Raw genomic sequence first — 97,140 nt, forward strand, 5'->3', positions numbered from 1 at the left:
TACTCAGAGGAAAACAGAATAATGGCAGGGCATAAACCGTAAACATCGCCCCATCGGGAATCCGCCACTTCATAAACCCATCACTCGCTCTTTCCTTTCTGCTGCATTCACAATAGCCGAGCAGATATTACTCACATTGCTTGGTGCCGTAAAAAACATCCTGGTATGTTGATGACAAGCCTCTGCATTCGGAAAATTAAACAGCGCGACTGTAGGGACTCCTAAACCGATTGCCATATGATATGGACCGGAGTCACTGGAAACAAATACATCGCAAGAAGCTATCGCTCCAGTCAGCTCGCTGAGCGTTGTCTCTCCGGATAGATCAATAATATCTTTTTGGCCACAAGGGAAAGATGCACAGGCCGCCATAAATTCTGCATTTATTATGCGCTCATTGGGTGCACCCATAAGCAACAACTGGTGGAAATATTCCTGATGTAACCGTTGCGCCACCGCCACGAGCAAACCCATGGGGGGACGCCTGTTTACAGCATCCGGCGTACCACAACCAATATTCAGACCGATAACCGGTCTGTCCACAGACAACCGTGACTGCAACACCTCACGGAACGCGCGCCCCGCCTCTGTCTCTTGCAACACGATCCGCTGGCCATCCCGCTCCAGCCTCAAAGCCGCTAACGCCGCAAAGTCCCGCTCCGTATAGTCCATGGGCCAGGACAATTCATGCCGCCGGGCGTACTCCTGTAAACCCGGCCCCGCATAATCATAAAGCCACCCCCGTCCCGGCACCTGGTTCACCCCGACCGCAGGTGCCGCACAGAAATGCCGCATCCAGCGGGCGGCGATACTGGTTTCGATGCCGAAAGGTTCGTGGTCGATAATCAGGTCGGGTTGCAGATCCTGCACGATGCGCCGCAGCTCCGGCAATAATCGGCGCCAGATATGTGGGCCAACACCCCGTACACCGGCAAAGCGCCCCTCTTGCATGGGTAGAAAATGGGCGCTGGACAGCAGATGATGGTCCCGAATCAGCGCCTCGCTCGGATAACCTGGCCAGCGGGTCAGAAACACCAGATGCAGTTCCGCATCCGGCCAGCGCTTTTTGAGCACCGCCCAGGCCGCCGAGCTACGCAGGATGTCGCCGATACCGGCGCTGTGCGACTTGATCAGAAGTATACGTCGGGGTTCTACGGGCAAAGGTCGTGGCATCAGCGCTGCATTCAATCCGTCTGGGGGGCCAAGGGCGGCAGATCGACGCCGGTATAGGCCTGTCCAGCCACATACCCTTTGACAGACGAAGGCGGTAACATCGTTACTTGCATAAACTTTCCTCATGCCGCAGCGAATAGACTACGCCCATCATAAGGTGCAGAAGCATCCGTGTCATCGCAGTAAGGTGGCCAGAAAATCGCCGGCAACAATGCTGGCGTCGAAGCGCCGGACGTAATCCGGACCTGCCGCCGCCAAACGCGCACGCAAGGGGACATCCGCCACCAGTCGCAGAATAGCGTCCCGCCACTCCACCGTGGCCCCGGCCATCAATAGCAAACCCGTCCGATCCGCCGCAAAGCTCTCCGGGATACCTCCCATGGCCGCACCCAGCACCGACGTCGCGCAGGCCTGCGCCTCCAGACAAACCCGCCCAAAGGTATCCGGCTCGATGGAAGGCAAGGCAAGGGTGTCCATGACGCTGTACCAGGGGGTCACCGGGTCCTGCCAACCCAGTAGGTGGTGCCAGGGTTTGTCGCGCAGGCGCGCGCGCAGGTTCGCCTCATGGGCGCCGCCGCCCAGCCACATGCCATGCACCCGAGGGTCCATCGCCTGTGCAGCGTCGATGGCGTCGGCGAGCATAAACACCCCTTTACCGCGGTGCCAGGCGCCGACAAAACCAACAACAAAATCGTTCTCTGCCAGACCCAAGGTTCGGCGCTGTTCCCGCCGTGCATCAGGATCACGCTGAAAATCGCTCAGGTGTAATGGATTCGCCAACACTTCCACCCGCTTTTCAGGCAGCCCCTGCAGAATCAACCGATCCCGCAGGTAATTGGAGATAGCGAAGAGACGCAAGGGCCAGCGCGACAGCAACCAGCGGGTGCCGGGCCTGAGGCGCAGATCCATGTGCCGGAACAAAGCCAGCGGCCGCCCCGCACTGCGGCTGACCAGGGCCAACGGCCAGTATTCCTTGCTGAAGCTGCCGATGACCCAGTCCGGCTGCACATTATGGATCGTCCGGCGCAAGGCCAGGATGCCGCAGGGATCGGCACTGTTGCGGAATATCCCGAAATGCCGAGTCACCGGCGCAGTTTCCAGCGCCTGCGCGATCCGTCCCTGGGGGTGCACCAGACAATGCATCTCCACTCCTTGCTCCGCCAGGGCGCGGCTCAGAGTGATCATATGCGTTTCCGTACCGCCACCACCGGGGTTGGTGCCCACCCAGAGCAGACGCGGGGGCGCGGTCAATGACGATCCTCATGCCGGGTCAGCAATTGCAGGGGAAACACATGGGGCGCGTGGTGTCCGCCAACCATCACCCGTGGCAAATCGAAGAGATCCCCACCGGGCAGGGCGCGACCCCGCCGCACGGCCACCGCGGCGGCAAAACCGGCGCGCCGGACCGCCTCCCGTTCACGCAGCCCTGCCGCACCATAGGGATAACAGAATTGGGTCACCGGCACCGTCAATATTTCTTCCAGTTCGCGCCTGGAACCCGCCACTTCATCGTCCAGCTCGGATTCACCCAGCTCCGGCAAACGCGGATGATGGCGGCTGTGCGCCCCGACCTCCATTCCGGCATCCCGCCAGCTACGCAGCTCATCCGGGTTCATCAACGGCTTATGCACGCCCAACCGCTGCGCATCCCAGTGATTGTCGGCACCGATGGCGGCGCTCACCACGTAGCAGGTGGCGGTAAAGCCATAGCGCCGCAATACCGGCAATGCGCATTCGAGATTATCCCGATAACCGTCGTCCAGAGTAATCACCGCCACCTTGCCCTCCCGCTCCCCGCGCAGATAGGGCAACGCCGCAGACATGGACAAACCGCGATAACCCAACCACTGCAGCAGCGCCATTTGCCGCGCAAAACGCCGGGGCGAAACATAGAGGCCGCGCAGCCTGACCCCTTTCGGGGCCACCGCTACGTTGTGGTACATCAGAATGGGAACCGGCTTCACGCTGGCGGATCAAGATGTATCGTGTGACGCACCACATAGGTCTTTTTATCCTGAGACTCGTGGTAAATGCGCGACAACATTTCCCCAACAATGCCGGTATTGAGAAATTGCAGTCCGGCGAGGAAAAACAGCACACCAGCAATCAGCATAGGGCGTCCGGAAATCGCCGCGCCATAGCCAAATTTATCCACAAAAAGATACAGCAGCATGGCCGACCCGATGCCTGATAACGCCAGCCCGATCACCCCGAAAAAATGCATGGGTCGCTGGCTGTAGCCCAGAAAAAATTTGACGAAGAGCAGATCCACCATCACCCGGAAGGTACGGGTGATGCCGTATTTGCTGTGCCCCGCCCGGCGCGGATGGTGCCGTACCGGCACCTCGACGATGCGATCCGTATAAGTCAGGGTGGAAAGCCAGGCCGGGATAAAGCGATGCATTTCGCCATACAGGCGCACCCCCTTGATCACCGAGGCCCGATAGGCTTTGAGGGTGCAGCCATAATCGTGCAGATAAACCCCCGTGAGGTGGCGAATCAAATGATTGGCAATCCGCGACGGCATTCTGCGTAACAACAGACCGTCCTGCCGGTTTTTCCGCCAGCCGGCCACCACGTCCAGATTCTCCTCCAGCAGACGCCGGGCCAGAGGGAGGATATCTCCCGGATCATTTTGCAGATCCGCATCCAGGGTCACAATCACTTCGCCCAAGGCGGCATCGATCCCCGCCTGCATCGCCGCCGTCTGGCCGAAATTGCGCTGCAGGTGGATGATCTTGAATTGCGCGCCCCGCGCCTCCGCCTCGCGGTCCAAAGCTGCGGCACTCCCGTCCCGACTACCATCATCGACGATAATCACCTCGGCATCGGCGTCCCCCAAGGCATGGCTCAGAGCCGTACAAAGCGGCAGGACACTGTCGACCTCGTTGTAAAGCGGAATAACGACGGAAATAAGGGCCATTTACCCCTTCCAGTGCTGGAGATAAGCGCGGGTGGCAGCGGCCGGGTCTTGCGCTTCAAGAATACCGGAGAGTACCGCCACACCGCACGCGCCAGCGGCCAGAGCCTCGGGCACCCGTGCTGCCGTCATCCCACCGAGCGCAATAAGGGGCAAAGACGACTCAGTGGCCATCGCCGCGAAAGCCTGAGACCCCAGCGCCGCCGCACCCGGATGACTCGGGGTGGGGAAAAGCGGCGAGAGAAAGGCATAGCGGGCACCGCGCCGCGCCGCCTGCAGCAAGCCTGGGGCATCATGACAAGACACCCCGAAAGCCGCTTCGGATCGCACCCCCGCGTCGAGCTGGGTTTGCGTCAAATGCCGTCCGGTCCGTGGCCAGTCGGGCAAAGGATCAGGATGATTGAGGTAGACCTGCGCGCCCTGCGCCAACGCCCCGGCACACAGCGCCGATAGTACGGCGGCGGTTGGGGCATCCGGCACGTTTTTGCAGCGCAGCACCAACCAGCGCAGTCCAGCGCCCAGCGCAGCTTCCAGAGACTTCTGAAAATCGAGAAGCAGCAACCTGTCAGGATCGGCAATCAGGCAAAGGGGCGGCTGAGGCAAAGCCTCCGCCAATACCGCCGCCGTCATACGAAGATTCGCAGGGAGACATTCCAGCGCCGGAATTTCCCAAGGATAGAGCCAACGTACCTCCTGCCCTTCGCGCCCATGGGCAGTACCCGTCCAATGCCGCACCCGGTAAAAATGCAGGCGCACCGCACGCTCCGGATAGGTATAATCGAGCACCCGGAACAACTCCGGCGCAGTAACGGTGATGCCCACCTCTTCCCAAAGTTCCCGGACCAAGGCCTGTTCCGGCGCTTCTCCGGGGTCTACTTTGCCGCCGGGAAACTCCCAAAAACCTGGCCATGGCTTACCCTCCGGGCGCAGTGAGACCAGCAAGCGCCCGGAGGCATCTTCAATGATTCCAGTGGCGACAGGAACGGTAATCATCAGCTACGGTAATCGGCGTTGATACGTACATAGTCATAGGACAAGTCGCAGGTCCAGATTTGCGCTTCGGCGGCCCCTCTGCCCAGATCAACCCGCACCGGGATTTCCTCCTGGGCCATCACGGCCTGTCCGGCCGCCTCACTATAATCAGGGTCGCGGGCACCGTCGCGGACGATGCGCGTATCGCCCAGCCAGACCTGCACCCCATCCACTTCCAGGTCGTCCACGCCGGCTGAACCGATGGCCGCCAGCAGGCGCCCCCAATTCGGGTCAGAAGCAAAGAAAGCCGTCTTGATCAATGGACTATGGGCCATCCGGTAAGCCACCTGCAGACACTCTGCTTCGTCACGCCCGCCCGAAATACAGATCGGGATGAACTTGGTCGCCCCCTCGCCGTCGCGCACCACAGCCTGCGCCAGCCACTGCGCCACCGCCGTGATGGCGTCTCTCAGTCTTCCATAGCGGGGATCCGCTACTGAAGAGATAGGCGGTAGCGCGGTCTGCCCCGTCGCCATCAGGATGCAGGCATCGTTCGTCGAAGTGTCGCCATCCACCGTAATGCGGTTGAAGGATTGCGCCATAGCCTCCTGCAGGCACTGCTGCACTGCCGCCCCCTGCAACGGGGCATCGGTGGCGATATAAGCCAGCATCGTGGCCATATCCGGGCGGATCATCCCCGATCCCTTGGCCATACCGGTCACTGTGATCGTAACGCCATCCAGTTCCACCTGACGGGAACAGGCCTTGGCGATGGTATCCGTAGTCATGATCGCCGCCGCAGCCGCCTCCCATTGGTCCTCGGCGAGTCCGGCAATGCAGGTTGGCAGTACTGCGGCGATCTTCTCCGCCAGCGCCACCGGTTCGCCGATCACACCGGTGGAAAAGGGCAGCACCGCCCCTGGCGCGCAACCCAACTGCTCGGCCACCACCCGACAACTCGCCTCTGCCGCCTGCAAACCGGTCGCACCCGTACCCGCATTGGCATTGCCCGTATTGATCACCAGCGCCCGCACGTCGGGGCCGTCTGCCAGGTGACGCTGTGCCACCAGCACCGGCGCCGCACAGAAACGATTACGGGTAAAAACACCCACCACCTGGGACCCTTCCGCCAGATGGATCAGGGTCAGGTCAGCACGATTCGCATAACGAATGCCTGCTTGTGCCACGCTAAGGCGAACCCCCGCTATGGGCAGGATATCCTGGGGAGGGTAGAGACCAACGGCCATATGCTTTCCTTATTGCAAGCGCCCATGACAATGCTTGTATTTTTTACCGGAACCACAGGGGCAGGGCTGATTCCGCCCCACCTTGTCATCATTGACTACGGGACGGTGACCCGCCTCCTGTTCACCAATGATCCCGAGCCCCGCCACAGCAAGGCCTGCATTTTCAACGGCGGGCGCTGCAGCCGCTGCAAAATCAGGATGGGAGAACTGCAAATGCTGGGGCTGGGCAACCCGGGCAAGAGCATCCCAATCCACTGGTTCTGCGGGCGTCGGGCTCACATGTAAGCGCGACAAGGTACTGATCACCTCTTCGCGCACCCGCCCCAGCATGACATTGAACATGGCCAACGATTCTTTTTTGTATTCTTGCTTGGGATTTTTCTGGGCATATCCACGCAGATGGATGCCTTCACGAAGATGATCCATGCTCGCCAGATGGTCCTTCCACTGACTGTCCAGGACCTGCAACATGATGGACTTCTCGAAGTGACGCGTCATTTCGCTACCCAGAAGCTCTTCCTTGGCCGCATAAGCAGACAACACCATCTCCATGATCCGCTCGCGCAAAGCGGCGTAGGCGAGGCCCTTATCCTGCTCCAGCCATTGTCCGACCGGAACCTGCAGACCAAAAATCCGCTCCAGTGCCGCTTCCAGGCCAGGCAGATCCCAGCGCTCTTCCATAAGGCCTTCGGGCGCAGTATCGGCCAGCACCGCGTCGAGGACATCATCACGCAGTGCCTTGATTTCCGGACTGACATCATCCGCATCCATGAAGGCATTGCGCTGCTGATAAATGATCTTGCGCTGCTCATTGGCCACATCATCGTATTCCAGCAATTGCTTGCGGATATCGAAGTTGCGACTTTCCACCTTGCGCTGGGCATTTTCGATGGATTTGGTCACCCAGGGATGTTCAATCGCCTCGCCCTCTTTCATGCCCAGCTTCTGCATCAGACCGCCCAGACGGTCACTGCCGAAAATACGCATCAGCGGATCATCCAAGGAAAGGTAAAAACGGGTGGTGCCGGGGTCGCCCTGACGACCGGAACGCCCCCGCAACTGGTTGTCTACCCGCCGCGATTCATGACGTTCGGTACCGACAATATGGAGTCCGCCCGCGGCTATCGCCGCATCATGCAGTCCCTGCCAAGCACCCTTGAGAGACTCGATCTGTCGGGCTTTTTCCGCTTCTTCCAAATCCGGATTGGCCAGCACCATGCCCACCTGATGTTCGACATTGCCGCCCAACACAATGTCGGTACCACGCCCCGCCATATTGGTGGCGATGGTCACCATTCCTGGTTTACCGGCCTGCGCAATAATCTCTGCTTCACGCTGATGCTGCTTGGCGTTCAGCACTTCATGAGGAATCCCCGCCTGCTTGAGCTGGCGGGACAAGAATTCGTTATGCTCGATAGAGGTAGTACCCACCAGTACCGGCTGGCCACGCTGCTGACAGTCGCGGATATCCTCAACAATGGCCGTCCACTTTTCCTGGCTGGTGCGATAGATGAGATCGGCAAAGTCCGTCCGTTTCACCGGCTTATGAGTCGGTATCATTACCACTTCCAGCCCGTAAATCTGGTTCAGTTCAAAGGCTTCGGTGTCTGCGGTACCGGTCATGCCTGAAAGCTTTTCATACATCCGGAAATAATTCTGGAAGGTAATGGAGGCCAGGGTCTGGTTTTCATTCTGAACGGCCACCCCTTCCTTGGCCTCCACCGCCTGATGCAAACCATCAGACCAGCGCCGCCCGGACATCATGCGTCCGGTGAACTCATCAACGATGCACACCTCGCCGTCGCGGACGATGTAATCCGTCTCCCGCCGATAGATCACATGGGCACGCAGCGCCTGATTGAGATGATGGACCAGGGTGACATTAGCCAGATCATAGAGATTGCCGTCACTCAGCAGGCCACTTTCCGCCATCAGGTGTTCCGCCTTTTCGATGCCCTCTTCCGTGAGCATCACCTGCCGGGCCTTCTCATCGACCGTATAGTCCTCGTCGACCACAAAATTTCCGACGAGTTTGTCCACCCGGTAGTAAAGGTCGGTATTCTCTTCAGTGGGACCACTGATAATCAGCGGGGTACGCGCCTCATCAATGAGGATGGAATCCACTTCGTCAATGATGGCGTAATGGAGGCCGCGCTGTACCCGATCAGCCGGGGAAAACGCCATATTATCGCGCAGATAATCGAAACCGAACTCGTTATTGGTGCCGTAGGTAATATCTGCAGCATAAGCGGCACGACGATCCTCGCTGGCAAGATCCGAGATGATGGTACCCACGCTCAGACCCAGAAAGCCGTGGATCTTGCCAACCCAGTGAGCATCGCGGTTGGCCAGATAGTCATTGACCGTCACTACATGCACACCCTTACCCTGCAGCGCATTGAGGTAGGCGGGCAGGGTCGCGACGAGGGTCTTGCCTTCACCGGTGCGCATTTCCGCAATTTTACCTTCATGCAGCATGTAACCGCCAATGAGCTGCACGTCGTACTGGCGCATGCCCATCACTCGCTGCGTCACCTCGCGCACCACCGCAAACGCCTCAGGCAGCACCGCGTCGAGTGATTCGCCCTGGGCTACCCGCCCTTTAAAGAGCACGGTTTGCGCTGCGAGGGCAGCATCGTCCATGGCCTTGTAGCGATCCTCCAGGGCATTGATCTGCGCCACGACGGCACGGGCCTTCTTGATCAGGCGGTCATTGCGACTGCCAACGACATGGCGGATGATAGTTCCAAACATGAGCACGCGAGCCTAGGTAAAAAATATCGAGCAGGGTAGCATGAAAGCCTATGGATGATAAACGACGACGCACCTGGCGCCCCATGGCACAAAACCCTTCAGGGCCGATCGGCGAAGTCTGCCGTCGCGGAACGCTGCTGCGTGAGCGTCAAATGGACTGGAATGCGTTACTCCCACTGGAAGCACAGGACCATACCTGGCTGGTTGATTGGTCCGGGGGGGTGTTGAGCGTGCTCTGTCAGAGCCCGGTATGGATTTCATGGTTGCGAAGAAATGAAAAAAACATACTGAAACAATGGAATAGTCGCTTCCCAAAAACTCCAGCGCAGCAAATCACTGCCTCGGTGCGGCCTTGGTCATATCGACTGCCGCCACCGGCCAAAATCCCGAAAGCACCTTATATTTCAGCAGCGGCACCGGAAGCCCTGCGGGCGGTGACCGATCAGATGCCACAAGCCATAGCCATCGCCCTGAAGCGCCTGGCGGCCACTCTGGACAGCCTTCAGGCGGAGGCCGTCGCCAGCGCATCAGCGAAGGAAAAGGGCGCACGCCTCTCGGAGTAATCCACAAACTCCCAGGCATCCTGACGGACAAGCAGCGCCCGCAGCAAATTGTTATTGAGGGCGTGCCCCGCCTTGTGACCAGAAAAATGGCCGACCAGCGGATGGCCAAGCAGATAGAGATCACCGATGGAGTCAAGCACCTTGTGGCGCACGAACTCGTTGGTGTAACGCAGACCTTCTTCATTGAGCACGCGGTAATCATCGACCACGATAGCGTTATCGAGATTGCCACCCAAGGCGAGCCCCATACGCCGCAAGGTCTCGACTTCACGCATAAAGCCGAAGGTGCGTGCACGCGCTACTTCCTTGAGATACGAGGTCCGCGCGAAATCCACCGTCACTTCCTGACCACCATTTTTCATCACGGGATGGTCGAAATCGATGGTAAAACTCACCTTAAAACCTTCAAAAGGCTCCAGTTGCACCCAGCGATCACCGTCTTCTGCTTTGAGGGGCTTGGTGATGCGGATAAAACGCTTCGGTGAATTTTGTTCTTCAATCCCAGCGCACTGGATGAGGAATACAAAGGGCGCAGCACTGCCATCCATGATTGGTACTTCCGGCCCGTCGAGATCTACATAGGCATTATCAATACCCAGACCTGCCAAGGCCGACATCAGGTGCTCAATGGTACCAACCCGTATCTGACCATCACCGATATTGGTAGACAGGCGGGTATCCACCACATGCAGAGGATCTGCCTTGATCCAGGCGCCACCCTCGATATCGCTGCGGTGGAAGACGATTCCCGTGTTTACCGGCGCCGGGCGCAGGCCGATGTACACCTTCTTGCCACTGTGCAAGCCAATACCGGTGCCCCAGATCATATTTTTGAGCGTGCGCTGACGGATCATATTCCCTCTCGCGATCGTGGGGATCGCCCTCCCGCTAAATACGTGTGGCCTACTTTACAACTTTTGTTGTCTCTATACAACTAATCAGGTGGTCAGGCAGTGTACAGTGACCAGCCACCCTTGACAATATTCTATTGACAGCCATTAACACCATGCGTTGACCGTCTTTTTTAGAGGACAAGCACGGCACATCACCCCAAGGTGCATCCAGTTATGTATAATCCGAAAGATCAGGCGACCGCACCACTGCGGTCGCACCAAAGCATGCTTCACCAATACAAGGACGTATATCATGGCGACCCCCAGCACCAAAAAAACTCTGATGACCCTTTACTCCAGCAACGATTGCGTTTTTGCGCATCGCGTCCGCTTCGTTCTGGAGGAAAAGGCCATGGAGTACCAGACCATCAACGTCGATCTCGCCAATAAGCCAGAAGATCTCGCGGAACTCAACCCCTACAATCAGGTACCCACCCTGGTGGATCGTGATCTGGCCATACACGAATCAGTGCTCATCATGGAATATCTGGACGAGCGGTTCCCCCACCCGCCGCTGATTCCTGTGGACCCCATCTCCCGCGCCAAGGTGCGCCTGGGTCTCCTACGTTTCGACCGCGACTGGTTCGCGCCACTCTTCCAGCCAGGCTATAATGCCGAGCAGATCAAAACGGCTAAAGAGCAGATTCGCAGCACCCTTGCCGGACTGAGCAGTATCTTCAGCCAGCAGCGTTACCTCTTCGGCGACGAACTCTCGGTGCTCGACTGCGCCATCGCTCCATTGCTGTGGCGCCTTCCGGTTCTGGAAATCAGCCTGCCTGCGGCAGCCCGCGCGACCCAGGAGTACATGGATCGCGTCTTCAATCTGGAGAGTTTCAAACGCAGCCTAACCCCTGCCGAGAAGGCCATGCGCTGACATGGGTATGGAGCTTGCCCGCCTCCACAGTCTGCCGGAAGGCCTCTTCGCACGCTGCAAACGCGACCCGGGTGGTGTCATTGCCCTGCACCGGCAAGGGGATGCTTTTCAGCCAGTGACAGCGGCGACCTTTGCCAGGTGTGTCCGGTTACGGGCTCGAGGGCTCCTGCGCCTGGGGGTGCGCAGCGGAGAACGGGTGGTCCTGATGGCCCCCAACTCTCTGGATTGGGCGATCATGGATTTCGCCATCCTCAGCATTGGCGCCATTACCGTTCCTCTCTATCCGACGTTCAGCCCGCGCGAGATTCATTATGTGCTGGGTGACAGCGGCGCCGGACTGATGCTGCTGGAAGGTGCCAGCGAGTGGCGGCGTATGCATAATAGCTGGGGAGTACCCAATGACCGCGTCCTGCTCCGCGATGCAAACGCTGCGCGAGAAGTCGGCCTGCGGCACTGGGGGACGCTGGAAGACGAGGGCGCCACCCTACGCGATGCTGAACTGGAAGAACGCCTCACGGCGCTGCGGCGCCAGCAGACGGCCACCATCGTCTACACCTCCGGGACGACAGGTTGGCCCAAGGGTGTCATGCTCAGTCACGGCAACATCCTGAGCAATGTCGAAGGGTTCATACCGCTGGTGCCATTATGCGCCGGACAACGCCTGCTCTCCATCCTGCCCCTCTCCCACGTTTTCGAACGGGGTACAGGGCATTTCGGCGCCTATCTGCTGGGGCTGGAAGTCGCCTATGCGGAGCGCCCGGACACGGTACTCCGTGACATGGAGGCATCTCATCCGGACATTGTGGTCGCCGTGCCGCGGGTTTTCCAACTGCTCTATAGCCGGGTACGACGGGGTATTGAAGATCGACCGGGTCTGCTCGGTCGCTTTCTGCGTCGAGGGGCGGGGATGGATCCGCAGGGACGTCCGGCGGCACGCTGGCAGCGCGCTCTTACCCGCCGCCTGCTGATCCGCAACCTCCGCAGGAAACTGGGTGGGCGCTTGCGTTTCTTTGTCTCTGGAGGGGCTCCGCTGGATGCTGAAATTGCTCGATTTTTTATTGATTTGGGTTTACCGATTATCGAAGGTTACGGCATGACCGAAGCGAGCCCGGTAATCGCCGCCAATCCTCTGGAGGCCATCCGTCCGGGAACCGTGGGACCCTTCCTGCCTAATCTGGAAGGGCGCATAGCAGCCGATGGCGAGATCCTGGTGCGCGGTCCGTCCGTCATGCTGGGCTACTGGAATAATGAGAGCGCCACACGTGAGGCCCTGGTGGACGGCTGGCTGCACACCGGCGACGTGGGCAGTCTGGACCCGGATGGTTATCTGCGTATCAGCGATCGCAAGAAAGATCTGATCGTCAATTCCGCTGGCGAGAACATCCCGCCGCAAAAAATTGAAATGCGGCTGATGGCGCAAGCGCTGATCGACCAGGCCGTCGTCTTTGGCGATCGCATGCCCTATCTCACGGCACTCATTTTTCCCAATCAGGAACTCCTCAAAGAACGTGTCGATGCCCACGCCGACGGTGCCGCCACACGCAAGGCCATCCATGCGGCTATTTCGACCGCGCTTGCTGATCTGCCCTCCCATGAACAGGTACGGCGTTTCGCCTTGCTGCCAGAAGCGCTGAGCGAGGCCAACGGCGAACTAACTCCTACCCTCAAGGTAAAACGGCGCGTCGTCGCCGAACACTACGCCGAACTGCTGGCGCAAATGGGCAATGTCAAGGGCTGATCTCCCATGCTGCTTACGCCGCCCGCTGCGCTGACTCCCGTTCTAACGGCCCTGCAGCGAACGGGGGCGCGGGTCCTGGTGGTGGGCGGCACACCACGGGACACTCTGCTCGGTGTGGCCACCCACGACTGGGACCTGGAAATACACGGGTTAGGCGAGACCCGTCTGGCCGAATGTCTGATGCCCTTCGGCGCTCACCGGGTAGGTGGCCGTCATGCAGTCTGGGTGGCAGCCGGTGCGGAGATTTCCCTGCCACAAGCGCCGGGGGGGCAGATCAACCCGCACCTGCCCTGGGCCATCGCCGCTCAGCGGCGGGATTTTTCGGTCAACGCTCTGGCCTGGGACTGGCAGGCTCAGCGCCTCTTGGACCATGTTGGGGGAGTAGCGGACCTCCACGCCCGGCGGCTCCGCGTAGTAGCGGCCGACACTTTTGGGGAAGATCCTCTGCGCGTTTTCCGCGCGGCACGGTTGGCGGGCCAATTGGGTTTTTCTATTGAAGCCCGGAGCGCCACACTCTGCCGCCAATTGGCGCCTCGCCTGCAAGAAGTCCCCCGGGAACGCCTACGCAAAGAGTGGGAGGCACTGCTCCTGCGCGGTCGGCATCTGGTCCGGGCCTGGGATAGCCTCGCCCTTACCGGCGCCATCACCCGATTCCCCGAACTCCGAGCCCTGCAAGCGGTACCCCAGCGCCCCGACGCCCACCCGGAAGGTGATGTCTGGATACACACCGGGCGGGTGCTTGCCGCTGCTGGCCAGCTACGCAGCGGCGACAAAACGCGCGACATCATCCTCATGCTTGGCGCTCTGCTGCACGACCTCGGCAAAGCCAGCACCACCCGGCGCGACCCCCAAGGTCGCTGGCGCGCTTGCGGACATGAACAGGCACAAGTTACTGCCGAGACTTTCCTAAGTCACTACTTTCCTGGTAACCATCTCAGCCACCAGGTGCTGTCCCTCATTCGCTGGCACGGCGCACCCTACGCCCTGCACCGCGATGGCGCAGGGCGTGCCACCTATGCCCGCCTTGCCCTACAGGTCCCTGACCGCCCCTTACTGCTGGATATCGCCCTGGCGGATGCACGTGGCGCAGGCATAGAGCACCCCCCCGCCATAGATGTCGCCCGCAAGGTGTGGCAAGAGATGAACATCTGGACCAGCCTCCCAGACCCGCTACTAAAGGGGTCTGATCTGATAGCACTGGGATTCATGCCTGGACCGCGGTTGGGTAAGGCACTGGCGCTTGCCCGCGAACTGCAGGCGACCGGTGCTTACCATGACCGCGAATCTCTGATGGCGGCGCTGCATCGGCGCCTGCCCGAACTCAGTCTCCGAGACGGCCGCGCTTATTCACTGCCGTCATGTTTCCCCACTGACTGATGTCTGGTACCTGGACCCCTACCCACCAGTATGGAGCGACGCTATCGCGGCCATAACCGCCCACCAAACCCTGTCCCTCTGCCAGGTACACATGCCCTAAAAACTTCCTGGCATCCTCACGACTCCGGAAAATAGACCAAGCCACCACCCGCGCCATCGGCGTAGTCGAGGGCACCTCCCGTGCTTCATCGAGAAAACTGTCATTGATCATGGCACTCTACTCCTCTCTATGGCCCGCTATGGCCATCGCAGCGGGCCGCAGCAGGATCCTGATGCACCGGTGAAGATACATCACAGTATAGTGCGCAAAGTCCGGCCATGCGTTTTTCTTCTGACAGAAGGCCATAAAACGCGTATGCTCCGCGACGGAGTGGGCCAGACGACCGCCGCGGAGCAATCCGGGGAGGAAAGTCCGGGCTCCATAGGGCAAGGCGCCGGTTAACGACCGGGAGGCGTGAGCCTACGGAAAGTGCCACAGAAAATATACCGCCAAGCGCGTAAGCGCCGGTAAGGGTGAAAAGGTGCGGTAAGAGCGCACCGCATTTCCGGTAACGGAAATGGCAGGGAAAACCCCGCCTGGAGCAAGACCAAATAGGCGTGCAATACCGTGGCCCGCGGTGCACGCGGGTAGGTTGCTGGAGCCTGCGCGTAAGTGTAGGTCTAGAGGAATGGTCGTCCACGACAGAACCCGGCTTATCGGCCCACTCCAACTTTACCACCAGCCCCATTTATCCCGGCAGACAGCCCGGAAATATCCGCAACCCTCATAAAAAATCAACCAGATGGAAAAACAGGGCGAGTAGCGCCCACGCATTCCATGGCTAAAGAAAGAGTATCCTTAAACTCATTTTACACCATGTAATCTGATGATTGCAGAAATCCCTTAAAGCACTTTGTTCACTCTTTATAAACATGCTCTAACATGCCGTAATTATTCGTTTTTTCTCCTTGACAGCGGGCAACCTTCCCTCTAATCTTCGGATTGTGGGGAAAAGTGGGGCGAAGTGGAAAATTTTGGAGGGGAGCACAGGCATGTTTAGGGGAACACATCGGCATAGTCTGGACAGCAAGGGACGCATGAACGTCCCCGCGCGTTTCCGCGACTGGCTGAACGCCCACTGCGACGGCCAATTGATCGTCACGATTGATGCCCAGAGCCAGCCCGGCGAACGCTGCCTGGTCGCTTACCCCCTGCCCACCTGGGAAAAAGTCGAACGTCGCATCGCCGAACTCCCCAGCAACAGTGTCGCAGCCCGTCAGTTTCAACGCCTTTTTGTCGGTCAGTCCGAAGAGATCCGTCTGGATGCCCAGGCCCGTATCCTCCTGTCGCCCAACCTGCGCAAATTTGCGGAGCTGGATAAAGAATTGGTACTGGTGGGCCAGATCGACAAGTTTGAAATCTGGGATGCCGCCCGTTGGGAGACTTGTCAGGAAAACTGGCTGGCCAGCGCGGATGGCTTCGCTAGCCTGGGCGATCTGGTCCTGTGAGGGAGGATCATGAACCAGACACCGCGCACATTACCGTCCTTCTGGCAGAAACCGTTGCCATCCTGCGCCCGGCACTTCGGACTAGTGCAGCCTTGCGCTGTGTCGATGCAACCGGTGGGCGGGGCGGCCACAGCGCGGCCTTACTGGCGGAACTGGGTGCAACAGATGCCTTGCTCATCCTTGACCGCGACCCCACTGCCATTGCCGCGCTGCGCAACCGTTTTGCAAAAGACCCGCGAGTACACATTCGCCAGGCACGCTTCAGTCAATTGGCCGAAGTACTTGCGGCGCTGGAGTGGGGCAGCGTGGACGCCATCCTCGCCGATCTCGGCGTTTCGTCTCCGCAACTGGATGAAGCCGAGCGCGGCTTCAGCTTTATGCGCGATGGCCCACTCGACATGCGCATGGACCCGGGGGCCGGCGTGAGCGCTTCAGAGTGGCTGGCTACCGCACCCGAGGCCGAAATAAGCCGGGTGTTGCGCGAATATGGCGAGGAACGTTTTGCCCGCCCCATCGCCCGCGCTATTCTGCGGACCCGGGAACAAACGTCCATCACCAGAACCCTGCAACTGGCGGACTTGATCGCTGAGGTACTGCCCCGTCACGAAATCGGACAACATCCGGCCACCCGCAGTTTTCAGGGCATCCGCATTTTCATCAACCGCGAACTGGAAGAGTTGGAAGCCTTTCTCCCCCAGGCCATGAATGCGTTGCGCGCGGGCGGACGGCTGGCGGTCATCAGCTTTCACTCTCTGGAAGACCGCTTGGTAAAACGTTTTTTCCGCGCTGACGATTATCGTATCAGCGCGGATATACCCCTGCGTGCCAGCGAACTCCCACCCCTGCCATGGCATCCTGTAGGTAAGGCCCTGCGGGCCAGCGCCCGGGAAACTTGCGATAATCCCCGTTCCCGCTCGGCCGTGCTGCGGACTGCCGAAAGGAGTGACCACTATGCGGCGTAGCACTATTATTCTCGCCCTGCTGATTACTGCCACACTATTCGGTATCGTCGCGGCAAGAGAGAATACCCGTAGCCAGTTCATCGCTTTACAGGAAGCGCAGGCCAGGCGTTTCGCCTTGGACAACCGCTGGGGTCAGCTCCAGCTGGAGCAGGCCACGCTCGCTTCCAATGCCCGCGTGGGCGATATTGCGCACCAAAAACTTGGCCTTGCAGCTCCCAAAAACGATCAAATTGTCATGGTCAAAGCACCATGATCCATCCCGGCGCCCCCCTCCACTCGCCGCAAACCGTCACGCTTCCCGCGTGGCGGGCGACCGCAGTATGGACGGTGGTTGCGCTGGGTTTGGCGGCGATCATGGCACAAGCCTGGCGCGCGCAGGTGGAGCGCGGTCCGTTTCTACGTAACCAGGGCGCACAGCGGTATCTGCGACACTTCGCCTTACCGGCGCAGCGTGGCCCCATTCTCGACCGTTCCGGTAAAGCGTTGGCTCTGTCCGTCCCGGTGCAAACCCTCTGGGTAGACCCCCGGTTGTTCAATCCGCAGCGGGCACCGTGGCCACAAATTGCCGTCGCCTTAGGGATCAGCGCAGCCACCCTTGCTGCACGGATCCAGAGCGGCGGCAGCCGGTTCGCCTTCCTCGCCCGCCAGATCGCTCCGGAACGTGCCGCTACCATTCTCGCCCTGCATGTACCCGGTTTATACAGTCTCAATGAAAACAGGCGTTACTACCCGTCCGGCAGCATAACCGCGCCATTGCTCGGCTTCACCAATGTAGACGGGCGCGGCATTGAAGGGTTGGAGCTGACCTATAACCAGTGGCTGCAAGGGAAGGCAGGGGAAGAAACCGGACTGCGCGACAATCTAGGACATCCGCTCGCCATCCTGGGCACGACCAAACCGGCCCTGCCCGGCCAGGCACTCACGCTCAGCATTGACCGCAACATCCAGTATGTGGCGTACGCTGCTCTCGCCTCCGCCGTACAGCGTTTTCAGGCACGCTCCGGAGCCGCGGTGCTGATGAATGTGCATACCGGCGAAATTCTCGCCATGGTCAGCTATCCCTCTTTTAACCCCAATGATCGCGCCGATTATCAGCCAGACCTCTACAATAATCGTGCCGTCGCCGACACTTTCGAACCGGGATCGGTGGTGAAACCTTTTACCATCGCTGCCGCATTGGATGACGGCAGCATTCAGCCCAATTCCACGTTTGATGTGAACACCAACTGCTTTCGGGTGGCCCATTACTGCATTCAGGACGATGTCCGTCACGGCACCCTCGACCTTGCTCAGGTACTCAAGTATTCCAGCAACATTGGCGCGGCAAAGATTTCCCTGCGGACACCGCCTGCCGATCTCTACCAGATGCTGCGCAATGTCGGTTTTGGGCAGGTGAGTGGATTAGGGCTGCCCGGGGAGACTGGCGGCACGGTTCCCGCTTGGCAAAACTGGGATGTGGCGCGGCGTGCCGCCATGGCTTACGGTTATGGTCTCTCCGTCACCCCTTTGCAACTGGCGGCGGCTTATGGCGCCATCGCCAATAACGGCGTCTATGTCCAGCCCACCTTGCTGCGCAGCACCAGCAACACCTCCCTGCACAGTCAGCAGGTCATACCGGTCGCCACTGCGGCGCGACTGCGCGACTGGCTCGCCGGGGTGACCAGTCGGGGCGGCACCGGTTTCCTTGCCGCGATTCCCGGCTATTCGGTAGCCGGGAAAACCGGCACGTCCATCATGGCTAATGGTAAGGGCGGCTTTCATAAGCATCAGGTGAATACCACCTTTGTCGGCTTCGCGCCCGCCAACAATCCGCAATTCGTCATGGCCGTAGTGGTGCGTGGACCAACTCAGGGCTGGCGTTATGGCGGGGTAGTCGCCGCCCCGGTATTTCGGGTAACCATGGGCGCTGCCCTGCATCAAATGGGCGCACAACCCGATGTCGGCACTGGTGTCTGGAATACCGCGGCAGGAAAAGCCATGACCGCAGACCAGGAGCGGCGTTGGGCCGAGGGGGCTGGCGATGCCGCACACTGAGACGCTCGCCAGCCTGTTGCCTGCCACTCCTGCTGCCCTGGCGGGGATTGCCCTGCAGGGCATTGAAACCGATACCCGTCGCCTGCGACCGGGCATGCTCTACGTCGGCTTGAACACCAATCATGGCGATGGCCGGCAATTTTTGGAACAGGCTTGGGCAGCAGGTGCAGCCGCAGCGCTGTTAGAGGGCAGTGCAGAGCGTATTTACACTGAACAGGGTCACCCCGTCTGGCAAAGCCCGCAGGCACGGGCTCTGCTCGGCAGGTCACTGCGCCGCTGGTATCGCTGGGACGAGGGTCGGGCGCCCGTCATCATTGGCGTTACCGGCACCAATGGCAAGAGCAGTGTGACCCGCCTCATCGCCGAACTTGCGCCGCAGCCCGCGATGATCATCGGCACCCTCGGCTACGGTCGCGTGGATGCGCTTATCTCCCACGCCAATACCACACCGGACCCGGTCCCTTTGTGGCAGACCCTGGCCACGCTGCGCGACCAGGGCGCCAAGGTCATCGCCATGGAGGTCTCCTCCCATGCGCTCGCGCTGGAACGGATTGCGGCAGTACCCTTTGCCGCCGCCGTATTTACCAATCTCAGTCGGGACCACCTCGATTTTCATGGGAATATGGCGCACTACGGCGCAACCAAAGCCCGCCTCTTCCAGACGCTAGGCCTCCAATTGGCCGTAATAAACAGCGACGACGCATTCGCCGGGCAGATCGCTGCCGCCATGGCGCCGGAAGTCCGGCAACTGCGCTTCGGGGTAAAGAGTGGAGACTACCAGGCTGTCGAGTGGCATCCCGGTGCCAGCGGCACCCTGCTCGACCTGCATACCCCTACCGGCCCGCGGCGCCTGCGCAGCCCCCTCATCGGCAACAGCAATATTCAGAATCTGCTGGCCGCGCTGGCCACTGCCGAGGGTATGGGCTGGCCGGTCAGTGACGCCGCCATCGCCGGACTCGACTTGCCGGAAGGTCGTTATCAGCGCTTGGCTCCGGTCCCCGGCAAGGCACAGGTGATGATCGACTATGCCCACACCCCAGATGCGCTGCAGCGGGTGCTCACCGACCTGCGCGAAGTCGCTAAAGGCGCCGTGACCGTGGTCTTTGGCTGCGGTGGCGATCGGGATCGTGGCAAACGTCCGGAAATGGGGCGGGTGGCCGAACGCCTTGCCGACCACATCATTCTCACCGACGATAACCCGCGCAGCGAAGCGCCCGAGGTTATCGTCAACGACATCCTGGGCGGTATGGAACAGCCCGATCAGGTTACCGTGATTCATGACCGCGCGGCGGCCATCCGGGCCGCCATCACTGCATCGCAGGCCGGGGATTGGGTGCTCATCGCCGGCAAGGGACACGAGCGTATCCAGGAGATACTGGGGCAGCGTTTACCCTTTCAGGACCGCAGTATTGCCGCGGAGGTGCTCAGCGCATGATCCGCTATTCACTGAACGAAATCGCTGAAATCACCGGGGGCAAGCTGTTGCCCGGCAGCGCCGGCCGCAAAGAAATTCAGGGCATCGCTACGGACAGCCGTCAGCCGATGACGGGACCACTTTTTGTGGCATTGCGCGGCGCCCGCTTCAATGGCGAGGACTTCGTGCCTGATGCTCTTGCTCAGGGCGCCGGAGCCGTGCTGACCGGCACCCCTGTCACCGCACCTGGCGTCCTGGTAGGGGATACCCTGATAGCGCTGCAGACACTGACCGCCCACTGGCGGCAGCGTTTCAGCCTGCCGCTGCTGGCAGTGACCGGCTCCTGCGGCAAAACGACGGTCAAAGAGGTACTCACCGCTATCCTTAACGAGTCCGGCCCGGTACTGGCTACCAGCGGCAATCAGAACAACCACATCGGCGTACCCCTGACGCTGGCACGGCTTGGCGCCGAGCATCGTTATGCGGTGCTGGAAATGGGCATGAATCACCCCGGCGAACTCACTCTCCTCAGCGGGCTGGCGAGGCCCACCCTGGCCCTGATCAACAATGCAACCCCCGCGCATCTGGAAGGCCTCGGCAGCGTTGCCGCCATTGCCGCAGCCAAAGGCGAAATTCTCTCCGGTCTCGACAAGCGCGGTCTCACGATCCTCAATGGCGACGATCCCTTCGCGGATTTCTGGGCGGAACGAGCGCCGGGAGAAGTCTGGCGCTTCAGCTTGGAGCATCGCCCGACGCGGGTGCGCGGACACTGGCGCGCCCACGAACAGGGTGGCGGACATCTGGAGGTACGCGCTCCACAAGGGGAATTCACTCTGGAGATTCCCTTGCCCGGTCAACACAATGGCCGCAATGTCCTGGCGGCCACGACCGCAGCGCTGGCGCTCGACATTTCCATTCCGCAAATTCAACGGGCAGTGGCCGGACTGAAGGCCATCCCCGGACGTTTGCAGTGGCGCTCCGGACTGCATGGCAGTCGGATTCTGGATGACACTTACAATGCCAATCCCGCCTCTCTCGAAGCCGGACTTCGTGTGCTCGCCGCGCAGTCCGGCCAACGTATCCTGGCCCTCGGTGACATGGGTGAACTCGGTCCCGAAGCCGCACTTTACCATCGGCAGGCGGGGACGCTGGCGCAGCAACTCGGTATTGAGCGCCTGTACGCACTCGGTCCGCTGGCAGCAGAGGCAGCCGATGCCTTCGGCGTCAACGGCGAAGCCTTCTCCGAATTGCCCTCTTTACTGGCCGCCCTGCAAAGTCGCCTGGACGGAGACACCGTGGTACTGATCAAAGGCTCCCGCGCCACCCACATGGAGCGCGTCGTACCGGCCTTAACCGGGGGGAATGCCTGATGCTCTACGCCCTCTTTATGCAACTCGGCAGCCTTTATCACGGCTTTTACGTTTTTCAGTATCTGACCCTGCGCGGCGTATTGGCCATCCTTACCGCGCTGATCCTCTCACTGTTCATCGGTCCATTCTTTATCGCCCGTCTGCGCCAATACAAAATCGGCCAGATCATCCGCAACGACGGTCCCGAAACCCACCTGAGTAAGCAGGGCACACCCACCATGGGCGGCGCCCTGATCCTGCTGGTGGTTATCCTGACGACGCTGCTCTGGTCGGATTTGCGTAATCCGCTGGTCTGGGTGGCGGTGCTCACTACCCTGGCCTTTGGCGCCATCGGCTTCATCGACGATTGGCGCAAGCTGCGGCGCAAAAACACCAAAGGACTCTCAGCGCGGGCCAAATATGGTTTACAGTCGCTGGTGGCCTTCGCCGCGGCGGGGGTGCTCTATGCCCTGGCCAGCAAGCCGGTAGAGACCAGCTTGATCCTGCCTTTTATACCTCATGTACTGATCCCGCTGGGCATCGGTTTCATCCTGTTCAGTTATTTCGTGATTGTCGGCACCTCCAATGCCGTCAACCTGACCGACGGACTGGATGGCCTGGCCATTGTACCGACAATCATGGTCGCGGCGGCTTTAGGAATATTTGCTTACGTGTCCGGCAACGCGGTCTTTGCTCGCTACCTGGATGTGCCCTGGGTACCGGGCTCCGGCCAGATGCTGATTTTCTGCGGGGCGCTGGTGGGTGCGGGGCTCGGTTTTCTCTGGTTCAACACCTATCCGGCCGAGGTTTTTATGGGCGATACCGGTGCCCTCGCGCTGGGCGCGGCGCTGGCCATCGTCGCCATCGTCGCCCGTCAGGAACTCGTGCTGGTCATTATGGGCGGCGTCTTTGTGGTGGAAACCTTATCCGTCATCATCCAGGTGATCTCCTTCCGGCTCACCGGTAAACGGGTCTTCCGCATGGCACCGCTGCACCACCATTTTGAGAAAAAAGGCTGGCCTGAACCCCGGGTGGCGGTCCGTTTCTGGATCATCACCGTGATTCTGGTCCTCGTCGGTCTTTCCAGTCTGAAGATACGCTGACATGGACCTCAACGGCAAAAAGGTATGCATCGCCGGCATGGGCAAGACGGGACATTCCCTCTTGCGCACCGCCCTGCGCCTGGGTGCCCATTGCCGGGTCGAGGACACGCGTCTGCTAGCAGACGCCGCCGATTTGCGGCAACATTACCCAGACGTCGATTTCCATTTTGGCGACCTTCCCGAAGACGTGTTCCTGGGTGCGGATCTCATCCTGCTCAGCCCAGGGCTGACGCCGACATTGCCAGCCCTGCTCCGCGCCAGACAAGCAGGCATAGAGATCATGGGTGATATCGAACTTTTTGGCCGGATCGCCCGGACGTCCATCGTCGCCATCACCGGCAGCAATGGCAAAAGCACGGTCACCACCTTGCTTGGCGAGATGGCACAGGCCGCCGGACTGCGCGCCGCCGTCGGCGGCAACCTCGGCACCCCCGCCCTCGACCTTTTGCCGGAAACGGGTCCCGAGCCGGAGCTCTATGTCCTCGAGCTGTCCAGCTTTCAGCTCGCGTCCTGTCAGCACTTTCATCCGCGCGCCGCTGCCATCCTCAACCTGAGCCCCGACCATCTGGACTGGCACGGCGACTATACGGCCTATGGATCTGCCAAGGCGCGCATTTTCCAAGCGATGGGGGCCGGAGATACCCTGGTGCTGAATGCCGAAGACACCTTTACCGCCGCCCTGCCCGCCCAGGTTCCGGCAGGGGTGCAATTGCAGTTCTTCGGACGGGCTGGCGATCGCGACGCCTATACCGCCGATGATCAGCTCTGCCTGCGCGCCGACGGTCCGTTGCTGGCCTTGGATCAACTCCTGCTACGCGGTGGGCATAACACTGAAAATGCGTTGGCGGCGGCATTGCTCGCTCGTGCCGTGGATATCCCACTTACCGCCATCCGGCAGGCCTTGCGCAATTTCTCCGGTTTGCCCCACCGCCTCGCCTGGACCGCTGAGGTGAACGGGGTGAACTACTACGACGACTCCAAGGGCACCAATCTGGGCGCCACCCTCAAAGCCATGTCCGGCTTGCCGGGACCCCTGGTGATGATTCTGGGCGGCGATGCCAAAGGGGCTGACCTGAGCCCGCTGCGGGAAGCCTGTCGCGGTCAACGGGGGGCCGTCGTCATTGGTAAGGATGGCCCGCAAATAGCCGCATTGCTGGCTGGCGTGTTACCGGTGCAAGCCGTCAACAGCATGCCGACAGCGGTGCAGGCAGCAGCGGAGATGGCGCAGAGTGGCGATCAGGTGCTGCTCTCACCTGCCTGCGCCAGCACGGACATGTTCACCGATTATCAGGATCGTGGTCGTCAGTTTGTCGCGGCCGTACAGACATTGGCGGGGAGAGTGGCATGACCAAACCAAGCTGGTGGTTAGCGGAAGAGGGACCTGCCGACACGGTTCTCTGGTGGATCATTCTGGCCCTGCTCGGCTTCGGCTTCGTCATGGTCTACTCCGCCAGCGCTCCCATCGCCCAGCATGAAACCGGCAACCCCTTCTTCTTTGCCGAGCGGCAGGGCCTCTACGCCCTTCTTGCCACTGCAATACTCTATTACACCAGCCGCATTGATCTGGATTTCTGGGAGCGCATCACTTTCCCGCTGATGGGCCTTTCCATCATCGCTCTACTACTTGTTTTTATACCATTTATCGGCGTATCGGTGAACGGCTCCCATCGCTGGATCAACTTTCTCATTGTCCGCCTGCAGCCTTCTGAGTTGCTGAAATTTGCCTTGCTGCTTTTCCTCGCCCGCTATGTGGTACGTAAGGGGGAGTTGCTGGGCCGCTTCAAAGAGGGGCTCTGGCCGATTTTTGTGGTACTCGGTCTGCTGGGTGTGCTCCTGCTCCTGCAACCGGATTTCGGCTCTTACGCGATGGTGGTGCTCCTCACCGGAGTGATGCTCTTTCTGGGCGGCCTGCCTTTGGGTTATGTCATCCTGGCTGGCGCCATATCGGGCAGCGCGCTCGGAATTCTGGCCATATCAGCGCCTTATCGCCTGGCCCGCATCACGACCTTCCAAAACCCCTGGGCAGATCCTTACGGGGCCGGATTCCAGTTGGTGCAATCTCTCATTGCCTTTGGGCGTGGCGGCCTCTTCGGAGTCGGTCTGGGCGACGGGGTGATGAAATATTTCTACCTGCCCGAGTCCTATACCGACTTCATTCTGGCGGTGATCGGCGAAGAGCTCGGCATGATCGGGGTGTGGTCCCTGGCAATGCTTTATGGCATCGCCTGCTGGCGGATCTACCGTGTCGGCCGCCGTGCTGCTGCGGCCGGTGATGCCTTCTTCGCTCTTTTCTGCTACGGCACCCTGACCTGGTTTGGGGGTGAGGCCGTTATGTCCATGGGCGTGAATCTCGGCGCTCTACCGACCAAAGGTTTCGCCCTACCGCTGATCAGTTATGGCGGCAGCGCCCTGGTCTTCCTCTGCGCAGCCCTGGGTGTCGTCCTCGGCGTCAGCCGCCGTTATCCGGCGGTGCCCAACAGCAAAGTCGTCGTCCAGGAGGAACTCCAGAATGGCTGACAGCGTCCTGATCGCAGCAGGCGGCACTGGCGGCCATATCTTCCCGGCCTTGGCGGTCGCCGACGCACTGCGCGCCCAGGGTGTGGAAGTCGCTTTTGCGGGAACAGCCGCCGGGATGGAAGCACGCCTGGTGCCGGAACGCGGCTATCCGCTGCATACTCTGGACATGCAGGGCTTGCGCGGCAAAGGCCTCGGGCGCTGGTTGCGTGCGCCCTGGCGGGTGGGTAAGGCGATCTTACAGGCACGGGCAATTCTGCGGAAAACCCAGAGCCGCGTGGTGCTCGGCATGGGGGGGTATGTCGCCGCCCCCGTCGGCATTGCCGCCTGGACCCTGGGACGCCCGCTCTGCCTGCATGAACAAAATGCCATCGCCGGGCTCAGCAATCGTTTGCTGGCGCCACTGGCCAAGCGTATTTTTCTCGGCTTTCCCGGCGCGCGTCTGGCCCGCGGTGAGTGGGTGGGCAACCCAGTCCGCGAGACCATTCGCGCCTTGCCCGCACCGCAAGAGCGTTTCAGTCGGCGTAACGGACCAGCTCACCTGCTCATCATGGGTGGCAGTCAGGGCGCCAAGGTGCTCAACGAAGTCAGTGTCGCCGCGCTGAGCAGCATGACCGCCGCCGAGCGCCCCGCCATCTGGCATCAGACCGGCAAGGATCACGTAGAAACCACCCAGGCGGCTTACGCACAGGCGGGCATTGACGCCCGGGTAGAGCCCTTTATAGAGGATATGGCGGCAGCACTGAGTTGGGCCGACCTCGCTCTCTGCCGCGCGGGCGCCGCCACCATCGCCGAACTCGCCACCGCTGGTCTCGGCGCCGTCCTGATCCCCTTCCCCTTCGCAGTAGACGATCATCAGGCCACCAACGCCCGTTTTCTGGAGGAGGCCGGTGCGGCCAGGATACTGCGTCAGGAGGGGTTGGACGCCATACAGTTGCGCGATGTGCTGAATCCCTTACTGACTGACGCCGCACTCCGCCTACGCTGGGCAGAAGCCGCGCGCGCTCAGGCCAGGGGCGATGCCGCCGCCACCATTGCGACAGCTTGCATAGAATATGCAGGAGGCAGAAATGCGTAACTGGGTCCGCCAAGTCCACATGGTCGGCATCGGCGGCAGCGGCATGCGCGGCATCGCCGAAGTGCTGCTAAATCTCGGCTATGCCGTCTCCGGCTCCGATTTGCGTCCCGGCAGCTCCACCCTGCGCCTGACAGACTTAGGTGCGCGGATTTTCGGCGGTCACGAGGCCGTCAATGTGCGCGGCGCCGATGTGGTCGTGCTCTCTTCGGCCATTCCCGAAAGCAATCCAGAGGTTCAGGCCGCTCGCGAACTGCGCATCCCCGTCATCCGCCGCGCCGAGATGCTGGCGGAGCTGATGCGCTTCAAGCAGGGCATCGCCATCGCTGGCACCCACGGCAAGACCACCACCACCAGCCTGGTGGCCAGTATCCTCGGCGCTGGCGGACTGGACCCCACCTTCGTCATCGGCGGCCGCTTGAAGAGCGCCGGCACCCATGCCGCCCTCGGCAGTGGCGAATATCTGGTGGCAGAAGCGGACGAATCCGACGCCTCTTTCCTCTATCTCTCGCCCGTCATGGCCGTCGTCACCAACATCGACGCCGATCACATGGAAACCTACGGCGACAGCCTCGATAATTTGCGCGGCGCCTTCCTGCAATTTCTCCAGCGCCTGCCCTTCTACGGCCTCGCCGTCCTCTGCACCGATGAACCCATGGTCACCGGCCTCATCCCCGAATTGCGCACCCCCGTACTACGCTACGGTTTCGGTGACGATGTGGATTTGCAGGCGCGTGATGTCGCCGTGCAAGGCATTGGCAGTCGCTTCGCCGTATGGCGGCGGGTGGACAGCGACTATGTCCACTGGCTGGACGTAGAACTGGGCATCCCCGGCCGCCACAATGTCCTCAATGCCCTCGCCGCCATCGGCATTGCCAGCAAGGTAGGCGTACAGGAATCCATCATCACCAGCGCATTGGCGGATTTCCGCGGCGTCGGCCGCCGTTTTGAGCTGGTCGGCACATTTGGCGGAATTACCGTGGTAGATGATTACGGCCATCACCCCCGGGAAATCGCCGCGACTATCGCTGCAGCCCGCTCCGTATGGCCGGAGCGACCACTGGTGGTGGCCTTTCAACCCCACCGCTACAGCCGCACCCAAGCGCTCTTCGGTGATTTCGTCAGCAGCCTGGCGGCGGCGGACCGGGTGATTCTGACGGACATTTACACTGCCGGCGAAAAGGCACTGCCCGGCGTTAACAGCCGCGCCCTCGCCGAGGCCATGGCCGCGCAAGGGGTGTCTGTCCGCTTCCTGCCTGATTTACTCACGGCGCCGCAACAAATCCGCGCCGAACTCCCCGCCAGGGCCGTACTGCTGACCCTCGGCGCGGGCAGCATCGCCAGCCTGGCGGCACAATGGTCCCAGGTCTTCGGGGAGGATCCCGCATGATACACGCCATTGGGGGTCGTCTGCGCCTGGGAGAACCCATGCACCGCCACACCAGCTGGCGGGTCGGCGGCCCGGCCGATCGCTTCTATCTGCCCGGCACGCTGGAAGATCTGCAGGCTTTCCTGCAGCGTTTCGCCGTCGCCCCTCTCACCTGGCTTGGGCTGGGCAGCAATGTGCTGGTGCGGGACGGTGGTCTGCGTGGCACCGTCATTTGCTTGGCTAATACCATCGACAAGATTACCCTCGACGCGTCCGGTCTGATCCGTGCGGGGGCGGGGGCGGGGGCGGTCAAGATTGCCCACTTCGCCGCCAAGGCCGGGCTCGCCGGCGCCGAATTTCTCGCCGGCATCCCCGGTACCCTGGGCGGCTGTCTCAGTATGAATGCCGGCGCCCACGGTGGCGACACCTGGACTCTGGTGGAATGGGTCGAAGTCTTGCATCCCGATGGTCAACTGCAACGTCTGTCTCGCGCCGAGTTTCAGATTGGTTACCGGGAAGTCCAGGGTCAGGGCGATGCCTGCTTCGTCACCGCAGGATTGCGCCTGACCCCCGCAGACAGCGATGCCGTCAGGCAGCGCCTGCGTACCTGGCAGGTACGCCGCGCCGCCACTCAGCCTTTGGAATGGCCGAGCTGCGGTTCCGTCTTCCGCAACCCGCCTGGCGATCATGCCGCCCGGCTCATTGAGGCAGCAGAACTCAAGGGCATGCGTTATGGCGATGCCGAAGTAAGTACCCAGCACGCCAATTTCATCATCAACCGCGGTGCTGCCCGCGCCGAGGAGATCGAAGCTCTGGTGGCCAACGTACAACAAGCGGTCCTCAGTCGCTTTGGCATCGACCTCCAGCCGGAGATGCGCGTTATCGGGGAGGTGACCGATGTCTGATTTGCCCCGCATAGCCGTACTTTATGGTGGCCCCTCCGGCGAGCGCGAAGTTTCTCTCGACAGCGGTCGCGCCGTATTGCAGGCGTTGCAAGGATTGGGCCTGGATGCCGTCGGCATCGACATCCAACCGGCCATCATCCAGCAGCAAGTGGCAGACAGCAAGGCGCATATCGCCTTCAACGTCTGCCATGGCGCGGTAGGCGAAGACGGCCTGTTGCAGGCCTGTCTGGAGACTCTGAATATCGTTTACACTGGCAGCGGCGCCCTCGCTTCCGCCCTCGCCATGGATAAATGGCGCTGCAAGCAGCTCTGGCGGGCAGCCGGTTTACCGGTGACCGACGGCATTCTGCTGCGCCGCGGCGAGAATGCACCTGATCTCGGCGCCCGCTTCGGCTGGCCCCTGTACATCAAGCCGAACCACGGCGGTTCCAGCCTTGGCGTCAGCAAAGTTACGGGTCCGGCAGAACTGGATGCGGCCTTGCGGAGCGCCTTTGCGATGGAAGACGAAGTCCTCTGCGAGGGTGCCGTCATCGGCCACGAGGCCACTGTCGGCATCCTCGACGGCCGCGCCTTGCCGCCCATTGTCATCGAAACACCCCGCACCTTCTACGACTACACCGCGAAGTATCTCGCCGACGATACCCGCTACCTCTTGCCCTCAGGCCTCGGTGCCCCACTGGATCAGCAGTTGCAGACACTTGCGCTCAAGGCTTTTGCCGAACTGGGCGGCCGCGACTGGGGCCGCGTCGATTTCATGATCAGCAGCGACGGCCAGGCCCATCTGCTGGAAGTGAACAGTGTACCCGGCATGACCAGCCACAGCCTGGTCCCTATGGCCGCCAAGGCGATCGGCATGGATTTTCCTGAATTATGCAGCGCCATACTGCGCACCGCGCAGAGGAGAGTAAAACATGGTTAGCGTCATGCGCGATTACCGCCATGGGCAGCACCCACAACGGCCTGCCGCCACCGTCAAGGAACCACCCAAACGCAAAGCCGAAGCGGCAGTCCCACCCAAAGTACGTCAACCTATCCCATGGTGGCTTTATGGTCGTGTGCTGGTCGGCGGCGTTGGTCTCAGCGCCCTCGCCTGGGGGAGCTGGATGGGCTGGAACTGGGTGCGCGAGCCGCAACTCATGCCCATCAGCACCCTGACCATTACCGGCACCTCCGCGAAAATTCCGCTGCCCACGGTCAATGCCGCCCTCAAACCTTACGTTACTCAGGGTTTTCTCTGGGTGAACCCTGATCAGGTACGCCACACCCTCGATGCACTGCCTTGGGTCGCCGATGCCGAAGTCCGCAGAGTCTGGCCCGATCGCTTGCAAGTCGATATCAAGCCCTATGTGCCCGTGGCCCGCTGGCTGGGCGGTACCGGACAAATGGTGGATGCCCAGGGTCAGGTGTTCAACGTCCCTCCCAGTCAGGTCTCCGGTGAGCTGCCGAATCTCGAAGGACCGGCGGATAGCGGTGCCAGGCTGATTGCACAAATGGCCAAATTCAACCAGATCCTCACCCCCCTGGGCATCAAGGTGCTGGATTTGCAAGAAGATCAACGCGGCGGCTGGCGTTGCATCCTCAGCAATAAGGTGCGCCTGCTGCTGGGCAGCGAAAACATCCTTCCCGCCTTGACACGTTGGGTGGCTATTGCCCCCCAGGTCAAAGAATACCTCGTACCAGGGGCCACCATGGACCTGCGCTACACCAACGGCTTTGCGGTCGCCATGCCCACGGTGGCCACTGTCAGCAGTCCACTAACGGATCAGTGATCCGAAGGAGAAACAGGAAATGAAACGCAGCAATCCGGAACTCATCGTCGGTTTGGACATCGGCACCTCCAAGGTCGCCTGCATTGTCGCCCAGTCCCGGGGCGGCCGTGAGGCGGAAATCATCGGCGTCGGCCAACACCCCTCCCGCGGCCTCAAAAAGGGCGTGGTGGTCGATATCGAATCCACCGTTCAGGCCATCACCCGCGCCGTGCAGGAAGCGGAGTTGATGGCCGGTGTGCAGATTCACGGCGCCATAGTCGGCATTGCCGGCGGCCACATCCGCGGCTATAACAGCCACGGCATCGTCGCCATCAAGAACAAGGAAGTCAGCAATGAGGATGTCGGCCGGGTCATGGACGCCGCCCGTGCCATCGTTATTCCCCAGGATCAGAACGTCATCCATATCCTGCCCCAGGAATTCATGATTGACAGCCAGGAAGGTGTCCGTGAGCCCGTCGGCATGTCCGGCGTGCGCCTGGAGGCCCGGGTGCACATCGTCACCGGTGCCGTCAGTGCCGCGCAAAACATCACCAAATGCGTCGAACGCTGCGGCTTGCAGGTACAGGATCTGGTCCTCGAACAGCTCGCCTCCGCCGACGCCGTCCTCACTGCTGATGAGAAAGAACTCGGTGTCTGTCTGGTGGACATCGGCGGTGGCACTACGGACATCGCCATCTTCCGCGATGGCGCCGTTCGCCACACCGCCGTCATCCCCATTGCCGGCGATCAGGTCACCAACGACATCGCCCTCGGCCTGCGCACCCCGCCCGTCGAAGCGGAAAACATCAAAAAGCTCTACGGCTGCGCCCTCGGTGATCTCATCGAGCAAGATGAAGAAATCCCCGTCCCCAGCGTTGGCACTCGTCCGCCCCGGACCATATCCCGGCGCATTCTCGGCGACATCATCGAACCTCGCATCAAGGAACTCTTTGAACTGATTCAGGCCGAGCTGCGGCGCACCGGCTATGAAGATATGGTCGCGGCCGGAGTGGTCATTACCGGCGGTTCCAGCAAGCTGGAAGGGATGGCCGAACTGGCCGAAGAAATCCTCCACCTGCCGGTGCGCGTCGGCGAGCCCATGCATTTACCCGGCATGGAAACCGTCGTCCGGACTCCGGGCCATGCCACGGGCGTCGGTCTGGTCATGTACGGACTGCACAATCAAGTGGCGAGTCAGGCAGAGCCTTTACAGAACCCGGCCATCGCGGCCCGGGAAAATCATATGGATACCAGCTTCGGCGGCGTTTTTCGCAAGATGCGCTCCTGGGTACAGACGAGCTTCGGCTAATGCCTGCTTGCAGGGCTGAAGCACACAAATTTGCAGGACTTCAAGAAGGAGAAAGACTATGTTTGAACTCAATGAATGTGAACAAGACGGTGCTGTCATCAAAGTGATCGGCGTCGGTGGCGGTGGCGGTAACGCTATCAACAACATGTGCGCGGCGGGTCTGGAAGGGGTGGAATTCATCACCGCCAATACCGATGCCCAGGCGCTACGCCATTCCCACGCCAGCCACACCATCCAGCTCGGCGCCCAGATTACCCGCGGCCTCGGTGCTGGCGCCGATCCCGAAGTCGGTCGCAAGGCTGCCGAAGAAGGCCGTGACGAAATCCGCGCAGCCTTGGAGAAGGCCGACATGGTCTTCATCACCACCGGCATGGGGGGTGGCACCGGCACCGGCGCCGCCCCCGTGGTGGCGGCCATTGCCCGCGACATGGGCATCCTTACCGTCGGAGTGGTCACCAAGCCATTCAACTTTGAGGGCAAGAAGCGTCAGCAACACGCCCTCTCCGGCATCGACGAACTCTCCCAGTATGTGGACTCACTGGTCATCATCCCCAACGAAAAGCTGTTGTCCGTCCTTGGCAAAAACATCAGCCTCAAGGACGCCTATCAGGCCGCCGACAACATCCTCCTCGGCGCCGTGCAGGGTATCTCCGAGCTGGTCACCCGCCCCGGCCTGATGAACCTCGACTTCGCCGATGTCCGCACCGTCATGTCTGGCATGGGCCTGGCGATGATGGGTGCCGCCAGCGGTCGCGGCGAAAACCGTGCCAAAGACGCGGCCACCCGCGCTGCTTCCAGTCCGCTGCTGGACGATATCAACCTCTCCGGCGCCCGCGGCATTCTGGTCAACATCACCGCTGGCATGGACCTGACCCTGGGCGAGTTTGAAGAAGTCGGCGAACTGATCCGTGGCTATGCCGCTGATGATGCCAACGTCAAGGTCGGTACCGTGCTCGATCCGGAACTGGAAGGGGAACTGCGGGTCACCGTGGTTGCCACCGGTCTGCAGCGGGAACCCGTGCGTCTGGCGGTCGAAAACATTCGCACCCGCCCGGCAGCGACCCCAGCCACTGCCGCAGACTGGCGCAATCTCGACAAACCCACTGGTATGCGTCAGGCCGAACGCCCCGCGGCCCCGGTAGCCGCCGCACGCGGCGGTAATAACACCCCTAACTATGCCGACCTGGACATCCCCGCCTTTTTGCGCCGTCAGGCGGACTAAGGCCAGTAAAACCGGGTCAGCACAGTAAAGGCGCTTGACCCGGGCGGCAGCGTTCTTTGCTCGGCCGCGGCCCCTTAGCCGCCGCCTGTCGCACCAGTTCGTCTTCATCCGCCAGCAACTGCGTCCGCTGAACTTGCGTCAGCAATGGATTGCGGGCGATGGCATAGCGCACGTTAGGGTCGTGATCCTGACAAAACCCCCCCACCTGTTCTGCCGTTAAATCCGGCCTTTTCGCAATACACAGGCGGATAACATAGTCCCCATCCTCTGCCAGCACCGCCACTTCCTCCAACCGCAGGTCCGCACGGCGGGCAAAATAGCAGCGGGTCTGCATCCACTGCTCCGTCAACAAAAACGACCGGTACCCTTCCGGCAATTCCGGACTCAATGCCCACTGCAATCGGGCAGCCAGCGCAAGGCTCCGCCACGGATCTTCCGTCGTTTTTATGCCCTGTAACATAGCATCCATTGCCAAACCGCTACAGCGTGTTCAGCCCGCTACCAGGTGCCCAGAAGAATCACGGTCGGCGGTGCTCATTGCCTTACGGTAACGACTGAGATCTTTGGCACTCTGAAGGGGTGTTCCGAGCAAAGCAGAAAGATTACGTAAGATGCCATTGACTACCTTGCCCTCCCAGATTACGTCGAAATGGATCTGGGTATCCAGCCATTGCTCCAGCCAGCCCGGATCCGGCAGATGGCTTTGCACGCTGTCGTCAGGGTACATGGCTTTGTTCACATGGAGATTGGTGGGATGCAATGCCTTCGCCGTCTTGGTGTTGGCCATGAGCACACCGATCTTGGCAAAAGCCAGACGCGCGGTATCCCCAAGGCGATCAATCGCGCGCCGCATATACTTAAGATAAATGCCCGCGTGCCGCGCCTCATCCTTGGATAGCACCTCGTAAATCGTGCGAATCACCGGCTCGCTGTGCCACTGCGCCGCACATTTGTACCAATGCGTCAGACGAATTTCGCCGCAAAAATGGAGCATGAGCGTCTCCATCGCCGGGGCTGGATCAAATTCAAAGCGCACGTTGTGCAACTCTTCTTCTGTCGGCAGATATTCCGGCGCAAAGCGGCGCAAATATTCCATGAGCACCAAAGCGTGCTTCTGTTCTTCATAGAACCAGATGGACATGAAGGCCGAAAAATCGGAGTCATTCCGGTTGTCCCGGAGAAACATTTCCGTCGCCGGGAGTGCGGACCACTCGGTGACCGCATTCATCTTGATCGTGCGCAACTGCTCATCGCTCACCAGACTACGGTCAAATTGCTCCCAGGGAATATCCGTGGCCATGTTCCAGCGCGCGGCCTCCAGTGATTTGAACAACTCAGGGTATAACATAGCGAACACACCTCTCTGGCGTTCTCAATAATGAGCGCCTGGACACCTCAATCTTTCCGCCCACCAGACGAAAGTTGCGCGCCGACACCCCCAGACTTTGCGGCGACACCCGCGAAGCTTCACACCTATCTTGTGGCATTCTACGCCAAATCCCCGCATTGGGCGATGGCCCTGTTTATTTCCCCTGGCATTCGCCTTAGACACGAATGACCTGGATTTATCCGGCCATTTGCGGCAGACTTTACGGATATACTTAGTGTTACGCGGAATCTATGGCTGCATCATCTCCTCATATCCTTGTACTGCATGGTCCGAACCTGAATCTGCTGGGTAGCCGTGAGCCCGGCCATTATGGGCAGACCACCCTCGCTGAAATCGATGCCGGGATGCAGGCGCACGCGCAGGGATGGGGCTGGCGACTGCGCAGCCTGCAGAGTAACGCCGAACACATACTGATCGATGCTGTTCAGGAAGCGGCCCGGCAGGGCGTCACATACATCATCATCAACCCCGCGGCCTTCACCCATACCAGTGTCGCCCTGCGTGATGCGCTGGCTGCCGTCCAGATCCCCTTTATTGAAGTGCATTTATCCAACATCCATGCCCGGGAACCGTTCCGCCGCCGTTCCTATTTCTCCGATCTCGCCCAAGGCATCATCGCGGGACTGGGTGCGGATGGGTATTTCCTGGCGCTGGATGCCATTCATCGACGCCTGAAGCGCCATAACCCATAACTGATACCAAGGAAAGAGCATGGATATCCAATTCATCCGCCGCCTGGCCGAACTGCTGGAAAAAAGTGCCATTGATGAAATAGAAGTGGTAGAGGGCGACAGTAAAGTCCGAATCACCCGGCACGTCGCGCCTGCTCATATGGCACCGACCATTACCTGCACTCAGCCAGCGGCAGTTGCTGCTGCAATACCCACCGACACAGCGGTAGCGACCACACCTGCCGCTGTTGAGCAGCCACCCCAAGGCTACATGATCAAATCGCCCATGGTTGGCACCTTTTACCGCGCCGCCTCCCCAGAAGCCGCGCCCTTTGTAGAAGAAGGCAGCATTATCAAGGCTGGCCAGACCCTCTGTATTATCGAAGCCATGAAGTTGCTCAACGAAATCGAGGCCGACATCTCCGGAAAAGTGATCAAGGTCCTCGCCAGCAACAGCCAACCCGTCGAATACGGTGAACCCCTGTTCATCATTGCACCCGAGGATTGAGATGTTTGAGAAAATCCTCATCGCCAATCGCGGCGAGATTGCCCTGCGTATTCAGCGCGCCTGCCGCGAACTGGGCATTCGCACCGTCGCCGTCCACTCCGAGCCCGATCGCGATCTTCTGCATGTCAAACTCGCCGACGAGTCGGTGTGCATCGGCCCGGCACCCAGCGACAAAAGTTATCTGAATATTCCCGCCGTGATTGCGGCCGCCGAGGTGACTGACGCCGAAGCCATTCACCCCGGCTACGGCTTCCTTTCGGAAAATGCCGACTTCGCCGAACGGGTCGAAAAAAGTGGCTTTGCCTTTATCGGCCCGCGGGCCGAGACTATCCGCCTGATGGGCGACAAAATTGCCGCCAAGACGGCGATGAAGAAGGCTGGAGTGCCCTGTGTACCAGGCTCCGACGGGCCTTTGCCCGACGATAGCGAAGCCCTCAAGACCCTCGCCCGCGAGATCGGTTACCCCGTCATTCTCAAGGCCGCTGGTGGTGGTGGTGGTCGCGGTATGCGGGTCGTGCATACGGAAGCGCATCTCATCAACGCCGCCAATCTGACCCGTGCCGAGGCGGGCAAGGCCTTCGGCAACCCCACCCTGTACATGGAAAAATTCCTGGAGACACCGCGCCATATCGAGTTTCAGATACTCTGCGATGCCCATGGCCACTGCGTTCATCTGGGTGAACGGGACTGCTCGGTGCAGCGCCGCCATCAGAAAGTCATCGAAGAAGCGCCAGCTCCCGGCATCAGCGCCGCCCAGCGGGCTGAAATCGGCACATCGGTGGTCAAAGCCTGCGAGGATATGGGCTATCGGGGCGCCGGCACGATCGAGTTTCTCTACGATCCGGGCAACCAGACCTTCTACTTCATTGAAATGAATACACGCGTGCAGGTCGAGCACCCGGTCACGGAGCTGATTACCGGCATCGACATCGTCAAGGCGCAAATCCGCATAGCAGCAGGCCTGCCGCTTGGGATTCGCCAGGAAGACGTTGTACTCAGCGGTCACGCCATCGAATGCCGTATCAATGCCGAAGACCCGGAACGTTTCGTACCCTCTCCTGGACAAATTACCGCCTGGCACCCACCCGGCGGGCCAGGCATCCGGGTCGACAGTCACATTTATGCGGGGTATCGCGTGCCACCCTTCTACGACTCCATGATCGGCAAAATCATCGCGTTCGGAAGCGACCGTGAGGAAGCCAATATGCGTATGCGCAGCGCCCTGCGCGAGACCACCATTGAGGGTATTCAGACCAATATCCCCCTGCACCGACGGGTGCTGGAAGAGGCCCAGTACGCCGCAGGCGGGGTGCATATCCACTATCTGGAGGCCTTGCTCGCCCTATGAAGATTGCCTGGTGGCAGCTCGGCATGCGTGTCCCCGCGGCAGTTACGGCGGCCATCGAGGTGCAATTGCAGGATGCTGGCGCAGAAGCCGTCAGCTTTCTTGAAGGCGACGACAGTGAAGCCGTATTCGATGCAGGGCTGATCTGGCAGAACAGCCAGTGCCAGGCCTTGTTTCCTGCCGACGACCATAGTGAAGCGACCCTGCAAAGGCTGGTCAGAGACCATGACTGGCAGCAATTCGCAGCACAATTCACGCCGCTGGAGGAACAGGACTGGGTAGCGGCGACGCAGGCCGCTTTCCCGGCACGCTGCTTCGGTCGCCTCTGGGTAGCCCCCAGTTGGGATGCGGCGCCCGCCGACGCCCATCGCGTGCTCCATCTCGATCCCGGCCAGGCCTTTGGCACCGGCGCCCATGCCACCACGGCTCTCTGCCTGCGTTTCCTGGACGCGCAGATCCGCGGGGGCGAAAGCCTTATCGATTACGGTTGCGGCTCCGGTATCCTGGCTATCGCCGGGCTGCTGCTGGGAGTCGGCCAAGCCTTCGGCGTAGATACGGATCCCGTTGCGCTGCAGGTAGCCACCGCCAATGCTGAAAGCAACGGCGTCGGTACCGGCCTGCAGCTCGCGCTGCCGGAAAACGCCAGTCTGCCCATGGCCGACATCCTGGTCGCCAACATACTGGCAACTCCCCTGCTGGCCCTCGCGCCCACCCTGGCTGACGCTGTCCGTCCCAGAGGCTGGATCGCACTGTCCGGCATCCTGCACCATCAGGAAGCGGAGATTAACGCCGCCTATAGACCCTATTTCGATCTCGCCGCCCCGCAACACGAAGAAGACTGGTCGCTCATCTATGGCCAGCGCAAAATCGGAGTATGACCATGGAAATCACCTGCCCCCGCTGTGAATCGACCTTTGCCACGGATGGTAAAGCCCTGCGCGAGCATCACTATCAGGTGAAATGCAGCGTCTGCCAACAAATCTTCCATATTGATATTGCCGCAGAGGAAACGCGTGCCGGTAGCAGCCTGGGGCGTCGTCTGGGTAGATTTCTGCTCATCCTGGCCATCATCCTGCTGATTACCGCCCTGATCGGGCAGGTACTTTGGTGGACACGCAGCTACAGTTACGCTGCCACCAGCGCGCCAGTACGCCATATGTTGCTGGATGGCGCCGAACAACTGGGCATCACCATTCCGTGGCCAGGCCCCAACAAAGACATCCGTATTTTAAACAGTCAGGTTACCCCGGTGGGGGATCATTTGGCGCGCATCACCGGCAGCATCGAAAATGTGGCCAACCAGGTCCAGGCCTACCCGGTGATCGAAGTCACCCTCAGCAATGTCTATGGTGCACCGATTGCGCATCTGCAGTTTACCGCCGCTCAATACCTGAGCGGAGAATTTCATGCCAGCGCCGGATTTGTTCCTGGCACTGCGGTACCATTTACCCTCAGCGGCCCTGCCTTGACGGCGGCCGCCGGTTACCAAGTCACTCTCCTCAGTCGTCCCTGAGGAGGCTGGCCATGGGAACCACGGACCTGTCTTTGAGCGATTGCGTAACCCTGGTCATGGACCGCTATCTGGCGGATTTGCAGGGTGAAGTACCCAGCAACTTGCACGCACTGATCATAGACGAGGTGGAACGTGCCCTGCTCGCTAACACGCTGCAACATTGTAGCGGGCAACGCGGCATGGCTGCCCAATGGCTGGGCATCAATCGCAACACTTTGCGTAAGAAACTACAGGCCTACGGATTAGATACCTGAATCAACTGCGGAGCGGCGTTCGCCACCGATTGCGGGTTCGCACCGACCACGTTGCCGCCACCATTCATCAGGTACTGCTGATAATAAGCGAGCACCCGCGGCACGTAAGCCTGGGTTTCTGCAAAAGGCGGAATATGATAACCCGCCTGGATCACGGCCTTCGATCCCGCATTGTAGGCGGCCACCGCCAGCTTCAGGTCACCACTAAATACCCGCAGCAAATGGGCCAGGTACGCCGTGCCACCGTTGATGTTATCAGCCGGGCTGAAGGAATTGGCCACCCCAAAACGATCCGCCGTTGCCGGAATGAGCTGCATCAACCCGACTGCCCCTTTGGGTGAAACCGCCCCCGCGTTGTAACCGGACTCGGCGCTGATCACGGCGTTAATCAGCGCCGGACTGACCCCATAACGGCTAGCTGCCGCCCGAATCAGTGCCTGATAATGCGCCCTGGCCACCCTGTTAAAATCCGCGCGCGCCACGGCTACCGCCATTTTCGGCGTCCGCATCACCATCCGGTACTTGTTATTCCCGGCAGGCACGTTGGTCAGATGCACCACCCCGCTGCTATCGGTGTACGCATAAATATTGGCCTCAGCCGTGCTTCCGCAAAGCAGCAGCATCGCACCGAGCATCAGGCCAAGCCTCACTTCACCACCCGCAGTGAAGGGCGCTCGAGCTTACTGGGGGGGTTATCCGCGTTCTCAACACCGCCTCCCTCTGGGGGCGGCGGTGTGGTTGGGATTTCAGGATCGGCAAAGCCCATCCCCTCCTGCGTCTCCGCAGCGTAAATCGCCGCCACCGCCGCCATCGGTACATCCACCGTGCGGGCGACCCCACCAAAGCGGGCGTTAAAAGAAATCCAGCCATCCGCCATACGGAGACTGTGGCAGGCGCGCGGCGAGACATCAAGAATCATCCGTCCATCCTTTTCGTAGCCACTCGGAACAGACATTCCCGGATAAGCCACCACCACCAGAATATACGGGGTATGCCCCTGATCCACACACCACTGATAGACCGCATTGAGCAGGTAGGGCTTAGCACTTTCAGGTAACAATTTTGTTCTCCATCATCAGCATCCAGCCATATAACCGGTGCAGGCCAAGGACACATGGGTTGCCCCTATCGCTGCTGCATCCAAACTTATCCATAAAACGTTTATAGACGATTTTTCGGAATTCTCAAGATAGTTCAGATGCAGACGGTAGGATCAGGCGACGGCACAACACTGTTCGGTCCCGATTCAACATAACATATCTGCATGTTTAAACACGATTTATGCTAACAAATCTTTTATAGAGCAGACCTTTTTTGCACATCCAGGAAATATCACACCCCTCTTGCAGTAATCTCTAAAATATGAGGCATAAACGCACGCGCTTTAGTGATAGGCCCCGCTGGTGCCGCAGTCCTGCCCGTCTGCACCACCACCCAGCAAGAGGTCAGAGAGGGCGCTGGAGCAGAACTTTCTAGCAGCAGGCCATGGCAGAGGGGGTCTCAGCGGCCCAGCAGCGGGTGTGCTGCCGGCAGACGCGACGGCTTGGGCAGACCTGGCGAGGATCGGCTACCGGAGCGCTCGTTGATGCCGCCTTGGCTCGGTGAGTGACTCTTTGCTGAAAGAGAGATAATCTACATCGTCACAATAACTCACAGAGTCTGCAAAGAGAATATATCAAGACATGCTAGAAACGATAACACTATGTATTTTGGCAAGTATAATATCCAGCCAAATCGTGCTTACCATGCTAATCCTTTGCCCTCGCTGCAAATTGATCAGCCCAAACTTAGTCCGCCTGCCCCAAGCCGCTATCGCACGTCGCGAAATTGCTCTCACCTTCGACGACGGGCCACATGCAGAAATAACCCCGCAAATACTAGATCACCTAGATCTACATAACGCCAAAGCCACCTTTTTTTGCATTGGTGAGAAAGTTGCTGCGCACCCGAATTTAGTCGCCGAAATAATGCGTCGAGGCCATAGCGTAGAAAATCACAGTTATCGCCACAATACGCTTTTCGCCTTCAGCAGCCCAAGTTTATTAGCGAACGACATTGTTAAAACGCAAAAAGCCATCGAAGCTGCGACACATGGAACAGCACCACGTTTCTTCCGCGCGCCTTTTGGCTTTCGCAGTCCATTCTTGGGCAGGGTATTACGGCGACTGGGCCTGCAACACGTCGCGTGGACTCGACGTGGTTACGACACGACATCTCGAAATCCAGACACCGTGCTCCGCCGCCTCAGCCGCAATCTGGCCGCCGGAGACATATTGTTATTGCATGACGGCAAACCAGGGCTAGTTGTGTTACCCAGACTACTAGAACTGTGTAGCCATAAAGAACTACGTAGCGTGTCTTTATCCATGATATTTAAGGATGTCGAAACGCCCCCACAAATATGCAACCGTACCATGACAAGTGCTGGCGGTGATCACACACCATCGACGAATGCGCCGAGCTAACTAGTTCAGTGTAGCTTTTATAGAAAGCGCCACTGGAGGAACGACAGATGACCAAAGAACAACAGACATCAAACGCACATCCTGTGACACACGAATGTGACGTTCTGGTTATAGGTGGCGGACCGGCAGGCTCGACGATCGGTGCGCTACTCGCAAAGCGCGGCTACCAAATCACCATACTAGAAAAAGCACATCATCCAAGATTTCATATAGGTGAATCCCTGCTCCCCGCCAATTTACCGCTGCTGCAGAAATTGGGTGTTGCCCAAGAGGTAGACCAGATTGGGATGAAAAAATGGGGTGCAGAATTCAACTCGCCCTACCATACAAAGAAAAGAGAAACCTTCTTATTTGCCGATGCATGGGACAAGTCCATGCCCATGGCCTATCAGGTCAGACGCGCAGACTTCGATGATATTCTGTTTCGCAATGCGCGCAAAAAAGGCGCGACGACGATTGAGGGATGCCGGGTCCAGTCGGTTGAATTTTTGCCGCACGGAAAAGGTGCCATAGTTCATGCCCTCCGCGAAGATGGATCGACAGAAATATGGAAAGCACGGTTCCTGGTTGATGCATCCGGTAGAGATACATTTCTCGGAACACGCTTCAAGACCAAACAGAACAACCCAAAACATAACAGCTCTGCCCTTTATGCGCATTTCCGTGGGGCACATCGCCTCCCCGGCAGTGAAGAGGGACATATTTCGCTATTCTGGTTTGAACATGGGTGGTTTTGGTTCATCCCGTTAGCCGACGGAACTACCAGCGTGGGAGCGGTGGTATGGCCCTCTTATCTCAAAACACGAAAGAAACCCGTGGAAGATTTCTTTGCGGATACCATTGCCATGTCTCCCGATCTAGCGATGCGATTAGCAGACGCGCAGCGCGTGACCGATGTCGAAGCTACTGGCAACTACGCCTATATCTGCGAGCAGACCCATGGGGAAAGTTTCCTCATGTTGGGGGATGCATTCGCATTTTACGATCCCGTCTTTTCGTCGGGCGTCATGCTCGCCATGCAAAGCGCCTTTATCGGTGCCGATACGATTGATACTTGCCTGCGACAACCGCGACGTGCCGCCGCCGCGCTGCGTCACTTTGACCGGAAAGTTCGGCACGGAGGCAAGGTATTCTCCTGGTACATTTATCGCATGTCACAGCCCACCCTGCGCGATATGTTTATGTTTCCGGGCAATCAGGCACGAACCAAAGAGGCCGTACTATCCGTTCTCGCAGGAGATATTTTCAATAAAACACCGATTTGGAATTCCCTACGGATCTTCAAAATGGTCTATTACCTGACGTCGCTGCGGCACCTCGGAGCGTCTTGGGCCGCATACAAAAAACGAAAGGAAAACATCAGGATTTAACCATGCGCTTAGATGACGTCATGACAACAGGCACTGGCACGCCGCTTACGCTTACTTATGCTCCGGCAGCAGTGGCATTAAACAATGACGCGTTGCGCACAGAAAACATTCTCGGTATCGTGCTGTTCGATAGTCCACTCGGCGCGGGGATCGGTGCTGACCAAAATAGTGGCATTCTAAAAACCCCCCTGAGCATTTACGGATCTGATGTCTGTGAAATCTGGAGTACCACACAGAGCGTAATTCCTGGACACTATTTGGATATACGCTATCGGCGCAGCGCAACCCTAACTTTGGGCAGTATCACCCTGGCTATAACATCACCACCTGACGATGGCGACAACTTCAGTCCCCCGCCCATTCAGTCATGCGCTCAAGAAGCCTATCAGCAAATATTCACTCTCCTCCAAGAGAGTGGACATCTTCACCTACTCCGCGTCTGGAATTTTTTACCCGATATCAACGGTGCCACGCACGGCTTGGAACACTATCGCCAGTTCAATATTGGGCGCGCAAGTTCGTTTATTACCCACAACCGACTTAGCGAAGAAAGTAGCATTCCCGCCGCGAGTGCTGTAGGGACATCCTCCGCAAATTTAGTCGTACACTTTCTCGCCGGACAGCACAAATCTGTAGCTCTGGAAAATCCCCGACAGATTAGCGCCTATTGCTATCCCAAAAAATATGGGCCATGCAGCCCTACCTTCTCGCGCGGCGGATGGCTCAAGCTAGATCAGCAACATGCCTTATTTATTTCCGGAACCGCCAGCATTGTTGGCCACGACACCTTGCACATCGGTGATGTCGCCGCACAAACCCAGGAAAGCATACGGAACATTTCTGCGGTTATCGATGAAGCGAATCGCGTCGCCGGGCATCATTTATATAACTTGAACATGTTGAGCTATCGCGTCTATTTTCGCAATACTGCAGACTTAACCGTTATCCAAACAGAGCTGAATCGGCTTATCGAACCCCTTACGGAAACGCTCTATATTCAGGCCGATATCTGTAGATCTGAACTCCTCGTGGAGATTGAGGGCACTGGCGGAGTCGTACACTTATAAAATTAAGAAATACCCCATATCTATTTGCATAATATCATGACAACATTCTCATATGTTCATAAACAGCCGGGTTAAAATTAGTAATAGTCCTTTTTCTGAAAACGACTGCTTGCAAAGCAAACTATTTATTCCGGTGATTTACTTTTTGACATGTTTCTGGTATACAAGCCTTTCGTGATTTTGATCCTGAAAAAAAGAGACTGAACTTAAATCGTACTGGCTAATTTAAACCATATTCGATAGATTTAGGTTCAGCACCATTCGACCCATCACACCGAGAAAATACCAATGAAATCAAATAAAAACATCGCCAGACTATTATCTGTCACCTGCCTTGCCTCAGGACTGATCGGCTGCGCAACCCAAGAACATCAGCCTGTATCGACTACTGCGGCATCCCAGGTCAGTGCCGTAGTGGTAGCCCCTACGGCAAGTACTGCCTCGGCACTGGACAGAGCTGCCGAAAAAACCAACGTCCTCCCCACCCCAGGATCGCCATTCTCCAAATTGAAGATAGGCATGTCCCGACGCCAGGTTGAGCAACTGATCGGCTTTCCGGATCACACATCGAGCCACATTACCGGCAAGCAATTTATTCCATTTTACTTCGGCGGAGACACTCGCCGTACAGAAGCGTCTTATAAGGGCCAGGGTATCCTTACTTATGACAACAACTCTCGATTTGGATCAACGGATACTTTGCTTATAATAACGGTGGACACAAATACCCCGTAAAAAAGACAATGTCTCGTTGTAAATCATACCGACCGGAAATCAGCAGCTCCAGCACCAATCGCGAAGCTGTTGACACAAATTTTAACTCGTGATAAAAACCAAGAAAATTCAGTTAAGTTATTTAAGATCATTATTTCTGCTTAAGGTAGCGTCGATGTTGGACGGCATACAGACTAAGGGTCGGATATCCATGCAGATACATACTAATCGGGTGCGGGTGCAGGCCAGCCCATCGCGATCAATATCTCTATCCTATGGGCATTATTGATAAAATACGTTCTGCCCGAGAATACGTAGTATTCTACGTTGGTCTCGCGCTCTTGGCGAGCATTAGTCTTTTATGGTCTATTTTTGCGCTACCCATGAACATTATACTTCCCACAAAGTGGCGGAAGTTAACGGGGCGATGGGTTATTTCCATGGGGTTTAGGCTGTATCTACGGGCATTATCCGCTCTCGGTGCGTGCCATTTTGATATTAGCGCACTCGATACACTCAGCGATGAATCACCGATGGTCATCGCACCGAATCATCCCTCCCTGCTCGACGCGGTTATGATCCTTTCGCGCATGCCGCGCCTAGCATGCATCATGAAGGCGGAGTTGGTAGATAATCCATTTTTTGGCGCCGGCGCGCGCCTGGCCTGTTACATTCGTAATGACGCCATACGCCACATGCTTCACCTTGCCGTGGAGGAACTGCGCAGTGGCAGTCATTTGCTTCTTTTCCCGGAAGGCACTCGCAGTCATCCTCTTCCCATCGGAACCATACGGGGCAGCATTGCGCTGATTGCCAAGCAGGCCCATGTCCCCATTCAGACCATATTAATCACCGCAGACTCTCCCTTTCTCGGGAAGGGATGGCCCTTCTTTCGCAAGCCAGCCATGCCTATTCACTACCGTATAGAGATAGGCCGCCGCTTCGATCCGCCAACGGACGTACGCCGCACCATAGCGGAACTGGAAGCCTATTTTCACTCGGCTCTGCCCGGCGAACCCTGTGCACCAGGCGTCGCGGCAGCAGACGAGTGTTAATGAAACAATCCTCCAACACCCACTTAGTGCTTATTCCGAGCTACAACCCCGGGCCTAAAGTATATGAGACCGTGACTGCGGCACGTCAGCATTGGAGCCCTGTCTGGGTCGTCGTGGACGGGAGCACCGACGGCACGGCAATAGGCCTCCAGGAATTAGCGCGCCGGGATAGTGGATTGCGCATTCTTCTCCTCTCCCACAACCGTGGCAAAGGAGAAGCTGTACGATGTGGCTTGGAGCAAGCCCAGGCACAGGGCTATACCCATGTGTTGACGATGGACTCTGACGGTCAGCATCCCGCCGGGGCGGTTCCCGCATTTATGCAAGCATCTGCCGACAACCCTGACGCCATGATCCTCGGCGTACCGGTTTTTGATGCCAGTGCCCCCGCTCTTCGGGTAAAAGGTCGCAAGATATCGAACTGGTGGGCCAACCTGGAAACATTAGGCGGGGGTATCAGTGACTCCCTCTTTGGCTTTCGCGTTTATCCCCTCGTCCCCCTGCAGCGCCTCATGCACAAACAGCGCTGGATGCGGCGTTTCGATTTCGATCCAGAAGCCGCTGTACGAATGTCCTGGATGGGAATTCGCATTATCAACTTACCGGCGCCCGTGCGTTATTTTGAGACCAGCGATGGCGGGGTTTCTCATTTTCATTACCTGCGTGATAATGTTCTGTTGACCTGGATGCATACCCGTTTATTTCTTGGTTTTATAATACGCCTGCCGATGTTATTGGCGCGCCGGATACGGCAGCAGCATTAGCTGTCATATGCCCCGCTGTTCAGTATTTTAAGTAGCAACGGCCTCCCCATGTTGCCCATGCACATGGGGTAACCAGCGCCGCAGCAACGGCGTTGTGACGACGGTGCTCACAATAGCCATAATGACCAGCATAGTAAAAACATTTTCTGAAATGGCCCCCATATCATAACCCACATTAATGACAATAAGCTCCATGAGTGCTCTGGTGTTCATCATGACCCCAATGATTTTCCCCTGATGATGATTCAATCCTGAAATCCGTGCGGCGACATACACGCCAGCAAACTTAGAGATCGTCGCCAATATCAATATTAAACCACACCAAATCCACAAGCCCAGGCCATCGAGCGCGGCAATATTAGTTCGCAAGCCGGTATAAGTAAAAAATATTGGCAGAAAAAAAACCAAAACGAAAGGGGCAACACGCTCTTGCCATAGCCTGGAAAAAGCGACTTCGTCATACAATATGACGCCCATAATAAATCCACCAAATATCGTAAATATTCCTAACGCTGAGGTGATCATACCCGAGATTAATATGCCCACTAAGACAATCCCCAGAAAAGTCGCAGATATCTCATGCTCGGCATGAAAGTGGCGGATCGCCCATTTCATGAGTGGCCGAACGAAATAAAACCACGCCAGGACAAAAAGTAAAACGAAAAATACCTTGGCCAAAAATAAGGGAAATTGAAATTGCGCAAGCGCCAAGGCCGTTACCAGTGCGAGTAACAACCAGCCCACCACGTCATTTATCGCTGCAGCACTGATTGCGATCACCCCAAGCCGAGATTTTGTTATGCCCAGCTCCATCATAATGCGACCGAGAACAGGAACAGCCGTAATGGAAAAAGCGGTAGCCACAAAGAGCGCCGAAACCCAGCGGTTTGCCTCCGGAGAAAGCAGAGGGGCGCTCATGAAGCCCACGCCAAAACCCGTAGCAAATGGTAACAAGAGGCTAGCCATCGCTATCCATAACACTACACGGCGATTGGCTTTTTCCTTAAGATGCGAAAAATCAAATTCCAGGCCGACCTGAAACATCAGCAAGATAAGGCCTAACTGGGAAAGGACATCTAACGGCCCTGACGGAATAGAATGGAAAACCCAATGAAAAGGAACGGGCATTATCCAGCCGAATAATGAAGGACCCAGCAGAATTCCCGCAATAATTTCTCCAACAACAGTGGCCTGGGCTATTCTAGCAGCAAAGCTTCCCGCAAGGCGCGCGGCCAGAATAATAATGCAAAGTTGTGCCAAGGTAAAAAATACCAGACGTTCGGATTGCTGGGTTGCCAAATCCGCAACATGCTTACCAATGGTCATAAAATTGTTTCTATGTTCATACCATGGCACCATTGACCGATATAATCTGCCCACTGATGTAAGCCGCTTTTTCTGAGGCCAGGAAACCCACGAGATCAGCGACCTCGGCCGGTTGTCCCGCCCGCCCCATGGGCACCATCTGGGTGATTCGCGCAGCATCAAAAGCCTGCGCACTCATTTCCGTGGCGATAATACCGGGCGCTACGGCATTGACGGTAATACCCCGGCTGGCCACTTCCAACGCTAGCGATTTAGTCGCCGCATGTAACGCACCTTTCGCTGCTGCGTAATTTACTTGTCCGCGGTTCCCCATAAGCGCTGCCACGGAGGTAATATTGATGATCCGTCCCCAGCGGGTGCGGATCATGGGCATCAAGACGGCCTGCGTAACATGGAAAAAGCCGTTCAACGAAACATCTATGACCTCCTGCCACTGCTGCGGACTGAGCCCTGGAAAAGCCGCATCATCGTGGATTCCGGCATTATTGATCAACACCTGTATCGGCCCCGATGCAATCAATTCCTGTACGGACTGGGTGGTCGTCTCGCGGTCGGTAATATCGAAGGCTGACACCACTGCGCGACCGCCAGCGTCTCTGATGGACGCCGCCAAAGCGGTAGCTTTTATCAGGTTGCGATGGGTATGAATAATGACGTCAAAGCCATCTGCGGCCAGCCTTTGGCAGATAGCGGCACCAATGCTACCGCTCCCGCCCGTCACCAAGGCACGTTTACACATCTGGGGCTTCCTGTTTAGCCGCCACGAAAATAATGATCCGACCCTTAACGAGTATATGTCGGTCAGCAGAGATAGCGAAGTTGTAAAGCAAACTACTGTGGGCAGCGAGTCTTGTTGCACTGACCGCCAAATCGCCCTCGATATCGTCGAGGCGCGTTATTTCCAGACATAATTCTCGGACACTCGCGAGGTAACCCGCACCGGTCCTTTGAGGTTTACCTCCCTCTTCTCCCCGTACTAATGCATCATGTACAGCCATGGCCTGTGCCGCATACTCGACAGCGCAGATCGCACCCAACCGTCCAGCCACCCGCAATGGGTTGCTTGCGCTTCGATGGCTGCTCGCGACACAGAGAATCTGTTCGTCATCCCAACGCTCTACGCAATCCAGCAAGAGCATATTGCCTTTATGTGGAAGGTGATCGGAGATCCACTGACGACCTATCGACACGGCGCCACTTCCAGCACCAGATATTGAGAAGGCAAATACACCAATACGATATTTCCGGTATCCTGCCGCGCGATGGATTGCAGCAGCGGCAAACAACCTGCGGCGGGGATAGCTCTGGAGAGATCGTCAAGCAGCAGGTCGGACATCGCTTGCCCCGGCAACTCGGCAAAGGGCAGGTCGCCAGCAATCCGAATCTGCGCCAGAGATTTGCCAGGATGCGGCGTTACCGTCAATAACAATGCAACCGCAAAAATATCAGGTACCGGGCGAACGGCGGATAGCGGAAAAGGATAATCCTGGTCACTGGCCACCAGCAACACAGGAGTACGGAGCGACACCAGCAGCGATACGGCTTCTAACAGGCCAGCCGCAAAACTTCCATCATAGGCGCTCACCACCGACGATGGTGCCATCGCGCCCGTGGCAATACCCCAGTAACCAGAAATCGCGTTATGCACGGAATTGTGAAACTGGGTGGGTGATATCAGATGGTCGTCGGCGGCCAGCGCCGAACAAATAGCGTTGCAGATATCCCCATCGCCACCCGAAGAGGCAAACACCGATGCCGGCTCCGCAGGCAAGACACCCGCCATGGTACAGGCCGCATATCCCACCTGCAGTGCGGCCATAACCCCTCTGCTGGCCCGGCGTCGTTCTGCCGGGGGCAAGGATTCCGGCGGCGATAATATGGTCTTTCCGGGTAGATAAGCATGTTCACCCTTCAGTAGACATACGGCCTCTTGCCAGCTTTCCATGCCCGGCCCCAACACACCAATACCTTCCACATACACAGGATGCATAGCAATACCCCGGTTCGTTAAATGGGACGGCCAAAAATCAGGCTGCAGTTACTGCCGCCAAAACCGAATGAATTACTTAACACCGTGGAGATCGCACCCCCCTGATTTTGGGAAATGTAATTAATTTCCAGCGACTGATCCCGCGGTCCGGTATATGGACTCGACGGCATAAAGTCATTTTGAATGGCCAATACGCATATGGCGGCTTCCAGGGCACCGGCGGCACCCAACGTATGGCCCGTAGCCCCCTTCGTAGAGCTACATGGTGTTGCTGTACCGAAGACATTCGCTATAGCAATTGCTTCTGCCGCATCATTCGCCACGGTGCCAGTACCGTGCAGATTAATATAATCAATATGCTCAGGACCCAATCCTGCAGAGACCAGTGCGCGCTCCATAGCCAGGCGCGCGCCCAAGCCCTGCGGATGTGGCGAGGACATATGATAGGCATCACTGGATTCGCCGACACCCAATAACCAGACGGCTTCGCGGCCCTGAGGACCGGCCATCCTCTCCACGAGCATATACGCAGCCGCCTCCCCAATAGAAATGCCCGCACGATCACCACTAAATGGTCGACAAGGTTCTTTAGCCAAAAGACCCAGAGACTCAAAACCATAGAGTGTCGTCGCGCATAAAGAATCCACACCGCCCACCACCGCCGCATCAATCAGACCATAATCCACCATCCGCTGGGCGGAGGCGAAGACCTTCGCACTGGAAGAACATGCCGACGAAACGGCCACAGCAGGGCCTTCAAGACCAAGCTTACGCCGGACAAACTCCGTAAGGGAATAAGGGCTATGCGTGCCCGCATATACGAATTCTGCCGGTAGCTGGCCACTCACTGCGTCACGATGTCGAAACGCCCACTCGGTACGTAACATACCGGCAGTGCTCGTTCCCAAGAAAACACCTACGCGCCGCCGCCCCCAACGACTGACGGCCGCCTCAACCGCATCGGCAAAACCATCTTGAGAAAGTGCAAGTTGGGCCAGGCGGTTATTACGACAATTGAAGTCTCGCAGATCGGCGTCAATTTTTTCATCATCAACGCCAGCCACCTCACCAACCCAGGTATCGACGACCATATCGCGGAATGCACAAGGCGCAAGCCCACTCCGCCGCCCATGCAATGCGGCCAGGGTTTGCTCCAGACCACGGCCAATACAACTTGTAGCGGTCATGCCAGAAATCATCAAAATGGACATATATATTAAAAATCAATGCTGTATTGAAAGCGCATTGTGATGGCGAAGTGACCAAAAGTCAACCGGTTCCCGCTGATCTCGGCCCTTCCCGAGGCTATCTCCGCTGGCCAAACCCGCCACAGAGGATGGTGGACGGCACCTTATTCTGGGTTACAATCCCGAGGCCATGCTTGACGAGGGGGGGAGCATCGTCAGAAATGAGCAGAACGGTGTACTCCTGGTCAACGCGTGCAGAGAGCAGCAAGGCACGCACACGATCGGCACGCCAGCGGAGTCTGACGTATAACGACAGTCAAAATGGAGATATAAAGAATGCCCCTTACCCCGGAAGAAGTAGACTTGAGCCGTTTAATTATAAAATCCTTGAACCTGCCAATGGACCCTTTGCAGGTAGATCCTGAGGCCCCACTTTATGGCGGCCCACTGGGCCTGGATTCTATCGACCTCCTGGAGCTTTCCATGGTCATCACCAAGAAATACGGGGTAATGTTATCTAGCGAAGGAGCCAATAAAACAGAGATATTCAGTTGCTTAAGAACCCTCTGTCATTACGTACAAAATCATCAGGCGGACTAAGCACAAGGCTTGCCCTGCACCAAACCACCGCGCTTACAACGTCTGTTCTATTATTACTGTCCTTCGCTCAGCCAAGCTGGCAGAAAACAAAAGCGCCAATACCACGCCTGGTGCAACAGTGGCGCCGATCGCCTGAAGGACCGGGACGCCGGAGAACGCCAGAGGCGCAAAACCGATAAGCGTAGCCAGATTGGCAACAACCAGAGATACCAAAGTACGCGATGAGCCTTCGCCGTTCATCTGTCCACTACGATCAAAGAATAGTGCGTAGTTAGACCCCACCGCAACTATCAACATCAGTCCGATGAGGTTCAAAATATTCAACTCGATGCCCATCACCACGAATCCGGCTGCCACCGAAAGTACCGCAGCAATTAATGGTAACATGATTCGAACAACGCGAATCACGGATCGAAAGACTACCAATAATAAAATAATAATACCTAAAACACCGGTCAGAGAAAGCTTGAGGGCATTTCTGATATACCCGGAATAAAGCGTATTTGTGGCTCCGGAAATATCGACAAACATAACATCATCAACATGGTGCTGCCTCATGACGGCCTGCACGGCCTCAGGGTTGATCTTACCGGATGATGGCGCCATAACCGGTAACAATACACTCCACTCCTGGCCCTGATGGACAAGCATACTGTCTACAATTTGCCGGATACCTGTTGGCAGCTCAGCATAAGTCAGTGGCGGCAGCCTCCGCTCCCGCTCTACCGCTTGGACAAACGGGGAGAGCCGTGATGCTGACACTGGCAATCCGCGCAGCGCTTCTGCCAAACGCGCGGTCAGAATTTTTTTCGGAGGCAAGGCAGATATACGCTCCACTTGCGATTCCACACCGGGCAAAAAACGAGTAGGGGTTTGAAAACCTCCGATAATGCCAGAGACTTGGAGTTGTTCTAACAGCGGGTCTATTTTACTGGCTTTTTCCAGCGCCCGATTACGGGTTGGTCCGGAAACCACTAGCAGATATCCTGCATCAGGTATTCCCATATCCTTACGCAACTTCGCATAGAGTAACTGATCGGCTTTAGGAACCGGACTAAGTGCCGACAGCTCGTGACTCCAGATATGATCACGATGGACAACCAAAATGCCACTCGCAATAACTGTCAATGAAATAACAACCCATCTTGCGGACGACAGCATACGCATAATGTCGACAAGAATACCACCCATCCGCTCGAAATCGCGCCGTTTAAAATGATGCAAGGGCAAGCTCGGCAATACAAAACGGGTAACACCCGCGGCGGTGAGTAGGCCGGCAATAGCATAGAGGCCGAGCTGTGCGAGCCCTGGCAGGTTAGAAAACAGCAGACTGGCAAAACCGGCCACTGAAGTGAACACGCCCAGCCTGATGATGGGCCAATATTTTTTGCTCCATAATTCCGCGCCGGCAGCCATTTCCCCGGCCTGCACGAAGAAATAGATTGAATAATCTACCGCCTCCCCGATCAGCGCTGTGCCGAATCCCAAAGTGATATCATAAACCACCCCAAAACCTAAAGACACCGCAGCGATACCAACGATAACACCAGACATCACGGGTACAAGGCTGAATGCCAGCACCGCCAGCGACCGGTAGACGAACAACAGCAACATAATAATTAATGTGCCACTTATCAGCGACATCAACTCTGCGGCATGGATGATCGTATCGCGCGCCGCCACAGAAATCACACCCACACCAGTCAACTGTAACCTGGTGTTTTGGCCAGAGCTCCCCATGTCCCTTTGCGCCAACCTGAATATCTTTTTTATAGTAGCTATCGCCTGTTGTTGTGCGTCACTATCCGATCCCGGAAATCGCGTCTGCAACACAAGCAATGCGCTATCTCCGGTCGACGATACCCACACACCATCCAGGACTCGCGGCTTCGCCATTCCACGCATCCCCTTGGCCATGCCAATCATGGCTCCAGTAGGGTCACTCGGGAAAAGCGCTAGCATTGCCTCACCGCCTGGAGTAGCCAGGTCATTGAGTGTCTTTTCTATCGCATCATGCAGACCTTTTACCGAAAATAGCTCCGGCTTGGTAGCTGCACTCAACAAATAGCGATGCGCGAACAGATAATTATATATTTTTGAATTAACGCCCGCATTCCCATTACTCACAAATTTAAATTGGCTATTTTTACGGAGATCGAGAGCCATTCGCGCGGAAATACGCGCCCTTGCAGCGGCATCGCCGCCATTTATCGCCACTAAAATCTTGCGTGAGAGCACACCATTACGCAACTGTTCGTTCAACAGCTCTTGCTGTGCGCTAGGTGATTTTGGCAAAAATTCGGATAGCGTCGACTCAAATTTTGTATTGATGATTACGCCAATGGCGCCGATCAGTATCGCCAGCCACACTCCCAGAATCAACCACCGGAATTTTCTCATGGAGTAGACGAATTTCTTATACTAATAAACGACCAATCGTGATTTACTTTTACAATTTCAATACTGCGTACCATGTTCCCGATACCACTAACAGCGATATGCTTGATCTGCTTTGCAAACGCATTTTGCTTCGGCACCAGAATTAACGTCCAGCTATTTTTGTTGCCTTTTAGGGAAAGCATAAAATGCGTCTCCAATAGCTCCGTATTTCCGGTCAACACCCCGCGAATACTATCGACAAAAGCGAGCAGTTCCGGATGATCGTCCAATTGAATAGTATATTTATCCATGGTGAGAACATCGCCTTGCACCAGCATCACCTGATCTCTGGGTTTGACGGTGTGCATTTCCAGCGTATCCGGTGCCACAAAGCGCATATTACCAGATGATTGTATTGGCTTATCCAAAAACCCAATATGTTTTGTCTCTACAAAAGAGGCATGGCTAGACTTCACCTGCGCCAACATATGCATTAACTCTGTTATGTTCCAGTCTGCCGCGGAGGCCGCTTGTGTTAGCATGGAGCCCCCGATGAAAAATGCGAGAACGGCACCAATGGCATATCGTCTGGGCAGATAGAATATTCGTCGAAGCAGTAGTGATCTGAGAAATAAAATGTTAATACCCGGCGCAGTGACCGCGACCGGCGACTCCGGTTGAGCGCGCTCAATACTCATTTTAAATGACCCTCTTTCACTTTAATATTATAATTATTTGCCCAAAAATCATAAAAGTTAAACCAATTATAAGGAGCCATATGGCAGTATTTTTCAACCTCATTGACATATTTTAACATCGCATCCTGAATAGCCTTGTCCCGATCCAGTTTCTCTACAGAAGAAAAATCGGCAATCTGCGTTATAAATATTTCATAGTGCCCTGGACCCGTATAAAGGCCGGCCATAAAATACAAAGGCCGATTGAGCAGCGCCGCAATACGAAAAGTGCCGCTCGGCCATGCGGCGGGCTCTCCGAGAAAAGGGATAACCCGCTTTTTCTCTGACCCGACAGACCGGTCACCGAGGAAACCAACCAACGCACCCATTTCCAATTGCTCCTGAACACGCAGCATCGTGTCCCAGCGGCCTAACGGGATAATATTAGGCCGCTCTCCGGTTTTCATACTCGCCAGCGTGGCATTGAGTTTTTTTGCGTTATCCTCATACATAACCATCACCACTGGCACCCCAGGATACTTCAGGCCGACAGACCGCAATACCTCAAAGCTGCCCAGGTGCGCACCCACCAGCAGGGCACCACGCATATCGGCAATCGCCTGTTCCACGTCTTCGGACAAATGCGACTGGATAGTAAACGATGAATCATCATTACTGAGCAGATACACTCTATCGTGAATCGTCGTAGCAAACGTCAGGAAATGACGATAGATATCTCTGGCATCGGCGCGGCGCCCGAGAACGCGGGTAAGGTAGGCCCGGGAGGCAACCCGCGCAGCGGGCGCAAAAAGCATAAAATAGCCCGCAATCAAATACAACACCACACGACCAACAGTCCTTCCCATCTTTTTCGAAATCCAGATCATCAGGCGCAGCATAAATCGGCTTCCCCGCTCGGGGCTACTAAACCACTCGTTATCCGGCGATTGTTGAACCGTGCTGAACCGGTGAACCATTATTAGAGTCGCTCCAAAACATGCCCAGAGAAGTCGCCGGATGCGACCAGACGAGCGCCCGCATGGACTTCAAAGGTCATGGGCAGAGCATCTGCTACGAGCACGCGAAGATTCAGCAATTCACCAGGTGCCGCCGTGCTGTAGAATTTCGCCGAGCTAATACTGCAATCATTTATCGGCAAATCTCCCGTTGCGGCTATAGCGCAAACAATCTCATCCAGAAGCAAGGCGGCGGGCACAATCGGATTTCCCGGAAAATGGCCAGCGAATACTGGGTGCCCAACCGGAATGGTAAACCTATGGTCATAATATTTCAGACGAACGCTCCTCATTACCCATCAAAGCTTCGACCATTGCTTTTAAGGCTTCTCGTGAGATCTTACCGGTAGTGTTCCTAGGCAGGCTATCCACGATCTTTAGCGGGCGAGGAATAAACGCTGGATCCACACACTGCTTGAGCCGCTCAATTATTATTTCTACATCCATGTCCGGGGCCACCGCAAATGCCACTAAACGTGTCACTCGCCCATCAGCACTTTCATCGGGCATAAAAAACACCCCATCCAGAACTCCGGAGACAGCTGTGAGCTGATGATTTAAATGTGAAATAGAACTACGTTTCCCTGCTATATTTACGAGATCCTCCATCCGCCCATATAACAGAAAATGTTGTTCATCCACTATTTCTACGGCGTCGCCAACCGCCATCGCCTGCTGCAAATGCCCGCCCTGTATCCTAATCCGATCACCCTTCGTCATCCACGACAACCCCGGGAGTAAATGCCATTCCTTCGTTTGGCTCGTGCGCCGCGTTGCCACTACGCCAGTTTCCGTAGAGCCATAAATTTCGAGCAGCTCGCCGCCAAAGCGGGCTTCTGCGCTTACCGCGAGATCCCGAGTTAGTGGTGCCGTGGCCGAAAGCAACAAATCCACACTTGGCAATGGCGTATCAGTAGCGAGCATAGAACGAAGGTGAACAGGAGTACTGATCAAAACGCGCGGTCGCGCTACTGAGGAAATCCCTGCATAGATATCCGCTGGGTAGAAATAGCGCTCCGTGGCGATTATACCAGCACATTGCCACAGCATAAGAATGGTAGATTCAAAGCCATACATATGCTGTGGTGGAACGGTACCTACCACCGTGTAGGTGCGGCCATCGAGCAAGCCCAGGCGCTGAGCCTCCGCCCGCACCGAATGCACGAGATCTCCCCATGTTTTAAGGTGAGGAACGGGTATTCCGGTCGACCCCGATGTAAACACGTAAGCCACCGGGAGCGATTCATCCAGGCGCGGAATAGTGGGTGAGCTATCGACAGGCGCATCTGGCAGAACAATCGGAAACGCCAGGTATGGGAAGCCCATATCATTCCCATCATCGCCAATGCAAAACAGGTCTGGCGCGAAATCGACTATTTTTTTAACACTTTCGGTGGTGTACGTGGAAGGCAGCAGGCTGGTTTTCCCGGCAACCATTGCCGCCGCGAGGCCTACCATGAAATGGTACCGATCCTGACAGGTATTCAGCAAATGCTGTCCAGGCCGGAGTAACTGTCGGATATGGTTCACATCAGCCAGGAATTGTCGCAGAGTGACACCTCGGCCTTGGCGAATGGCCACGGCATCATCCAGTGATTGATGCGTCATCATCGGGAGATAATTCATACCTAGAAAAACCCCCTGTTTAAAAAATAAACATCATAAATTCCAAATCATGAATCCGATTTTATAATAGCAACGGATTGCCTGTCGGCAAAATAAGCCCGGACGCCAGCCCCCATACTGCCCCGCTCACTGATGGGGATTTGGCGACAACGGACAGCGTATTCAATGATAAACATTAATGCAATCAATACGGTGCTAGTCGTACCGGAAATCAATACCCATACATGCTGCCCAAGGATAAAAAATATTAAAAACAATAAAATTGCCAGCGCTGTAAAGAATAGTGTCCATGCCACCGTCACCTGGCGCGTATAGCGCGCCAGTCGTGCATTCAGTGGACCATGCACCATCTCTGCAATCCGCGAGACGAGCGGTATGTGGCCGGAGCGCAAAGTGAGTCCGAAAGCAAATGCTAACAGGGTAAACAACGCACTCCGCTGCACCATACATATCCAGCCAATATAGTGCGCAATAGTCGCACTATTACGCCATATTATTACGCCAGAAATAGCAGCCAGCATAATCCAAAACGCCTTAAAGCGCGCGCATCCAGACACCAGAAATAGGGCAACAATAATGGGTGTAAATGCCGAAAGTACAACTAGTGCATTCGGATTTTTTGCAGAGATATCCACATAGGTGAGCATTTGATAGCCGATCAGGACAGACAGAAAAAGTACACCTTTCCAAAAAGCATGCACGCTGCCAGCGTTACGCCCCGTCGCCATCAACGCTGCACCTTTATCAAGAAGAACTCCCACACCTTTTCTCCTTAAAAAATCGGCCATAAAATGGGGAAGGCGTATCATATTGGCACGTTACAGCGCAGTTGTTTCAGAAAGTGATAATGATCCCGCCTGATTCTTTATCACTTGGGAGGGGGCAGCGAACGATTATTCGCCGTACCGCGCCCCCGCAGGGCGCTCCAAAATTCGATCGCTCCACCCTTTGCCGCATGCCCAACGTCGACTGCAGTTTTCGCAATCCCAACACCAACCTCTTTCCCGACCTGACCGATTCTATGTGCGGTGGAACCAAGCGCGCGCCCGACATGCTGGGCTTCGCGCTTCAAAGGCACACCATTGGCGTACACCGCCACCGGGAACGCGAGGCTGATCACAAGCGTCAATAACGCGATGAACGCCATGTTCGTTTTAGTGGTGTTTTTGAACTGATGACATTTTCTCATAACACCCCCAAGCATTTCCTCAACGTCGCATGCTTGAACCTATAGACAACTGGAGTTGCCCTAATCAAATTGCGCCGACCTCGTGCTCTTCAAAATGAGTCACGATGATATGCGACCACCCGCTCCACTTCATTCTTGGCACCCAGGATAACGGGGACACGCTCATGCAAGCCCTGGGGGTCGATATCCAGGATCCGCGTCGTGCCGGTGCTGGCCGCACCACCTGCCTGTTCTATCAGATAGGACATGGGATTGGCCTCGTAGAGCAGACGTAGCTTGCCAGGCTTTTTCGGATCACGCTGATCAAAGGGATACAGGAAAATGCCGCCACGACACAGAATGCGATGCACGTCCGCAACCATGGAGCCAACCCAGCGCATATTGAAATTGCGCTGACGAGGTCCATCCGTACCCTGATTGAGTTCGTCGATATAACGCTGCACCGGTTTCTGCCAGTGGCGATGGTTGCTCATGTTGATCGCATATTCGCTGGTGTCCTCGGGAATACGCATCTGGCTGTGGGTCAGCATATACTCACCGATGGAAGGATCAAGGGTAAAGCCATTGACCCCGTAGCCGGTGCTATACACCAGCATATTGCTGGAGCCATAAAGGGCATAGCCCGCACAGACCTGCTCAACACCGGGTTGGAGGAAATCGGCGAGTTCCGCGTCACGCCCGGCCACTGGTGCCTTGAGGATGCTGAAAATGGTCCCGACGCTGATGCCGACGTCGGTATTGCTGGAACCATCCAAAGGATCAAAAAGTAACAGATACTTGCCGCGCGGCACATTTTGGGGGATGGCGTAAGGGTCATCCATCTCCTCGGAGGCCATGCCGGCGAGATGACCAGTCCAGTCCATGGACTTGAGAATGGCTTCGTTGGAGATGATATCCAGCTTTTTCTGGACTTCACCCTGCACGTTATCCGTCCCCGCACTACCCAACGCGCCCACCAAAGCACCGCGATACACCTGCGCGCCAATAAATTTGCAGGAAATGGTGAGATCATTGAGCAAACCGGCAAAGTCGCCAGAGGCGCCGGGATAGAGGCGCGTTTCTTCAATAATAAATTGACTGAGGGTGGTGCCGATATGCATGGTACGGTCCTTTACTGGAAGAGGATTAATCATCTAGAGAGCGCTGAGGCCCAGTCTGAATTCTACTGTGGATTCTACCGCGCGCGCTGTTCCCTGGTCCAACCATTGCAGTAACTGAATATGAAAGCGGTGAATCCCCCCACTGATTTTCGGATAATAATCGGCTTGATCTGTCAATTCCAGGCGAATCAGAGAGGGCGGACGGCGAGCATCCAATGGTGCGCCGTAACGCCCCTCCGGTGCTTTCACCATCAACCATGTGCAGGAGTCGCGCAGTAAGGCGAGAATCAGATCAGTGCTATGCTGTAGAATCTCCAAGCTGTTCTGCCAGCTATTCAGAAGTCTGTGGATACGCGCGGGGGTTTGCTGGTTCCAGAACGCCAGCACGGGCAGATCACAGTCCGCGAGGCCCCCGGCTACGCCCAACCGGCCGCGCGCGAGCTGGATGATTTCCTGATGGCGCAACAATTGGCCGAAAGGTTCACGGTGCTCGCGCAGCACTTTGAGCTGTTGGTCTATGCGAAATTGCCAGGCGCGCAAAGGAGCCTCATCAACCTCAGGGCTTTGCGCCCAGACGGCGAGGCTCTGCCCAAGCCGTTCCAGTTCCAGAATGACATCAAGGCGCAACTCCGGGCGGCTGCAAAAATCAAGCAGTTCATTGTAAGGACGCAGGGCATCGCGCAGATTGGTCGTGTTCGCAATTTCTTGCTGCATCTGTGCGAAGATGCTCTCCAAGCGCAGCAAAAGGCGTGCGCGTTCATGGAGTGGGTGTTCATAAACGGCCATGCCGTACCTCATTCAAGAGCCACCGCTGCTACACGAAACCACTGCGCCGCAAAACCAAGGAACGGCGGCGGCGCGCACCATTTCTAGGCAACGCCCCACAGGTTGCCACAGGTGCTTTCCCTAAGCAAATCGTTAGGTTCCCCGCAAATGACGAAGATAGAGAGCAACTTGGGCTTGCAACTCAGCCAGCGAACCTTCATTGGGAATAATCCAGTCGGCGGCGGCATTACGCGCAACACGATCGCATTGCGCCGCCAGCACCGCAGAGATTTGGCCCTCTGTCCAGCCAGGACGAGCACGCAGGCGCTCCATTTGCTGGGATCGTGGACAATCGACGACCAGGACTTGATCCAGCAATGGGCGATAGCCATTTTCGACCAGCAGCGGCACCATCCAGACCAGCAGAGATTGTGGATGCCGTCGACTCAGTGCATCGCTGGCAGTTATAAAGGATGCACGGATAAGTGGATGGAGAAGGGCTTCCAGCCAGACTTTCGCCGCCGGATCACTAAAAATCCGTGCACGCAATGCGGCGCGATCGAGGCCGCCATCTTCGCCTAAAAAAGTCGGGCCAAAATGGGCGATAATGGCTTGCAGGGCTGGGCTGCCCGGTACCACCAGTTCGCGGGCGATGGCATCGGCATCCAGCACCTGGGCGCCCGCCGCCTTGAGGATCTCGGCGACCGTGCTTTTGCCGCAGGCCACCCCTCCCGTCAGGCCAATCCGCAGCGCCATTCAGGAACCCAGCAGATGTAGATAGCCGGAGAGGATGGCTTGTGGCCACAGCAACATGAGCCAGCCCCCCAGCGCCAGGTAAGGACCAAAGGGCATGGCATAGTCCCGGCCCTTACCGCGCAGCAGAAAGCTCAGAGCGACCAGACCACCGCTCAGTGCCGCAATAAACAGGGTTAAGAAGACCGCCTGCCAGCCCAGCCACGCACCAATCATGCCGAGCAATTTGAGATCGCCGCCGCCCATTCCGTGCCGTCCGGTCGCCCGATAATACACTGTGGCCAGCAACCACAGACTGCCGTAGCCAATGAGTACACCGAGTAAAGCATCCAGGGGCGTTACCAGCCCTATCCCCGGCCATAAAAGTGCTGATCCATTCAGCAGTAACCCAATCAACAGCCCCGGCTTGGTAATACGATCAGGCAACAGTTGCGTCTCCAGATCAATCATGGTCAGCGCCAGCAGTATCCAGGTGAATACCAGGGCCGGGATCAGTTGCCAGGTGAGACCCAGTTGCCCGACGACCACCAGACTGAGCAAGCCGGTCAGGAGTTCCAGCACCGGATAACGCCAGGCAATAGGGTTGCCACAACCATGGCAGCGGCCACGCAACAACATCCAGCTCAGGACCGGGATATTTTCCCAAGGCCGCAGCAGATGGCCGCAGTGCGGGCAGTGCGACACGGGATGAATGATGGACTCGTGGCGAGGCACCCGATGCACCACCACATTCAGGAAGCTGCCGATGAGCAGACCGAGCAGCGTGATTAAAGTATAGGCCACACTCATTGCACCCGGCGTCATGTAATTTCTTCCGGAGACAATCTGCGGAGTCGCAGTTCCAGCGACTGCAAACTGACGCCCAGCAGATCTGCGGCGTGATGCCGGTCTCCTCCGGCCTGCCCCAGCATCTGGCGTAGTAATACGGCCTCGGCCGTGTCTAAAGTGGCCAGCGCACCTCTTGCCGATACAGAGATAAGTATGCCGTTTCCTGGTGCCACACCGCCAGAAGAGGTGAGTTCTGCTTCAGGTAGAATATCGTCCTGCTGTAACGCAAGGTGGCGCTCCAGCAAATTTTCCAGTTCGCGAACATTTCCGGGGAAGGCGTAGCTACCCAGCCGCTCCAGAGTCCCCGCGGGCAGTCGCGTCGGCGCACCATGCTGCGCACCCCCGATACGTTGCAGAATCACCTCTGCCAACTGAGGAATATCCTCCGGATGCTCGCGCAAGGGGGGCATTTGGAGCCTCACGACATCCAGACGATACAGGAGATCCCGACGAAAGTTACCGGCAACGACCATTTCTTGCAGATCGCGGTGAGTAGCGGAGATGAAACGCAGATCCAGGGGAATTTCCCGCGATGCACCCAATGGACGAATGGTTCGCTCCTGAATGGCCCGCAGGAGCTTAACCTGCACCATCATTGGTAGCTCACCGATCTCATCCAGAAAAATGGTGCCGCCATTGGCCGCCACGAAAAGCCCTTCGCGGCGCTGCACAGCACCAGAGTAAGCTCCCTTTTCGGCACCAAAGAGCTCACTTTCCACCAGTCCCTCGGGAATGGCACCACAGTTGACAGCCACGAAAGGCTTGTCGTGACGGACCCCCGAGGCGTGGATCGCACGCGCTGCCAACTCCTTACCAGTACCAGACTCACCGGTAATATGTACTGGCGCATTACTTCGCGCAACGCGGCGGATATCATCGCGTAAGCGCCGCATGACCGCAGAATTGCCCACCAGCCTTTGCGTGCCGTCCAAACCCACCGGTGACAGGCGGCTGAGATCAACAGCTTGAGCTATCAGTCGCCGCAGACGCGTAAGTTCGATGGGCTTGGCCATGTAATCAAAGGCCCCTGCCTGCATCGCCTCAACCGCGCCATCGGCGGTGGAGTAGGCCGTAATCACGGCGACCGGCACCTGCGGATGCAACACATGCAGACGACGTACCAGATCAATACCCGAACCATCCGGCAACCGCAGATCGCTCAGACATAAAGAAGGGGCACCTTCGGCGAGGCGGGCGTAGGCCTCCGCGAGGGAGTGGGCACCCGTGACCGCGATTCCCATACCCTGCAGCGTAATGCCCAGTAATTCAACGATATTCGGCTCATCATCCACGATCAGGGCAGGTGGTAATATGGAAAAATCAGCCATCACTCCACCGCCTCCAGGCACCAGCAGGGGAGAAAAATCCGGAACAGCACACCACCCTGTGGATGGTTTCCACAATCAATGCGGCCACCATTGATGCGCAACAACTCGCGCACCATAGACAAGCCCAGCCCGGTACCCCGTGAATTGGTCGTAAAAAATGGCTCAAAAATGCGCTCCATCACCTCCGGCTTTACGCCCGATCCAAAATCTCGCAGCGTCACCATAACGGTTTCCTTGTCCGCACGCACCGTCTCGATTTCCACCCGCATCGTCGCATCTTCCGCTACCCCATACTGCGCACTGTTATGCAGCAGATTCCAGAACACTTGGCGTAGCTGCGCAGGATCGGCATAAATCTGAAGCTGCGGGGAAATTTCGCGGATAACGATCGTCATGGGTGCAAGTAGCGGATCGGCCTGCAACTGAGTGACGAGCGTCGGCAACCAGTCCGACAAACCGATGGATTCGGAATGCGCCGGGCTGGGGCGGGCCATCTCCAGTACCGATTCGATAATGGCGTTGATGCGCACCGTCTCTCGTTCCAGTATCTCAAAAAGGTGCCGCGAGCCGGGGTTTTCCACGCTCTCACCGAGCAGGTTACCCGCGTGGCGAATCACGCTGAGCGGGTTACGAATTTCATGGGCAATATTAGCCGCCAAGCGACCCAGCGCCGCCAGCTGCGCCTCCCGTTCGCGGGCACGCAACGCTGATGCATCGCGGAGAAGCAGTAGACAATAGGGGCTCTGGGGCAAAGCGATTTTACGTACCAGCAGAGTCTGCGCACTGTCCTGCAGGGTCGGATCACGTCCACCCAGGGTGATTATCATCTCGCCGTCACCCGGTGCCGGTTGTCGCAATGCGGTGGCCAGACGCGGCTGCACCATATCGAGGGCGGCAGGTGCGGAAGTCCATAGCCGGTATCCCGAAAGCGTCCGAGCAATGGGGTTGCTGAGAACCACACGGTTTTGCCGATCCAGTACGAAAACGCCCACATCCATATGCTGCACAATTTCCCGGTTCAGGGCGTTGAGATTGACGACCTCTGCATCCCTTTGCAGCGCCAGACGGTTGCCGCGTTCCAGACTGAGGACCAGACTGTCGGCCAGCACCGCCACCGCCACCAGTGCCAGGACATAGATAAAAAGCTGGCCAAGCGGCGGATGCTCGGAGGCCATCCCGCCCAAAAGTGATTCACTCACGAGCAGCGCCAGCAATATCCACACAAAAACAAAAGCGCTTTTACCGCGCAAAAGACTCGCCGTGGACACCAGCAGCAAGAAGGGAAGGATACTAAAGGGACCGCTGACCCCTCCCCCGAAACGCAATAATAGCAGCACCAGCAAGGTATCAGTCGACACCTGAATCCAGGCGTGGTAGCGCGGTTGCACCGGCCGCCGCAACAAAAGTGCCAACAGATAACCGAGACTGACCGTAGCGGCCACCAGGGTCAGGACACGCAACAGCCTCGCGTGCCCCCCCAGATCGATAATGGTCTCACTGGCTGGCAAGTGTAACAGGACGGCAATAACCGCTGCGATGAGCAACCGGTAGGCGGAAATCCCCCAAAGGCGCCGCCAATCACCCACCATCTCCGGCATATTATGCGCCCCGCCGCAGAGTTCTGCTGGACGTTACAACGCCATAATTCATCGCACAACTACTGCCCATTGTCATGTTTGTGACGCCCTGCACAAAATATCTGGGTATACGGGGAGGCAAAATCAAAGATTGGTCACCCGCAAAACCTCCTCAAGGCTAGTGACTCCCTCCCTGATCCGCCTCAATCCGTTTTGCCGCATGGTCAGCACCCCTTCCTGTGCCGCCTGCCGCGCCAGATCGATGGAGGTTCCACCGCGCATGATGATTTCACGCATGGCATCACTCACCGGCATCACCTGATAGAGCCCCATCCGGCCTTTGTATCCAGTGTTATTGCACTGATCACAACCCGTCGCGCCCAGAGGACGCCAGCCCTGCAGATCCTCGGGCGCGAATCCCGCCTCAATCAGTGCCTGATCGGGAATACGCAGGGGTTTTTTACAGTGTGGACAGAGTTTGCGTACGAGTCGCTGCGCCATCACCAGGTGCACACCACCGGCAACATTATAAGTAGGAATACCCATGTTTTCCAGGCGGGTGAGGCTCTGCGGTGCATCATTGGTATGCAGGGTGGCCAACACCAGATGACCCGTCTGGGCAGCCTTGATGGCCGTCTCTGCGGTTTCCAGATCACGTACCTCACCGACCATGATGATGTCCGGGTCCTGACGCAGGAAGGAACGCAAGGCGGCGGCAAAGTTGAGACCGATGCGCTCGTTGATATTCACCTGATTGATTCCATACACCGGGATTTCCACAGGGTCCTCTGCGGTACTGATGTTGCAGTCGCCGGTGTTGAGGATATTCAGCGCGGTATAGAGAGTCGTCGTTTTACCCGAACCCGTGGGGCCGGTGACCAGGATCATACCGTAGGGCCGGTGGATAGCCTCTTCAAAGGCCTTGCGCTGGTCCGGCAAAAAGCCCAATTGTTCTATGGGCACCTTGGAACTGGCCGGATCCAGCAAGCGCAGCACAATGGTTTCGCCAAAACTGGTGGGCAGAAAAGAGACCCGGAAATCAATAACCCGCGCTGGCGGCACCCTGACCCGCAGACGGCCATCCTGGGGTAAACGCCGCTCAGAAATATCCAGGCGACAGAGAATCTTCAGGCGCGAAGTGACACCGTCACGCAACGCCACCGGCGGATGCAGCACGTCCTGCAATACGCCATCGAGGCGGTAACGCACCCGAAAATCCTTTTCATAGGGTTCCAGATGAATATCGGAAACCCCGCGCTGAATGGCATCCAGCAGCAATTGCCGGGCAAAGCGCACTACGGGCGCATCCTCGACACTGCTATCATTCTCCTGGGCAAGATCGAATTCTTCCTGCTCTTCTTCGTCATGCGGCTTGTCCATGAAAACATCGTCAATTCCGCCTTGCATACTATTGGCTGCGGTATTCACCGCCTTGACCAGCTTGTTGGCCTCGACCAGTATCGGCATCACCTGCAAACCGGTGTTGAACTTCACATCTTCCACCGCCTTAAAATCCGTGGGATCCGCCATGGCGAGGTAGAGGGTATCCCCATGCTTTGACAGAGGCAGCACCAGATAGCGGATCATCAACCCCTTGTCGAGCTTCCGAATGAGCAATTCATCAATCGTGACCGCATCCAGATCAAGCATGGGCATGTTATAGCGGGCGGAAAGGTGCGCCATAAGCACAGTGGCAGGAACGGCGCCTTTCTCGACCACATAAAACAGGAGCGGCGTCTTACCGCGCGCCGGATCGGCGGCCAGGCTTTGCAACTGCGCCTCGTCGCTTAACCCGTTGCTGACTAACGCCCGTAATACGGGCGTCAACGAGATGTGTTCTGGATTCGTAGCCATCGGCGTAAAATCTCCTCCACGGCGGCGGTTTGCGGCAGAGTTCCCGTCCATATCCGAAAACTCTCCGCGCCTTGCTCTACCAACATGCCCAGCCCATCAATCGCGCCCAGCCCGGCCTGCCGGGCGGCGTGCAGTAGAGGCGTCTCCAATGGGTTATAGACGATATCGTATACGCTGCCATTTCTGGGCATGCGGGCCAGATCCAGCTCCGGGTGATGCTCCCCGTGCAACCCCCGTGCGCTGGTATTGACCAGTAACGCGCTGTGGGGCAGCACCGCAGACAATGCCGCCGAGTCCAACGGAATGGGATGTACCGGAAGGTCGGGAAACTGTACAGCCAGAGATTCGGCACGCGGCAAGTGGCGATTTGCTAAATAAATGGCCGGGCATCCGGCGTGACCAAGCGCATAGACAATAGCTCGGGCCGCCCCCCCCGCGCCAATCACGGTCGCCGGATATTGCTGCCAGCCATTCCCTGCCGCACGCTCCAGCGCCCGCTGAAAACCGAGTGCATCCGTATTGTGTCCTTCCATGCCCGAGGACGTGAAACACACGGTGTTCACCGCGCCGATGGCACGCGCCGCCGCGCTCAATTGCTGCATCAGCGGCAACACGACCTCTTTATGGGGGACCGTAACATTCACGCCGCGCACGCCAAGCTCCGGCAGTCCGGCCAGCGCCGTGGCGATCGCCTCTGCATGCACCGGAAAGGGCACATAAACCAGGTCCCGATCCTGCTGCGCGGCAAAGAGGCGATGCATCCATGGCGAGAGACTGTGCGTGACCGGCTGACCGAGAATGCCATAAACGACCGTTCCGCCGCCGGGATGCCAACAATTGCTGATGTCAGACGGTGGGAAGAGCCCCATACGATCTTTCCTTTGCGGTGATTTCCATCCTTTTCGAGAGATGGACAAGCAGATCTGGCCAGTTATCTCCGGGCAGGATATTACCCAGAGTCATGGGGCGCTGTGCCCCGGTAACGTGCGCCATGGGCAGACGTTGCCCCAGCAAACACTGGCCGCCCAGCCAGGCAAAGGCCAACGCCTCCAAAGCCTGACTGGGAATACCGCTGTACTGCCCACCGTGCAAAATTCGGGTCTCTGCCAGGCCCCCCTGCAGGACGCGCATCAGAGTCGGGTTTTCGGCACCGCCACCGAACACCAGCATTTCTGTAGCGCCCGGTGTCCAGGTCCTTATCGCCTGTGCCACAGAAACCGCGGTCAATGCCGTCAATGTGGCCAGGAAATCCACCGCGGAGCCACGCCAGGATGACCACCATTGCGTCACCAGGGGCAACCCGAAAACTTCCCGCCCGGTGCTTTTGGGAGGTGGCTGCCGGAAGAACGGGTGCGCCAGCCATGCTTCTAACTGTACAGTATCGCAAAGTCCGTCAGCCGCCATTTGGCCATCCACATCACAGGTCAATTGCCCATCACCGCACAAATGCATGGCGGCATCCATCAGCACATTGCCCGGCCCGCAGTCGAAAGCCAGGAGTGGACGGGGGTCGTCCATGCCCGGCAACCAGGTCACGTTGGCCATACCACCGAGATTGAGTACCAGACGGGGTCGTTTATCCTGAAAGCAGTATTGATGGAAAGGTGGCACCAGCGGCGCCCCTTCCCCCCCGGCCGCCACATCGGCACGCCGGAAATCGTGGACCACGGTCAGACCGGTGGCCACGGCAATATCTGCTGCGGCACCAATTTGCAGCGTAAAGCCGGGGTCCCCCCGTGGTTGATGACGAATGGTCTGCCCGTGCAAAGCGATAAAGTCTACCGGACCGAGATGGGCGATGGCAGCACTCGCCAATTGCGCATAACAGGCGCCCAGACGCCGGTCGAGTTGCGCCATCGCCTCAACACTCAGTGGCCCGCTGGCAGCCAGCACCTCCGCACGCAACGTCGGATCAAAGGAGCACCCAAAGACACCCTGGTAACCCGCACAACCTGCGGCCTCAAAATCCAGCACCGCAGCATCCACACCGTCGGTGCTGGTTCCAGACATCAGACCCAGGCCACGCAAGGCGACCTACTCAGCCAACAAACGCGTCAACCGGTGCAACACCAACGCATCAATGATCCTGGTCATGCGCTCCGTGCCCATGCACATGACCATGAGCCAGTTCTTCGGCAGTGGCGTCCCGTACTTCCAGCACAGTCACATCGAAGTTCAGGGTCATCCCAGCCAGAGGGTGATTAAGGTCGACGGTAATTTCGTTGCCTTCGATATCGATTACCGTGGCAAGGCGTGTGCCCTCTTCGGTCATGGTCTCAAACTGGGTACCGATCTCCAGTTCTTCCTGATCGTCAAAATCTTCCACACCCACCACCTCGACCAGATCTTCGTCCCAATCACCATAACCTTCTTCGGGTGGGATGGAAACCTCCAGCTTATCGCCGACACGACGCCCCGCCAGAGCCTGCTCCAGGCCGGGGATGATGCCGTGGTGACCATGGAGATATACAAGGGGCTCTTCACCCACGGAGCTGTCAATCAGCTCCCCCTCTTCATCGGTCAGGGAATAGTCGATCGTGACGACTTTGTCTTTGCTGATCATCATGGCGCGAGTCCTATGGGTTAAGGGCCTGAAAAGGGTACTGCTATGGTAGTTTCGAGCCGATTTTAGCCTGACTGCGCGGAAACGGCAAAATTTTCCGGGTTATCCCAATGACGCCAATGGGGTTCAAGAATCTGGCTGAACGCCGCCACCCAGAGAGGGTTGTCATTGAGCGCAGGAATATAGCGTAGTTCCTGGCCACCCGCCTGGAGGAAAGTTTCTTTGCCTTCCTGGGCGATTTCCTGCAGTGTTTCCACGCAATCCACACTAAACCCAGGGCAGATGGCGTCTATGCGGGGCACCCCGGAACGCGCCAACGCGACGAGTGTTTTATCGGTATGGGGCGTCAGCCATTGGGCGGCGCCGAAGCGGCTTTGGAAGGTTTGTACCCACTGATCATCAGACAGACCGAGCTCCTTTACCAGCAGTGCGGTGGTCTTTTCGCACTGAGCGCGATAGGGATCGCCCTTCTCAATGCAAATCTCCGGCAAGCCGTGAAAAGAAATCAGCAATCGCTCTGCCTGCCCGTGCTCCTGCCACCAGACGCGGATACTGTCCGCCAGAGCACGAATATAGGCAGGGTGTTCGTACCAGTCCCGAATCATGCGAATTTCCGGAATTTCGCGCCATTTCCGCAATTCTTTGGCCACCGCATCAAAAATGGAGGCTGTGGTGGCTGCCGCATATTGGGGATAAAGTGGCACCACCAGTATTCTGCTGCAATCGGCGTCGCGCAACGCGGCCATGCCTTTCGCAATTGACGGATTGCCGTAACGCATAGCCAACTCCACCCGGACGTGACCGGGAAACTGCCGATCCCACCGGGCCTGCAGTGCGTCGCATTGGCGCTGGCTATAGACCATCAGGGGTGAGCCATCGGGAAGCCAGATGCTGGCATAATTGCGCGCCGAGCGGGCGGGACGAAACAGCAGAATGGGTCCATTCAGGATAGGCCACCAGAGGATGCGCGGAAGTTCCACTACCCGGGTGTCACTGAGAAACTCGCGCAGGTAGCGGCGTACTGCCGGGGCGGCCGGCGCATCGGGGGTGCCCAGATTGACGACCAGAATACCAATCATGCCTCATTCTCCAGCGTGATATAGACAGGCGCGTGATCTGACGGGCGCTCTGCTGCCCGCGCAGCGCGGTCGATGACGACATCCCGAGTGCATGCAAGGAGTGAAGCCGAGGCCAGGATCAGGTCGATGCGCAGCCCCTGATTGCGCCGGAACGCAGCCGCGCGGTAATCCCACCAGCTCCACGTCTGCGCGTCCGGGTACAGGCTACGGTAACTATCATGCAATCCGAGACTCAACAGAGCACCCAGCGCCGCCCGTTCGGGAGCCGAGCAAAGGATGCCATCCCCCCAGACCGTAGCGTCGTAAACATCACGGTCGTCAGGGGCAATATTGAAATCCCCTACCAGCAGCAGTTGCGGCCAGCGCTGCAATTCCTCGGCAATCAGCGCACGCAGGCGCCCCAACCACTGTAATTTATAGGGATACTTGTCGCTGTCCAGAGACTGACCGTTAGGCACATAAACATTGATGACACGCAAGTCACCGAAGCAGGCGGCGCACAGTCGTGCCTGCCCGTCGCCACCACCTGGCCAGTCGCAGCGGGCGTCGTCGGGCGCTGTCCGGCTCAGTATGGCGACACCGTTATAAGTCGGCTGACCGTGATAGAGCGACTGATAGCCTGCGTCCGCCAGTGCGGCCACCGGGAAACGCGCATCGACCAGCTTTGTCTCCTGCAGACAAAGGACATCGGGCTGCTCGTTACCCAGCCATTCCAATACTTGCGGGAGACGCACCTTCAGAGAATTAACGTTCCAGGTGGCAATTTTCACGAAAATTACTGTGGCGCAGTGGCATTGATGCTGGGACGTTGACGCAGGGCGTGCATCCAGGTCGTCAAATCCGGGAATTGCAGCAAGAAATCCGGTGCGCGCAGATCGACATAACCCACTGCAGCGACGGTCACAATCTGTGCCAGAGTCAGCACCGGTAGGGCGCGGGCCTCTTTCCACGCACACGTCTCTTCCTGCAGCATGGCCAGCGCCGCTAGAACCCTGCCGCGGGCACGTTGCAACATACCGGCATCCTGGCAATCTTTACTGTGGCGTTGCTCCAACACCCAGGCAACCGTGGTATCCATAATGCCGCTGGCCAGCGCCTCAATCCGCAATGTCTCAATGCGGGCCTCCGGATCATGGGGGATGATGGCTGGTTCAGGGCGCAGAATTTCCAGATATTGGATGATCACTGCTGAGTCATATACGGCCGAGCCGTCATTACGCACCAGCACGGGGATCTTGCCCAGGGGATTGTGCTCCAGTGCCCCATGGTCGGCGGCGCGGAGATCCACCCACTCCAAAGCACAGGGGATATTCTTTTCCAGCAGTGCGATACGCACCTTCCGGGCATAGGGGCTGGTCTGCGTAGCATAAAGTCGCATTTTCAATCTCTCCTTTTCTGCTGAATCCGGACGACTATCTGTTATCATGACGAAAGCATCGCTCCAAGCCAACCCCAGAAAGATAAACAAACCATGAATTACGACCACCACCATCACGCCGGCAATGCTGCCGACTGCATCAAGCATCTGGCCCTGAGTCTCACTTTGCATGCCCTGATCCGTAAGGACACGCCGCTCGCTTACATCGACACCCACGCGGGCGCGGGACGATATACACTGAGCGCGCAAGGGGAACACTTGCAGGGCGTTGCGCGCCTCTGGGCGGACCGGCGCAGCCTGCCGCATGCGGGCGCCTGGCTGAAAATCATCAGCAATGAGAACAGCGACGGTGTATTACGCCACTATCCCGGCTCACCCGTCCTCGCCGCCGCCCTGCTCCGACCTACCGACCGGATGGTGCTCTGCGAACAGCAGCCCGAAGTAGCGACCCGTCTGCGCAAGGCGATGGGCAAGCGGGCGCACACCAGCATCATCGGCGAAGACGGTTATCGCACCCTCTTCGGGCTGATTCCCCCGCCTGAAAAACGTGGCCTGATCCTGATCGACCCGCCCTTTGAACGCAGAGACGAATGGGAACGCCTCCCGAACACCCTGATCCGCGCCTATCAGCGCTGGCCGCAAGGGGTGTATCTCGTCTGGTACCCGGTAAAAATCCGCGGTACGATCACTAGGTTGTGGCAGACCTTGCGTGAACACCTGCCCGCTTTTGCCTGTGAACTGTTGCAGATGCCGGAAGAAGGCCGGGAACAGCTTTTTGGTAGCGGGCTGATTGTGGTGAATCCACCCTGGGGCCTGCGCGAGGCACTGACCGCCGCCCTGACAGAACTGGGTCCACTGCTCACTGCGTCACAAAGCGGTGGATTGTGGTCTCTGCGTTGCCAAGGCTGGTCGGGTCCGGATAAGGCTTAATCGTCGCATACCAAATGCCACCATTCGATCCATCACCGCGTATTTTAATGGATGATTTATCAGCAAGGAATAACCATGAGTACCTCGACACTGCCTAATATCGACCATGTGCGCAAGCTGCTCCTCTACGGCGGACCGCTCGCGCAACTTCAGGGAGAACTGGTCAAACAGCCCGGCCAGGAAATCAGTGTTGCCGTGCTCTATCAACTGGCCCTGCGCCATGGTGTTATCAGCCCGACGGCGGCGCGGGAAGGACTCGCCCTGCTCGCTACGGCAGGTACCGCTGGCGACACCGGGCGTGCCATTCTGGAACGGGTACTGACCGAAGGGGATTTTTTGGCCGTGCGGGTAATGCGTTGAGTGGTCGTGACCATGCGCCTTTATAGCTGGAATGTGAACGGCTGGCGCGCCGCCTGGCGCAAGGGTTTGCGCGACTGGGTCGCGGCGACGCAACCGGATCTGTTCTGCATACAGGAAAGCAAAGCCAATCCGGACCGCCTGCCAGCGGCGGAAACCATACTGGCGGGCTACGATGGCCTCTGGGCTGTTGCCGAACGTCCCGGTTACAGCGGCGTAGCCACTTTCAGCAAAGCATCCTGCCGATCGGTAGCAACAGGATTGGGCATTCCCCGCTTCGACCGGGAAGGGCGCGTGGCCATCACCGACTGCGGTGATTTCGATCTGTACAATGTCTACTTTCCCAACGGCAAGAAAGATCATGAACGTCTGGCCTTCAAACTGGATTTCTACGCCGCCTTCCTGGAGCGGATCAACGCCCGGGTGGCCGCGGGTCGGCCGGTGGTGTTCTGCGGAGATGTCAACACCGCCCACCAGGCCATCGATCTGGCGCGCCCCAAAGAGAATGCGAAAATATCGGGATTTCTCCCCGAGGAACGAGCCTGCCTGGACCAATGGGCGGCGGCTGGCTGGGTGGACAGCTTCCGTCACCTGCACCCGGATACCGTGCGCTATTCCTGGTGGAGTCAGCGCACCAATGCCCGCGCCCGCAATATTGGCTGGCGCCTGGATTATTTCTGGGTACACGAGAGCCTGCTACCGCGCCTGCGCGGGGCGGGGATCGCCACCGAAGTGACGGGCTCCGATCACTGCCCGGTCTGGCTGGAGTTGGACTGAATGAATCTCGAACAATATGCCGCCATCGCTCGCTCCACCCTGCATACGGTAATCGACTACCGGCGTTGGGGAGCCAGCCGTTTTGCCGCTGCCGGGCTCGACTTCAGTCAGGGCCAGCAGCACCCCCGCGCCGAAGCCGACACGCTCCTCGCGCGAGCGCTGCACCTGGAGCCGGAAGACCTTGCAGAACTCGGCGCGGCCCGTCTGCTGGACAGCGAGAAGCGGGTAACACTCAACTACTTCTACCAGCGGGAGATGCTCCGCCGTCCCGCCGCCTACATCACTGGCGAAGCCTGGTTTGCCGGACTGCGTTTTAGCGTCGATGAACGCGTCCTCATTCCCCGCAGCCTGCTTGAACCGTTTATTGAAGAGGGCTTCGCACCCTGGGTAGAGGCGTCGCAGGTGCAGCGCATTTTGGAGATCGGCACTGGCTCCGGCTGTATGGCCATCGCCCTGGCCCTGCGCTTTCCGGATACCGAAGTGGATGCAGTAGATATTTCCGCCGAGGCCCTCGCCGTAGCCCGCACGAATGTGCAACGCTATGGCCTGGAGGAGCGCGTGCATCTGCATCAGTCCGACCTCTTCGCCGCATTGGATGGACAGCGCTACGACCTGATCCTCAGCAACCCGCCCTATGTGGACGCGGCAGCCATGGCAGAGCTGCCCCCCGAATACCGGCACGAACCCCATCTCGCCTTGGCCGCCGGCGACGATGGCCTGGATTGCCTGCTCCCCCTGTTGGAGCAGGCGCCACACCACCTGCAGACGGGCGGCGTGCTGGTGGTGGAAACCGGCGATGCCGAAGAGGCCCTCATCCGCCGCCGTCCCGACCTGCCCCTGATCTGGCTGGAGCATCCGGCGGGCGGCTCCGGCGCCTTTCTGGTCGTAGCCGCAGCCGACGGCGGATTTTAGGGACCCACGCAGGCTCAGTCCGGCGTCGCCAGTAGATCCAGGAAAGCGCGCATCGCCCGCGAGTGAAATTAGCGTTAGCGTTAGCGTTAAATTAGGACAACTTCCAAGGATCCAGCTTCGTGGAAACATCGCCGTCCCTTTCTAAAACCTGGCCCCTCTTTGCGGGGGTAGGCCTCGCCCTCGGTATGGGCTCCTTCGACGGCGCCTCGGTGCAGGGTATTTTTCCCTACGTCGCGGGCGGCCTCTCCACCAGCAGCGATCATGCCCTCTGGACCCTGACCTACTTCATTGTCCACTGGTCACTGGGGATTACCCTGATGCCCTGGACGACAGCCCGCTTCGGGATGCGCCGCGTCTTTCAGGTGGCGGTTGCCGTGGCTATGGTGGGCACCGTCATCAGCGCGGTGACCAACAATCTCTGGATTATGCTGCTGTCCCGTGCTCTGGAAGGCGTCGCCGCGGGGCTTCTCGTTCCCCTGAGTCAGAGTCTTTTTCTGCGCCACAGCCCCAGCCAGCACCATGGTCTGGTGACCATATTCTGGAGTAATGCCATGTTGGTGCCTTTCTTCTTCGGGCCGACCATCGGCGGCCTGCTGGCGACGGAACTGGGCTATCGCAGCATTTTCCTGCTTTCCCTGCCGATCTGGGGCGCCGCCCTGTTTCTGGGCAGCATGGGCATCCCCAAAGAGCAGGGCAATCCCCAAACCCCGCCCTTCGATAGCTGGGGCTTCGGCCTGCTCTATGGCGGGCTGATGAGCATGCAGATTGTGCTGGATCAGGGCGAGCAGTACGGCTGGTGGCATTCCACTTTCATTATCAAAATGACCTTATTTGCCTTTACCTTTCTGCTGCTCTTTGCCTGGCGGGAAAGCGAAACCCAGCATCCCTTGCTCCAACTGTACTTTCTGCGGCGGCGCAATTATTGGCTGGGTCTGCTGCTGCTGTGCCTGGGCTGGGCCATGTTCATGGGCTGGGCCTCCATACTGCCCCTCTGGGCAGAGGAAACCCTCGGTTTCAATGGGTTCTGGGGGAGCTCCGTACTTATTCCCATCGGCATCGGCGCCATCCCTTTGTCGACGCTGATGGACCGTCTGCGCGGATTACTCGGGCTGCGACGGCTGGCGACCCTCTGCTTTGCCATTTTTGCCTTCGCCTATGGCAGCGCTTATCTCAGCCCCATCAGCAGTCTGAACGACCTGTTCTGGCCGGTGCTGTTCATCGGCATGGGGGTGGGTATGCTCTTCGTGCCGCTGACCATGGTGATTCTCTCCGGCCTCAGCGCTGCGGAAATTCCATCAGCCGCCACCACCAGCAATTTCATTCGCGTCTTCAGCGCCAACATCGGGGTGAGCCTGCTGAGCGTCTACTGGACCCGCTACAGCGCCCTGGCCAGCGACCATCTGCGTGGCCACATCAGCCGTTTCGATCCGGAACCGGCGCTCTCAGCCCAACACCTGCACACCCTGATCAGTGTGCAGGCGGGCACCCTGAGCATCGACAATCTGCTGCGCCTGTCCATGTGGATCTGCCTGATAGGGGCCATGGCCGCCTACGTCTTTATCATCCCGCCCAGCGCCCTGCGCAGCGTCGATGGTCCGCGCAATTATGTGGAGGAGGAGGAGGACGAGTTTTCCACAGCAGCCAGCGCCGCCGCCAGGGAAGGCACCACCACCACCTCCTGACGCGGCCGCGGTATTTCGATGCCCGCCTGCTCCAGGGCATCCGCCAGTGCCCAGTTATATTTGGCGCGGGTTCCGCCGGGACGCATCAGTCCCGCACGTTCCACCCAGACGATCATCTCGCAATCGTAGCCCGCATCTCCGAACGCGTTCAACCACAAGGTCGGCGGATAGCGTTCATCCCTTGTCGTCAGGGGCAAGGAGCGCGCGGTTTCTATGACCAGACGCCGCAATCGTTCCCGGTCGGTACCGTAGGGCACGCGAAACGGGATATGAATCCGCATGATCGGATCATCCAGACTCCAGTTGATCACTTCACCATTCACAAACTGGGAGTTGGGTACCAGGATATCCACATGGTCGTTGGTCACAATCTGGGTATAGCGCACGCCCAACTTTTTGACCTCGCCATGCAGGCCGTTCTCTTTGATCTGGATGTAGTCGCCTACCTTGATACTGCGCTCAAAGAGCAGAATGAGTCCGGACGCAAAATTGCTGAAAATATTCTGCAACCCGAAACCCAGACCGACACCCACCACACCACCCAGGATAGCCAGACTGCTGAGATTGACGCCGACTGTCTGCAGGGCGATGAAAATGCCCAGAGCAATAACGATGTAGTAGGTAAGCCGCGAGATGGCGTAAGCCGTGGCATGATCCAGTTGCCGGCTCAGTACCCGGCGCGTGAGCCGCCGCACCCAGGCCGCCCCCCACCATAAAAAAACCAGGATAATCAGAAACTCGGCAATACCGATGGGCTCGACAACAAGCCCGCCAGGCCACGTCCACGGGGTGGTAAACCAGTGCCAGAAACCTCCCAGATAATCATGCATTATGCGCATCCCCATTGATCTTCGGCTCCAGTACGGTATCCAAGATACAACAACCCCTGCCGTAAAGCGCTGGCTTGCGTTACACTGAAGCAAAAATTTCGTGCATAAGGTAGCCCTGTGAAAGCATTTGTCAGCCAGGCCCTGCAAGGGGCGCTTCAACAACTCCACGCCCAGGGCAGCATTCCAGGGATTCCCGCCACCCTGGAGCTGGATCGCCCCAAGCAGGTGGAACACGGCCATCTCGCCAGCAACGTCGCCCTGCTCCTCGCCAAAGCGGTCGGGCGCAAGCCCCGCGACATCGCCAATGATATCGTCGCGGCCCTGCCAGCCTCGGAATGGATTGCCCGCACCGAGATTGCCGGCCCCGGCTTCATCAATTTCTTTCTGCAGCCTGCCGCCTTTCACGCCGTCATCCACCGGGTACGTACCGAAAAAGAGCGCTTCGGCGCCAACCGGAACGGCGCCGGCCAGCGCCTGCAACTGGAGTTCGTCTCCGCCAACCCCACCGGCCCCCTGCACGTCGGGCACGGGCGCGGCGCCGCCTATGGCGCCAGCCTCGCCAATATCCTCCGCTTTAACGGCTTCGACATCTTCTGCGAATACTATGTCAACGACGCCGGACGGCAAATGGATATTCTCGCGGCCAGCGTCTACCTGCGCTATCTCGAAGCCGCCGGGGCGCTGCCCTGGGCCTTCCCAGAGAACAGTTATCGTGGCGACTATGTGCGCGAAATAGCGGCCCATCTCCGGGAGCAGGTCGGCGACCGCTTACAGCACGCGGCGGCCGGATTGCCGAACCTGCCCGAGATGAGCGACGGTGATATCGCCATCGACACCCTCATCGCCCACCTGAAGCAGTCCCTCGGCGAAAACTATCGCACCCTGCACAGCGCCGGACTGGACGAGATTCTCGCCGACATCCGCGACGATCTGGAGGACTTTGACGTTCGTTACGAGCGCTGGTATTCCGAGCGCAGCCTGATGGATACGGGTGCGGTCGATGCCGCCGTCGCCGCCCTCGAAAAAGCCGGACACTGTTACACCCTGGAGGGCGCCCTCTGGTTCCGCGCCACTGCCTTTGATGATGACAAGGACCGGGTTTTGCGTCGCGACAACGGCGCCTATACCTACTTCGCCTCCGATGTGGCCTACCATGCCGAAAAATTTGCCCGCGGCTTCACCCACGTCATCGACATGTGGGGTGCGGACCATCACGGCTATGTGCCCAGAGTCAAGGCCGCCCTGCGCGCCCTCGGCCTCGATGACCAGCAACTGGAAGTCGTCCTCGTCCAGTTCGCCATCCTCTATCGCGGTACGGAAAAGGTCTCCATGTCTACCCGCGCGGGTGAGTTTGTCACCCTCCGTGAACTGCGCGAGGAAGTGGGCAATGATGCGGCGCGTTTCTTTTATGTGCTGCGCCGCGCTGACCAGCATCTGGACTTTGATCTGGAACTGGCCAAAAAGCACTCCGAAGAAAACCCGGTATTTTATATCCAGTATGCCCACGCCCGGGTCTATTCCCTGCTGCGTCAAGCGGCAGAAAAAGGGCTCAGCCTGCCGTCAGCAGACGGCGTCGACCTGACAATCCTCCAGGAGTCCCGCGAGATCGCACTGGCCGACGCCCTCTGGCGCTTCCCGGAAGTAGTGGTCACGGCGGCCCGTGATCGCGAACCGCATCAGATTGCCTTCTATCTCAGGGAGTTGGCTGCAGCCTTCCACACCTACTACAATTCGACCCGAATTTTGGTGGAGGAGACGCCGCTGCGCCACGCCCGCCTGACGCTCTGTCTGGCCGTCGCGCAGGCTATTGCCAACGGGCTACGACTGCTCGGCGTCAGAGCACCGGAACAGATGTAAGGGATCATGCGCGATTACAAAAATCAAACCAGCCGCCCGCGAGCGCAGGAGCTGCGCTCGCCCATCACACCACGACGGCCGGTAGCGCCGGAAGAGGACACCGAGGAAACGCCACCCCCTCCGGCACGGCGCTGGCTTTGGGTGTTGTTGCTTCTGGTAATCATGCTCAGTGCAGGGGTCTGGTGGTGGATAGCACAGATTCCCATTACCACCGGCAGACTCGGTCTAATCAATACCGGGACAGGGCTGCCAGCGACGACCTCCAGCGATCGCGCACCGGTAGCCGCGCAGCAACAGCCTGTTAGCCCGGCAGCGACCAACCATTCAGCCTCCCCATCGGCTACCCCGGCTACCACACAAACTCCGGTAAACAGTCCACTCGCCGTCGCCACCCCCAGCAGTGCCACCGTGGCTTCTGCGACTTCCACCCGCAGCGGCGTCGACTTCAATTTTTACCAGATCCTGCCCAAGATGCATGTGGATATTCCTGCCGACATTCTCGGTAACGGCCCCGGTATTCCCAGTGCGGCGACTGCCAGCAGCATCAGCGTCGTTCACCAGCCAGTGACCATTCAGGTGGGCGCCTTCACCAACCGCGCCGCCGCCGTCGTCCTGCGCGATCGCCTCGCCCTGCTGGGGGTCAGCACCCAGATGGAAAAGGTGGAAGCCAGTCATAACAACACCCTCTACCGGCTCCGCACCGGCACCTTCGATTCTTTGGCAGCGGCACAGCCCACGCTCGCCAAAATCCGCGGCATGGGCATCACCCCGCTGCTGCTGGGCAGCGGGATCATCGGCTCCGGAGTCAATGGACCGCTGTCGCAGTCGTCTCCAACGCCCTGATCGCGGCAGCCGGGGTTTCCTGACCGCTCAGCACCCGGTTCAGCCCTGGCAGATAGTGGTTGATGGTCTCTACACCAATCAGCAGATAAGGGCGCAACAGAGTGGTACTCAACACAATGGCAGGTGCCTGGAGAATCGTCTTGAAGTTGATCTCCCCATCGTCCAGGTCCAGTTCAAAGTTACCCAGGGCCAATCCATAGTTGGCACGAGTCAGGAACTCCGCCACCGCCGGGCGTTTTCCCATGGTTATCTCCAGATTCTGGGGACGCAGGTAAAACAGGATACGCTCCCGTTCGCCATGCACATGGCAAAAAATGTCCAGAACACCATTTGGCACCTGCAATGCGCAGGTGAGGACCGGATAATCAGGCAGCATCTTCGCTTCCCATTCCAGCTCGGCAAACAATTTCTCAACAACTTCCAAATGATTCATGATCGGTTTCCCTGTTCAACTGTGGCCTCGGCGAGGCGAAAAAAGGCGGCCTGATCCAGCGTCTCGGCGCGGCAGCCGGGATCAATCTGCAAACCCTGCAAGTCATCCGCACTCAAAATGCCGCGCAGATTATTGGCGAGTGTCTTGCGGCGCTGGGCAAAGCTGGCAGCTACAATCCGCGCAAAAGGCGCCTGCAAGCGGAGTGGTAGCAACCCTGGACGGTGCGGCACCAAACGCATGAAGGCCGAGTCCACCTTGGGCACCGGGAAGAAATTGCCGGGGGCCACCGTGAACAGGGATTCCACCGCGCAATGCGCCTGTATCATCACCGAAAGCCGTCCGTAAGCTTTGGTTCCCGGCACCGCCACCATGCGGTCTACCACCTCTTTTTGCAGCATGAAGTGCATATCCTGCACCCGTTCCGCATGCTCCAGTATATGAAAAATCAGCGGCGTCGCCACGTTGTAGGGCAGGTTACCGACTACCCGCAGGACATTCCCGGCGCCAGCCAGTGCCGCGAAATCGACCTCCAGCGCATCGGCCTGCATGACCTGTAGCCGCTCCGGCGGCGCGAGCGCGCGTAAACCGGCAATCATATCCCGGTCCAACTCCACCACCGTCAACTGCGGCAAGAGGCGCAGCAGAGCCCTGGTCAGCACCCCCGGCCCCGGCCCGATCTCCACCAGTTGATCGCCGGGCATGGGGCGAATAGCCGCCACAATACGCTCAACGATCTGCGGCTGAACCAGAAAATTCTGCCCAAACCGTTTTTTTGCGTGTGGCAGGCGCCCCTCTTGCACCATCAGCAGCCCTTCATGCTATATTCGACTGACGCCTCTAGCAGGCAATACGAAACGGAAAGCCTATGCACCTCGTGCTGCGCCTTGACGTCGGTGGTCGTCCCATGGCCTGGGAAACCTGGGAAGAAGCCGCGGCTCATTATGTTCGGGGCAATGTTGCCTGGACACTGGGGGATCCTTTCTTTACCGCTCACGGCGGCATCTGCCGCCGCAGCGGCATCCTCTCGCAACTCGACATTCATCCGGTCATCGCCGTCCGTGGTCGCCATCAGGGCAAAATTCGGCCCCCGGCACTCTCCAACCAGACCTTGTTTCATCGCGACCACCATCTCTGCATGTACTGTGGCAAACACTTCCCCATCCGCGAACTCACCCGTGACCATATTATTCCCATCTCGCGCAAAGGCAGGGATATCTGGACCAACGTGGTGACCGCCTGTCGCAGTTGCAACAGCCACAAGGACAACCGCACCCCCGACGAGGCGCACATGCCGCTGCTCGCGGTGCCCTTCACCCCGACTTGGGCGGAGTATCTGCTGCTCAGCAATCGGCGCATTCTCGCCGATCAGATGGAGTTCCTGATCGCCCAGGTGCCGGAAGGACGCAGTCGCATCTTTTGATGAGGTGGCGGACCGAATCACGGGGCGTCAACAGGCTGCGGCGCGCCGGTTACGGACGATCTCCACAGCAATATCCAGCGCCCGCAGCAGGCTGCCCCCTTCTGCCCGGCCGGTGCCTGCCACATCCAACGCCGTGCCATGGTCCACACTGGTACGCACAATGGGCAAACCCAAAGTTATATTTACCGCCTCACCAAAGGCATGGTACTTCAACACCGGCAGGCCCTGGTCATGGTACATGACCAGTACCGCATCGGCATCTTCCAGCAGGCGCGGGGTAAACAGGGTGTCGGCCGGCCACGGGCCGCTGACCCGCAGCCCTTCTCTCTGCAGGGTCGTTATCACTGGCGCAATGACATCCTGCTCCTCACGCCCCAGATGTCCACCCTCCCCGGCATGGGGATTCAGACCAGCGACTAAAATACGGGGTGCCAAGAGAGCGAAATCTTCGCACAAGGCCCGGTGCAGGAGGCGCAGTGTGCCCTCCAACCCTTCCGGGGTAATGGCTGCCGCCACTCGTGATAAAGGCAGGTGAGTCGTCGCCAGCGCCACCCGCAAGCCGCGACCGGCCAGCAGCATAACCACCTCGGGACTGCCACACGCTTCCGCGAGATATTCTGTATGCCCAGTAAAGAGAATCCCCGCGTCGTTGATGATGCCCTTGTGCACCGGAGCCGTTACCAGCGCATCCGCAGCGCCTGCCCGTAACAGGTGCATCGCTTTATCCAGGGTAGCTAGTACCGCCGGTGCATTAGCCGCATCCAGGTGGCCGGGGCGACAAGGCTGAGCCAGTGGTACGTCCAACACATGCAACACACCGTTTCCCGGCGCTGGCCAGGGATTGCCTTCCTGCCAGGGCTCCAGTCGCAGCGCCAAACCCAGAGTCAGGGCGCGGCTGCGCAGACAGTGCATATCGCCAATGAGCAGGACCCCGGAGGGCAAGGCGTGGCTGGCCAATTGCAGGCAAATATCCGGGCCGATGCCCGATGGTTCCCCCACCGTCAGCAACAAACGTGGCTCTGTGATCATTCCCCAGCCTCCTCCGGCAACACTTCCACTACTCCTTCCGGTCCTTCAATCCGCTGCGGAATACGCAAGACCCGCACCCGCATCAGTCGGTCGCGAATATCGATGGTCAGCACGTCACCCACCTGCACCAGCGCCCCCGCCTTAGCCATCCGACCATTGATCTGCACACACCCGGCATCACAGATTTCTTTGGCTAGGCTGCGGCGCTTGATCAGGCGTGACGTCTTGAGAAAAAGATCAAGACGCAAATGATCCGCCAAGCTTAGCGCCCTTGTCCGAGGATGTCCGTAAAAGCATCTTCCAGGCGCGGCTCCTGCAGGTGCAAATCGAGGATCTGGGCGGACAGTGTTTGCAATTGTGCCAGGACGTCTCCCAATGGGTTTTTCTGCGCGTCAATCTTGAGTACCCTGGTATTTTCTGCGGCGCCGGTCATCAATTCCGCCAATTCAGGAGGGAGCGTCCCAGGATCGCGGTCAAAGGTCACCGTCAGCACCCGCCAACTGGAGGCGCGCAGCAATTCATCCTTGCTGTCCAAAGCAACGATTCGCCCCTGCTGGAGAATGGCGATCCGCTGACAGAGTTCCTCGGCCTCTTCCAGATAATGGGTGGTGAGAATGACCGTATGACCCTCTTCATTATAGCGCCGCATAAAACGCCAGAGGCCCTGACGCAGTTCCACATCCACCCCAGCGGTCGGCTCGTCCAGCACCACCACCGGGGGCCTGTGCACCAAAGCCTGGGCGATGAGCACCCGTCGCTTCATGCCGCCGGATAAAGCGCGCAAATTGGCATTGGCCTTGTCCGTCAGATCCAGCTCCGCCATCAGCTCATCAAGCCAGTTATCATTGTGACGCAAGCCAAAATAGCCGGATTGCATGCGCAGAAATTCGCGCACGGTAAAAAAGGGATCGTAGGCCAACTCCTGGGGCACGACCCCCAGCAACTGACGGCTCCGGCGAAAATCCCGCTCCACATCAAAGCCGAAGATTTCTGCCACCCCGCTCGAACGGCGCACAGTCCCGGCCAGGATATTGATCAGCGAAGATTTCCCCGCACCATTAGGACCCAGCAGACCCAAAAATTCTCCGGCATGCACATCCAGATCCACGCCCGCCAAGGCCAGATGGCCGCTGCCATAGGCTTTGCGCAACCCGACAATGTGAATAGCCAGGGAATCAGTCATGACACAGCGGCAAAATATCCTGCAGACGATACAAACTCGCCAAGTCTTGTAGTTTGGAAGACGCCCCGTGAATACGCAGCGCAATTCCGCGCTCTGTAGCCTGCTGGGTCCATTCCATCAGCATAGCGAGTGTAGCGCTGTCTGCAGCCTCCAACTCTGCGACGGAAATCTCCGTGCAGTCCTGGCCGTCTTTCGCCCATGCAAAGGAGCGAAGGGCTTTATCCAGTTGTGCCACTCGCCAGTCCCCCCGGAGGAACAGCCTGGGAGCGCCGTCAACCATCTGTCGCTCCCAGGAGGTCACTGTACTCAAGCGGCCGCCGCCATTTTGCCTGGTGCGCTACTCCCACCATCCTTGGCCCTCATATCCTGCAGCAGCGCCGGGATACCGCGACTTGCGGCAATCTGCCCGAAGCTCTGACGATAGTTCAGCACCATACTGACCCCATCAATATAGGTGTTGTAGATCCGCCAGGCGTTGTTGGTATACAGCAGAGCATAAATCACCGGAACATCCGGACCACCACCGTTCTGACGAATAATCATATTCACTTGCGCCACCGGCGGATTCTGGGAGATCTGCTGGCTGCCAGTGATTTTTACCGTCTGCCCGTGATAATGATTGAGTGAATTACTGTAGGTACGCACCAGCAACTCCTTGAACAGCACCACAAATTCCCGCTGCTGGACCGGGCTCATCTGCCGCCAGTACCGCGCCATCACATATTGCGACATAGTGGTGAAATCCATGTGCGGCAAGACGATATCCGCCACATCCTTCTTTACGGTCGGCGTGAGGGGCTTGCCTTCATTAGCGCGCAATACCTTGAGTACGCTATTGGTAAGCTGCTCAACAACGGCTACCGCCCCCTGCGTGTCTTCTGCCGCAACAGGTAACGTCCAGGCCAGCAAAAAAAATGCCAGCGAAATCAAAGAAATTTGACGCATACAGAATCCTCCCTATTTGCTGCCCGAGGCCTTGTTAAAGACCATCTGGCCGATAAGCTGATCAAGATTGACAGCACTTTGCGTCATGGTAATGGTACTACCCGGCTTCAGATTCTGTGGCATCCCACCCGGCTGAATAGCCACATACTGCTCTCCCAAAAGTCCTGCAGTGTAGATGGACGCTCCCGTATCCATCGGCAACTTTACCTTCGGTTCGATGCGCATGGTCACATTCGCCATGAAGGTCTTGGGGTTCATGCCGATGTGGGTCACCTCACCAATCGTGACACCGCCCAGCCTGACAGGGCTGCGCACCTTCAAGCTGCCCACATTGGAGAAATCCGCATGCAGGACATAACCGTCATTGTAGGCGAAACCGGAGAGGTTCCCGACACGCAGTGCCAACACCACCAAAGCAGCGATGCCGAGGAGCACAAAGATACCCACCCACCAGTCTATCGCCCGTTTTTCCATGCGCCGTCTACCCCTTAGGTGAATAACAAAGCCGTGAGAATGAAATCGAGACCCAGCACCGCCAGTGATGCCGTCACCACGCTGCGCGTCGTGGCATTACCCACGCCTTCCGCAGTCGGCTGTGCCGCGTAACCCTGCCAGGCGGCGATCCAGGTCACCACCAGTCCAAAGCAAAGGGCTTTGAACAGACCGGTCAGGATATCGCCGGAAAACGTCACATTGGACTGCATCTGCGCCCAAAAAGTGCCGCCATCCACACCCAGCACCGGCACCGAAATGAGGTATCCACCAAAGATACCGACCAGATCAAAAATAACGCAGAGTATAGGCACGACAATGATCCCCGCCCAGAGGCGGGGCGCCACGACCCAGGCAAACGGGTTGACCGCCATCATTTCCATGGCGCTTAACTGCTCCGTCGCCTTCATGGAACTGATTTCGGCGGTCAGCGCCGACCCCGCCCGCCCGGCGAAGAGCAGCGCCGTCAGCACCGGCCCCAGTTCGCGCAGGAGCGACAGGGCGACCAGGGTACCCAGTGCCGAAGTCGCGCCAAAGCGCACCAGTGCGTAATAGCCCTGAAAGCCCAGCACCATACCCGTGAAGAAAGCGGCGATCATCATCAGCAGCAGTGATCGCACTCCAAAGCCGTACACCTGCTTGAGCAGCTGCTGAATGCTGAAATGGCGGTTGAGCACCGCCACCAAACTCCGCAGCAAAAAACGGGTCGCGGCACCCAGGTTGGGAATCGTCAGCAATACCCGCCGCCCCAGATTCGGCACAAAGTCCAGAAAGGCCATGATCTAAATCACCTCACCCGCTGCCACTGAACCTGTCAAAGCCGTCGCATAATCGTCTTTCGCGGGATAATGGAAGGGCACCGGCCCATCGGGCTGCCCGCCGAGAAATTGCCGGGCCAGTTCTGAATCACTGGCCCGCAAGGCTGCTGGCGAACCTTCCGCAATAATTTTGCCGCCCGCGAGGATATAACCATAATCCGCAATAGAAAAAGTCTCCTGCACATCGTGACTGACGAGAATACTGGTCGCACCCAGGGCATTATTGAGACGGCGGATCAGCGTCGCGATAATTCCCACACTGATGGGGTCCAAGCCGGTAAAGGGCTCATCGTAAAAAATCAGCATCGGGTCCATGACCACCGCACGGGCCAGCGCCACCCGCCGACCCATGCCGCCGGAGAGTTCGGCGGGCATCAATCCAGCCGCACCCCGCAATCCCACCGCCTCCAGCTTCATCAACACCAGTTTACGCAAGATACTCTCGCTCAGCCGGAAATGGCGGCGCAGCGGAAAAGCCACATTCTCAAAGGCGCTAAAATCGGTAAACAGGGCGCTGTGCTGAAAAAGCATGCCCATGCGGCGGCGTAATCGGTACACCCCCTCAAAATCCAGCGCCTGCAGATCCTGCCCCGCCACCCGTATGCGCCCGGACTGGGGCGCCAGGGTGCCGGCCATCAGATTCAGCATGGTCGTCTTGCCGCCACCGCTCGCACCCATGAGGGAGACGATAGCCCCTTGGGAAATACGCATATCCACCCCCGCCAGAACCATGTGCGGTCCCCGGGAAAAGTGCACGTTTTCCAGTTCGACAAGGGCCTCAGCGGCCATGGGTACTCTCTGCTTTTGCAATCATGGCGCACAGTATAAACCGAACGGTCAGCATGGGGCCAGAACGCAACACAAGAAGCGATGGGAAACGTACCTCGGCACCCGCAAAAAACCCTTGCATCCAAAGCATATAAGTGTATAGTTCGTCGTCTGTTTCCACGGCACCGAAAGCAGTTACTAAGGGGGTCAGTCCTTAAGAGACTTGGAGCAAGGCATCGTTCCAGCAAGGTAGGGCATAAAACCAAGTACTGTCTGGGGGTGCACGGGAGCTACTTCTTAACCTTTTTAACTTTGGTAAGGGGGGCACCTATGCGCTCATTGGGACATCAAATCGTTGCAGATTTTTATCACTGTGACGGCAGTACCTTGTCTGATGTTGATTATGTTACGGATGCCATGCTCGAGGCCGCCCGGCGTGCCAATTGCACCATCGTGACGCAAACGTTTCATCACTTCTCGCCCTACGGGGTGAGCGGCGCCGTTATCGTCGCCGAGTCACATCTGGCCATTCACACCTGGCCGGAATATGGGTACGCAGCGGTGGATATCTTCACCTGTGGCGATATCATCCAGCCTGAAGATGCCTTGAACCATCTCAAGGAAGCCTTCGGCGCCGGGCAGGTCTCCACCATGGAGATGAGGCGCGGGCAAGTGGATATGATGGGTGTTCCTGCCCATGAGTTGCGCGTCAAGCCGGTTCTCTGCGCTTGAAATGACGCAGCACAGCGGTAACGGGTGGGCCGGAGCAATTCGGTCCGCCCTTTTCTTCTGCTAGAATCTTCCGCAGAAGCCCCCGCAAGTACCCCACACCATCCCCAGCGTTGAGAGAGGCGGTTATGAGCACAGAACTGTGGTACACCGAGCGCTATGAGGAGCACGGCGCAGCATTGAGCCTGAAAATCCGCGAAGTCCTGCATCGTGAACAGAGTCCTTATCAGAACATCGAAATCTTCGAGACCGAACAGTTCGGCACCCTCATGACCCTGGATGGCCTGGTCATGGTCACTGACCGCGACAACTTTCTCTATCACGAAATGATGAGCCATCCGGCCCTCTTCACCCACCCGGCACCAAAGCGCGTGCTGATTATTGGCGGCGGCGACTGCGGCACCCTGCGCGAGGTGCTGCGCCACCGGGAAGTGGAAGAAGCCGTGCAGGTTGAGCTGGATGAGCGGGTCACCCGCGTCGCCGAGCGTTTCTTCCCGGATCTCTGTGAGAAAAACAAGGACCCGCGCGCCCATTTTCACTTTACGGACGGCATCGCCTGGGTCAAAGGGGCGGAGGCGGGACGCTATGATGTGATCATCGTCGACTCTACCGATCCGGTCGGACCGGCGGCAGGGCTTTTCGCCACGGACTTTTACGCGGCTTGTTATCATGCGCTGGCCAATCAGGGCGTGCTGGTGGCCCAGTCTGAATCTCCCCTGTTACATGCCGACCTGATCCGTCAGTGCCAGCAGCGCATGACGGAAGCAGGCTTTGACGCAGTGAACAGCGTATACTTCCCGCAGTTCTGCTATCCCTCCGGCTGGTGGAGCGGGACACTGGGACGCAAGGGCCTGGCCATGGATGCTTTCCGCACTGATGACGCTAACGCCTTTACCGGCACCCGTTACTACCACACAGGGATACACCAAGCCGCACAAGTCGCTCCCGCTTTTCTACTGCCCTGAACAGCCACTTCAGAGAAAGCACTGGATCAGCCAGCGCGCGGTCCGGTAACCAAGTGCTGCGGGCAGTAATTCCACAAACGCAGGGCGGGGACTTCATGCTCCCAACCCAGGCAAGAGATACTGCCCGGATCCAAGTGCAGATGATCACCAAAACACAGACCCAGCCCCAGCCAGCGGGTAGCCAACGCCCTCAGAATGTGGCCATGAGCAAAACACAACACATGACGGTGGCCCTTCTCATCCCATTCCTTTAGCAGCTCGTCGCAACGACCACTGACGGCTTCGGGGCTTTCACCCCCAGGGCCGCCACAACGGAAGACGCTCCATTCCGGATCTTCCCGGCGAATTTCGGCCGTCGTCATACCTTCATAACGACCATAACGCCACTCACAAAGCCCCCGATGCAATTCCGGATCGCTAAAACCTGCAAGAATGGCGGTATGGTGGGCGCGCTGCATAGGGCTGGAGTAAATACCATCAAAATGCCCCTGTTCCACAAAGAATTCCCAGAGCGCTTGCGCGTCTGCCCGCCCCTCCGCCGTCAATGCCACATCGGTCACCGAGGTATGTTTGCCGCTATCTGACCACTCCGTCATGCTGTGCCGCACCAGGGTGATAGATTCTATCTTCATGAAAAGTCTCCAGAAGGTGATGCTCGTTCTTCTTAACTATAAGAACTTGAACATCTGTGCATCTTGATAGCGCCGACCATTCCCTGAACCAGCAGTTTTTCCGGCCGATTCTTCAGCGCATCGGGTGATCCACTATACCTCCGCTTCGCCTTCATCGCTGCCCGTTTCTTTGAAGGCAGCGGGGTCCAGGTGATAGCGGCGCAGCAGGCGATAAAACTCCGTTCGGTTGCGCTGCGCCAATTGTGCGGCCTGACTCACGTTGCCCCGGGTCATGCGCATAATCTGGATCAGGTAATGCATTTCGAAACGGCCCTTGGCATCAGCCAGGGGCATGACTTCACCCTCTCTGTCGCGCAGAGCGTGACGAATGAGGGGCGCACCGATTCGCGGAGTGGTAGACAGCACCACCGCCTGTTCAATGACATTGGCCAGTTGCCGGACATTACCCGGCCAGGGCGCTCCCACCAGCAACTCCATGGCCTCCGGCGCGATACCACGGACATCCTTGCGATTCTTGGCCGCCGTATCGCGTAAAAAAAACTCGGCCAGCAGCGGGATATCCTCGGGGCGCTCAGCCAGAGCAGGCAACTCCAGAGTCACCACACAAAGGCGATAATAGAGATCATCCCGGAACCGCCGGGCAGCCATCTCCTGCTCCAGATCCCGGTGACTCGCAGAGATGATCCGCACATCCACGGCAATGCTCTCGGTGGCGCCAACGGGGCGGATTACCCGTTCCTGCAAGGCACGTAGCAGCTTGACCTGTAAGGAGAGGGGCATATCGCCGATCTCATCGAGAAAAAGTGTGCCGCCCTCCGCCGCCTGAAACAACCCCTGATGATTATTGGCAGCGCCGGTAAAGGCGCCCTTTTTATGCCCGAAGAGTTCTGATTCCAGGAGTTGTTCGGGAAAAGCCGCACAGTTGAGTGCGATAAAGGCCTGATTGCGGCGCGGGCTGGCCTGATGAATGGCTTGCGCCAGTAACTCCTTACCCGTACCGCTGGCACCATGTACAAAAACACTGGCATCAGACGCCGCTACCAGACGCGCCTGATCCAGCACCGTCTGCATTTTGGGGCTGCGGGTCAGGATACGATCCCAACTGGAGTCCCTGCCCTTCTTACCCGAAGAGGGCAGAACCGCCGCGGTCAGGTTGAAGGCGCGCTCCACCTGCGCCATCAGATCCTTGCCATCAAAGGGCTTGGTGAGGAAGGCAAAGACACCCTGATCCGCCGCCAGCAAAGCATCGGGAATGGAACCATGGGCAGTGAGGATGATGACGGGCAAGGTCGGGTAGTCGCGGCGGATGGCGTCCAGTAGTGCCATCCCGTCCATCTCATCCATTTTGAGATCGGTGATGACCAAAGACGGATGCTCCATCGCCAGCACCGACAGCGCCTCGTTCCCACTGGCAGCAGTACTGACGGTATAGCCAGCCGTTTTCATGCGCAGGGACAGCAGACGCAGGAGATCAGCGTCATCATCTACCAGCAAAATTCTGCCCTTTTCCATTTGGTTTAGTGCCCCTGCGGTAAGCGCGCGTTTTTTTCGATCTGTACCAGTTCATTAAGCTTCTTGCGCAACTCCATCTCGCGCTGCTGGGACTGGGCGAGCCGGTTTTGCAAATCATTCACCCGGGCTTCCAGCTTCTGGTAGCCCGGATCACCCGCACGGGCATCAGAAAGCTGCTTGCTCAGGCTGGCGGCTTCCGTCTTTTCGGAACTACAACTCGCGGCCACTGGAGTGATTTTTTCCAATGCGCCAATACGCGCCTGCAAGGCGGCCAAGGTGCTGGCCTGTATGACCTGCTCACCCGGCTTAAGCGTCACGGTGTTTGGAGAGATGGGCAATGGTGTCGTCGCGCAACCCGCCAGGGTTAGCACGGCGAGCACCGTGGGGACCAGAATGATCTGTAATCGGCAGGCGCAACCGGAAGCAGGCCCCTGGCGTTTCTTTATCCAGCAATTCAAGACTTCCCCCATAACTCAGTACATACTCTCTGGCGATGGCCAGTCCCAACCCGCTGCCCTCGATCTTCCCGGCATCCGAGGCCTCGCCCCGGTAGAGAATATCGAAAATCTTTTCGCGCTCTTCGGGCGCCACACCCGGCCCCTCATCCTGAACATCAAGGACCGCTTGTTCGTCCTGTACCTGCAAATATATCCGTATGGTAGCGTTTTGCGGCGAGAATTTCACGCCATTTGACAACAAATTATCGCAAATAGTCCGCAGACGGTCTTCATGACCACGCACCTGCACATCGGCCAGATCCGTGACCAAATGCAGGGATTTGCTGCGCAGGCTGGGCTTATAGCTCAACAGCAGATCCTCCACAACCGCTGTCAGGGAGACATCCTGCACCATACCCGCACCCACTGGACCCTCGGCCAGGCTGAAACGCAGGAGATCCTCAATCAGTCGCTGCAGACGCAGGCTGTTATCGCGAACGATATGCACGATCTCCTGCTGTTCGTCAGCACCCAGTTCATGGCCCAGGTCCTCCTGGAGCAGTTCTGCGCCCTCACGAATGGCCGTCAGCGGCGTCTTCAACTCATGGGAAAGCTGCCGCAGGAAATGCAGTTTGGCCGCCTCCAATGCATTGAGCCGGTTACGCAACCACTCCAGACGATCGCCCAGACTGGCAATATCCCGCGGTCCCTGCACAGCGATGGGCGTTTCCAGATCGCCATCACCGAGACCGGAAACCGCCTGGTCAAGACGCCGGATGGGACGGGTGATCAACACGATAAATAGAATCGCAAAGGCAATGGAGAGCGGCAACACCAGCAGCACTTCCACAATGGTCAGACGCTTGATCGCCAGTGCCCGCGTGCCCAGCTTGGCCACCTCGGTGCTGATGCCTTCATTGACATCGCTTTGCAGGTGTTGCGCCTCAGCGCTGGCACGACTGAAGTCACTCTCCAGTGCATTGCGATTTCCCTCTAACGACACCAGCGGCAACAACTGGCGGGCATGAGCCAGATGATCAGCCAGCCGTTGAAGGCGTCGTTGATCAACGGGAGACGGCCCGGCAGCAGCAAACCGGGCACTGGATTTCTTGTACTCCGAAAAACTCTGATCATAGAGCACCAGCAACGCCTGGTCCTGTAACACTGTATATTGCAGCCCGTAACGCTCCATGGATCGCACCGCGTTATTCATCCGGTTGGCGGCATCGCTCATAGCCACCGCGCGCAAAATACTCACCTGCCCCTGCTCGGCAAAGTGGGCAATAGAAATGGTCACACTGACGATGACCAGCACCAGCGGCACAATGACCAGACCAAAACCAATGACGGCCAGCTTGGAAATGGAACTGGGGCGTAATGCCATAGGCCAGCAGGCTCCGACGAAGAAAAAGAGTCTCAGCGTAGATTCGTAGGCTGGAAAGTGCAAGGGCTGCCGCCCCATGTGCAACCGAACAGGTAAAAAAGTAAACCCTTGGAGCCACACGGATGCCGCTTAGCCCTTATGAGAACCGGTTGAAGTGAGCATCCCTAAACAGGCCATCCAGACAGGAGGGCACTTACATACGGTTTACATTGCTTATGCATGTGCTCTTCCCCAGTCAGCGACCGATGACGACGCGCCGTGCCAGCGGCTCATGTCATATGGGATTCTGCGTTATGCATTTTAGCGGGGATAATGCTGAACACTGCAAATCGCAGACATCAAAAAACCCGGGGTTTACACCCCGGGTTTAGAAATCAGCACTCAACAGGTCAAGCCGCAGAGGCGCAACCTGATAAATCATCAGGCCGCAGGCTTGGCCTTCTTCTCCATCATTTTGTGCTCAGGAGCCTTTCTCTCGATCTTCCTGTGCTCGATTTTCTTGTGCTCGACCTTCTTCTCCATCACTTTGTGCTCCATGGTCTTTTCCGGGGCCTTTGCGGCGGGGACTTCGGTGGCAAAAGCAGCAGTGGCCGTCAGGAAAGACAGCGCAGCAGTCAGGGCAACAATCTTCTTCATTGGTAAGCTCTCCTCAAAAAGTGGTTTCAGTTTCCGCGTTCGGCGGTGCCGTTTTTCGACAGCGAAGAGGTATAAGCACGAGCCGTGCCAATATTTATCAGCATGTTTTTATTGCTTATTATTTTTACTCCCGCGTGGGAGAGCGTCGATGAGTCGCTTATGTCCGACCTGCAAGCAGGGGAGGGAACTGCCGCTTGGTTTTTTGGGGTGCAGGATAGGCGGCCTCTTTATACAAAAAATACTTTTACATACATAATGTTAACAAACAGCATGCGGGGACAACAGGCAGCAATGTACCGCCATTACCCGAGTAAAAACAGGGAATAGCACACACAGGAGAGAGGTTGCTGCGTCACCTTTAGGCGACAGAACTTGGCAGTCTTGCAATAACGATATGATCTGGCGCGCTTCGCGCCTGTCGTCCGACGACGACGCCAAGGTCTGCACGGATTGTGGGCGCTCCGGAAAGCACCCTGTAGACATCTAAGGTTATTTAAGGCGCAGGCGGTACGTAGCCTTCAGGTGCCTGGGCACCATCGCCAAAGAAATAGGCATCCATCTGTTTTTCCAGGAATGTCCGCGACTTGGGATCGATGGGAGAAAGACGGTATTCGTTGATGAGCATGGTCTGATGTTTGAGCCAGCCCTGCCAGGCTTCCTTAGAGACCTCTTGATAAATTCGCGCGCCAAGGGCGCCAGGATAAGGTGGACGATCAAGACCTTCGGCCTCGTGGCCGAGTTTTACGCACTGTACCATTCGTGACATAACAGAAGTTCCTCAATAATTCCGGGGTGGATAACGCTGTGTGGCTCTATATTACCTGAACTCACCGCTCAGGAATAAGCCACAGGGTATGGCTGCTTAACTGGGCGGCACACATAGCAAAAGAGAGATCAGCGACCTCCGCTTCTATCCCGTAGAATCCGACGGATGGGCGTGGGCAAGCCTTGTGTCAGAGCGTCTGCGGGGCGACACCAACGCAGAGTGGCTGCCGAATCCGCAACGGCGTTGTCCAAAACGCGCGCATGGGCACAGCGAAAACGCAACTGGAAGTGGGTAAAAACATGTTGCTGCTCTTCCTCTAATACCTTCAGTTGAAGACGCAGTCCCAGACGACGCGACCATGCCGCTTGCAAAGATTGCCGCACGGTAGGGGTGTCTTCCAGCGGATGCAGGATATCGCTACAAAGGATGGGGAATTCACCGCCATCGGGCGCGGCCTGAGGCAGACACCAGAGCCCGCCCCAGATGCCGGAATCCGGTCGCTTTTCCAGCAATATCTGCCCTTCCATATCCACGACCAGGAGAAAAAAGGCACAGCGCTGCGGTTTTGGGGGCCTGTTAACCGTCACGGGCAGGGCATGACTGCGTCCTTGGGCATGGGCCATACAACGGCTAGCCAAAGGGCAATTCGGGCAACGCGGCTGGCGTGGGGTACAGATCAGGGCACCGAGGTCCTGAATGGCTTGATTGTAGCCGTGGGCATCTTCAGGAGTAAGGGCACTGGCCAGTGTCCAAAGCCACTGCTGAGTCGCACTGACTTTCGGATCAGCTTCTATCGCATGGCTACGGATGAGCACGCGCCGGGCATTGGCGTCGAGGATGGCCTGTCTTTGCCCATAGGCGCTGGCGAGCACCGCCGCCGCCGTACTGCGGCCCACCCCCGGCAGGGTGACGGCTGCTTCGAGGGTATCGGGAAAGTGGCCGCCGAAGCCCGTGACCACCTCCTGCGCCGCGCGCTGGGCGTTGCGGGCTCGGGCGTAATAACCGAGCCCGCTCCACAGGGCAAGCACCTGATCCTGCGGCGCCGCTGCCAATGCCTGCCAGTTCGGCAAGGCTTGCAGAAAGCGGGCGTAATACGGTTTGGCGCTCTCCACCTGGGTTTGCTGCAACATGATTTCTGCAAGCCAGAGGCGATAGGGGTCGCGGGTCTGGCGCCACGGCAGGTCGTGGCGCCCGTGGCGGGCATACCAGTCCAGCAGAATTTCCGCGATGGGGATCATGGCCGCGCCTTGGAGACTGTGCTGCGAATAACCAGATCGCGGGCGCTAATTTTACCCCAAAGCAGCTTTGTGACGTGGATTTTGCCAGTGACTGGCCATTGCTGCGGCAGTGTGGGAAGCCGCGCCGCTTTGCCTGGTCGGGGAGCAGGCAGATAATGGCCGAGATTGAACTGCGCCACGCTCAGATTGACATGAATAGCCAGCGGTCTCCAGGTCCCGAATATTTTGCCCATCCAGACACTGTCATCCAACTCGCCCTGAGTGACAACCCACTGGAAATGGGGGCCATCTAACTGGACTGCGCCCGTCGACGTCAATCGTTGCAAAGCATTAGGGTCTGTCAGCTTCGGCAGAGAAAGCCCCCAGCGGGTAGCCAACCGGGGCAAGCGCCGGATAGTAATTTGATAGGCCAGATGACCCTGCAACGTCTTCCAGTTAAGACCCAGTGTTTGGACTTGGAGTGCCAGGTCATCCCCCGCTGTCAGCGCACCTTCCTGTACCGCAAGCTGGCTTTGTGCCATATTCAGACGCAACGCCTGCAAGCGCAACTGCGCCGGACCTTGCCCACGCGCTTGCCAACGGACGCGCAGCGCTGGCACGACCACGCCCTTTGCTGCGCTTTGGAGCGTTGGAATAGCCACCTGCAGGAGCGTCGGATCAATAGTTGTACCCACTTGCAAAGAAACCTTCCGCGCGAACACCGTAGGTGCCGGCGCCATCTCGACCGCAAAATGCCAGCGACCGCCTTTTCCCCGCCAGTGCCAGTCACCCGCCAACTGACTGAGACCCTTCGCCAACATCTGCCCATTCACGGCCGTTAGGGACAAGGTATGCCCCGCCACATTCGGCCAGCGCAGCGTGCCGTCGCGAATTATCATCTTGCCTGGCAGGGAAAGAGCAGCACCGCCAGCGCTACCACCGCCTTTCCATGGCCCGTCAAGCATGGGCGCATCCAGCACAATTTGCTGGAGTTTTATCTGACCGTGCAGGAGGGGGCGCCAGTCTAACGCCACCATGAGCCGACTGGCGCTGAACTGGGGGTGGGCCGCTGGACCGACGCGCAGACCCGGTAACGTAATCTGCAGTTCTTGTTTTCCCCAATGCCATTCCGGGTTGGTGGCGAGATATACTGGCTGCTGCAAGCGGGCAGCTAAAATCCTCTCTAAAACGTAGTAGGGGCCACCCACGAACCAAAACAGCACAACACCCGAAACAATGAGGATCAATACGACAATAACAGACGTCGCAATCCTGTGCAGGCTCAGCCTAACTATGCCCGCCCCCCCCCGTCAACACCGGTATTTCTCCGGAAAGCGCACGGGCAGCCAGAGCCTCGGCATCCGTAATGGTGGTCTGCCGGATCACTTCCTTGACCTCGGGAATAGCGCCGGGATACATACTGAATTCACGCAACCCCAATCCCAGCAGCAGCGCCGTAAAGGCCGGATTCGCGGCCATCTCGCCGCACATGGCCACGGGGATGCCCCGTGCATGACCCGCGGCGATGGTGTATTGAATCATCGCCAACACCCCGGCGTGCAGGGGGTCAAAGAGATCATTGACGTCATCATCACCGCGATCCACCGCCAGCGCGTACTGAATCAGATCGTTAGTACCGATGGAGAAAAAATCGGCCCGCCCGGCAAAGTAGTGTGCGGCCATCGCCACGGCAGGCACTTCCACCATAATCCCCATAGGCATATCCGGGTCGTAGTTATACCCTTCGGCGCGCAATTCTGCCTGCAACTCGCTGACCAGCGCCCGGGTTTGCAGTAATTGCCCCATGCTGCTGAGCATGGGCAGCATCAGCCGTACCGGCCCCAGTGCCGAAGCCCGAAGAATGGCGCGCAGATGCGGCCGGAACCACTCCGGACGCCGCAGACAAAGACGCAGCCCACGCAAGCCAAGGGCCGGATTAAGCGCCACGTGGAGCCCGGCATCGTCATCGCGGAGGCCCTTGTCGGCACCAATGTCGAGAGAGCGGATCGTCACCGGTGCCCCATCCATTTGCCCGACTACTCGGGCAAATGCGTGGAACTGCTCTTCCTCATCCGGGATGTCCGGGCGATTCATGAAGAGAAACTCACTACGATAAAGGCCCACCCCATCGGCGTTCATACGCCGCACCATATCGGTATCGCCTGGCAATTCAATATTAGCGCGCAGATGAATAGACACCCCATCGGCGGTTATCGCGGGCAGGTCGCGCTGCTCTTCCAGGAGCCGCCGCC

Annotated in this window: 101 protein-coding genes and 1 other RNA gene; 43 read left to right on the forward strand and 59 right to left on the reverse strand. The window is 58.0% G+C overall.

Annotated features, from left to right (window positions below; genetic code table 11):
* Positions 1 to 69: 69 nt before the first annotated feature.
* The 7 genes from M7F93_RS00005 to secA form a co-directional block, all read right to left on the reverse strand.
* Positions 70 to 1,173: a glycosyltransferase family 9 protein gene (locus M7F93_RS00005; RefSeq protein WP_298167087.1), complete on the reverse strand. Its 1,104-nt coding sequence runs from the start codon at positions 1,171 to 1,173 to the stop codon at positions 70 to 72.
* A gap of 174 nt (positions 1,174 to 1,347) precedes the next feature.
* Positions 1,348 to 2,424 (reverse strand): glycosyltransferase family 4 protein, encoded by a 1,077-nt coding sequence (locus M7F93_RS00010; RefSeq protein WP_298167090.1) that lies wholly within the window; start codon positions 2,422 to 2,424, stop codon positions 1,348 to 1,350.
* Entirely contained in the window at positions 2,421 to 3,116 is a 696-nt protein-coding gene (locus tag M7F93_RS00015) for a polysaccharide deacetylase family protein (protein WP_298167093.1), read from the reverse strand. Before M7F93_RS00015 ends, M7F93_RS00010 begins: the two co-directional genes overlap by 4 nt.
* Positions 3,117 to 3,133: 17 nt before the next feature.
* Entirely contained in the window at positions 3,134 to 4,096 is a 963-nt protein-coding gene (locus M7F93_RS00020; RefSeq protein WP_298167095.1) for a glycosyltransferase family 2 protein, read from the reverse strand.
* Positions 4,097 to 5,086: a Nudix family hydrolase gene (locus M7F93_RS00025; protein ID WP_298167098.1), complete on the reverse strand. Its 990-nt coding sequence runs from the start codon at positions 5,084 to 5,086 to the stop codon at positions 4,097 to 4,099.
* Positions 5,086 to 6,312, reverse strand: coding sequence for a bifunctional glutamate N-acetyltransferase/amino-acid acetyltransferase ArgJ (gene argJ, locus M7F93_RS00030; RefSeq protein ID WP_298167100.1), 1,227 nt, complete (start codon positions 6,310 to 6,312; stop codon positions 5,086 to 5,088). The genes M7F93_RS00025 and argJ overlap by 1 nt, the downstream gene beginning before the upstream one ends.
* A gap of 9 nt (positions 6,313 to 6,321) precedes the next feature.
* On the reverse strand, positions 6,322 to 9,066 hold the full coding sequence (gene secA, locus M7F93_RS00035; protein WP_298167102.1) for a preprotein translocase subunit SecA: 2,745 nt from the start codon (positions 9,064 to 9,066) through the stop codon (positions 6,322 to 6,324).
* A 50-nt stretch (positions 9,067 to 9,116) separates the two neighbouring features.
* Here secA and M7F93_RS00040 point away from each other — a divergent pair, with 50 nt between their 5' ends.
* Positions 9,117 to 9,629, forward strand: coding sequence for a DciA family protein (locus M7F93_RS00040; protein ID WP_298167104.1), 513 nt, complete (start codon positions 9,117 to 9,119; stop codon positions 9,627 to 9,629).
* Here M7F93_RS00040 and lpxC read toward each other — a convergent pair.
* Positions 9,569 to 10,483 (reverse strand): UDP-3-O-acyl-N-acetylglucosamine deacetylase, encoded by a 915-nt coding sequence (gene lpxC / locus M7F93_RS00045; RefSeq protein WP_298167106.1) that lies wholly within the window; start codon positions 10,481 to 10,483, stop codon positions 9,569 to 9,571. The two genes, M7F93_RS00040 and lpxC, sit on opposite strands and share 61 nt — an antisense overlap.
* A 292-nt stretch (positions 10,484 to 10,775) precedes the next feature.
* Between lpxC and M7F93_RS00050 the strand changes: the two genes are divergently transcribed.
* The 3 genes from M7F93_RS00050 to M7F93_RS00060 are packed head-to-tail and all read left to right on the forward strand — an operon-like array spanning position 10,776 to position 14,511.
* Positions 10,776 to 11,396: a glutathione S-transferase N-terminal domain-containing protein gene (locus tag M7F93_RS00050; RefSeq protein WP_298167108.1), complete on the forward strand. Its 621-nt coding sequence runs from the start codon at positions 10,776 to 10,778 to the stop codon at positions 11,394 to 11,396.
* A gap of 1 nt (position 11,397) precedes the next feature.
* On the forward strand, positions 11,398 to 13,134 hold the full coding sequence (locus M7F93_RS00055; protein ID WP_298167111.1) for an AMP-dependent synthetase/ligase: 1,737 nt from the start codon (positions 11,398 to 11,400) through the stop codon (positions 13,132 to 13,134).
* 6 nt (positions 13,135 to 13,140) lie between these two features.
* A complete protein-coding gene (locus M7F93_RS00060) occupies positions 13,141 to 14,511 on the forward strand; it encodes an HD domain-containing protein (RefSeq protein WP_298167114.1) in 1,371 nt (456 codons plus the stop codon).
* Here the strand turns inward: M7F93_RS00060 and M7F93_RS00065 are convergent.
* Positions 14,456 to 14,722: a hypothetical protein gene (locus tag M7F93_RS00065; protein ID WP_298167117.1), complete on the reverse strand. Its 267-nt coding sequence runs from the start codon at positions 14,720 to 14,722 to the stop codon at positions 14,456 to 14,458. The genes M7F93_RS00060 and M7F93_RS00065 overlap by 56 nt on opposite strands.
* Positions 14,723 to 14,878: 156 nt before the next feature.
* Here M7F93_RS00065 and rnpB point away from each other — a divergent pair.
* From rnpB to ftsZ, 17 genes are all read left to right on the forward strand, one after another.
* Positions 14,879 to 15,223, forward strand: an RNA gene (gene rnpB, locus M7F93_RS00070) — RNase P RNA component class A.
* 320 nt (positions 15,224 to 15,543) lie between these two features.
* Positions 15,544 to 15,999 (forward strand): division/cell wall cluster transcriptional repressor MraZ, encoded by a 456-nt coding sequence (mraZ, locus tag M7F93_RS00075; protein WP_298167120.1) that lies wholly within the window; start codon positions 15,544 to 15,546, stop codon positions 15,997 to 15,999.
* Positions 15,996 to 16,961 carry a 16S rRNA (cytosine(1402)-N(4))-methyltransferase RsmH gene (gene rsmH, locus M7F93_RS00080; RefSeq protein ID WP_298167123.1) on the forward strand — a complete coding sequence of 322 codons (966 nt, stop codon included), beginning with the start codon at positions 15,996 to 15,998 and terminating at the stop codon, positions 16,959 to 16,961. The genes mraZ and rsmH overlap by 4 nt, the downstream gene beginning before the upstream one ends.
* Entirely contained in the window at positions 16,951 to 17,214 is a 264-nt protein-coding gene (gene ftsL / locus M7F93_RS00085) for a cell division protein FtsL (RefSeq protein ID WP_298167126.1), read from the forward strand. Before rsmH ends, ftsL begins: the two co-directional genes overlap by 11 nt.
* Positions 17,211 to 18,995, forward strand: a complete 1,785-nt coding sequence (locus M7F93_RS00090; RefSeq protein ID WP_298167129.1) for a peptidoglycan D,D-transpeptidase FtsI family protein — start codon at positions 17,211 to 17,213, stop codon at positions 18,993 to 18,995. The genes ftsL and M7F93_RS00090 overlap by 4 nt, the downstream gene beginning before the upstream one ends.
* Positions 18,982 to 20,430, forward strand: a complete 1,449-nt coding sequence (locus M7F93_RS00095) for a UDP-N-acetylmuramoyl-L-alanyl-D-glutamate--2,6-diaminopimelate ligase (RefSeq protein WP_298167132.1) — start codon at positions 18,982 to 18,984, stop codon at positions 20,428 to 20,430. Before M7F93_RS00090 ends, M7F93_RS00095 begins: the two co-directional genes overlap by 14 nt.
* Positions 20,427 to 21,779, forward strand: a complete 1,353-nt coding sequence (locus M7F93_RS00100) for a UDP-N-acetylmuramoyl-tripeptide--D-alanyl-D-alanine ligase (RefSeq protein ID WP_298167136.1) — start codon at positions 20,427 to 20,429, stop codon at positions 21,777 to 21,779. Before M7F93_RS00095 ends, M7F93_RS00100 begins: the two co-directional genes overlap by 4 nt.
* Entirely contained in the window at positions 21,779 to 22,861 is a 1,083-nt protein-coding gene (gene mraY / locus M7F93_RS00105; protein WP_298167139.1) for a phospho-N-acetylmuramoyl-pentapeptide-transferase, read from the forward strand. The genes M7F93_RS00100 and mraY overlap by 1 nt, the downstream gene beginning before the upstream one ends.
* 1 nt (position 22,862) lies before the next feature.
* Positions 22,863 to 24,209, forward strand: a complete 1,347-nt coding sequence (murD, locus tag M7F93_RS00110; protein ID WP_298167142.1) for a UDP-N-acetylmuramoyl-L-alanine--D-glutamate ligase — start codon at positions 22,863 to 22,865, stop codon at positions 24,207 to 24,209.
* The gene (ftsW, locus tag M7F93_RS00115; protein ID WP_298167145.1) at positions 24,206 to 25,378 is read left to right on the forward strand and encodes a putative lipid II flippase FtsW; all 1,173 of its coding nucleotides are present in this window, start codon (positions 24,206 to 24,208) and stop codon (positions 25,376 to 25,378) included. Before murD ends, ftsW begins: the two co-directional genes overlap by 4 nt.
* Positions 25,371 to 26,453, forward strand: coding sequence for an undecaprenyldiphospho-muramoylpentapeptide beta-N-acetylglucosaminyltransferase (gene murG, locus M7F93_RS00120; protein WP_298167148.1), 1,083 nt, complete (start codon positions 25,371 to 25,373; stop codon positions 26,451 to 26,453). Before ftsW ends, murG begins: the two co-directional genes overlap by 8 nt.
* Positions 26,446 to 27,840 (forward strand): UDP-N-acetylmuramate--L-alanine ligase, encoded by a 1,395-nt coding sequence (murC, locus tag M7F93_RS00125; protein ID WP_298167152.1) that lies wholly within the window; start codon positions 26,446 to 26,448, stop codon positions 27,838 to 27,840. Before murG ends, murC begins: the two co-directional genes overlap by 8 nt.
* Positions 27,837 to 28,724, forward strand: a complete 888-nt coding sequence (gene murB, locus M7F93_RS00130; RefSeq protein WP_298167155.1) for a UDP-N-acetylmuramate dehydrogenase — start codon at positions 27,837 to 27,839, stop codon at positions 28,722 to 28,724. Before murC ends, murB begins: the two co-directional genes overlap by 4 nt.
* Positions 28,717 to 29,643, forward strand: a complete 927-nt coding sequence (locus tag M7F93_RS00135) for a D-alanine--D-alanine ligase (protein WP_298167158.1) — start codon at positions 28,717 to 28,719, stop codon at positions 29,641 to 29,643. The genes murB and M7F93_RS00135 overlap by 8 nt, the downstream gene beginning before the upstream one ends.
* On the forward strand, positions 29,636 to 30,493 hold the full coding sequence (locus M7F93_RS00140; RefSeq protein ID WP_298167161.1) for a cell division protein FtsQ/DivIB: 858 nt from the start codon (positions 29,636 to 29,638) through the stop codon (positions 30,491 to 30,493). Before M7F93_RS00135 ends, M7F93_RS00140 begins: the two co-directional genes overlap by 8 nt.
* A 19-nt stretch (positions 30,494 to 30,512) precedes the next feature.
* Positions 30,513 to 31,781 (forward strand): cell division protein FtsA, encoded by a 1,269-nt coding sequence (gene ftsA, locus M7F93_RS00145; RefSeq protein ID WP_298167164.1) that lies wholly within the window; start codon positions 30,513 to 30,515, stop codon positions 31,779 to 31,781.
* A gap of 58 nt (positions 31,782 to 31,839) precedes the next feature.
* A complete protein-coding gene (ftsZ, locus tag M7F93_RS00150; RefSeq protein ID WP_298167167.1) occupies positions 31,840 to 33,003 on the forward strand; it encodes a cell division protein FtsZ in 1,164 nt (387 codons plus the stop codon).
* A gap of 16 nt (positions 33,004 to 33,019) precedes the next feature.
* Here ftsZ and M7F93_RS00155 read toward each other — a convergent pair whose 3' ends face one another.
* Together M7F93_RS00155 and M7F93_RS00160 are read right to left on the reverse strand one after the other, a co-directional pair.
* Complete coding sequence (locus M7F93_RS00155) at positions 33,020 to 33,463, reverse strand: hypothetical protein (RefSeq protein WP_298167170.1); 444 nt, start codon at positions 33,461 to 33,463, stop codon at positions 33,020 to 33,022.
* Positions 33,464 to 33,493: 30 nt separating this feature from the next.
* The gene (locus M7F93_RS00160; RefSeq protein ID WP_298167173.1) at positions 33,494 to 34,351 is read right to left on the reverse strand and encodes a diiron oxygenase; all 858 of its coding nucleotides are present in this window, start codon (positions 34,349 to 34,351) and stop codon (positions 33,494 to 33,496) included.
* A 272-nt stretch (positions 34,352 to 34,623) separates the two neighbouring features.
* On the opposite strand from M7F93_RS00160, the gene aroQ reads away from it, so the two are divergent.
* The 6 genes from aroQ to M7F93_RS00190 are packed head-to-tail and all read left to right on the forward strand — an operon-like array spanning position 34,624 to position 38,684.
* A complete protein-coding gene (gene aroQ / locus M7F93_RS00165) occupies positions 34,624 to 35,085 on the forward strand; it encodes a type II 3-dehydroquinate dehydratase (RefSeq protein WP_298167176.1) in 462 nt (153 codons plus the stop codon).
* Between the two features lie 19 nt (positions 35,086 to 35,104).
* On the forward strand, positions 35,105 to 35,572 hold the full coding sequence (accB, locus tag M7F93_RS00170; RefSeq protein WP_298167179.1) for an acetyl-CoA carboxylase biotin carboxyl carrier protein: 468 nt from the start codon (positions 35,105 to 35,107) through the stop codon (positions 35,570 to 35,572).
* Between the two features lies 1 nt (position 35,573).
* Positions 35,574 to 36,920 carry an acetyl-CoA carboxylase biotin carboxylase subunit gene (gene accC / locus M7F93_RS00175; protein ID WP_298167182.1) on the forward strand — a complete coding sequence of 449 codons (1,347 nt, stop codon included), beginning with the start codon at positions 35,574 to 35,576 and terminating at the stop codon, positions 36,918 to 36,920.
* Entirely contained in the window at positions 36,917 to 37,795 is an 879-nt protein-coding gene (gene prmA / locus M7F93_RS00180) for a 50S ribosomal protein L11 methyltransferase (RefSeq protein ID WP_298167185.1), read from the forward strand. The genes accC and prmA overlap by 4 nt, the downstream gene beginning before the upstream one ends.
* A gap of 2 nt (positions 37,796 to 37,797) precedes the next feature.
* Positions 37,798 to 38,430, forward strand: a complete 633-nt coding sequence (locus M7F93_RS00185) for a zinc-ribbon and DUF3426 domain-containing protein (protein ID WP_298167189.1) — start codon at positions 37,798 to 37,800, stop codon at positions 38,428 to 38,430.
* Between the two features lie 11 nt (positions 38,431 to 38,441).
* Complete coding sequence (locus tag M7F93_RS00190) at positions 38,442 to 38,684, forward strand: helix-turn-helix domain-containing protein (protein WP_298167192.1); 243 nt, start codon at positions 38,442 to 38,444, stop codon at positions 38,682 to 38,684.
* Here M7F93_RS00190 and M7F93_RS00195 read toward each other — a convergent pair.
* A complete protein-coding gene (locus M7F93_RS00195) occupies positions 38,666 to 39,319 on the reverse strand; it encodes a transglycosylase SLT domain-containing protein (RefSeq protein ID WP_298167194.1) in 654 nt (217 codons plus the stop codon). The genes M7F93_RS00190 and M7F93_RS00195 overlap by 19 nt on opposite strands.
* An 11-nt stretch (positions 39,320 to 39,330) precedes the next feature.
* A complete protein-coding gene (locus M7F93_RS00200) occupies positions 39,331 to 39,744 on the reverse strand; it encodes a ClpXP protease specificity-enhancing factor (RefSeq protein WP_298167197.1) in 414 nt (137 codons plus the stop codon).
* Between the two features lie 685 nt (positions 39,745 to 40,429).
* On the opposite strand from M7F93_RS00200, the gene M7F93_RS11885 reads away from it, so the two are divergent.
* Genes M7F93_RS11885 through M7F93_RS00210 form a run of 3 tightly spaced genes read left to right on the forward strand, consistent with a single transcriptional unit; the run spans position 40,430 to position 43,586 of the window.
* Positions 40,430 to 41,149: a polysaccharide deacetylase family protein gene (locus M7F93_RS11885; protein ID WP_366144650.1), complete on the forward strand. Its 720-nt coding sequence runs from the start codon at positions 40,430 to 40,432 to the stop codon at positions 41,147 to 41,149.
* A gap of 47 nt (positions 41,150 to 41,196) precedes the next feature.
* The gene (locus tag M7F93_RS00205) at positions 41,197 to 42,519 is read left to right on the forward strand and encodes an NAD(P)/FAD-dependent oxidoreductase (RefSeq protein ID WP_298167200.1); all 1,323 of its coding nucleotides are present in this window, start codon (positions 41,197 to 41,199) and stop codon (positions 42,517 to 42,519) included.
* Between the two features lie 2 nt (positions 42,520 to 42,521).
* A complete protein-coding gene (locus M7F93_RS00210) occupies positions 42,522 to 43,586 on the forward strand; it encodes a chorismate transformation FkbO/Hyg5 family protein (RefSeq protein ID WP_298167203.1) in 1,065 nt (354 codons plus the stop codon).
* Positions 43,587 to 43,957: 371 nt separating this feature from the next.
* On the opposite strand, the gene M7F93_RS00215 is transcribed toward M7F93_RS00210, so the two are convergent.
* A complete protein-coding gene (locus M7F93_RS00215) occupies positions 43,958 to 44,107 on the reverse strand; it encodes a hypothetical protein (protein WP_298167206.1) in 150 nt (49 codons plus the stop codon).
* A 633-nt stretch (positions 44,108 to 44,740) separates the two neighbouring features.
* Here M7F93_RS00215 and M7F93_RS00220 point away from each other — a divergent pair.
* Together M7F93_RS00220 and M7F93_RS00225 are read left to right on the forward strand one after the other, a co-directional pair.
* Entirely contained in the window at positions 44,741 to 45,355 is a 615-nt protein-coding gene (locus M7F93_RS00220; RefSeq protein WP_298167209.1) for a lysophospholipid acyltransferase family protein, read from the forward strand.
* Complete coding sequence (locus M7F93_RS00225) at positions 45,355 to 46,119, forward strand: glycosyltransferase family 2 protein (RefSeq protein ID WP_298167212.1); 765 nt, start codon at positions 45,355 to 45,357, stop codon at positions 46,117 to 46,119. The genes M7F93_RS00220 and M7F93_RS00225 overlap by 1 nt, the downstream gene beginning before the upstream one ends.
* A 27-nt stretch (positions 46,120 to 46,146) precedes the next feature.
* Here M7F93_RS00225 and M7F93_RS00230 read toward each other — a convergent pair whose 3' ends face one another.
* The 5 genes from M7F93_RS00230 to M7F93_RS00250 are packed head-to-tail and all read right to left on the reverse strand — an operon-like array spanning position 46,147 to position 50,646.
* Positions 46,147 to 47,445 carry a cation:proton antiporter gene (locus tag M7F93_RS00230; RefSeq protein ID WP_298167215.1) on the reverse strand — a complete coding sequence of 433 codons (1,299 nt, stop codon included), beginning with the start codon at positions 47,443 to 47,445 and terminating at the stop codon, positions 46,147 to 46,149.
* Positions 47,446 to 47,461: 16 nt separating this feature from the next.
* Positions 47,462 to 48,184 carry a 3-oxoacyl-ACP reductase FabG gene (gene fabG, locus M7F93_RS00235; RefSeq protein WP_014030161.1) on the reverse strand — a complete coding sequence of 241 codons (723 nt, stop codon included), beginning with the start codon at positions 48,182 to 48,184 and terminating at the stop codon, positions 47,462 to 47,464.
* Entirely contained in the window at positions 48,177 to 48,635 is a 459-nt protein-coding gene (locus M7F93_RS00240) for a hotdog family protein (protein WP_298167224.1), read from the reverse strand. The genes fabG and M7F93_RS00240 overlap by 8 nt, the downstream gene beginning before the upstream one ends.
* A complete protein-coding gene (locus M7F93_RS00245) occupies positions 48,626 to 49,435 on the reverse strand; it encodes a beta-ketoacyl synthase chain length factor (RefSeq protein ID WP_298167227.1) in 810 nt (269 codons plus the stop codon). Before M7F93_RS00245 ends, M7F93_RS00240 begins: the two co-directional genes overlap by 10 nt.
* A 17-nt stretch (positions 49,436 to 49,452) precedes the next feature.
* Positions 49,453 to 50,646, reverse strand: a complete 1,194-nt coding sequence (locus M7F93_RS00250; protein WP_298167230.1) for a beta-ketoacyl-[acyl-carrier-protein] synthase family protein — start codon at positions 50,644 to 50,646, stop codon at positions 49,453 to 49,455.
* Positions 50,647 to 50,958: 312 nt separating this feature from the next.
* On the opposite strand from M7F93_RS00250, the gene M7F93_RS00255 reads away from it, so the two are divergent.
* Positions 50,959 to 51,222 carry a phosphopantetheine-binding protein gene (locus tag M7F93_RS00255; protein ID WP_298167233.1) on the forward strand — a complete coding sequence of 88 codons (264 nt, stop codon included), beginning with the start codon at positions 50,959 to 50,961 and terminating at the stop codon, positions 51,220 to 51,222.
* Between the two features lie 33 nt (positions 51,223 to 51,255).
* Here M7F93_RS00255 and M7F93_RS00260 read toward each other — a convergent pair whose 3' ends face one another.
* The 20 genes from M7F93_RS00260 to M7F93_RS00355 all read right to left on the reverse strand — a co-directional run bounded on the left by M7F93_RS00260 (position 51,256) and on the right by M7F93_RS00355 (position 71,334).
* Complete coding sequence (locus M7F93_RS00260; protein WP_298167236.1) at positions 51,256 to 53,622, reverse strand: MMPL family transporter; 2,367 nt, start codon at positions 53,620 to 53,622, stop codon at positions 51,256 to 51,258.
* Entirely contained in the window at positions 53,619 to 54,299 is a 681-nt protein-coding gene (locus tag M7F93_RS00265) for a LolA family protein (RefSeq protein WP_298167240.1), read from the reverse strand. Before M7F93_RS00265 ends, M7F93_RS00260 begins: the two co-directional genes overlap by 4 nt.
* Complete coding sequence (locus tag M7F93_RS00270; protein ID WP_298167243.1) at positions 54,296 to 55,255, reverse strand: LpxL/LpxP family acyltransferase; 960 nt, start codon at positions 55,253 to 55,255, stop codon at positions 54,296 to 54,298. The genes M7F93_RS00265 and M7F93_RS00270 overlap by 4 nt, the downstream gene beginning before the upstream one ends.
* A gap of 2 nt (positions 55,256 to 55,257) precedes the next feature.
* Complete coding sequence (locus M7F93_RS00275) at positions 55,258 to 55,494, reverse strand: hypothetical protein (protein ID WP_366144648.1); 237 nt, start codon at positions 55,492 to 55,494, stop codon at positions 55,258 to 55,260.
* Positions 55,495 to 55,558: 64 nt separating this feature from the next.
* Positions 55,559 to 56,920 carry an AMP-binding protein gene (locus tag M7F93_RS00280; protein WP_298167248.1) on the reverse strand — a complete coding sequence of 454 codons (1,362 nt, stop codon included), beginning with the start codon at positions 56,918 to 56,920 and terminating at the stop codon, positions 55,559 to 55,561.
* 47 nt (positions 56,921 to 56,967) lie between these two features.
* A complete protein-coding gene (locus tag M7F93_RS00285) occupies positions 56,968 to 57,729 on the reverse strand; it encodes a COG4648 family protein (RefSeq protein WP_298167251.1) in 762 nt (253 codons plus the stop codon).
* 59 nt (positions 57,730 to 57,788) lie between these two features.
* Positions 57,789 to 58,109, reverse strand: a complete 321-nt coding sequence (locus tag M7F93_RS00290; protein WP_298167254.1) for a hypothetical protein — start codon at positions 58,107 to 58,109, stop codon at positions 57,789 to 57,791.
* A gap of 89 nt (positions 58,110 to 58,198) precedes the next feature.
* Entirely contained in the window at positions 58,199 to 59,209 is a 1,011-nt protein-coding gene (locus M7F93_RS00295; protein WP_298167257.1) for a class 1 fructose-bisphosphatase, read from the reverse strand.
* A gap of 33 nt (positions 59,210 to 59,242) precedes the next feature.
* Complete coding sequence (locus M7F93_RS00300; RefSeq protein WP_298167260.1) at positions 59,243 to 59,995, reverse strand: cell division protein ZapD; 753 nt, start codon at positions 59,993 to 59,995, stop codon at positions 59,243 to 59,245.
* Positions 59,996 to 60,127: 132 nt separating this feature from the next.
* Positions 60,128 to 60,730 (reverse strand): dephospho-CoA kinase, encoded by a 603-nt coding sequence (gene coaE, locus M7F93_RS00305; RefSeq protein WP_298167263.1) that lies wholly within the window; start codon positions 60,728 to 60,730, stop codon positions 60,128 to 60,130.
* Entirely contained in the window at positions 60,731 to 61,531 is an 801-nt protein-coding gene (locus M7F93_RS00310; protein WP_298167266.1) for a prepilin peptidase, read from the reverse strand.
* Positions 61,528 to 62,883, reverse strand: a complete 1,356-nt coding sequence (locus M7F93_RS00315; protein WP_298167269.1) for a sigma-54-dependent transcriptional regulator — start codon at positions 62,881 to 62,883, stop codon at positions 61,528 to 61,530. The genes M7F93_RS00310 and M7F93_RS00315 overlap by 4 nt, the downstream gene beginning before the upstream one ends.
* Positions 62,883 to 64,481 (reverse strand): two-component system sensor histidine kinase NtrB, encoded by a 1,599-nt coding sequence (locus M7F93_RS00320; RefSeq protein ID WP_298167272.1) that lies wholly within the window; start codon positions 64,479 to 64,481, stop codon positions 62,883 to 62,885. The genes M7F93_RS00315 and M7F93_RS00320 overlap by 1 nt, the downstream gene beginning before the upstream one ends.
* 123 nt (positions 64,482 to 64,604) lie before the next feature.
* Positions 64,605 to 66,314 carry a type IV-A pilus assembly ATPase PilB gene (pilB, locus tag M7F93_RS00325; RefSeq protein ID WP_298167274.1) on the reverse strand — a complete coding sequence of 570 codons (1,710 nt, stop codon included), beginning with the start codon at positions 66,312 to 66,314 and terminating at the stop codon, positions 64,605 to 64,607.
* Positions 66,284 to 67,183, reverse strand: coding sequence for a shikimate dehydrogenase (gene aroE, locus M7F93_RS00330; RefSeq protein ID WP_298167277.1), 900 nt, complete (start codon positions 67,181 to 67,183; stop codon positions 66,284 to 66,286). Before aroE ends, pilB begins: the two co-directional genes overlap by 31 nt.
* Positions 67,161 to 68,324 (reverse strand): anhydro-N-acetylmuramic acid kinase, encoded by a 1,164-nt coding sequence (locus tag M7F93_RS00335; protein ID WP_298167280.1) that lies wholly within the window; start codon positions 68,322 to 68,324, stop codon positions 67,161 to 67,163. The genes aroE and M7F93_RS00335 overlap by 23 nt, the downstream gene beginning before the upstream one ends.
* A gap of 67 nt (positions 68,325 to 68,391) precedes the next feature.
* Positions 68,392 to 68,880, reverse strand: a complete 489-nt coding sequence (locus M7F93_RS00340; RefSeq protein WP_298167283.1) for an FKBP-type peptidyl-prolyl cis-trans isomerase — start codon at positions 68,878 to 68,880, stop codon at positions 68,392 to 68,394.
* Between the two features lie 62 nt (positions 68,881 to 68,942).
* Positions 68,943 to 69,956: a ferrochelatase gene (gene hemH / locus M7F93_RS00345; RefSeq protein WP_298167286.1), complete on the reverse strand. Its 1,014-nt coding sequence runs from the start codon at positions 69,954 to 69,956 to the stop codon at positions 68,943 to 68,945.
* Complete coding sequence (gene xth / locus M7F93_RS00350; protein ID WP_298167289.1) at positions 69,953 to 70,726, reverse strand: exodeoxyribonuclease III; 774 nt, start codon at positions 70,724 to 70,726, stop codon at positions 69,953 to 69,955. Before xth ends, hemH begins: the two co-directional genes overlap by 4 nt.
* Before the next feature lie 5 nt (positions 70,727 to 70,731).
* Entirely contained in the window at positions 70,732 to 71,334 is a 603-nt protein-coding gene (locus M7F93_RS00355; protein ID WP_298167292.1) for a glutathione S-transferase N-terminal domain-containing protein, read from the reverse strand.
* Positions 71,335 to 71,427: 93 nt separating this feature from the next.
* On the opposite strand from M7F93_RS00355, the gene M7F93_RS00360 reads away from it, so the two are divergent.
* From M7F93_RS00360 to M7F93_RS00380, 5 genes are all read left to right on the forward strand, one after another.
* Complete coding sequence (locus tag M7F93_RS00360) at positions 71,428 to 72,264, forward strand: 23S rRNA (adenine(2030)-N(6))-methyltransferase RlmJ (RefSeq protein WP_298167295.1); 837 nt, start codon at positions 71,428 to 71,430, stop codon at positions 72,262 to 72,264.
* A gap of 75 nt (positions 72,265 to 72,339) precedes the next feature.
* On the forward strand, positions 72,340 to 72,624 hold the full coding sequence (locus M7F93_RS00365; protein WP_298167297.1) for a DUF2322 family protein: 285 nt from the start codon (positions 72,340 to 72,342) through the stop codon (positions 72,622 to 72,624).
* 12 nt (positions 72,625 to 72,636) lie between these two features.
* A complete protein-coding gene (locus M7F93_RS00370; RefSeq protein WP_298167375.1) occupies positions 72,637 to 73,398 on the forward strand; it encodes an exodeoxyribonuclease III in 762 nt (253 codons plus the stop codon).
* Complete coding sequence (gene prmB / locus M7F93_RS00375) at positions 73,399 to 74,310, forward strand: 50S ribosomal protein L3 N(5)-glutamine methyltransferase (RefSeq protein WP_298167300.1); 912 nt, start codon at positions 73,399 to 73,401, stop codon at positions 74,308 to 74,310.
* Positions 74,311 to 74,429: 119 nt separating this feature from the next.
* Positions 74,430 to 75,992: an MFS transporter gene (locus tag M7F93_RS00380; protein ID WP_298167305.1), complete on the forward strand. Its 1,563-nt coding sequence runs from the start codon at positions 74,430 to 74,432 to the stop codon at positions 75,990 to 75,992.
* Here M7F93_RS00380 and M7F93_RS00385 read toward each other — a convergent pair.
* Entirely contained in the window at positions 75,914 to 76,822 is a 909-nt protein-coding gene (locus tag M7F93_RS00385; RefSeq protein WP_298167308.1) for a mechanosensitive ion channel family protein, read from the reverse strand. The two genes, M7F93_RS00380 and M7F93_RS00385, sit on opposite strands and share 79 nt — an antisense overlap.
* 117 nt (positions 76,823 to 76,939) lie before the next feature.
* Here M7F93_RS00385 and argS point away from each other — a divergent pair, with 117 nt between their 5' ends.
* Complete coding sequence (argS, locus tag M7F93_RS00390; protein ID WP_298167311.1) at positions 76,940 to 78,679, forward strand: arginine--tRNA ligase; 1,740 nt, start codon at positions 76,940 to 76,942, stop codon at positions 78,677 to 78,679.
* 6 nt (positions 78,680 to 78,685) lie between these two features.
* Positions 78,686 to 79,522, forward strand: a complete 837-nt coding sequence (locus M7F93_RS00395; protein ID WP_298167314.1) for an SPOR domain-containing protein — start codon at positions 78,686 to 78,688, stop codon at positions 79,520 to 79,522.
* Here M7F93_RS00395 and M7F93_RS00400 read toward each other — a convergent pair.
* Together M7F93_RS00400 and rsmA are read right to left on the reverse strand one after the other, a co-directional pair.
* Positions 79,485 to 79,955, reverse strand: a complete 471-nt coding sequence (locus M7F93_RS00400; RefSeq protein ID WP_298167317.1) for a YbjN domain-containing protein — start codon at positions 79,953 to 79,955, stop codon at positions 79,485 to 79,487. The genes M7F93_RS00395 and M7F93_RS00400 overlap by 38 nt on opposite strands.
* Positions 79,952 to 80,758 carry a 16S rRNA (adenine(1518)-N(6)/adenine(1519)-N(6))-dimethyltransferase RsmA gene (gene rsmA, locus M7F93_RS00405; protein WP_298167320.1) on the reverse strand — a complete coding sequence of 269 codons (807 nt, stop codon included), beginning with the start codon at positions 80,756 to 80,758 and terminating at the stop codon, positions 79,952 to 79,954. Before rsmA ends, M7F93_RS00400 begins: the two co-directional genes overlap by 4 nt.
* Before the next feature lie 62 nt (positions 80,759 to 80,820).
* Between rsmA and M7F93_RS00410 the strand changes: the two genes are divergently transcribed.
* On the forward strand, positions 80,821 to 81,375 hold the full coding sequence (locus M7F93_RS00410) for an HNH endonuclease (RefSeq protein WP_298167321.1): 555 nt from the start codon (positions 80,821 to 80,823) through the stop codon (positions 81,373 to 81,375).
* A gap of 27 nt (positions 81,376 to 81,402) precedes the next feature.
* Here M7F93_RS00410 and pdxA read toward each other — a convergent pair whose 3' ends face one another.
* Genes pdxA through M7F93_RS00450 form a run of 8 tightly spaced genes read right to left on the reverse strand, consistent with a single transcriptional unit; the run spans position 81,403 to position 86,631 of the window.
* Entirely contained in the window at positions 81,403 to 82,404 is a 1,002-nt protein-coding gene (gene pdxA / locus M7F93_RS00415; protein ID WP_298167324.1) for a 4-hydroxythreonine-4-phosphate dehydrogenase PdxA, read from the reverse strand.
* Positions 82,401 to 82,664 carry an RNA-binding S4 domain-containing protein gene (locus M7F93_RS00420; RefSeq protein WP_298167327.1) on the reverse strand — a complete coding sequence of 88 codons (264 nt, stop codon included), beginning with the start codon at positions 82,662 to 82,664 and terminating at the stop codon, positions 82,401 to 82,403. Before M7F93_RS00420 ends, pdxA begins: the two co-directional genes overlap by 4 nt.
* A 2-nt stretch (positions 82,665 to 82,666) precedes the next feature.
* A complete protein-coding gene (locus tag M7F93_RS00425) occupies positions 82,667 to 83,587 on the reverse strand; it encodes an ABC transporter ATP-binding protein (protein WP_298167330.1) in 921 nt (306 codons plus the stop codon).
* Complete coding sequence (locus M7F93_RS00430) at positions 83,580 to 83,867, reverse strand: STAS domain-containing protein (RefSeq protein ID WP_298167333.1); 288 nt, start codon at positions 83,865 to 83,867, stop codon at positions 83,580 to 83,582. Before M7F93_RS00430 ends, M7F93_RS00425 begins: the two co-directional genes overlap by 8 nt.
* A gap of 26 nt (positions 83,868 to 83,893) precedes the next feature.
* A complete protein-coding gene (locus tag M7F93_RS00435; RefSeq protein WP_298167335.1) occupies positions 83,894 to 84,532 on the reverse strand; it encodes an MlaC/ttg2D family ABC transporter substrate-binding protein in 639 nt (212 codons plus the stop codon).
* A gap of 12 nt (positions 84,533 to 84,544) precedes the next feature.
* Positions 84,545 to 85,006: an outer membrane lipid asymmetry maintenance protein MlaD gene (gene mlaD, locus M7F93_RS00440; protein ID WP_298167340.1), complete on the reverse strand. Its 462-nt coding sequence runs from the start codon at positions 85,004 to 85,006 to the stop codon at positions 84,545 to 84,547.
* Between the two features lie 14 nt (positions 85,007 to 85,020).
* On the reverse strand, positions 85,021 to 85,803 hold the full coding sequence (mlaE, locus tag M7F93_RS00445; RefSeq protein ID WP_298167343.1) for a lipid asymmetry maintenance ABC transporter permease subunit MlaE: 783 nt from the start codon (positions 85,801 to 85,803) through the stop codon (positions 85,021 to 85,023).
* Positions 85,804 to 85,806: 3 nt separating this feature from the next.
* Positions 85,807 to 86,631 carry an ABC transporter ATP-binding protein gene (locus M7F93_RS00450; RefSeq protein ID WP_298167345.1) on the reverse strand — a complete coding sequence of 275 codons (825 nt, stop codon included), beginning with the start codon at positions 86,629 to 86,631 and terminating at the stop codon, positions 85,807 to 85,809.
* Positions 86,632 to 86,940: 309 nt separating this feature from the next.
* On the opposite strand from M7F93_RS00450, the gene speD reads away from it, so the two are divergent.
* A complete protein-coding gene (gene speD / locus M7F93_RS00455; protein ID WP_298167348.1) occupies positions 86,941 to 87,342 on the forward strand; it encodes an adenosylmethionine decarboxylase in 402 nt (133 codons plus the stop codon).
* 125 nt (positions 87,343 to 87,467) lie between these two features.
* Positions 87,468 to 88,304: a polyamine aminopropyltransferase gene (speE, locus tag M7F93_RS00460; protein ID WP_298167351.1), complete on the forward strand. Its 837-nt coding sequence runs from the start codon at positions 87,468 to 87,470 to the stop codon at positions 88,302 to 88,304.
* Between the two features lie 26 nt (positions 88,305 to 88,330).
* Here speE and M7F93_RS00465 read toward each other — a convergent pair whose 3' ends face one another.
* The 9 genes from M7F93_RS00465 to M7F93_RS00505 form a co-directional block, all read right to left on the reverse strand.
* The gene (locus tag M7F93_RS00465; RefSeq protein ID WP_298167354.1) at positions 88,331 to 88,936 is read right to left on the reverse strand and encodes a histidine phosphatase family protein; all 606 of its coding nucleotides are present in this window, start codon (positions 88,934 to 88,936) and stop codon (positions 88,331 to 88,333) included.
* A 132-nt stretch (positions 88,937 to 89,068) separates the two neighbouring features.
* Positions 89,069 to 90,448, reverse strand: a complete 1,380-nt coding sequence (locus M7F93_RS00470) for a sigma 54-interacting transcriptional regulator (protein WP_298167357.1) — start codon at positions 90,446 to 90,448, stop codon at positions 89,069 to 89,071.
* 5 nt (positions 90,449 to 90,453) lie between these two features.
* Complete coding sequence (locus M7F93_RS00475) at positions 90,454 to 90,765, reverse strand: hypothetical protein (RefSeq protein ID WP_298167359.1); 312 nt, start codon at positions 90,763 to 90,765, stop codon at positions 90,454 to 90,456.
* Positions 90,755 to 92,269 (reverse strand): HAMP domain-containing sensor histidine kinase, encoded by a 1,515-nt coding sequence (locus M7F93_RS00480; RefSeq protein ID WP_298167361.1) that lies wholly within the window; start codon positions 92,267 to 92,269, stop codon positions 90,755 to 90,757. Before M7F93_RS00480 ends, M7F93_RS00475 begins: the two co-directional genes overlap by 11 nt.
* A 420-nt stretch (positions 92,270 to 92,689) precedes the next feature.
* On the reverse strand, positions 92,690 to 92,905 hold the full coding sequence (locus M7F93_RS00485; RefSeq protein WP_298167363.1) for a hypothetical protein: 216 nt from the start codon (positions 92,903 to 92,905) through the stop codon (positions 92,690 to 92,692).
* 493 nt (positions 92,906 to 93,398) lie between these two features.
* Complete coding sequence (locus M7F93_RS00490) at positions 93,399 to 93,671, reverse strand: oxidative damage protection protein (RefSeq protein ID WP_298167366.1); 273 nt, start codon at positions 93,669 to 93,671, stop codon at positions 93,399 to 93,401.
* Positions 93,672 to 93,799: 128 nt separating this feature from the next.
* Positions 93,800 to 94,909 carry an A/G-specific adenine glycosylase gene (gene mutY / locus M7F93_RS00495; RefSeq protein WP_298167369.1) on the reverse strand — a complete coding sequence of 370 codons (1,110 nt, stop codon included), beginning with the start codon at positions 94,907 to 94,909 and terminating at the stop codon, positions 93,800 to 93,802.
* Entirely contained in the window at positions 94,906 to 96,051 is a 1,146-nt protein-coding gene (locus M7F93_RS00500) for an AsmA family protein (protein ID WP_298167372.1), read from the reverse strand. Before M7F93_RS00500 ends, mutY begins: the two co-directional genes overlap by 4 nt.
* A gap of 124 nt (positions 96,052 to 96,175) precedes the next feature.
* Positions 96,176 to 97,140: phosphoenolpyruvate--protein phosphotransferase (locus M7F93_RS00505; RefSeq protein ID WP_366144649.1), on the reverse strand; the 965-nt coding region annotated here is incomplete at its 5' end.

Origin of the sequence: Acidithiobacillus sp. (assembly GCF_027322205.1) — a bacterium.
Lineage (GTDB): Bacteria > Pseudomonadota > Gammaproteobacteria > Acidithiobacillales > Acidithiobacillaceae > Acidithiobacillus.

What these genes read in the sequence shown, in the direction of transcription:
- M7F93_RS00005 (WP_298167087.1), bottom strand. Translation starts at nt 1,173, where the DNA reads ATGCCACGACCTTTGCCCGTAGAACCCCGACGTATACTTCTGATCAAG.
- M7F93_RS00015 (WP_298167093.1), bottom strand. Translation starts at nt 3,116, where the DNA reads ATGTACCACAACGTAGCGGTGGCCCCGAAAGGGGTCAGGCTGCGCGGC.
- M7F93_RS00020 (WP_298167095.1), bottom strand. Translation starts at nt 4,096, where the DNA reads ATGGCCCTTATTTCCGTCGTTATTCCGCTTTACAACGAGGTCGACAGT.
- M7F93_RS00025 (WP_298167098.1), bottom strand. Translation starts at nt 5,086, where the DNA reads ATGATTACCGTTCCTGTCGCCACTGGAATCATTGAAGATGCCTCCGGG.
- argJ (WP_298167100.1), bottom strand. Translation starts at nt 6,312, where the DNA reads ATGGCCGTTGGTCTCTACCCTCCCCAGGATATCCTGCCCATAGCGGGG.
- secA (WP_298167102.1), bottom strand. Translation starts at nt 9,066, where the DNA reads ATGTTTGGAACTATCATCCGCCATGTCGTTGGCAGTCGCAATGACCGC.
- M7F93_RS00040 (WP_298167104.1), top strand. Translation starts at nt 9,117, where the DNA reads ATGGATGATAAACGACGACGCACCTGGCGCCCCATGGCACAAAACCCT.
- lpxC (WP_298167106.1), bottom strand. Translation starts at nt 10,483, where the DNA reads ATGATCCGTCAGCGCACGCTCAAAAATATGATCTGGGGCACCGGTATT.
- M7F93_RS00050 (WP_298167108.1), top strand. Translation starts at nt 10,776, where the DNA reads ATGGCGACCCCCAGCACCAAAAAAACTCTGATGACCCTTTACTCCAGC.
- M7F93_RS00055 (WP_298167111.1), top strand. Translation starts at nt 11,398, where the DNA reads ATGGGTATGGAGCTTGCCCGCCTCCACAGTCTGCCGGAAGGCCTCTTC.
- M7F93_RS00060 (WP_298167114.1), top strand. Translation starts at nt 13,141, where the DNA reads ATGCTGCTTACGCCGCCCGCTGCGCTGACTCCCGTTCTAACGGCCCTG.
- M7F93_RS00065 (WP_298167117.1), bottom strand. Translation starts at nt 14,722, where the DNA reads ATGATCAATGACAGTTTTCTCGATGAAGCACGGGAGGTGCCCTCGACT.
- mraZ (WP_298167120.1), top strand. Translation starts at nt 15,544, where the DNA reads ATGTTTAGGGGAACACATCGGCATAGTCTGGACAGCAAGGGACGCATG.
- ftsL (WP_298167126.1), top strand. Translation starts at nt 16,951, where the DNA reads ATGCGGCGTAGCACTATTATTCTCGCCCTGCTGATTACTGCCACACTA.
- M7F93_RS00090 (WP_298167129.1), top strand. Translation starts at nt 17,211, where the DNA reads ATGATCCATCCCGGCGCCCCCCTCCACTCGCCGCAAACCGTCACGCTT.
- M7F93_RS00095 (WP_298167132.1), top strand. Translation starts at nt 18,982, where the DNA reads ATGCCGCACACTGAGACGCTCGCCAGCCTGTTGCCTGCCACTCCTGCT.
- M7F93_RS00100 (WP_298167136.1), top strand. Translation starts at nt 20,427, where the DNA reads ATGATCCGCTATTCACTGAACGAAATCGCTGAAATCACCGGGGGCAAG.
- mraY (WP_298167139.1), top strand. Translation starts at nt 21,779, where the DNA reads ATGCTCTACGCCCTCTTTATGCAACTCGGCAGCCTTTATCACGGCTTT.
- murD (WP_298167142.1), top strand. Translation starts at nt 22,863, where the DNA reads ATGGACCTCAACGGCAAAAAGGTATGCATCGCCGGCATGGGCAAGACG.
- ftsW (WP_298167145.1), top strand. Translation starts at nt 24,206, where the DNA reads ATGACCAAACCAAGCTGGTGGTTAGCGGAAGAGGGACCTGCCGACACG.
- murG (WP_298167148.1), top strand. Translation starts at nt 25,371, where the DNA reads ATGGCTGACAGCGTCCTGATCGCAGCAGGCGGCACTGGCGGCCATATC.
- murC (WP_298167152.1), top strand. Translation starts at nt 26,446, where the DNA reads ATGCGTAACTGGGTCCGCCAAGTCCACATGGTCGGCATCGGCGGCAGC.
- murB (WP_298167155.1), top strand. Translation starts at nt 27,837, where the DNA reads ATGATACACGCCATTGGGGGTCGTCTGCGCCTGGGAGAACCCATGCAC.
- M7F93_RS00135 (WP_298167158.1), top strand. Translation starts at nt 28,717, where the DNA reads ATGTCTGATTTGCCCCGCATAGCCGTACTTTATGGTGGCCCCTCCGGC.
- M7F93_RS00140 (WP_298167161.1), top strand. Translation starts at nt 29,636, where the DNA reads ATGGTTAGCGTCATGCGCGATTACCGCCATGGGCAGCACCCACAACGG.
- ftsA (WP_298167164.1), top strand. Translation starts at nt 30,513, where the DNA reads ATGAAACGCAGCAATCCGGAACTCATCGTCGGTTTGGACATCGGCACC.
- ftsZ (WP_298167167.1), top strand. Translation starts at nt 31,840, where the DNA reads ATGTTTGAACTCAATGAATGTGAACAAGACGGTGCTGTCATCAAAGTG.
- M7F93_RS00155 (WP_298167170.1), bottom strand. Translation starts at nt 33,463, where the DNA reads ATGTTACAGGGCATAAAAACGACGGAAGATCCGTGGCGGAGCCTTGCG.
- M7F93_RS00160 (WP_298167173.1), bottom strand. Translation starts at nt 34,351, where the DNA reads ATGTTATACCCTGAGTTGTTCAAATCACTGGAGGCCGCGCGCTGGAAC.
- aroQ (WP_298167176.1), top strand. Translation starts at nt 34,624, where the DNA reads ATGGCTGCATCATCTCCTCATATCCTTGTACTGCATGGTCCGAACCTG.
- accB (WP_298167179.1), top strand. Translation starts at nt 35,105, where the DNA reads ATGGATATCCAATTCATCCGCCGCCTGGCCGAACTGCTGGAAAAAAGT.
- accC (WP_298167182.1), top strand. Translation starts at nt 35,574, where the DNA reads ATGTTTGAGAAAATCCTCATCGCCAATCGCGGCGAGATTGCCCTGCGT.
- prmA (WP_298167185.1), top strand. Translation starts at nt 36,917, where the DNA reads ATGAAGATTGCCTGGTGGCAGCTCGGCATGCGTGTCCCCGCGGCAGTT.
- M7F93_RS00185 (WP_298167189.1), top strand. Translation starts at nt 37,798, where the DNA reads ATGGAAATCACCTGCCCCCGCTGTGAATCGACCTTTGCCACGGATGGT.
- M7F93_RS00190 (WP_298167192.1), top strand. Translation starts at nt 38,442, where the DNA reads ATGGGAACCACGGACCTGTCTTTGAGCGATTGCGTAACCCTGGTCATG.
- M7F93_RS00195 (WP_298167194.1), bottom strand. Translation starts at nt 39,319, where the DNA reads ATGCTCGGTGCGATGCTGCTGCTTTGCGGAAGCACGGCTGAGGCCAAT.
- M7F93_RS11885 (WP_366144650.1), top strand. Translation starts at nt 40,430, where the DNA reads ATGCTAATCCTTTGCCCTCGCTGCAAATTGATCAGCCCAAACTTAGTC.
- M7F93_RS00205 (WP_298167200.1), top strand. Translation starts at nt 41,197, where the DNA reads ATGACCAAAGAACAACAGACATCAAACGCACATCCTGTGACACACGAA.
- M7F93_RS00210 (WP_298167203.1), top strand. Translation starts at nt 42,522, where the DNA reads ATGCGCTTAGATGACGTCATGACAACAGGCACTGGCACGCCGCTTACG.
- M7F93_RS00215 (WP_298167206.1), bottom strand. Translation starts at nt 44,107, where the DNA reads ATGCCTATCTTCAATTTGGAGAATGGCGATCCTGGGGTGGGGAGGACG.
- M7F93_RS00220 (WP_298167209.1), top strand. Translation starts at nt 44,741, where the DNA reads ATGGGGTTTAGGCTGTATCTACGGGCATTATCCGCTCTCGGTGCGTGC.
- M7F93_RS00225 (WP_298167212.1), top strand. Translation starts at nt 45,355, where the DNA reads ATGAAACAATCCTCCAACACCCACTTAGTGCTTATTCCGAGCTACAAC.
- M7F93_RS00230 (WP_298167215.1), bottom strand. Translation starts at nt 47,445, where the DNA reads ATGACCATTGGTAAGCATGTTGCGGATTTGGCAACCCAGCAATCCGAA.
- fabG (WP_014030161.1), bottom strand. Translation starts at nt 48,184, where the DNA reads ATGTGTAAACGTGCCTTGGTGACGGGCGGGAGCGGTAGCATTGGTGCC.
- M7F93_RS00245 (WP_298167227.1), bottom strand. Translation starts at nt 49,435, where the DNA reads ATGCATCCTGTGTATGTGGAAGGTATTGGTGTGTTGGGGCCGGGCATG.
- M7F93_RS00250 (WP_298167230.1), bottom strand. Translation starts at nt 50,646, where the DNA reads ATGTCCATTTTGATGATTTCTGGCATGACCGCTACAAGTTGTATTGGC.
- M7F93_RS00255 (WP_298167233.1), top strand. Translation starts at nt 50,959, where the DNA reads ATGCCCCTTACCCCGGAAGAAGTAGACTTGAGCCGTTTAATTATAAAA.
- M7F93_RS00260 (WP_298167236.1), bottom strand. Translation starts at nt 53,622, where the DNA reads ATGAGAAAATTCCGGTGGTTGATTCTGGGAGTGTGGCTGGCGATACTG.
- M7F93_RS00265 (WP_298167240.1), bottom strand. Translation starts at nt 54,299, where the DNA reads ATGAGTATTGAGCGCGCTCAACCGGAGTCGCCGGTCGCGGTCACTGCG.
- M7F93_RS00270 (WP_298167243.1), bottom strand. Translation starts at nt 55,255, where the DNA reads ATGGTTCACCGGTTCAGCACGGTTCAACAATCGCCGGATAACGAGTGG.
- M7F93_RS00280 (WP_298167248.1), bottom strand. Translation starts at nt 56,920, where the DNA reads ATGAATTATCTCCCGATGATGACGCATCAATCACTGGATGATGCCGTG.
- M7F93_RS00285 (WP_298167251.1), bottom strand. Translation starts at nt 57,729, where the DNA reads ATGATACGCCTTCCCCATTTTATGGCCGATTTTTTAAGGAGAAAAGGT.
- M7F93_RS00290 (WP_298167254.1), bottom strand. Translation starts at nt 58,109, where the DNA reads ATGAGAAAATGTCATCAGTTCAAAAACACCACTAAAACGAACATGGCG.
- M7F93_RS00295 (WP_298167257.1), bottom strand. Translation starts at nt 59,209, where the DNA reads ATGCATATCGGCACCACCCTCAGTCAATTTATTATTGAAGAAACGCGC.
- M7F93_RS00300 (WP_298167260.1), bottom strand. Translation starts at nt 59,995, where the DNA reads ATGGCCGTTTATGAACACCCACTCCATGAACGCGCACGCCTTTTGCTG.
- coaE (WP_298167263.1), bottom strand. Translation starts at nt 60,730, where the DNA reads ATGGCGCTGCGGATTGGCCTGACGGGAGGGGTGGCCTGCGGCAAAAGC.
- M7F93_RS00310 (WP_298167266.1), bottom strand. Translation starts at nt 61,531, where the DNA reads ATGACGCCGGGTGCAATGAGTGTGGCCTATACTTTAATCACGCTGCTC.
- M7F93_RS00315 (WP_298167269.1), bottom strand. Translation starts at nt 62,883, where the DNA reads ATGGCTGATTTTTCCATATTACCACCTGCCCTGATCGTGGATGATGAG.
- M7F93_RS00320 (WP_298167272.1), bottom strand. Translation starts at nt 64,481, where the DNA reads ATGCCGGAGATGGTGGGTGATTGGCGGCGCCTTTGGGGGATTTCCGCC.
- pilB (WP_298167274.1), bottom strand. Translation starts at nt 66,314, where the DNA reads ATGGCTACGAATCCAGAACACATCTCGTTGACGCCCGTATTACGGGCG.
- aroE (WP_298167277.1), bottom strand. Translation starts at nt 67,183, where the DNA reads ATGGGGCTCTTCCCACCGTCTGACATCAGCAATTGTTGGCATCCCGGC.
- M7F93_RS00335 (WP_298167280.1), bottom strand. Translation starts at nt 68,324, where the DNA reads ATGTCTGGAACCAGCACCGACGGTGTGGATGCTGCGGTGCTGGATTTT.
- M7F93_RS00340 (WP_298167283.1), bottom strand. Translation starts at nt 68,880, where the DNA reads ATGATGATCAGCAAAGACAAAGTCGTCACGATCGACTATTCCCTGACC.
- hemH (WP_298167286.1), bottom strand. Translation starts at nt 69,956, where the DNA reads ATGATTGGTATTCTGGTCGTCAATCTGGGCACCCCCGATGCGCCGGCC.
- M7F93_RS00355 (WP_298167292.1), bottom strand. Translation starts at nt 71,334, where the DNA reads ATGCGACTTTATGCTACGCAGACCAGCCCCTATGCCCGGAAGGTGCGT.
- M7F93_RS00360 (WP_298167295.1), top strand. Translation starts at nt 71,428, where the DNA reads ATGAATTACGACCACCACCATCACGCCGGCAATGCTGCCGACTGCATC.
- M7F93_RS00365 (WP_298167297.1), top strand. Translation starts at nt 72,340, where the DNA reads ATGAGTACCTCGACACTGCCTAATATCGACCATGTGCGCAAGCTGCTC.
- M7F93_RS00370 (WP_298167375.1), top strand. Translation starts at nt 72,637, where the DNA reads ATGCGCCTTTATAGCTGGAATGTGAACGGCTGGCGCGCCGCCTGGCGC.
- prmB (WP_298167300.1), top strand. Translation starts at nt 73,399, where the DNA reads ATGAATCTCGAACAATATGCCGCCATCGCTCGCTCCACCCTGCATACG.
- M7F93_RS00385 (WP_298167308.1), bottom strand. Translation starts at nt 76,822, where the DNA reads ATGCATGATTATCTGGGAGGTTTCTGGCACTGGTTTACCACCCCGTGG.
- M7F93_RS00395 (WP_298167314.1), top strand. Translation starts at nt 78,686, where the DNA reads ATGCGCGATTACAAAAATCAAACCAGCCGCCCGCGAGCGCAGGAGCTG.
- M7F93_RS00400 (WP_298167317.1), bottom strand. Translation starts at nt 79,955, where the DNA reads ATGAATCATTTGGAAGTTGTTGAGAAATTGTTTGCCGAGCTGGAATGG.
- rsmA (WP_298167320.1), bottom strand. Translation starts at nt 80,758, where the DNA reads ATGGTGCAAGAGGGGCGCCTGCCACACGCAAAAAAACGGTTTGGGCAG.
- M7F93_RS00410 (WP_298167321.1), top strand. Translation starts at nt 80,821, where the DNA reads ATGCACCTCGTGCTGCGCCTTGACGTCGGTGGTCGTCCCATGGCCTGG.
- pdxA (WP_298167324.1), bottom strand. Translation starts at nt 82,404, where the DNA reads ATGATCACAGAGCCACGTTTGTTGCTGACGGTGGGGGAACCATCGGGC.
- M7F93_RS00425 (WP_298167330.1), bottom strand. Translation starts at nt 83,587, where the DNA reads ATGACTGATTCCCTGGCTATTCACATTGTCGGGTTGCGCAAAGCCTAT.
- M7F93_RS00430 (WP_298167333.1), bottom strand. Translation starts at nt 83,867, where the DNA reads ATGGTTGACGGCGCTCCCAGGCTGTTCCTCCGGGGGGACTGGCGAGTG.
- M7F93_RS00435 (WP_298167335.1), bottom strand. Translation starts at nt 84,532, where the DNA reads ATGCGTCAAATTTCTTTGATTTCGCTGGCATTTTTTTTGCTGGCCTGG.
- mlaD (WP_298167340.1), bottom strand. Translation starts at nt 85,006, where the DNA reads ATGGAAAAACGGGCGATAGACTGGTGGGTGGGTATCTTTGTGCTCCTC.
- mlaE (WP_298167343.1), bottom strand. Translation starts at nt 85,803, where the DNA reads ATGGCCTTTCTGGACTTTGTGCCGAATCTGGGGCGGCGGGTATTGCTG.
- M7F93_RS00450 (WP_298167345.1), bottom strand. Translation starts at nt 86,631, where the DNA reads ATGGCCGCTGAGGCCCTTGTCGAACTGGAAAACGTGCACTTTTCCCGG.
- speD (WP_298167348.1), top strand. Translation starts at nt 86,941, where the DNA reads ATGCGCTCATTGGGACATCAAATCGTTGCAGATTTTTATCACTGTGAC.
- speE (WP_298167351.1), top strand. Translation starts at nt 87,468, where the DNA reads ATGAGCACAGAACTGTGGTACACCGAGCGCTATGAGGAGCACGGCGCA.
- M7F93_RS00465 (WP_298167354.1), bottom strand. Translation starts at nt 88,936, where the DNA reads ATGAAGATAGAATCTATCACCCTGGTGCGGCACAGCATGACGGAGTGG.
- M7F93_RS00470 (WP_298167357.1), bottom strand. Translation starts at nt 90,448, where the DNA reads ATGGAAAAGGGCAGAATTTTGCTGGTAGATGATGACGCTGATCTCCTG.
- M7F93_RS00480 (WP_298167361.1), bottom strand. Translation starts at nt 92,269, where the DNA reads ATGGCATTACGCCCCAGTTCCATTTCCAAGCTGGCCGTCATTGGTTTT.
- M7F93_RS00485 (WP_298167363.1), bottom strand. Translation starts at nt 92,905, where the DNA reads ATGAAGAAGATTGTTGCCCTGACTGCTGCGCTGTCTTTCCTGACGGCC.
- M7F93_RS00490 (WP_298167366.1), bottom strand. Translation starts at nt 93,671, where the DNA reads ATGTCACGAATGGTACAGTGCGTAAAACTCGGCCACGAGGCCGAAGGT.
- mutY (WP_298167369.1), bottom strand. Translation starts at nt 94,909, where the DNA reads ATGATCCCCATCGCGGAAATTCTGCTGGACTGGTATGCCCGCCACGGG.